The organism is Terrimonas ginsenosidimutans (assembly GCF_022012415.1).
Lineage (GTDB): Bacteria > Bacteroidota > Bacteroidia > Chitinophagales > Chitinophagaceae > Terrimonas_A > Terrimonas_A ginsenosidimutans.
Window position 1 is genome coordinate 115,343 of record NZ_JAKLTR010000015.1, and the last position, 112,012, is coordinate 227,354.

The window sequence follows — 112,012 nt, forward strand, 5'->3', positions numbered from 1 at the left end:
GATCAAATACGCCAAACAGTCCGGCGTAAGATCTGATATTTATTTTGCGGTTCCCTCTGCGTCGCTTGACAGCCTGACGCAATTCGTACACCGTTTTGCCGATCATACTGTATATATCATATCGACAGACACCATCGAACCAGTGCTACTCCATCTCCGCAAGATCGAAGAATATGAATTTGCACAGGAGCTGACTCCGGAAGACCGCAATACGATCTGCAGTATGCTTGGCAGATTTGCGCATCTTTCAAAAAGAAGAATACAGGTGGACAGTTTTTTTGCCCGCCAATTCATCCAGCTTGCATATAAAGCAGAGGCGGAACTGCCGCCAGAGATCCTCGCAGCGGTGATCGAATTTGAAAAATCAGAGAAACTTAATCCGCCGCAGGAAAAGCGGCATAAGTCAATTCCCCTAACGGAGATCGAGAAAGAAGTCCACCAGGTACGCCAGGAAGCAGACAGCCGCGGCATCTGGATGCAGGAGGATCAGCTGGGTGATAAGTTGAGCGATCTTCCATTATACAAAGACAACAATCCGCTGTAGAAAAGGTTTATCCTGCGCTAATGCTTACATTTCCGTCAGCCTGCTCCGCAGCCTTGATCGTCCGGGCACGGGAATTGTACAACTGTTACCTGCATTTATCAATTTTCGCAAATCTCCCGTGCCGATACCTTTGACCCGATGGTGACAAACATGTTTTAAGAAATGTGAAAAACATAAACAAACTTCATATCTGATACATGCAGGTCATTAAATCAACTAACTTTGCATCGCCGGCAACGGCGCTGGCAAATTAAAGATGTTTGTATGCAGCATATTGTTATCATTGGTGGCGGTTTTGCGGGCATAAATCTCGCAAAAAGTCTCGCCAACAACAAGGACTTCTCTGTTACTTTAGTAGATCGTAATAACTACAATTTCTTTCCTCCCCTGCTTTACCAGGTTGCAACCAGTTATCTCGAAACTTCGAGTATCTGTTACCCTTTCAGGAGATTTTTACGGGGTAAAAAGAATGTCACATTCCGCATGGGAGAGTTTAAACAACTGAAGCCAACGGAAAATAAAGTAGTGCTTTCAAATGGGGAACTGAGTTACGACCATGTTGTTTTTGCGGTAGGTGCGGAGACCAATTTTTTTGGAATGGAAAACGTCAGGCAGAATGCCTTGCCGATGAAAACGGTAAATGACGCACTTGAATTACGCAACTACTTTCTTCAACGGATGGAGCAGGCTACAAGAACGACGGATCCTGTTGAACGTGATAAACTGCTCACCATCGTGATCGCAGGAGGTGGTCCAACAGGAGTGGAAGTATCCGGCGTGCTGGCTGAAATGAAGAAGAAGGTCATTCCGAAAGATTATCCTGAACTGAGCGGTAAAGGTTTCGAATCGCATATCTACCTTGTTGATGGCGGTCCAAAATTGCTTGCTCCGATGAGCGAGAAATCCCAGGTAGATACACTGAACGCACTTACAAAAATGGGCGTTGAAGTGAAACTCAACTCGCAGGTCAAAGATTACAAAGATGATATCGTCACTTTCGCCAACGGCGATACGGTTGCAACAAAAACCCTTGTATGGGCAGCCGGGGTAACAGGTTCAGTATTCGAAGGTATCCCACAGGAATCATATGGTCGCGGACGCAGACTGATCGTTGATGAACATAATCTCGTTTCAGGTTTTTCCAACGTTTATGCGATCGGAGATACCTGTTTGCAATCAACAGACAAGGCTTTTCCCAACGGACATCCGCAAGTTGCCCAGGTCGCTATTCAGCAAGGCAAACTGCTGGCGAAGAACTTTGCAGCATCCGTAACCGGTAAGCCCCAGAAAGCTTTCAGGTATAATGACAAGGGCACAATGGCCATCATTGGTTGGAATAAAGCAGTGGCGGACATCCCAAAACCCAAATTGCATTTCAAAGGGTTTATTGCATGGCTGATGTGGCTGTTCATTCACCTGATCTCCCTGATCAATTATCGCAATAAGATCAGAACGCTTTACAATTGGACAAGCGCATACTTTACAAGGGACCAGACATTGAGGATGATCGTTCGCCCGGATGGTGAACCACCAGTGAAGGGCTAATAATAATCAGATCGCAGACGACCGCCCGCAGACCGCGGACGGTCGTTTTATAAGTCAATACTTTCAGAACGATCAGCAGCTGCTTTCTTGCAGAAATGACTCTCTGCAGCTTGCGATCCGTCATCATCCCCATCTCTCTCATTAACCCCCGTTTAACACCATTTCCCATTAAATTTTACGGATAATCAGAAAGTGGCACCCTTTTTTCTGAATTAGGCTTTAATCCATTGGTATGGACAGAAGATCATTCTTTCATCGGGTAAAAAAAGAGAAAGGAATCGAGTGGAATTATGCTGCTGATCTTGACACAGTTAGCTCAGGCCTCGATGCTTATAAGGGTAAACTCTCCAATGATCAGCTTATGCATCTGCTTAAGAGGGTAACTTTTGGAGCCAGCCCCAATGATATTGATCATTTCAAAGGAAAGAAATTGAAAAAGATCATACATGAACTTCTTTACACGGAAGAAAAGGAGCCTGCTCCACCCGTAAATAATTACAACGATCCTGATTCGAAAAAAGAAGAAGAAAATTATTTCTTCGATGAAGAAATTCCTGCAGGTCAGACATGGATCAACTCCACCACCTTTAATGGGAAAAATAGTGGCCGGAGAAGGAACTCCCTGAAGAACTGGTGGATCGGCCTGATGCTGAACCAGCAATCCACACTCAGGGAAAAGATGGTTGTTTTCTGGCACAATCATTTTGCAACGCAGGCAACCATCGTCGACAATGCACGTTATCTCTACCAGCATAACGTAATGCTCCGCCGTCATGCACTTGGAAATTTCAAGGCTATGGTAAAGGACGTGACGATCGACCCGGCCATGCTTAAATATCTTAATGGTGCAGTGAGCACAAAAAAAGCTCCTGATGAGAACTACGGCCGTGAACTACAGGAACTTTTTACGATCGGCAAAGGACCGGAATCCCGCTATACGGAAAATGATGTGAAAGCTGCCGCACGCGTGCTGACTGGTTACCGGTTTGAAAACAAGACCTACACAACTGTGTTCGACGCAAACCGGCATGATGAAAGCGACAAGCAGTTTTCAGCGTTTTATAATAACACGGTGATCCAGGGGAAAAAAGGTGCGCCAGGTGCTGAAGAAACAGATGATCTGCTGAACATGATATTTGCGCAACAGGAAGTTTCCCGATTCATTTGCCGTAAACTATACCGCTTTTTTGTTTATCACAGCATCGATGCAATTACTGAAAAAAATGTGATCGAGCCTTTGGCCGCGATTTTCCGTAAAAACGATTATGAGATCAAGCCTGTACTGGAAGCCTTACTCAGCAGCAAACATTTCTTTGATCCCGCAAATTTTAATGCGGTGATCAAAAGCCCGCTGGATTTTACCATCGGCCTTTGCAGGGAATACAAGATCAGCTTCCCGGATGCAGGGAACTTTATTGACCAATATGGACTTTGGGAGCAGGTCAGAAATCAGGCGACCGCCATGCAGCAAAATATTGGTGATCCTCCCAATGTTGCAGGATGGCAGCCATACTACCAGGAGCCGCAGTATGACAAACTTTGGATCAGCTCGGACTCCCTGCCCCGCCGTAACCAGTATTCAGATCGTATGATCAATAATGGTTTTGCGAAGAATGAGACAAAAGTGGTGATCGATACGATCGCGTTCACTAAAACCCTCCCGACTCCTGCAGATCCGGACAAGCTGATCAGCGATGCGATCAGGCGGCTGTACAATATGGATCTCGCCGTGACGGAGAAAACGTTTATCAAAAGCAGCATCCTGCTATCTGGTCTGACAGGCATGCAGTCTGATCACTACTGGACAGATATCTGGAATGCATACCTGGCAAAACCGGATGACAAGAAAAATACTGACCAGGTTACCAAACGATTGAAATCGCTCTATAAATATTTAATGAACAGACCTGAGTATCAGCTTTGCTGACGCCGTTCATTTAACTAAAACCCGGACGATGAAAAGAAGGGATTTTTTGAAACACACACTGCCCGCCATAGCATTGCCTGCTATCCTCGATGGCTGGTCATTAAATGCGTGGGCAAAATCGCCATTACTGCAGGGCATCAGTGCTGCAGAGGACAATGGGCGTGTACTGGTACTGGTGCAACTGAATGGCGGTAATGATGGCCTGAATACTGTTATCCCGATCGATCTGTATGATGCTTATTATGCTGCGCGTACCAATATCGCTATCCCGCAGGAAAAGATCTTACGTCTGAATGGCTTTGATCAAACAGGTCTTAATCCCGCGATGACGCATATCCAGCATATGTTCAATGAAGGAAAGGTTTCTATTGTACAGGCGGTTAGTTATCCCAATCCAAATTTCTCCCATTTCCGTGCTACTGATATCTGGTTGACGGGTTCTGATTCCGACAAGACACTTGATTCCGGCTGGGCGGGGAGATTTCTGAATAACGAATTCCCTGGTTTTCCAGCAGGGTATCCGAATAACAATATGACTGATCCGCTGGCGATCCAGGTAGGTGGAATTATATCTCCGGCATTCCAGGGACCGGTCACCAGTATGGGAATGGCCATCACCAATCCATCAAGTTTTTATGCGTTGCTTAACAATGTAAATACATCTTCATCCGCTTCTTCGCGTGCAGGGGATCAACTGGCGTATATACGGGAGATGTCCATGGTGACTGACAAGTATGCTACTGTGATCAAAAATGCAGCTCAGAAAATAAAAACACAGTCGTCCCTCTACCCTGCGCAGGGGAAAAACCCGCTGGCTGATCAGTTGAAGATCGTTTCGAGGCTGATCGCGGGTGGATTAAAAACGAAAGTGTACATGGTTAACATGGGTGGATTTGATACACATGCCAGACAGACTGATGCAAAGGACACCACTATTGGCGCGCATGCAAGATTGCTGGAAAGGCTTTCTGAAGCGATCAATGTTTTTATGGTTGACCTGCAGGAACTGGGAGTTGCGGACCGCGTACTGGGGATGACGTTCTCCGAGTTTGGCCGTCGAATTAAATCAAATGCGAGTGGTGGTACCGACCATGGAGCCGCGGCCCCGGTCCTCCTCTTTGGCAATAGTGTGCAACCTGGTATTATCGGCACTAATCCTCCGATAACCGCTGCAGCTACCGCAAAAGACAATATAGCAATGCAGCACGATTTCCGTTCACTTTACACTACAGTTCTTGAAAACTGGTTTATGATCAATCAGGCTGCTTCTGAGTCGATCATGCTGAAAGACTTTGCATCACTCGCAATTGTCAAGGGAGTAAATGCACCATCTACCTGAAATTGATCTTCGCCTTAACATAAATAAAATGGCCCCGGATGATCCGGGGCCATTTTATTTTATAGGAAGAATCAGATCCAATAAAGTTTTGTTTCATACTCCATCTTTACAAATCCGTTTTCATTATGCGCTACAAATAACTGGATCAACCTCGAGATCATCGCATCATAAGATTCATGATCCGGCAGAGGGATATAAGAGGACGAAAGAAGCTGCCCTTTTAATGAATCAAAATCGAGCATCTGTACATTATCAAAGTGATCGATGTTTGTTTGACGTGGAAAGAAAAACTCCCTGATCTCTTCTTCAGAAACTTTATCAAGCACCTGGGGTTCCATCGCGAATTCTTCTTTCAATTTCTGATATGAATCCATAAAGACGGAACTCTTCTTCCGGAGATTCCAGGCAAGCACTATATGTCCATCCGGCTTCAGGATCCTTTCAAATTCTTTCTTCGTTCTTTCGGGATCCATCCAGTGAAACGCCTGTGCTACAGTGATCAGGTCGACACTTTCATGACGCAATCCGGTTTGTTCCGCGCGATGTCTGCGACTGGTAAAGCCCGGATACAGACTGAGGCGTTTGTCTCCGGCAGCACGCATCTCCTCATTCGGCTCAATGCCGATCACATTATACCCCTGCTTTAATAAAATTTCCGCAAAAAGACCTGTACCGCAACCAACGTCTACAATACGTTGGTCTTTCAATAAACCCAGTCTCTGTTCAAGAAACGGAACGATGGCGGCAGGATAAGAAGGTCTGTATCTCACATAATTCTCAACCCTGTTGGAAAACCTCTTGGTAGGTTGAAGAGTGGACAAATCGCTAAACATGGAAGCTCGTGTTTGAGCCGCAAAAATATCACTATTCTGATTGCCCAGCCCTATGTTCACCCAAATTTAATCGGATTGATCAGTTTATTTTTTCCACAGCTGTTGCAGACAGGTGATCGGCGATCAGTCCCGTTTGTAATGAAAAGAGTAAAAACGTCCATCATTATGCTTTAACTGGTTATTCAATAGCACAGGCAGTATGATCAATTTTTACTTATGAATGCTTCCGCTATTCTGTTATTCAACATCTTCTGAATCCTAGCTCATGTATCCCCAGGCACTTTCATAAGCATTCAGCCTTTCTGCGTACGTAATAAAATCTGCATAAAATGGAAGCCGGGCGAGAGTACCGCTGTCACCTACAATAACCAGTTTCTTCTTTGCGCGGGTCATGGCCACATTCATTCTTCGGATATCTGACAGAAAACCGATCCTGTTCTCTGTATTGCTTCTCGTCATGCTGATGTATACCATATCCCTTTCCTGCCCCTGGAAACTATCAATGGTGTTCACAGCGATCTTATCTCCATAAGCCAGCAGATCGGGAGACTGCAGCAATAATGATTTAAGTGTATCTACCTGTTGCTTGTAAGGAGAAATGATCGCAATGGTGGGGAATTCTCCCGGTGAATAGTGCGTTTCAAGTAATGGGATCATCTGCCTCAGGTGCGTAAAAACGAATGCCGCTTCTTCCGGATTATATGTGCTGGTGCCCTCAACTTTCTCTTCAAATCCACAGCCGGCGGTGTCAATGAACACAAGCGGATTGTCAGACTCAAACAACACATGATCTGCAACAGACTGGTGCGCCGACAAACGGTTCTGGTAAAATACGGAAGAAGAATACCCCATGATCGCACGGTTCATCCGGTATTGTTCTTCAAGCAATGCAACGGCGTCTGGATGAAGTTGAACATTCTTTTCCATCAGCGTACGGCTTAACCCATCTTTGGCAGCCTGTTCAGATTTGACCGTTGGAGCAAGCTGATGATGATCACCGGCCATTACCAGTTTTTTGGCTTTTAAGACGGGGATCCAGCAGGCTGGTTCCAGGGCCTGACCCGCTTCATCGATCACCACCGTGTGAAAACGACGGTCGCGGATCGTGTAATGATTAGCTCCGACCAGCGTCGCGGTGATCACCTGTGCCCTGGATAGAAGGTCATTTAATATGTATTGCTCTGTATTGCCGGCTTCTTTCAGGATATTCCTTGCTTCTTCAAATAAACTCTTTCGCTGATCGCGCTCTGCTTTCCCAAAATTCCGTTTGTACTTATAAGCCATCTCCCTGAACTCATTTGCACGCTTTTTAAGCTTTTTAACCTGCTTCATCTGAGCGTGTTCCGCCATTTGCTGATCAACTGTCAGCGAAAAGAGTTTTTCCGAAATACGCGCAGGGTTTCCTACACGCACTACTGTCATTCCGTTATCAGATAATTTTTCACTTAACAGGTCAACGGCAGCATTACTTGGAGCCACTACCAGCAGTTGCTGGTTTGTTTGGGCATATAAAGCTTTGATCGCTTCCACCAGCGTGGTAGTTTTTCCGGTGCCGGGAGGCCCGTGTACGATCGCCAGCTCATTTGCCGCAAGGATCTTTTTCACTGCCTGGGTCTGAGATGGATTCAACCGTTGGGAATCGAATTGCGGCTGATCTTCATAAAATGTCGGTTGTTTATCCCCTGTCAGAACGCGGATCAGCAGGTCATCCTCCTTTTTATCCAATCGCCGCCCTGCCTCCCGGATGGCGGATTTCATCTCGTCGTAGCTATTATCATCAAAAAGCAGGTTTACACCCAGCTGGCCTCTCTCGACCAATCGGGCAGTTCATCTGTGCGCAACGATATCTTCATCTTATTTCCTCCCTGGTAGGTAACTACCCCTTCTACCCGGTACTCCTTTGGGTCCCGGTTAGAGAAAAGTTCAACAGACGCCCCAAACCGGAAAAGGTGAGCCACCTCAAAATTGTTCGTTCGCTCCATCTCTACGGTCAGATAGTCCCCGGCTCCCATCTCGGTATCCCGGATCACGATCGGGTACCAGGAAAGGCCATTTGCACGCTTGGCGCCCAATGAACTGGATTCTGTTAATTGCCTGTAAGCCAACCTGTCTGCCTGTTCCTCCGTTCGTAATAGATCCGAAAGCTGTTTGAAGTAATCCATGCCGCAAAGGTAAGAATCGTTGTCCGTTGACCGTTCACCGGGCAAGCTGTTGTATCGATGCTGATCCCGTCGATAGGAAGAGAATGCAGGCTTTACTCTTTCGGGCAGGGGGACGCTGGCCATCAGTGAGGATTACCGGCAACGAAATAGGTGTTTCCCTGTAAAACCTTCACTCCTCCACCGTTTGGCGATATTATTGCTGAAAGACAATGTAATTTTCACATGTGTATGCAAAGTGCCACTACTTCTTCGATGCAAAAAAATCTCGCGGAGCTTTTGATTGATTCCAGTGTTGATCGCGTATTCGCCATTGATACTGACTGGAGGGTTATTGCCTGGAATAATGCAAGTGCTGACCAGACCGGCATTACGAAGACCGCAGCGATGAATCAGTTGATCATGGACCTCATGCCTCAATTATCAAAGGACAGGGAAACCATGAATGCCATCATCCAGGCATTTAACGGATGGAAAAGCTTTTTACCTGCCCAAAGGAATACATTTAACCGGCATCACCATGAAAATCATTTTCTGCCATTAAAGAATAATGAGGGTACTGTTGTAGGAGTAATGAATGTAATGCATGATGTATCGCACCGGATCAAAGCAGAACAACAACTGCAACGCTTGAATGATGAGCTCGAAATCAAGTACCGCCAACTAAAACGTGTATCAAATGATCTTTCAACCTTTACAGGTATCACAGGTACGAATCTGAAAGAACCTGTCAAGATGATCTATACAGGTCTGGAACAACTTGCACGCACGGACGGTCATGTATTATCCAATAACAGTAAAGCGAAGCTGAGGAAAATGCAATCATCACTGAATCGCATAAACCTCTTGCTCGACGATATCCTTTCCCTTTCCGAAATAAATACTATTCTTGAAAAAACAGAAGAAGTTGATCTGAATGAAGTCTTCCAATCGGTGCTGGAAGATTCAAAACTTGGCGCAAAGATCAAAGAGAAAGGTGCTGTGATCGAAGTCAATGAACTTCCGGCCATTCATGGGAACAGGGAAATGCTTGGCTTCCTGTTCTTCCATCTGCTTGATAACGCAATCAAATTCCAATCTCCGGAGAATACACCGGTTGTACGTGTAGAAGCAGACATCATTGAAGCCGGAAATGCAATAAAGCATACAACGCCTAAAAAACTCTGCCGCATATCTTTTATCGACAATGGCATCGGTTTCGATGAAGAACAGGGCCAGCGCATTTTTCACATGTTCGACAAACTTCATCCCGATCGTTTCCGCGGATCAGGCATTGGCCTTGCCATCTGTGAAAAGGTCATGGACGCGCATAATGGTTTTATTAAAGCTTACAGTAAGCTGGGAGAAGGAAGCCGGTTCGAGTGCTACTTCTTACGCGAATGATCCGCGAATACGAATACTCATAAACAGAGCAGAGCACGACAGGTAAGCAATTGCCGCCTCATTGAAAAATAAACTCTTCAATGAAGCGGCAATTGCTTTTGCAGGATTCTACCCGTGAACATCAGCGGCCATTCGCCGGTCGTTCGCGACCGCTTTTGCGATCGTTGTTTTCAGCTCAACAATATTTTCCGGTATTCCGGCAGTGGAAAGATCCAGCTTGCCGTTTTCTTCCTTGAGGAGATGATGGCCGTAGAGTTGAACCTCCAGTTCGCCATTCATGATCGTGATGCGATATTCTTTACGATCTTCTTTTTGTTTCACCATACGGATCAATGCCTCGTATTGAGATTCCCGATAGTTAAAGGTTACTGAGAACATATTTGTTCGATTAAAATCATCTTAGAGAATAGAGTACGGATTAAAATAGTTTCATTATGCATTTACCAAAATATCTGCCGGTTTTTGCAATAAATGGATAATTCAAAGAGACCGCGCTGCTGCTGTCTTTGCAGACATCATAATGATCTTTGCAACAACAGTAAGCTATTACTAAAGGAAAATAATTACACATTTCGGGGAATTAGCTCCAATTTTTTTATTCGATGCAGCAAGTAGGATCTGCTTCATTCTAAAATCAGGGAAAAGCCGGAGTGTCGCCAAGGCTAACAACTTATCTGATGACCATACTCGAGCCACTGAGTTTTTGCAACAGTCAATCATTCGAAGCCTATTGATACAATAGTTGTATTTTGCCTCATGCAAGAAAGCTTCCTTCTATATGGCGCGAACGGATATACCGGAGAACTGATCGCACGATTTGCCTCACAATACCAGCTGAAACCTATTCTCGCCGGGCGCCGGAAGGAGGCAATCGAGCCGCTTGCCCAAAAACTGGGGCTGCCGTTCCGGATCTTCGACCTGAACGACCAGCCAGCCCTGATCAACGCACTGAAAGAGGTTAGACTGATAGTGCATTGCGCCGGCCCATACGATCATACCGCTGAACCGGTGATCACTGCCTGTCTGCAAACAGGCACTCATTATATCGATCTTAACGGAGATCTGGATGTATTTGAAAAGATCAAAAGCTATGATGCGGCGGCGAAAGAAAAAAACGTCATGCTCCTGCCCGGCGCCGGATTTGACGTAGTGCCAACCGACTGTCTTGCGCTCTGGCTGAAGAAAAAACTGCCGGACGCCACCCATCTTGAAATTGCTTTTGCCATTCCCGGAAGCAAACTTTCGCGTGGCACTTCACTCACTACTGTCTTAAAACTTGGCGAACCTGGTGCGATAAGAAAAAACGGGATCATTACGCACGAACCGGTGGGCAAAACGGGCAAGACCGTCCCATTCATTACGGCTGATGGAAAAACAAAAGATCTTTTTGTAATGAGTATTCCATGGGGCGACGTTTCAACCGCTCACTTCTCTACAGGGATTCCCAATATCAATAGCTACACGGGCATTCCGAAAGCTGCCTGGTTCTTTAACAAAGGGCAGGTATTGTTCAACTGGTTACTCCGGACTTCATTTATGCGCAATCTTATCCGGGCGATCATCAATAAACAATCACCCGGCCCTGATGACGCTATGCGGGCAAAGTCAGTAAGCCTGATCCGCGCAGAGGTTAGTAACGCAAAAGGAGAAACAGTGACAGCAGTTATGCAAACGCCGGAAGCATACGAGCTTACTGCAGCAAGCATGTTGCTCGTATCGCAGAAAATTCTGAGGGGAAACTTCAAACCAGGATATCAGACGCCATCGACTGCATATGGTGAAGACCTGGTAATGGAGCTGGAGGGAGTTCATCGTTCAGAACTCAGATAGCTGGTCACGGAATAAATCTTCCGCTATCTAAGCCCCGCTCAAAGCTCCCTGATGAATTCCTTCAGGCTTTTCCGTTTTCTTCCCAGTAATTTCTCCAGATCGTCATGCACACCGGCAAACTCGTTTGCTTTGATACTTTGCGCCATGCTAATGTAAAAATTGATCTCCTCTTCGCTCATTCCCAGATCCAGCAGCACTTCTGCAAAGGCATCATCTGGGATATTGGTGTATTCTCCGTCCAGCCCCTTTTCAGATTTCAGCAATGCCGCCACTGTATCAAAGCCTGCCGCTTCGGCGCCAGTGATATGAAACATCTCATTGCCGCTCCTCTTACGCAAAAGTTCTCCGGCTAACGCTTCCGCGATATCGATCCGGGAAGCATAACTGATCCTGCCCTCTCCCGCCGGATAATAGATCTTCCCATCTGCTAATGCATTGCTGACAAAAAGGGGGATGGTTTCCATATACATGCTATTCCTGAAAAAACTGTATTGAAGCCCGGCGTCGGCGATCGCATTTTCTGTAGCCCCGCAGGTAACGGCCGCCCGAAAAAGCTTCTCCTTTCCCGGATTCAATGTGCTGACATATACAATACGCTTAACATCGCTGTTGACGGCAGCATTTACAACATTCTTCTCCTGCCTGTCGGCCTGTTCTCCGTACACAGCGGAAGATACCTGCATGATCGTATCGCAACCATCGAATGCTTCTTCCATAGATGATACATTTTCATAATCGCCCTGCCGGATCTGTATGCCGCTTGAAGAGAGTTCATTCATTTTTGAAGGATCTCTTACTACGGCCACAAGATCAGAAGGATTGGCTGCTTTGAGCAGGAAAAACAGTGTTGCTTTCCCCAAATTTCCATTCGCTCCGGTAATTGCTATCATAATTATCGTTTTTGATAGCACAAAGCTAGAACGGAGTGAAGAGGAGAAACAGGGCTAATCCGGCATAAGGATGAAAAGACCGGTGAATGGAAGAATATTCCGGTGGAAGGGATGGCCGACGGTCAGTGGCTGATCTGCCATGATTATAGCACCTCCCCTGTTCCCGCAAACAGCACTGTCATACCAGGCTTAGATACTACTGCTATGCGTTGGACCATCGGACACCGAGCTATTATGGTATTTTGTCAAGATAACTATCCCGGCTCCTTTGCGGCTCATGTACCTATGCTCATGACTATTCCGGCAGAGAACTGATGGAGGAAGTGTGGTGGCAATCACGAAATTTCCGCAAAGGACCTGGGGGGTAATAAGGTGGCGGCCTCTTGTCTTTTAATCCGGACTTTGTACAAGGCAGCTTATTTTCCAATGGCCATTTTGGTTATAACAGGAAGATGATCACTTAATTTTTTCATTTAAGACTTGCTTAAGATTAGACCGGGCCTGTACTATCGCGAACGATCTTCGATGCAGCATTTTTGTTAAACAGGATATGATCGATCCTCCATCTCGGCTTGCCGGCGGGATGCGAGTAAACGGTTGTACCAGCCAGCGATATCCTTTATTCTTAAGAAGTTTGTTCAGCAACGCGTCTTTTACATCCTCGGTCCGGATCATTTAATCAATAACACGGGTGATCTCTTCCCTTAAGACCCTGCATACTATCTTTACCAGCAGTTATGGACATAAATTTTGAAGATATCGGCTACCTTCAGCACGGAACCACCCGCCAGCAACAGGCGTTCAGGGTTCTGACCACCTATCACATATTGGAAAAGCTGGAGAAGTTCCAGCCACTGCTGGTTGGCACGATCCCCCTGAACATTGACATTGAAGGAAGCGACCTGGATATCGTTTGCTGCTGGAATAATGAAGACGCTTTTACCGATCATCTGTTCCAGGCTTTCGGCGACATGGAACAGTATGAATCGCGTAAGACTTGTATCCGCGAAGAACGGTCTGTAATCTGCAGCTTTATGCTTGAAGGCTTTCCAGTAGAAATATTCGGACAAGCCATTGCAAGCAATGAACAAATGGGCTATCGCCACCTGCTGATCGAAAACAAGCTGCTAAATGAAAAAGGAGAACACTTCAGAAAGGAAATAATCCGCCTGAAAGAAAAAGGCTTAAAAACAGAACCGGCATTCGCAACATTGCTTGGACTGGAGGGAGACCCTTACATAGCACTTTTGAAACTTGAGACCTGACTACATAAACTCCTATTCATATATCTCTTCCTCTTTTCCCTCTGGTCCTACTCCTGGCTGCGATTGAAAACTATATGAAATTGCGTACCGCTCTGCAACTCACTTCTGACATCAATTGCCGCATTATGTGACTGAATGATCGAATAAGAAACAGACAGCCCCAACCCTACCCCGTTTTTCTTCAGGGTAAAAAATGGCTCGAATAATCTTGACAGATGCTCCTGCGGAATACCGGCACCATTATCCGCAATCAATACGGATACGTGGTTGCCGCTTCCATTGATCGTCACCGTTAATTCGCCTTTGCCGGATTCCATTGCTTCAACGGCATTGATCAGGATATTGGTGAATGCGATCACCAGCTTCGCTTTGTTGGCGGGGATCACAACTTCCGTATCCGGATAAACTTTATTGAGATAGATCTTTTGAAGATTCATCCTGTCTGCGATCATTTGAATGCTTTCATCAAGGATCTCCTGCAAACTATGTGGCTGGAAAGTCAGTTCAAGCGGTTTTGTAAGGTCCAGCAGTTCTGTAATGATATGATTGATCCGTGTACAATTCCGTTTCATGATCTCCATTAAAGAGGTCTTCTCTTCCTCACTGTCGAGCGGCATGGAGAAATGCTCGATCGACAGACTGATATTGTTCAGTGGATTTCTGATCTCATGTGCAAGTGTACGCATCAGCCGCTCATTCATTGCCAGCTTATGCGCCTGCAGGTTCGCAAGCTCTGCTTTTTTGATGCCGGAAATATCGTGCAAGATCCCATGCACAACGGGCTTGTCTTCATTATCCTTCGAAAAAGCAAGTGAAAGCAGGCAGGCCTTCTTTTCTTTTTCTGCATCCTCCATTTCTATTTCCAGGTCATGGAAATTCTGTTTTTCTGAGAACAACTTCAGCACACGGTCTTTTGATGCTTCAGTTTTGATGAATTCCAACAGGTTAAAATCCATCAGGTCCTCGCTGCCCAATTTGAACAAACCAGTGGCAGCCCGGTTCACTTCACGAAAGTTCAGCGCTTCGTCTGCAATAAAAACCGCGTCCTTCGATGTTTCAAAAAGGTTCCGGTATTTGTTTTCCCGCGCTTTCAGTTCTTTCAGATCACCGGCACGAACAAGTGAATAGCGGATACAACGTTCCAGCTTTTCGGTCGTCAATTCAGACTTGACCAGGTAATCAGTAGCGCCACTTTCCATCGCTTTGATATCGATGACCTTGTTGCCTTTTCCGGTAAGGATCACAAACGGATCGTCAAAACCTTCTTCCTGCGCCGCCTGTAGCAGATCAAGACCTGTGTAATTACCCAGGCGATAATCCACAAAATAAATATCGCTTGAGCGTTGACGGATGATCTCTATCGCGGAATTATAGTCATTACACCATTCAATCGCAAAACGGCCGCCTTCAATCGCCTTAATGTAATCGGAGATAATGAAAAAATCGTCTTCATCATCATCGACAATAACAATTTTGAATTCTCTCGTGCTAAGCATTAATTAAGGCTTTGAGGTAAAAATAAGATAAATCGCGCTCCTTCATTTTCAGTTGCATCAGCATATATCAACCCCTGATGGTTTTCTACAATCTTCTTACAAACTGCCAGTCCGAGACCGCTCCCCGGATAGGCAGATTTCCCATGCAATCGCACAAACGGCCTGAAGATCTTTTCCGCATCCTGCCGGTTAAAACCAATTCCATGATCCTGGACAGTGATCTTATAAAATTTGATGCCATTCTGCAGCGAGTGAAATTTCATCTCTTCGATTGACGCTTGCACGGCTGAAACTTGAATGAACGCTTGTTCATTTTGAGAAAAGATAACTGCATTTTCCAGCAGGTTAGTGAATAACATCCGGATGGAAAGCACATCGCCTTTGAGCGGCGGGAGGGAATTTATCTCCAGTGTGATGCTCTTTCCCGGGTGCTTTCTGCGGCATTCCGCGATCAACTCCTTCACCAGTTCACCCAGGTAAATTTCTTCTTTTGGACCAGGTATGTTAACACTTGCAAGCTTTGTCAGCCCATCGATCATTGCACGCATATCCCTGATATTGGCTTCTATACGCGGCACAAATGCCGCCCCTTCGCCGGACGGATCTATCTTACCCGTGAGCCTTTCTATCAACACTCCGAGCTTTCGAAGTGGCGCATCAAGGTCATGAGATGCCAGATTGATCAGCTCTTCAAATTCCTTATCAGCGGCTTTTCCGTGATGGTGAAGACAAGTCACTTCGCAAAAAAGGAGTTCATCAAAACCGCTACCAGTAAGGTTTGTAACGGATCTTACCCTGCAACTGTAATTTTTGCCATTCGTTTCAGTGAACGTAAAACTGTGCTCTCTGTCTCCGGTAAGCTGCAACGCTTCGATCCAGCCGGAATGAAGGAATAGCGCCGTTTGCTGTTCATCCGCCACCACCTCAAAATATTTTTTTATGGACGTATTGGTATACAATATATCTTTCTGCGGTCTGTTATAGCAAAAGAAAAGTTGTAGAGGTATAGTGGCTGGTGTTGAGTTTCCGGGAAGCATTAATTTTATCCTTAAATTCTGGTGATGCTAAAATTAAAAGTTTTATTTGTTGATGATGAAACAGATTTCTGTCTGTTGATGAAGAATTTTTTTACGAAGAAGAACTACGATGTGTTTTTAGCATATACCCTTAATGAGGGGTTAGATCAATTGGAACAGGTGAAGCCGGACATATTATTTCTTGATAACAATCTTCCTGACGGAAAAGGATGGGAACATGTAGACGCGATTGTAGAAAAAAATCCACACTTACGGCTTTATCTCGCAAGCGCACACTACAAAGGGGAAGAGATTTTTGCTGAATATCCGCAGGTAACGGTTTGGGAAAAACCATTATCGATGAGCCTGCTTCACTCCTCCTTCTGAACTTACCCGCCTTGGCTGAAAGAAAGCATCTGACGAACGGTCTCTTTATAATCCTTCACATTCACCGGTTTGATCAGGTAGTCGACGGCACCAAGTTCAAGGCATTTTTTCTTATAAGTATCCGACCCTGAAGTACTCCATATCACCTTGGGGATCCGCGAAAAACGCTCCTGCTTTTTCAACTCGGTCAGGATCTCAGCGCCGTTCAATTCCGGCATATTGTAATCCAGCACCAGCAAACAGGGTAATTCATCATCGGACAGCGATTCCAGTGTGTTGATGAGCGCCCTTCCTTTATCGATAAATAAAAGCGAAAAGGAATTGTCTATTGTTGCAAATATTTCTCTCAGCAGATCGATGTCGTCGATATCATCCTCTCCGAAAATGATCGATCGGTTGTTGATTCCGGTTTTTATTGGCACAGTTTTTAATGCTTCTTAAGGTTCGCGAAAGTTAAGATTTATTTAAGTCCCATTACACCCACTCTGCAATTTTATTTGTCGCAATAAACTCCATAACCGAAATAAACCCGGATGAAAAAAAAACCAAACTCACTGCCTTCGGCCGTACCGGTAGGTTTTGCCGATGAAAAACCATCTTCCAACGGAAACGGATCTCAAAAGAAAATCAAAGAAAAACAAGTTAGTGAAACCGAACAGCTTTCATCAACAGATGAACTGGACGAACGTCTGCTGTTAAAAATACTTGCAGAAGTGCGTTCCGGCAACTTCAGCGTGCGTATGCCTATCGACCAGGTAGGAATGTCAGGAAAGATCTGCGACACGTTAAATGAGATCATCTCTCTTAATGAAACATTGGTTGAAGAACTTACCCTCGCAAGAAATACGATCGGAAAACAAGGGCATCTGAATCACCGGGTGGAACTTCCCCGTACCGCACGCGGATCATGGGCCACGAGCGTTTCCGCTATTAATACACTTATCTCTGATCTTGTTCACCCGACTATTGAGATCGCTCACGTGATCAGCTCCGTGGCAAAAGGAAACCTCTCACAGGAAATGCCATTAAAGATCGGGGATCACGTACTGCAGGGAGAGTTCGCCAAGATCGCCGCGGAGGTGAATGACATGGTGAAACAGCTGAACCTCTTCTCCATGGAAGTAACGCGTGTGGCGCGTGAAGTGGGTTCAGAAGGTAAACTCGGCGGACAGGCGAAAGTAAAAGGTGTGGCTGGTGTATGGAAAGACTTAACGGACTCCGTAAACCAGATGGCCGGTAACCTTACCGCTCAGGTGCGTAATATTGCCGAGGTAACAACTGCCGTGGCAAAAGGTGATCTCCGTAAAAAGATCACGGTGGATGTACAGGGAGAGATCCTCGAACTGAAAAACACCATCAACACGATGGTGGATCAGCTCAACTCCTTCTCTTCCGAAGTAACGCGTGTGGCCCGTGAAGTAGGTACCGACGGTAAACTGGGCGGGCAGGCAGAAGTGAAAGGTGTGGCCGGTACCTGGAAAGACTTAACGGATTCTGTAAACCAGATGGCCTCCAACCTTACCGGGCAGGTACGTAACATCGCGGAAGTAACAACGGCCGTGGCGCGTGGTGACCTTTCCAGAAAGATCACCGTGGATGTAAAAGGTGAGATCCTCGAATTAAAGAATACGATCAATACAATGGTGGACCAGCTCAACTCCTTCTCCGCGGAAGTAACGCGTGTGGCAAGGGAAGTTGGTTCAGAAGGTAAACTCGGTGGGCAGGCAACCGTAAAAGGGATCGGTGGCGTATGGAAAGATCTGACCGACTCTGTAAACCAGATGGGATCAAACCTTACCGCGCAGGTGCGGAACATCGCGGAAGTAACCACCGCGGTAGCAAAAGGTGACCTTTCCAGGAAGATCACCGTGGATGTAAAAGGTGAGATCCTCGAGTTGAAGAACACCATTAACACCATGGTGGATCAGTTGAACTCCTTCGCCTCCGAAGTAACGCGGGTGGCGCTTGAAGTAGGTACCGAAGGTAAATTGGGCGGACAGGCAAAAGTGCAGGACGTGGGTGGTACCTGGAAGGACCTTACCGAATCGGTGAATCAGATGGCCTCCAATCTTACCGCACAGGTACGTAATATCGCTGATGTAACCACTGCCGTTGCAACCGGTGACCTTTCTAAAAAAATTACCGTTAACGTAGCCGGTGAGATCCTCGAGCTGAAGAACACGATCAATACGATGGTGGATCAGCTCAACTCCTTCGCTTCGGAAGTAACGCGTGTGGCGCTTGAAGTAGGTACCGAAGGTAAACTCGGTGGACAGGCGAAGGTACAGGGTGTGGGTGGTACATGGAAGGATCTGACTGACTCGGTAAACCAGATGGGTTCGAACCTTACGGCGCAGGTGCGTAACATCGCGGAAGTAACAACAGCCGTGGCAAAAGGTGATCTTTCCCGTAAGATCACCGTGGATGTAAAAGGTGAGATCCTTGAGTTGAAGAATACGATCAATACGATGGTGGATCAGCTGAACTCATTCGGTTCCGAAGTATTCCGTGTGGCGCGTGAAGTGGGTTCTGAAGGACAGCTCGGCGGTCAGGCGGATGTACCCGGCGTGGAAGGCCTTTGGAAAGACCTGACCGACTCCGTAAATAAAATGGCATCGAACCTTACTTCCCAGGTACGTAACATCGCCGAAGTAACCACCGCGGTGGCAAACGGTGACTTGTCGCGGAAGATCGAAGTGGATGTAAAAGGTGAGATCCTCGAATTAAAGAATACGATCAATACGATGGTGGAACAGCTTCGTGGTTTCGCATCGGAAGTAACGCGTGTGGCGCGTGAAGTAGGTACCGAAGGTAAACTCGGTGGACAGGCAAACGTGCCCGGTGTGGCTGGTACATGGAAGGACTTAACAGACTCCGTGAACCAGATGGCATCGAACCTTACCAACCAGGTGCGTAATATCGCGGAAGTGGCGATCGCCGTGGCGAACGGTGATATGTCAAGGAAGATCACCGTGGACGTACGCGGTGAGATCCTTCAACTGAAAGAAACGCTGAACACGATGGTGGATCAGCTTCGCGCCTTTGCATCGGAAGTGACGCGTGTGGCGCGTGAGGTGGGTACAGATGGTAAACTCGGTGGACAGGCATTCGTACCAGGCGTTGCCGGTACATGGAAGGATCTGACGGATTCCGTAAACCAGATGACCGGTAACCTGACCGACCAGGTGCGTAACATTGCGGAAGTGACGAAGGCCGTGGCATCGGGTGACCTCACCAAGAAAGTAACCATCGACGTAAAAGGCGAGATCTTCGATCTGAAGAACACCATCAATACAATGGTGGATCAGCTTAACTCCTTCGCCTATGAAGTGACACGTGTGGCACGTGAAGTAGGTACCGATGGTAAACTCGGTGGTCAGGCAGAAGTACAGGGTGTGGCCGGTACATGGAAAGATCTGACCGACTCTGTGAACATGATGGCCTCCAACCTTACCAACCAGGTACGTGGTATCGCGAAAGTTGTAACAGCGGTGGCAACCGGTAACCTGAAACAAAAACTGTCGATCGTCTCACGTGGTGAGGTGGCTCAACTGATCGATACCATCAACGAAATGATCGATACGCTGGCGGTGTTTGCCGACCAGGTAACGACTGTTGCCCGTGAGGTGGGCGTTGAAGGAAGACTCGGTGGTCAGGCAAACGTTCCCGGCGCATCCGGGATCTGGAAGAACCTGACGGAAAACGTAAACCAGCTCGCAGAGAACCTTACCACGCAGGTACGTTCTATCTCCGAAGTGGCCTCCGCGGTAACCAAAGGTGACCTTACGCAGATGATCCTTGTACAGGCGAAGGGCGAGGTGGAAGAATTGAAAGATACAATCAACCAGATGATCGCTAACCTGAAACAGACAACACTGCGTAACCAGGAACAGGATTGGTTGAAATCAAACCTTGCCAAGTTCACACAGATGCTGCAGGGACAGAAAGACCTGAATACGGTAACCCGAAGAATTCTCTCAGAATTGGCACAGGTGGTGAACGCACAAAAAGGCATGTTCTATATCCTTTCACAAAATGAAGCCACCAAAAATCAATCGCTCAAATTATTCGCAGCCTATGCATTTGGCGAAGAAGTTGAATCATCACGCGAATTTGCATTAGGTGAAGGATTGGTTGGCCAGGTTGCACTGGAGAAAGAACGGATCCTTCTCACCAATATTCCAAAAAACTATATCAAGATCGGTTCCGGGTTAGGCAAGGCCTCCCCTGTCAACCTGATCGTTCTTCCTGTATTGTTTGAAAAAGAGATCAAGGCGGTAATCGAACTGGCATCATTTGATCCGTTCAGTGAAACTCACCTTGACTTCTTAAGCCAGCTGACCGAAAGTATCGGTATCGTATTGAATACGATCGAAGCAAACACCCGTACTGAAAGCCTGTTGGAACAATCGCAATCGCTGACGGATGAGTTGAGAAGAACGAACGAAGAGCTTCAGGATAAAGCCCACCTTCTTGCGAAACAAAAAGAAGAAGTGGAAACAAAGAACAAGGAAGTGGAAGAAGCGAGACTGTCTCTCGAAGAAAAAGCAGAACAGCTTCAGCTTACTTCGAAATATAAATCGGAGTTCCTGGCGAACATGTCACATGAGCTGCGAACCCCGTTGAATTCATTATTGATCCTGGCACAGCAGCTTTACGAGAATCATGAAGGAAATCTTTCCGACAAACAGGTCAGCTATGCAAAAACAATTCACAGTTGCGGCGATGACCTGATTCAGCTGATCAATGATATCCTTGATCTTTCTAAAATTGAATCCGGCTATATCTCTACCGACTTCACACAGCTCGCCTTCCGTGATGTGGCGAATTTTGTGGAAACAACATTCAAGCATATATCTGAAAACAAAAATCTTCGCTTCAAGATCGACCTGGATGAGCAATTGCCTGCCAGCCTCGAAACAGATGCGCAAAGGCTTAATCAGATCCTTAAGAACCTTCTCTCGAATGCATTCAAATTCACGGAAAAAGGAGAAGTTCAGTTCCGCATATATGAATCTGAACGCGGATGGCGCCTCAGCAACCCGAATCTTGACAATGCACGTAAAGTGGTGGCATTTGAGATCAAAGACACAGGAATCGGGATCAGCAAAGACAAACAGAATATCGTCTTCGAAGCATTCCAGCAGGCGGAAGGTTCAACAAGCCGGAAATATGGAGGCACCGGGCTTGGTCTTTCCATCAGCCGTGGTCTGGCCGACCTGCTTGGCGGTTCTATAGAGCTGATCAGTGAAGCGGGTCATGGAAGTACATTCACGCTTTTCCTTCCTGTCGATTATAATCCGGGGGCAATTGCAAAACGCGAGAAGCCCAGCAGTCTGCTGCAGGCTGGTGAATACAAACTAGCTGAAGGAGCCGCGATCGCCAATACCCTGCAATCAGTGCCTACAGTGAAGGTGAATGAAGCGAAGGACCTCGATTCTATGAATGAGATCATCAATGAAACGGGCGATGACAGGAACAATATCAATACCGGTGACCGCGTAGTGCTTGTGATCGAAGACGATCTGCGATTCGGAAAGATCATGATCGAGAAGGCACATGAGATGAATCTAAAGGCGGTGATCGCCACCAGTTTTGGCCAAGTGTTCGATCTCGTAAACAAATACAATCCTGCCGCGATCACGTTAGACGTAAAACTCCCTGACGCAAGCGGCTGGCGTATCCTTGATCTGTTCAAAAATGATATCTCGCTTCGTCACATACCAGTGCACCTGATCTCTGGAGAAGAAAATCGCCTTCTGGCAATGCATCGCGGGGCGAAAAGCTTCCACCTTAAACCGTTGAAAACCGAAGCGCTTGACCATCTCTTCAGCGATATTGCCGTCTATGCACAGGACGAACAAAAAAGACTGCTCATAGTTGAAGACAATGAACTAGACTCATCACGCATTGCAAAGATCCTCGACAATAATGGTATTTATATCGATATCGTCGGTTCTGGAACGCAGGCTCTGCAAAAGATCAGGGAAAATGCTTACGATGGAATAATCGTAGATTATATGTTACCGGACATTGGCGGTCTTGAACTCGTAACAGAAATCGCCGCGATCCGCAAAACACAACCCGTACTGATCTATTCGGCCAGGGATTTCTCTTCGAAAGAGCGGACACAACTGAAACAATACTCCAGCAGGATCCTGCTGAAAGATGTTAACTCCCTAGACCTGTTACTGGATGAGATCGTTCTGCTGCTGCATATTGATCATAAAAAACTGGTGCCCGAACATCAGAAACTGATCGAGAACCTTCGCTCGAAAAACGATGTCCTTACACACAAGAAAGTACTCGTTGTAGACGACGACGTTCGTAACCTCTTTGCATTGACCACCGCATTCGAAAGATATAATATTAACACTATCACTGCGGAAAGCGGCCAGGAAGCCATGCGGATCCTGGAAGATGACAAAGATGTTGACATTGTCCTGATGGATATCATGATGCCGGAAATGGACGGCTATGAAACCACACAGAAGATAAGAAGAGAACATAAGAACACCAGCCTTCCCATCATTGCCGTAACGGCGAAAGCGATGAAAGGAGATCGTGAAAAATGTATCGAGGCAGGTGCATCTGATTATATCACTAAACCGGTTAAAATAGATCAGCTTCTTTCGTTGATGCGAATCTGGCTATACAAATAAGAAATGATGAAGCCAAACACCAAACATCCGCCTAAGTCTGATATAAAAATCCTGGTTGTAGACGATCGTGAAGACAATCTTTTTTCCATCGAAGCAATTCTGGAGAAAGATAGTTACACGATCGTTAAGGCCAACTCAGGAAGGGCGGCATTGAAGATACTGTTGAACGAACATGATTTTTCACTCATTCTGATGGATGTTCAAATGCCAGATCTGAATGGTTTTGAAACCGCAACGATCATCTATGAAAGAGATAAGCTGAAAGATATTCCCATCATCTTTATCACTGCACACGATTACGATGAGGATATCATCTTCAAAGGATACCGGACCGGGGGCGTTGATTATATCTACAAACCCATTAACCCGGATCTGTTAAGGGTGAAAGTGGGAGTATTCGTAGAATTGTACCGGAAGAATTACCAATTGATGCTGCATGAACAAACACTTCTTGCAACCAACCATTCACTGCAGAAAGAAATTGAAGAAAGAAAAGCGTCGGAAGAAAAAGTAAGAATGCTGAATGCCCGTCTTGTTGAAAATAATATTCAACTGAAAGAGATCAACGAAGAACTTGACCAGTTTGCCTACGTTGCATCGCATGATCTGCAGGAGCCGTTGCGCAAGATCCAGGTATTCAGTGACAAGATCCTGAGTAACGGCAAACAGGACGAAGAAACCGAAAGGTATTTTAAAAAGATCATCAGCTCTTCACAACGGATGCAATCGCTTATCAATGATCTGCTCAGCTTTTCAAGACACCCTACAGGGTCAGCCGACTTCAAACCTATCGATCTTAATGAAATTGTAAGTGAGGCTATCGTTGAGCTGGAGATCAAAATAGAAAAAAGCCAGGGAGAAATTATTGTTGATGATTTGCCCCGCATTGCAGGGATTCCAAGCCTGATACGACAACTGTTTTATAACCTGATCAGCAATGCCCTTAAATTCAGAAAAAAAGAGGTAGCGCCAAAAGTGTTCATCTATTCACGTAAGATAGAAGCAACGGACCATACAACGCCCTCACACGAGATCGTTGTTGCCGATAACGGGATCGGGTTCGACCCACAGTTTGCCGGCGATATCTTCCGCGTATTCAAACGCCTTCACAGCTATCATGACTTTGAAGGATCCGGCATCGGCTTATCCATCTGTAAAAAGATAGTGGACAAACATAATGGCACTATACACGCAGAAAGCAAACCAGGGAATGGGGCATCCTTCATTATAAGGGTGCCGGAAACACAGGGCGTGCAGGTTCCTGAAGAAGTAATAGTTTGAACGTTTACAGTTCAGAATACACCTCCGCGCCCTCACACGCTATTCGGGCCACATGGCGGGTATTTGATGAAGGATCGAGAGGCGTCCAGTGTTTCACTGTCAGCACTTCTATTTCACGGTTCTTGAGCTTGGTAATGAGGCATGGAATAGATAGCCCCCGCTCCTGTCCACGGTTAATGTAATAATAATGGTCATCTCCTTGTAGTGTTATCACAATATCCGCCTTGCCATCTCCGGATTCAATGGTTGAAACTACACCGGTCTGTTTGCGGCAGTTGTTCAATGTTGGACGCGGTAAAGGTTTTAAAGCCATCAACAGAAAAGCGGCAAACGAAATGGCAACTATCAGCAGGACGCTTTTTTTTCGGGAGATCATGGCAGACTATTTTAGGTGATCACTGAAGGTACATTTTTTTGCAGGATACGCCAGATTTCCGGCATTTCGCCCCCGATTCCCCACACTTCAGGAAACTCTTCCCTGAAACTCAATGCAGTTCTACTTGCTTTGCAGAAAATCATTTCCAACAACCATCAGCTTTATCAAATGAAAATCTACTCATTGCTTGCAGGCTTGTTACTGCCCCTTGCTTCCATCTTTGCCCAACAGGATACAGTGAAAATTACCAGCGACATGGTAAATACCAAAGTACTCAAAAAAGGCATGAATCGCTACCTGGTCTATTTTAAACTTGGTAAAGACAGTACACGCAGCAACTTCAATATCTGGAGCCGCTCGATCGACTATATAGATTATGAAGGAAGAAAAGCGATCTCCGTTACGCAGGAATGGGAAGACAATACAAAGATCGTCCATACAGTCTATTCCGTCTGCGATGAAAAAACATTTGCTCCCCTCTTTCAAAAAAGTGAATGGACCGGCAGAACAAATTCAACATTTGACTTTCTTAAGAAAGAAGGCTATATAAAAGATACGTTACTAAAAAGCACAGACACCGCCCGCGCAAAAAAGCAACCCTACCTTGCCTTTCAGCAGGCATTGAGTGAATACGTGCTTAACTGGCATCTCGACCTGGAAACTTTCCCAATACTTCCATATAAAGATGGCAGAACATTCCTGATCAACTTCTATGATCCGGGATTCAGTGCGCCTGCACTTCAGGCATACACCGTGACAGGCAGCAGCAAACTGGCTGGCTACGACGACCAGCAAGTTGACTGCTGGCTGCTCACACATACCAGCCCGAACAACAAAGAGGTCTTCTGGATCAGTAAGAAAACAAAAGAAGTATTAAAGCTGGAGCAACAATTCGGAGAGCGATACAGGTTTAAAATAAAACTACCGGAATGAGCGTAAATGGTCGCGGAGAACGTGAACAGGCGTGATCTTTTCCTGAACATCTCCTGTTTTAAAAACTGTCTTTAGGATCGCACCCTTTCGCGTTCATCCCGGCAATCCGCGTATCAGGGAGAGGGCATTTTGATGCGTTCAGTTTTAACTTTAATCCCCTTGAATTCCCCGGGTATTTTAGCCAGTAGCCTGGCCGTAAGATTCTGTACGAAGATGACGATGTACTCTGAACTTCCTGTTCCTTTTATACCCGCGCCGATCACCCCGCGTTGTCCCTTGAGCTGGTTATAGAGTTGTCTTTTAACGGTTGTGATCGCGGCCATGCTGCAAAACTATAAAATTCTGACAGAAAAGGTATCCAGAACTTCACTGATCGGCGTCGCGAATGTAGTGCCATCATTGGTACCTGCAAATAAAAGCCCGACCGCATTCATCGTCTCTTTCACGTAGATCAATGCGCCGGAATCACCGGAATCGCAAAACATGGTCCCCCGGTTACCTTTCACTTCAAACTGATCTATGAACTCAACAGCTTTGCCGCCAAAGTCGACCTGTATATCCAGGTTCCGCGTGGTGATCCTCCCTTTTGTAAGACCCGTACTTCTTCCCAGTTTTTCGACTTTCATTCCGTTCACGGGCTCGGTTACACCTGTTATCTTCTTCTTTCCAAAACCGTACTCATGCGAAAGACCAGGCATTATCTCTGCGATGGCTGCATCCATACGGTTTTGTCCCGATCGGTCCAGCTCAACGAGATAGGATAAATGAGCGATCACGTCTTTCGTACGTTTTCCACCATCCATTAAGCCAGGCTGTAAGATCGGGTCCTTATATTTCCCTTTGTTTGAGTTCGCAAGCACATGATTATTGCTAAGGATATATATCTTCTTCTTATCATCCTGAACAAAACAGCCGAGTGTTCCCGCTGTAACCTTGTAGTGTGCAACGGATATTCCCGGGAAAGGCGGACGATGAACACCGGTAGGCGTACGGAGCTTTATCAAACCCGCTTCCTCAACTACTATTGCCGTAGCAGGCATTCCGTAGTATTTCGATAACAGAGATGTAGATAGTTTCAGTTTATCACGCGTCAGCACCTTCACAAAGTTTTCTCCGTTTGCTTTTTGCCCAACTCCAACACCATTCACACTCTCAAGCAATGTTTTCTGCACATTGCTTCCAATCGGTGTAATAGATGAATTGAACGAAATGATCCGCCTTGCCGATCTGATCGTTCTCAAAAACGTGGCTGATATTGCCTGTTTAATATTAAGAGCTGTACTGAAATCCATATCTAAGGGTTAGATCAATCATGAATAGGCTAAGATAAATATTTGAACACTCAGGGCTACATCTGTTAATAAAAAGCTGACTGCATTTGCACTACCAGCATTCACTGACCAGTAGACCAGGCACCCGTACTCATTCGCAGCCATGTTTGAATAATGCAAGCATTCGCTTCTTAAATGCAATTGTCCGCGCGTCTTACGCTGGAACTTTGTATTCTAAATCAATAACGATATGTGGACGAAAAATGATATGCCTGATCAATCAGGAAAGAAAGTAATGGTAACAGGCGCCAATGCGGGGATCGGATTTGAAACAGCGCTGGCATTTTACGAAAAAGGTGCGCATGTTATTCTCGCCGGAAGGAATCTGACAGCGCTGGAACAAGCCTCTGGCAAAATAAGATCGCTTAAGGGAAATGGTAGCCTTGAGATCGCCGTTGTTGACCTTTCAAGCCTGGAAGCGATCAGGCAGTTTGCATCTCAATTTCTTTCAACTCACTCCTCGCTGGATATTCTGATCAATAACGCGGGTGTAATGATCCCTCCGGAGTGGAAAACAACAGACGGATATGAATTGCAGATCGGAGTTAATTTTTTGGGGCATTTTCTATTGACGGGTTATTTGTATCCGCTTCTTGCAGCGCAAGAAGGGTCTCGCATTGTGACCGTCAGCAGTATGGCTTATCTACGTGGGAAGATCGATTTCAGCAACTTTCGTTCGGAGAACTCATATGACGCCATGCGTGAGTACTGCCAAAGTAAACTTGCAAACATTCTTTTTTCACTGGAGCTGCATCGCCGGATCAGTAAAGCAAATGGCAACGTACTATCTGTTGCGACGCAACCAGGGGCGAACAAAACAGAACTGGTCCGTCATATGTCCGAAGAAGATTATAACGCTGCCCTGGAACGTTTTGGTGAATTGATGGAGCCCTGGCAGGGAGCATTGCCAAGCCTGATGGCAGCAACATGGCCGGGAGTAAAAGGTGGAGATTTTTATAGTCCCGATAAAGATGGCGGCATTCGCGGGTATCCTGTTTTGTTTCCACTGGAACCACATGCACTCGACAAAGCGGTTGCAAAACAATTATGGGAATGGGCTGAACACGATACGGGCTTCAGCTATTCCTTCTGAGCATTCAAACAAAAATGGCGTAAGAAAGATCTTACGCCATTAGTTTTCCAATAAGCCAACTGGAAGTTATTTTGAGATCGTGATCGTCTGTTTTTTGGCAGCTTTACGGGGCTTGCCATTTGTTCCGAGTAATGGCTGCATCCTTGGTGCTGTAAGCGTGATCCTTTCTTTTACCTGCTGGGCGATAAATGAATTTTCGGGAGCTACATTCACATTGTTTACTCCTATCTGCCCATCCACACCGATCTCATAATCGATCAATATAGAATAAGTTCCGTCTTTTACCTTTTTAGAACCAGCCAGATCTGTCCTTAAAGTAGTAGTAAATTCATCGATATAATTTTTCCACAGCTCATTATTATCCTTCGGCTTAACTGGCACCGGATTGCCCGCGGAATCGACAGCAGGGGTCGCAGAGCCGGAAGAGCCGGCCGCAACCGGGGTTCCATCCTGCTGAATGGCCGTGGTAACAATATTACCCGACGCGTCCAGTGAGGCTGTCACCACCTGTGCCGGCGGTTCAACAACCGGAGCTGGCTTTTTGCGTGTGGTCGTATCGATCTTCGTTGAAAGATCTTCACCTTTTCTAACCACAGAACCTGTGTCCGATTTTAACTTCCCTGCGAACAGAGTTTCTTTTAACGACTGAGCTTTCACTGACATCGTCGTGGCCAATAATGCCAGAACAAGAAGTGATTTCATAACAGTAAAATATTTGAGATAAACAAAACCGTCTGATGATGCTGAAGACATGCAATTTACATCAATCATCAGTCCAATTTCACCCAATTTAAGCGGAAAGATGTTAGCGTCTTCATAATAACTCCAAGCAACAAACAAAAGGCCCTGATTAGCTACAAGTTAAGGAAGATATCTCAAATATAGAGGCAAATAAACAACAACTGTCACCCTGCTTTAAGTAAAACTGCAGATGATGATAGTTAATAGTGTATTCAACAGGAAAAAGTGCAAACAACCTCAGATTCTTGTTATACCTGCGACTGAAACACGGCCATCGGTTCCCCGGCGCTGAGCCGGGGGCGATGGGTCAATTCATCAGGGTACTGGAGCAACAGGAGCGTCTTTGACACCAACGGGCCAAATGCCGGGTGTGGGCACGCTGACCCCTTTGTTAGAACCCCTCATTTTATTATCTGAACCAAAGTAATAGAGCGGCCAGCCTTTATAGGTAAGCTGCTTCTTTCCAAACACGGTGATCGAACCGAAAAGATTTTTATCAAGCGTCGACGGGACCACCACTTTATCGGTCTCATACATCGGCCAGATAGCATTGTTAGAAAGATCGGCGGCAGTAAATTTGTTCTTATTGGAACTGTCCTTGCTAAATGTGTAGATGGTAGCTCCTTTCGCATCCGTGAAGTAAAGCGTCTTACCGGTACCCTCAGCGTAAGCGCTTGTATAGTTCTTTCCATCATTTCCAACCAACTGTGCATTTAACAGGCGGATGGTATAGTCAGGCTTGGCAACATGCCAGAAGCCGCCGATGCCTTCACCCCTGTTCTCGCCAGGCCCTTCAGCAGTATTGGTACCTCCAACCGCCGGTGCATAATAGTAAAGCGGCCAGCCTTTATAAGTGGTCTGCTTCGCGCCTCCGGCTGTTGTGACGGTCCCAAAATCAGCAAGATCCAAACCGGAAGAGAGAAGCGATTGTGTCAGATCATCTCCTGCATAAAATATGGACCACACTGACGCACAACCTCCGGTACAATTGTTTGCGCCATTAACGTCGTTTGCAAAACTATATAATGTATGATTGGTTTTGTCGGTAATGACCGTTCCCAGTACGGCGTCAGTTCTTAGCTGTACTAGAGCTTCTGCAGCAGGAGGATCGTTATCGTCATCGCTGCACGATGAAAGAAATAGAGCAGGCAGAATTGATATGAAAAGGGCAAAGAGCGGCCATGGACTTTTGCTGTGCAAAAAAGCCCGGCCATGAACTGGAGTCATCATGGTTAGAGTTTTAACATTAGTAAAATAAAAGGCGGTGTTTAATCATATCGACAGAGTTCGTTGAATAGTTGCCTCACCCTTTTTTAGATCAACAAACAGCTGTCTGACATTACCGGCCTTTTAAAGCGTTTGGGAACCGGAGGACCTCTGCCCTAAATCCATTGTCTTTGGCACTATCGAGCCGTTATCCCACCTTACGGAACAAGCCCTGGGCATAAGATCTGGCACCACAAACACTTTTGCTCGCGTAGTAGGACCGCCGCGACGCAACGAAACATAGTGTATGCTTAGGCTGTTTGCTGGATCTGCTACGATCGTTGCAGCATCGTATTCCTCCCGCGTGAATTGTAGTCGATATCTTAATGACTTTACCATTGGAAAGGTGACCTCAATCATTTGACTGAAGAACAAAATGTAGCAATAGAGGAGCAGCTTAAACGATCTGAAATAGATAGAAACAACGTAAAAATCAAAGCCAGGCAACATATACATTTCCCCATGAAAAAGATAGTGCTACCGGAATAGACCTTACTGCGAAAGCCCTGCATAAGCAGGGCTAATTTTTTCAGGGCTACAAAGGGTACGGATCAAATAAAAGACTATCGACCAGGATCTTTCGATAGATATTGGATCTTCAAAGATTGCTTATGACTACAAAGTAACAGCTTTGACAGACCGTAGCCAATCGTCGCAATTATGAACGATTTGTCAGTGATTAACGACGCCGGATAAGGTCAGCCGCCAGGGATATATGAGGGCGTGTGAGTTATGCATGTGAACATTACAGGTGAAGGCCGCCATCGCGGGATGTGCTGCTTTCTGTCTTCCCGACCGGCCCGGATCTTTGGTCATATGCCTGCCCCCCAGACCAGACCGTTCAGGCCATTCATCTACAACCTGCAGGGACGAGCCTGGCTTCAAATTACTTATTGTCATTGGGCAGGAAGCGCAGCTTTTCATGCAGGAAGTTGAATAAGTGAGGCGGCAGATGAGATTTTCCTAAGGTGGCAACGAGGAGAGTCGTAGTTAGATTACGCACTACCATATTTGAGAATTTTCTCTCATCCCGCTCGCAGCGTGCGACGCATTTTACAGCGCAATCGCAAAAAGCACTATCAGAAGCGTCTATTGAATCCGCTTCCAGTAGTGCGCACAACCATTCTCATCCGTAGCCTGTACGTTTGTTCTCCTCTAAACTTTTTATTGATCTATCCTTTATCCCTCTCTCATTTTTCCCCTTTTTACTTGTTCACAAATAATAAAAAAAACACCGCCCTTTCCAGGACTGACCTCCTCCACCAGTCCTGAAAATGACGGTGAATTTTAAGAATTCTCTGCTGTAAATATCGGGCTGACACGGAGGTGAAACCAAGGGATGAACACCATATCTCAAGTGAAAATGACGACAAAAAATCCGGGAAAACATCTCTCTGATCCGTTGAAAAAAACCTCGGGCATTACCGGATCATATCGTCCCCGCGATCAGCGAGCCTGATCGCTTTTATTTCCAGGTGTAGCATACCCGGCACAAAAAACCCTCGCAAATTTGATCTCCAAATTGTGCGAGGGTTTTAGGTGCCCAAGACTGGATTCGAACCAGCACGCCGTTTCCAGCGCTACCACCTCAAGGTAGTGCGTCTACCAATTTCGCCACCTGGGCTGCTAAGAGGGATGCAAATATAGGGAACACCGACGAAAATTCGCCAAATAAGTAAGCAAATTATACCACTCGATTTAAAATAACGCGGAATGTTGTGCCTTTACCGATCTCAGATTGCTTTACAAAGATCTCCCCCTTGTGATATTGTGAAATGATCCGCTTTGAGAGGCTGAGACCCAAGCCCCACCCCCGCTTTTTGGTTGTAAAGCCCGGTTTGAATACGTTGTTGATATGCTGATTCGAGATCCCCTTACCCGTATCTGTTACATCTATTACGATCTGCTGCTTTTCCTCCAGCAGGCTCACATGGATCGCCCCCTTACCTTCCATCGCATCCAGCGCATTCTTTAACAGGTTCTCGATCACCCAGTCGAACAACGGAGGAGATACAAGTGCGAAAATTTGCTCATGACCATGTGTGTCAATAGAAAAACTGACTTTCCCCGGGGCACGCTTCCGGATATACTCCACCATCGTTTTTACCTGCGTCACAAGATCTGTTTTTTCCAGCTGCGGCGTACTCCCGATCTTTCCAAAACGGTCGGATACCAACCGAAGGCGGTTCACATCTTTTGCCAACTCCGTTACGATACTCTCATTTCCCGGCTGCTCCTTCATTACTTCCACCCATCCCTCAAGTGAGGAAACAGGCGTGCCAAGCTGATGCGCTGTTTCTTTGGCCATACCAGCCCAAACCTGGTTTTGTACAGACTGATAACTGCTGCGCAACGCCAGTACTGTAACGATAATGAAAAGCCCCACGATCAACAATTGCACGATCGGATAATATCTCACTTCGTTCAACAGGCTTGTATGGCCGAAATAATAGCGGTTCACCTGCGTTGAATCAACCGGATCTGTATAAATGATAGGCTGGTTGATCCCTTTGAGTGTTGCGAGCTTTCTCTTCAGATATGATACATCAGATAAGACCCGCGAAGAATCTAAATTCACATAAGCGATTATGCTGTCACGCTCATCTGTTTCTATGATCGGAATATCATGATTATCTGAAATGATCTTAAAAGGAAGCCTCGTGTCAGAAATATTTGGATTGAGCAACGACTTACCCGCCTCAACCCACTGTTCCACTTTCACCCGCTCTTCCCGGGCGATCTTGTTTGCGAGATACTGTGAATAAAATATCGTTCCCGTTACAATACAGATCGCAATGGCCGCAAGTCCGGTCCGCCAGTTTAAAAGTTGCTGAAACATCCCCGAATTTAGGGGATATCAGGGAAACGATGTTCTCCCCGTCAGCCGAAGCTTCACCATACTAATGAAATTAAATCGCGGAGCCCGGCGGTATGCCACCGGTCATCGGCTATCGGTCCCGGAAATCACCTAATTTTGACCAAATTTTACCGCCCCTAAAATGACTGCTTCTCACGTCGCAATTGTAATTCTGAACTGGAATGGTCGTGGTTTCCTTGAAAAATTTCTGCCATCAGTATTGCAAACAACTTATAAGGATCATGAATTGATTGTAGCAGACAATGCTTCAACAGATGACTCCATTGCATTCCTCGAAAAAAACTATCCATCCATCCGCATTATCCGGTTGAAAGAAAATTATGGTTTTGCGAAAGGATATAATGAAGCGCTGACACAGGTGAATGCGGATTATTATATGTTGTTGAACTCTGACGTTGAAGTTGAGCCTGACTGGCTTCAGCCAATGGTTCAACTGCTGGACCATAACAAAGAGATTGCTGCCTGCCAGCCAAAAGTTTTATCGTTCGATAATAAACAAATGTTTGAATACGCCGGTGCCGCCGGCGGATGGATCGATCATTACGGTTATCCATTTTCCAAAGGGCGTATATTCGAAACCTGTGAACAAGATCTTGGACAATACGATCAGCAGGAAAGTATTTTCTGGGCAACCGGTGCAGCACTATTTATAAGACCGCAGGTATTTCATGATATGAAAGGCTTTGATGAATACTTCTTTGCACACATGGAAGAAATCGATCTGTGCTGGAGGATCCAATTGGCGGGATATACAATATATAGTTGCCCGTCTTCTGTGGTTTACCATGTGGGCGGAGGAACACTGCCGCAGGGAAATCCAAGAAAAACGTTTCTCAATTTCCGCAATAATCATATCATGTTATACAAGAACCTCGACTGGTGGTCAAAGGTTCGGGTGATCCCCTACCGATTTTGCCTGGACGGAATAAGTGGATGGAAGGGATTGATCAGCGGCAACAGCGCCTATCTGTTTGCCATCATTAAGGCACATTTTGCATTTCTTGGCTGGTTGTTTTTCCATCAGCGTAAAAGTGTTTTTCCGGCTGTAAGAACGGGAAAGCCACGCGGAGTATTGAATGGCAACGTAGTGTGGCTGTATTTTGTCAAAAAGAAAACACGATTTTCTGAAATTGTTAGACAATCTTTATAGTTTTTTATAACGAAACCTTATTTTTGCGAACACAAATTTTGTTATGGCATCTATCAATCAGGAATACCAGCAAGAACTGAAAAAAGTGCAAGACAAAGACTTTACTCATAACTGGGTATCTTCTTCAGGGTTTCTTTTTTACCTGCAAATGTTTTGCATTCTGGCTTTTGTTTTAGGTGGCTGCTATAAGCTGTCAACTAAACGTTTTGAAAAACCTGAAGTAGTTGTTCAGGAAAGCACTTTGTACACGCCGAAGTACAAATAATTTTTCGAAAAAGTTTGTTTTGCAAAGTAGTTTACCCTTATCTTTGCACCCCCAACAACGCAAAAGTTCTTTGATCCGGATGTGAATCCGGTAAAAAAATACCGGACGATAACTCCGGAATACGTTAAGCGGAAGTAGCTCATTTGGTAGAGCACGACCTTGCCAAGGTCGGGGTGGCCGGTTCGAGCCCGGTCTTCCGCTCTGATCCTCTCCGCCACAAGCAGAGAGGATTTTTTTTATCTTCACCGTTCGCCCTGGTGGTGAAATTGGTAGACACGCAGGACTTAAAATCCTGTGGGCAGCAATGTCCGTATCGGTTCAAGTCCGATCCGGGGCACAAACAACAAAGCCAGTCAAATGACTGGCTTTGTTGTTTCCGACTGTCAGCAACGCATAAGAATTTTCCAAAACAACAGTTACCAGGTAAATGACGTAACCTATCAGTGTTGTGGAGCGCACGATTTTAATCCAATGTCGTTTAAGAAATCGTCCTACGCTAGCTCGATGGCAGATGACTGATGGCCGATGGCCGCGTTTGAATGGAAGCTATTGCTGCTAATTGGTATAGGGTATTGACACTAGTAGGTATATGCTTTTTCGGCCATCGGCCATCGAATGAACTTTCGGGAAAATCGAAGGTTGAAACTAATGTCATTCAGGTAAGTGTAGTGATCACTAAACGTATATGCATTTTTACCACCTTCAAACTCCGATCACCTTCTTAACCAGCCGTCCTATCGATTCCGAATCATTAAACAGATGCACGTTCTCCAACGCGATCCATCTCACCTCATTCGATTCCTCATTATGGGCCAACTGCTCCCTGTCCATTTTCGCAGAAAACAAAAATCTCACATCATAATGCTTATGCTCCGGGACGTCTTTCCTTTCCGGAATTACATGAACATCCACATCCAGGACCGCACTACTCAATGGCGAAACGTCCAGACCGGTTTCTTCCAGTGCCTCTTTAGCAGCTACAGCCTGCACATCAGGATCTCCATCACAATGACCACCGGGCTGAAACCACCGGTTGAGCTTTTTATGGTGCATCAGCAGCGCATGCGTCCGCTCAGGATTCACGATCCACGCAGAACCCGTAACATGGCCAACTAATAACTCGCGGCTAAAACAATTCTCATGAGCTTTCACAAACGCAATCGTCTCTCTCAACATTTCCTGTTCCGCAATATCAACCGTATTGTACTCAGATAAAAGATCCAATAAAACTGAACGACTCATAATATCTCCATAAATGAAACCCTGACCAGGCCCGGGCATGATGAATGGCAAAAATCGTAAATAATGATGAGTTCTTTTTTAGTCAGCGCATCAACTCATCCACAACAGACTCACATTTTCTCCGCCCTACCACACTGCCTCCAGAGAAAAAAGAAGGTTGCATTTGACCGCAACCTTCTTATCACCATTTAACTATAAATCAACCCTCACTTCCTTTTTTGGAGATGCTTATCAAACAGGTCAAAAACCATCGTCGAGAACACGCCAACAGACGCGATCAGCAATAATATCCTCCCTCCGGAATTTCTTCCCTGCATAAAAACCATCATACCACCCCAGAAAGCGATCAGCGCGCAGAGTGCATATCGCAACACCTTCCACCAGGAAAATAACTTATACCTCATACTTTTGCTGGTCTGGATCAAATAATAAGACAGTACAACGCAGCTCCCCCAACACAACTCGGTATCGCCAACCCACAGGCGATCGAACAGATCCAGTCAGACCCGCATACATCAACTATCACACAACTCATGCAACTATTGAATTTCTTTTTTGAACAGTCTTCCGGGTCACGTCCCACCAGTGAAAGGTCCCGGTCCGTATCATAAAGCTTTGGCAGATCTTTCTCAAATTTCCAGTTACCAAGCTGATTACGGTTGTTCAGGTCAAACTGATAATATAATTCACCTGCCGGTGACTCAATTTTGCAGGTCGTCATCCCTCCTGCCTGCCGGATCTCTGAAAACCGTGTAAGTAATATTCTATCCTGCCCGAGATAAACATTAAAATATTCACTCGTTTTTGTTTTCGAAACGACCGGTATCGTCACCAGCGACGCATCAGTGCTGTGCACATACGTTCTTCTGATAGCAGAAAGATCAAGTTCTACGCCGGCCGTAGCGGCTTTCCATTCTGCCGAAGACTTTATTTTCTCAACCACAGAGTGATCAGACCTGATCGCCGTCACTTTTTTTACATTCCCGCCCAAAAAAACCTCACGGGCTGTCTGACCGTTCGCATCACGCTTGTCTTCAAATAGTACTTGCTCCTGATCTGTCGTATTAACCGCTCCTTTCTCATTTTTACTGCATCCAAATACCATACAACCTGTTACGGCCATTCCAATTACCAGTAAACCACTCATTTTTGTTTTAGTCAGCATAGTTGTTGATTTATTCTTTTAAGAAATAAACAACAGGCCCTTTCGCTGCTGAGATCTTCTCCCTACCATTTACATTCCGTCCACAATTATTGCAAAAGCCGTTTTCAGGCGATGCATTCTGTTCAACAACTGTTGTAAGAGTATTGCGATGGTGTGAAAAAAACAGGATGACGGATAATACAAACACAACAGCTATTGCTGACATCATCCGGCCACAGCACATCTCCTGTTTTTTATCTGATAGTATATTATCACTAACAAAAGGCATATTGTTTCTATTGACGATTTAAAACTAGTCAATAGCAAAGCCGGCACCATGGGGTTTACACGCCGGAAAAATGTTTTTTTAACGGCAGTGAATGGTGCATTCAACGAAGAGAAGTTGCCTGGAAAATTTGATGATGGAAGAATTGAAACATGACATAAGGAGTTACTCAACCCCTTTTACGCGCATTTTTATCGTGTAGATCGATTCTGAAGCCGTTATAAAAAGAATATCTTTCTTTTTCCCTCCAAAACATAAATTCCCCACCCACTTGGAAGGAACAGGAATATAACCGATGCGGTTCCCCTCTTTGCTGATGATGGTAACACCATTGCCACTCAGATAAAGATTGCCTTTATTATCCAGCGTCATTCCATCAGCACCCTGATTAAAAAACAGCTGCTTGTCTGCTAATACACCTGGCGCGGTGATCGTATAACGGAAGATCTTACCAGCGCCTATGTCCGCCACATACAACAGTTTGCCATCCGCACTTCCAACAATGCCGTTCGGCCTGGTCATTTTATCTTCCAGCAGCAGTGGCTGCTTTGATCCTTTCGGCAGATAATATACTTTCATACCATCAAGCGCTGATTGCTGACGTGTCCAGTAATTCCGCTGATAGTACGGGTCCGTAAAATAGATACCTCCGTTAGCATCGATCCAAAGATCATTCGGACCATTGAATTGCTTTCCATTCAGATTATCAAGTAGGATAGTTTTGCTTCCATCTGGTGTAATCGACCATAATTCACCCTTTTCATCCGCGCATGCAATGATATTTCCGGACCGGTCAAAGTATAACCCATTTGAGCGGCCTGTTTTATCCATGAATAAAGAAAGATCTCCTTTCGTATCATACTTCCAGATCTTGTCATTAGGCTGATCTGTAAAATAGATCTCCCCTCTCCTGTTCACTGCAGGGCCCTCCGTAAAACTGAATTGGCTGGAGACCTTCTCAAGCGTCGCATTCTTTGCGATCAGACCGGATGAATCCATTAGCACTTTTGGATCCTGGCTAAAACCGCTGATATAAGAGCAGATCATCATAAAAGGCAAAACAAGCTTCTTCATCTCTGGCAAATTTCACCCAAGTTAAGAAAGAGTTCGCCCTTGTACATCAGCAGTAGGCAAAGAGAAACAGAAATCTTACCCATTATTGTTCCCGCCCCCGCCGTACCGGTCAAAATCAAACCGGAAAAATGAAACTGGCTGAAAACGGTCTGAAAAATCCTGTCCCTGATAGCTTCGCCGTTTTGTACTTTTGAGCTTTAAACGATACTTAATGGCAACCGATATAAAATGTCCGAATTGCGGTCACCAGTTTGAACCCAATGACGCGATCCGGGAGGAAGTGGAAAAAGAGCTGCGCCTGAAAGCCGCCGATTGGCAACGCAAGAAGAACGAAGAATTCCAGGTAAAACTCGATGAAGAGCGAAAACACATGCAGCAGACCATGGAAGAGAGCATACGGAAAAGCGTAGCGGGTGATTTCGAAAATAAACTTCATTTGCTGGAACAGAACAAAAAAGACAATGAAGAAAAGTTGAAAACAGCCCGCCAGAAGGAATTGGAATACCTGAAAAAAGAGCAGGACCTAAAAACAAAGGAAGAAGAACTTGAACTTACCCTGGAAAAAAAAGTGCATGTTGAACGTGAGAAATATACTGAAGAGCTCCGTAAAATAGAAGAGCAGACAAGAAAGGAAAATGAAGAGGCTCAAAAGATCGCCCGCCAAAAGGAACTGGAATATCTCCGGATGGAGCAGGATCTGAAAAATAAGGCTGAAGAACTTGATCTCACTGTTCAAAAGAAACTACAGCAGGAACGTGAAAAACTTTCCGAAGAACTCCGTAAAATAGAAGAACAGAAAGTTGCCGCAAGAGAAAGCGAATTCCAACTGCGGGTAAAAGAACTGGAAAAACAGCTGGAAGACCAAAAAAAGCTTGCGGATGAAATGCGTCGTAAAGCAGAACAGGGCTCTACTCAATTACAGGGAGAGATCCAGGAACTGGCACTGGAAGAATTACTGCGCACATCATTTCCATTCGACGTAATTGCAGAAGTAGGCAAAGGTGTCCGCGGAGCGGATTGCATCCAAACCGTCAGAAGCAATACCGGCCAGGAATGTGGTAAGATCATTTATGAAAGCAAACGAACCAATAATTTCGTTGGCGACTGGATAGAAAAACTAAAGGCTGATATGCGCAGCCTCGGTGCGGATGTTGCCGTGATCGTTACACGTACCATGCCTCGCGACATGGAAGGATTTGGACTGAAAGACGGCGTCTGGATCTGCTCTTTCACCGAAGTGAAGGCCCTGGCAGTGGTGTTGCGTGACAGTATTATGCGGATCTCAACCGCTGTAAGAAATAACGAGAACAAAGGCGAAAAAATGCATATGCTGTATGACTATCTCACCAGCAACGAATTCGCGGAGCAATGGAAAGCGATCCGCGAAGGCTTTCTGAGCATGCGCATCTCCATACAGAAAGAACGGGATGCCATGGAGAAATTATGGAAGACCAGAGAAAAACAACTGGAGAAAGTATTACTCAATGCAACACATATACGAGGCTCTATCGAAGGCATTGCGGGAATGGCATCTGCCGTAGACCTACATTTACTGGATGAACCAGAAGATAATGAAGACGATATAGCGCACTGAATTTTGTAAGAGCCTGCACTAAACGTATTCTTGCCGTATTACCGGCAAAATAAACCTGTAATACGGTAAGAATACTTTCCTGGGTTAGTTGATATTCTATAAGAGTGGGGACAGTATATTGTTAGTTTTTCTTCAGCAACAGCTTCGCATTCGTCCACTCATTAGCCGCATCTATAAACTCCACGAGCTTATTCCAGTTAGCAGCCGGCTCATATCCATGGAAGTAATGCTTGCTCACTTTTATCTCGACAGTCTTTCCTACAAGGTTTGCCTGCACGGTAAAGTAACCGGTTTCGTTTCGCACGTTCCTGTTCAACCCGTCAACTCCTTCTACAGCATATCCCTCGGGGATCTGCACTTTCACATGATACTCGATACTGCGTGGGTATGACATATATACGTCTATGTCTCTTTTCCGCTGCTCCGGTTTGATGGACATCGGTGTTCCCTGGATCTTTCCAATCTCCAGGATAATATTGTTGCCCGCTTTTTTTACTAACCCTTCCATATCAAACGAGGATGAATAAATAAAATCCGGCGCAGTGTGGCGTACACCCATATTATCGATCTTCATCTCTTTCTGATTGGAGATCTCCTGTTCAAACCATTCTTTTGTTTCATCCAGGAAAGATGTTTTTTGCTTCTTCCTCGCTTCCGCAAATGCATTTTTCGCATCCTCTGCAAGCTTGCGTGTACGCTTATTTTCCTCCAGCTGTTCGATCAGCGACTTGCTCTCTCCAAAGGCCCTGAGCTCTGATTCATAGAAGTCTTCATACAGTATAAGCCGGCCCTGCAGGTCAGCCTTAAAATTGCCTTTGATGATGCTTTTCCGCTTTACATTCAATAACGTCTCCCCCGGTGTCAGCGAAAGGATCAGTTGCTCGATATGCGCATTCTTTCCCGACTCGGACACGGGCACTTTAATTCCCGGAAGAACCGTAGCCAGTTTGGCAATGCCATTGGCTCCTCCGACCGAGCCTTTCACCCTGAGGTTGACCACTTTTGTATCCGTTACTCCTTCGACAGTTTCAGGCGTTTCAAACGGCGTTGAAAACACCGATGAGAAACCCATGAACTTGTTTGTTCCCCTCAAAAATGTACTCATGGCGATATCATCCATATCCATCACTTCTTGCATGCGATATCCTTTCCGGTAGTTGCTCAGCAATACCGATCCTTCGATGTCCGCTGCCAGCAATGAGCAATAAGTAAAAAGTGCGAGGCCATCGAAACTTTGCTTACCAATATTGATGGACCTTTCCATGTTGTTGACATTGAAATCAAGCAAACGGGTAAACCGGGCAGCATAATAAACAAATATCGCTTTCTCCTCATCCTCCATCTTCTTGAAATCTATACCCAGGTTTTTAGCATACACTTTTGCATTCTTGATGATCTCGTTAAAATAGGCAATTGACTGAGGAATGTATACGGAGTTATAGAACTCCAACGCCATATTGTTTGCCTTGAGCTCCACAATTTCATCCGTTTCCTTGTTCTTATTTACCTCACCCGGCTTACTGTAGCCGGCAAATTTGCGTCCTATGCCACCCCGGTTGCCAAGCGAAATAAACATTCTTACAAAAGGTAATTGCAATGCCGGCGAAACCCATAAGGTGGTTTCAAAGGCGGGGATATCTTTCTTCACCACATCGATCACAATATCATCATCACTGTTCTTTGATACGTTCAGGTCTGGCGCGCCATTGTAACTGCGGTAATCAATAGCAAACTTCTTACCTAACTGACCATGAAATGAATGATGTAATACCGGAGACTCATCAAACAGGGTAACCACATATGATTTATCTGTAAAATCGTTTGTGAGGCGTATGTTCGTTGCAATAAAATAGTCAACGATATCTCCCGGTTGAAGATCGGGGATCGCCACTTTTGCCTTTTTCTCACTCTTTGATTCATTAGTGAACACGATATCATCCGCGTTTATTTCGCGGACCTTCCCGTCAGCTTTGATCACACGAACCCCTACAAACGTTGTGGAGTTATCTTTCCTGTGAAACCCGCTTTTGTTCTCGAAGCGGGTAAAGCTGAATTCTGAATATTCTTCAACGGCAGACTTGTCGTTCACCTTCACCATCTCACGGGCGATCTCAGAAACAGACATGATCTTGTTGGATGAGAAACCAAGAAAACCATTATAACCGAGTTTTGATTTACTATCTGCTGTAAGTTCGGTATGACGGGCGATCACCACTGAAGATGCTCCCGCATAACGCGCCGGAATTTCTTTGACCCTGAATTCTGCTTTATCCCAGGCCCACACTGTTTTCCGGATCTCTTCGGATTCTTTATGATATTCTGCATCCGATTTGGCTTGTCCATGAGTGCTGTTGATGACGAAAAGAAAACAGGTTGCAGAAACTGCAATCCGGGTAAGAACACTTTTCATTGGAGATGGCTTATTTTACTTTGGTTAAAACGACTTGCTGGTTGTAAAAACCCTTGAGTTTTTCAATATCATTATTCCATTGCGAGAATTGATCTGGTTTGAGCTGTGCCTCTTTCAGGATGATCTCGCAACGATAGTTCAGTTTAGAACCACTTGAAGTATAACTACCGGTAAAGCTGTATCCCGGCTGCTGGATCCTGATGGCAGGTGGCAGGCTTTCCACTTTTTTATCCGCAGGCAATACTACCTCCGTTTCGAAAACCACATGATCCTTGAAATAGAACCAGTAAGGGAGTTTTCTTTTCGAAGTATCGATCTTATAGCCATCAAAATTGCGGCGGTTATCCACTTCCAGGTATGTCTCCTGGTTGAAATCAGCCACTGCGTTTTTCCAGAGGATATCATACTCTACATTGATATCCTTGTTATAATCAGACAGATTAACAACTTTCAGCGCGCTGATCTCGAAATCCTTTCTACCACGTGACAGATAATTGCTAAGCGCATTCTCCTGCTTATCCTGACGGATACTGTTCAGACCAGACAAAAGCATTTCCTTATTTTCCCCTTTCCATGTTTGAACAATGCGGCCTTTAAGCACGCCGCCTTCGAGCGTTAGTTTTCTTTGCTCAATAGATGTATTCTGCTGATAGTCCGCAACAGGCACTTTGTTAAGGATAAAATTTGCGCCATCTTCGATCAGGGTCTGACGCCCCTGTATCCGTTCGGCTACTTCTCCAAAGCCAATATACTTTTCGGTAGCATCCAGGTAAACAGGAACACCCTTATTCATCCACACACTGATCATGTGGTTATCTACCGCCAGGGAAGGCGTGGAATAATCATAAAAAAGGTGACGTGTCCCGATCCAGCAGCGTCTTGCATCCAGATTGATCGAACGAAGCATTTCAGTAACGAGGTTAGCCATCCCTTTGCAATCACCATATTTTTTCTGCAATACATTCTGCGCTTTATCAGGCTTAAATCCAGCGATGCCATCTTCAAAAGCGATATAACGGATATTATCCTGCACCCATTGAAATACTGCTTTTACTTTTGCATCATCGGTAACCAGGCCTTTCGTAACCTCCTCTGCCTTTGCCTTCATTACCTGCGGATCATTTTCTGTTTCCTTTATCAGCTTATGATACCAGTTATATTGATCTTTCAGCGTATTGAAGTACGTATACTTTATCCCCGCTGGTTCTGCATACTTATTCATTACCATGATATGCGGTGCATAATACGTGATGCCGGGTGAAGATGATTCCCGTGGGATCGCCGGCATATTTTTTACCATGTACGTATACATGATCCCGTCTTTTTCAGGGACAGCATTCTTTTTAATATCGAATTTCTCGCAGTTCAGATCTTTTAATTCAGCTTTCATCCATGACGGAATAAAGATCTTCAATTCCATTTCCGCAACAGCTTCAGATCCGGCAAGGTAGATACTGGTGAAATAGTGCGGGTCCAGGGTCGTCTTCTCAAACGTAACTTTTCCCGTGGCGCCTTTCTTTGCAAATGGAAGTTTAAAGTAACAGATGCGGGCATCGGAATAGAAAATGTCGTTCACGCTGTAATACTCGTGTTTCGGAGTAATGCCATGTTTTTTGGAATTATCAACAAGTATCGAAACCTCATCGATCTTCTCCACGTCATTGTAGAATTCGACAACCGGAAAATAAGTATTGTAATTGTTACAGAGATACTGACGTGAACTGGTCTCTTTGATCACAACAGGATGGGCTTCATCGCCTCTCTCGAAACGAAATGAGCGTGCTGCATGGCTGATGGTGATGTTTGCATTGTTTTCTTCATCTGATGACTGAGCCGCTGCAAAAAGCGTACTGAGCATCCAGATGGATATTGGAATGATCTTCTTCATGGTGGTTCTTGTACTTCCTGGTAGCAATATAACGGACCAATATAGAAAATATTACTGCTCTGTACAAGACGAATTGCCGGGATCCCGCCAAAAATTCTCTGCGTTCAGGATGGCTATATCGTTCATTTTTAGTCAGCTACCCACGCCAGCACGATCTGGTCCAGCATCTTGTAATGGATCCGCAGCTCTTTTTGCCTCGGCGTGAAGAAACAGTTGATATATTCCTGTACGGTATCCTGCCCATTTAACCGGATATGTCCCTTGAAATCCACTTTTCCGACCCCATACCATTTGAATACTGCCTCCTTGGCACTCCATAAAGCCGTCAGCTGGTTTAGATCGCCGGTTACCAGCAACTTCTGTTCTTCAGGAGAAAGGAACTTGTCCCTGATCCGCTCGATCTTCTCTACGGGAATTTCAATATCCACTCCCACCCTCTTATTTTTACTCACGATCGCTGCTGCATAATCACCGCAATGAGAAATGGAAAAATGATACTCCTCGCCCGGTAAATAAGGCTTGCGGGTATCAGCTACCTGCACAAGATGATAAGGGAAGTCGGCAAAAAGGAACTGAAGCAGAAAACGGCCCGCCAGATGCTGCACCCGTTTATGCGGGTGGGTCACATCCCGGTGGAGCGGCACATTTCCTTTGAAAAAAGTTTCGTTTTCCTCAATTTTCCAGATCCCTAACCTGGTCGTCTCATCGATCGAATGTTGAAAAAAAATCGGCATCTAAAGCTGTTTCATCTGTATTTTGAAAGAACATCCATTATCCATCATCAAAAATAGAAAAGTAAATAGCCAAAAACTTAGTTTTGCGCCGCATCCGGCTATTTTTCGGATAAACCGGGACTTTATGCTTTGCGGGCAACGTTACTAAATATACTGTTATGATTCTTTCAGACAAGCGCATACTTGAAGAGATGGAAAAAGGAACGATCGGCCTTAAACCGTTCGACCGTGAATGCCTGGGCAGCAACTCCTATGACGTGCACCTGGGTAAATGGCTTGCCACCTATAAGGAACATATCCTCGATGCCAAAAAGCATAATGAGATCGACTATTTCGAGATCCCTGATGAAGGCTTTGTGCTTTACCCGCACATTTTCTACCTCGGTGTTACGCTCGAATACACAGAAACCCATGCCCACGTACCTTTCCTGGAAGGAAAATCCTCTACCGGACGTCTTGGAATTGATATTCATGCTACGGCCGGCAAAGGCGATGTTGGCTTCTGTGGCCACTGGACCCTGGAGATCTCCGTAAAACAACCCGTAAAAGTTTACCATGGCATGCCCGTCGGCCAGCTCATCTACTTCCCCGTAGACGGAGAGATCGAAGTAAAATACAACCAGAAAAAGAACGCCAAATACAGCGGACAACCGGATAAGCCGATAGAGAGTATGATGTGGAAAAACAGGTTTTAAAGTAAAGAGTCAAAATCAAAAAGTAAAAAAGATCTCCTGAACTACTAAGTCTCCGTGGTGTACTGTATAGCCCGAAGGGTGGACTTTATGACGTTTTTTTACTTTTAAATTTTGACTTTCTTTAAATCGCTTCTACCCCAAATTTCTTATAATACGCGATCAGCCACGCCACCACCTCATTGTAGGTTTCTTTGCCACCGGGTTGATTATTGGCTTTCAGGAAATTTCCATAGCCCCAGGATACGAAATTCTCAACAGGATTACGATGACGTTGATAGAATTCGCGCTGTTCGCGGATATCGGCAATCACCACCGGATGCAGCCCCTCGCGTAGTGACTTGGCCAGTGAAGTATCTCTCCGGCGCATTTCGCCGTATGAATAATTGAAAAGGTCGAAGTACATGGAATACCGGAATAAAGGCAAACGGCTTTGACGTCCGGCGAGGAATGCCACAAAATTCGCTTCATTTTCCTTTCCATAGCCAAGCTGGTGTGCGATCTCATGCAAGCTCACAAAAGGTTCGAGAAAAGAAGGGATCGTGGTATTTACCTGGGCTTCGCCCGAAAACGGGTTATAATATCCCTGGAATCCGAGATAATTTCCTAAATAGCTGAAAATCGATGGCTTCAATGACCTGGGGCTATACGCCAAAAAAGGATGATCTTTAGACACCCAATCATATATCGCCGCGCTTTCCCTGAACAGATCTTTTTTCTTGCGGACAGAATCCCGGCGTTCCGGTCCGGCCTGTTCCGCATAGGTATTCAATCTTGATTTAAGCGTTTGAGTCAGCGTATCAAGATCCGCCAGTGAGTATCGCTGCACTTTCAGGCCAAGCTGTACGGCAATCCCCTGCCGGTTGTAATTCAGTCCCCATAATAAGTTGAAGGAAACATAGATGAACAGGAAAAAGAATATCCCCTGCTGAAGCGCTTTGATAAAATACTGGCGATTCAGCTGCTTTTTCACCGCCAACCGGATAAATCCACCTATCCGGTAGATCAGTACAAGCACGAGGAACCCATAGAAAAGATCGCCGATGCTGAATGGGATCCAGCCTAAAATAAACCGCTGAACAGCAACGATCACCGGATAAATACCATAAGTGTAATACCTCTCAACGAGTCCGGGGTACAGCGAGAGCCATTTTATCACAATACAAAGGATCACCAGCAACACCCAACTCCAGCTCTTCATTAAACGCCTGAAGAGCCGGGAAACAAACTTCTGCACAAGTAATTATTTTAAAATATTCTTAATCAACGTCTTAAATTCCTTTTATCCGGCACGCCCAGCCGATCGATGGCCAGTAGCAGATCCGAAACGGCCTCATTCTGCCCAATACGCCCCGCAAATATCTGATACTTATCTTCTTTCTGCAATTTTCTGCTTAACATGCGGGCAATGGTCATCACCCATCGCCAACCATTATTCAAAAAATAATCGCAATAAACAACTCAATATTCCTCAAAGTTTCGCGTAAATCCCTTACCTTTGCCAACTCTTTAAAAAGTTGATCATGGCCTACCGGCGGGAATTTGAGATAGCTTTTGTGGGATTGAAACCCGGTGTTCATGAGTACAGCTACGAGATCACCGATAAGTTCTTTGAGGCATTCCAGCAGCAGGATTTCCACAACTGCAAGGCGAATGTAAGGTTGTTACTGGACAAAAAAAACGGTTTCATGTTGTTGAAATTTGAAATCGGAGGATCACTTGAAGTGACCTGTGACCGGTGCAATAATAACCTTCCCCTTGATCTGTGGGACGAGTTCAATATCACCGTGAAAATGGTGGAAGAACCCGAACTGATGAATGACCAGGAAGAAGATCCCGATGTGTACTACATCAGCCGTGGCGAAAGCCATCTTGATGTGGCTGCATGGATCTACGAATTCATCAACCTCACTATTCCCATGCAGAAAACATGCGGATATGATGATGCCAGCGGCCCTCATTGCAATCCAAAAGCAATGGAAATGCTGAAAAAACTGGAAACCAAAGAGAACGAAAAAGAGAAAACAGAAAATCCGATCTGGAAAGGGTTGGAGAAATTTAAAGACCTGGATAATTAAAGCATTGGGCAGCAATGCCTTTTTTTTAAAGATTATAATTGTTGAGTTATGCCAAATCCGAAACGCAGACACAGCCAGCAGAGAAGCGCAAAACGTAGAACGCACTATAAAGCTACTGCACAGACTTTAACTATTGATAGCGCTACAGGCGAAACACACGTTCGTCACCGCGCACACGTGAGCGAAGGCAAGCTTTACTATAAAGGTAAAGTTGTAGCTGAGAAGTCTCCTGTAAAGTAAAAAGTCAAAATTAAAAAGTCAAAATCCGGTTCCTGTTGTCAGGAAAGGATTCCTTTTTAATATACTTGAGTAATTGATTCCAAAATTCATTGGGCATTGTCTGATGGAGTTTGGAATTTCTGTTTTTGGGAAACAAGATAGTACGGATCACAGGCGGGTCGGGGTAATGGAAATATGATGACAGATGGCCTTCATTATATCTTTCTGCGATAGTTTTGAGTAAACAGCAATACAGAATCACCCGCAGTCAGCCGTCCGTCGTCCCCCGGCTTCCCGAAACTATCTCCACTTTTTTACTTTTTACTTTTTACTTTTGACTTCATATAAGCTTCCAATGAATATAGGACTAGACATGATGGGTGGCGACCTTGCTCCGCTCGAAGCGGTAAAAGGCGTATTGCAATACCTAAATGAAGACAGTTCAGCTTCTGTTCTCTTCCTCATCGGCGACCAGCCGAAGGTTGAGCAATTACTGGACGAGCATAAGGTGTCACGCGAACGTATCCAGGTGATACATTCGGAGCAAGTGATCGACATGCACGAACACCCCACCAAAGCCCTCAAGGAAAAGCAACGCTCTTCCATCGCTATCGGGTTCCATTTGCTGGCAACCGGAAAGATCGATTCATTTATCAGTGCAGGCAACACAGGAGCCATGCTGGTAGGTGCCCTCTTCAGCATTAAGGCGCTGGAAGGCGTACTCCGGCCAACTATCTCCACCATCATTCCACGGGAAAACGGCAATACAGGTCTTCTGCTCGATGTCGGTCTGAACGCAGATTGCAAACCCGAGCAGCTTAACCAGTTTGCCATCATGGGATCCGTTTATGCACAACTGATGCTCGATATCAGCAACCCCAGGGTCGGACTCATGAATGTCGGTGAAGAGGAAGGCAAAGGCAACCTGCTTGCCCAGGCAACCTATCCCCTGCTTAAAGAAAATAAACATATCAATTTCATCGGCAACATCGAAGGACGTGATGTTCTTGAAGACAAAGCAGACGTAATGGTTTGTGAAGGCTTTACGGGCAATATCATTCTCAAACTGGCCGAATCCCTCTATGAGATCACGCACCGCCAAAAGATCGAGCATGAATACTTCGAGCGATTCAACTTTGAAAACTACGGCGGCACACCCGTACTCGGCGTAAGCAAACCCGTAATAATCGGTCACGGCATCTCAAAAGCCAAAGCCTTTAAGAACATGATCAAAGTTGCGCAGCAAATGATAGAGAAGGATGTGCTGGGAAAGATGAAGGAAGAACTGAAGTAGTTGACCGTTGACCGTTGACCGTTGACCGTTGACCGTTGACCGTTGACCGTTGACCGACACAAATTAAAAGAGGGGGGTTATCGTTTAAAACGATAACCCCTCTCTTTTAATTTGTATACGAAGATGCAATTCTATTCTACCTCGATTGAATTCCGGGCAACGGTCAACGGACAACGGTCAACGGACCACAATCACCGATCACCGAACATACACCTCAATCATCCCCTTCGTATCCCCCCTTCTCGGTGCAAAGAAAGAATCCACCATCTGGTAATGTACTTTCAGGCTGTCACGGACCCTGAATGGATAGAAATTGTTCAGGGTCGGGATGTTCTCAAATAATACGAGATCGTATTTTTTATCCGCAATATTCTTTTCAAACATCTCCGCCTGCTTGTTGAACATACCCACACCAAGGTGATACCAGAGCGGGTAGTGTTCTCCCTTTTCCAGCTTATAAGGCATTTCGACAGCAAGTGGGGTAAGCTCACTCATATTCAATACACTCAGGTCTTTCTTTTGCTTTACGATATCCATATTCAACAGGCGCTTCATTCCATCAATGGTTGGCGCTGGCATATAGATATTTTTGAAAGACTTAAGATCGGAGAATGTCCACTCTGACAGTGGGATCTCCACGGTATCTTTTGGAAAGATCATGTAGGTCTGTTTATTCACCACATTTTCCGCAGAAGCAATTGACTGTTCTTTTTTCGGCATTGCCCTGTCCAACACACGCTCGATATACCTCCAGTACACATTACTCCACCATAAGAGTATGCCACAGGTAAGCACAGCGAATACCAGCCTTTTTCTTGGTTCGAATGCTGGTAGTGCTGACAATTGCGCCAGGATAAAGGCAATCGCAAAACTGTGAAAGAATATGTTATTGTCCGGGGGAGTATAACTGGTTACCTGGAATACAGCAGCTTCTGCCAGTATCGCAATTGTGAGGAACAGGAACAGCACATCTGTCTTGCTGGTCCAGAAATCCTTCCAGGTCCTGAATCTTAACAGCAGAACGATCGCGATGATGAACAGGTAAAATTTGATCCACATGGAACCGATGAAGAATTCCTGAACGATATCCATCAAAGAGATCCGTGCAGAATGGGGAGCCTGCCCATGATTGAACCAGTAGCCGAATCCATATCTCGAAAGATAGAGGATAACGATCAGGCCGATTGCAAACAAGGTTCCGCCAAAGATCAGTGCCGGCCTCCATTTACGTGTCTGCAAACTGTGTAAACCCGCAACCGCAAGACTGATCAGTACTGCGAGCGCACCTGCGTCCTGTTTCGTAAAAAACGAACACATCGTAAAGAATGCGGCAAGCACGAGTAACAGTATTTGTTTTTTAGCGGCCTGTTCGGCAAGCGCTTTTAACAGAAAGGCCAATCCCACCAATTCGTATACTATTACGGTATGGTTATACCATGGCCAGAAATTGAAAAAGGAATAGGAAAGGCAGAACAGCAGTATGCTGGAAAAACGCACAGCTGAAGAGACTTTGAAACTTTTCAGTATGGAGCGGAATGCCAGTCCGGAAAGAATGTTCAGGAATACCTGTGCCTTTACCAGGGTGATCATCGCCGGACCGAACAGCTTGAAAAAGATCGCGGGCACCGCCCAGTACATCCCTCCCATCGGCAGGCCGAAATCACGGAAAGGGACCTCACCATTACTCATCCGGTAGGCGCCCTCCCAGGAGAGGAAAATATTCACACGATAAGGAAAGGTGGAGAACAGGGGTATTGATGCGAGAATTACAATTAACCCGATCTCAACGTAATTGATGTATCTGCTTTTCATAATTAGGTGGCTAATATAGAAATAAAGCTTGGCTGAATCAAGGGGGAACGCGACAGGCTAATAATAAATCGAGATTAAGTGTACAGGCCGCAAGGCTCACGCCTCGCCCGGCTTATCATAACCGCCCGAAGCCTTTTCCCACCAAACAATGCATTTCCTTGCGTCCTTGCCGGCTTTTGCTCCCTTTCGATATTTCCAGGCTTAGCAACTTGTCGATTTGCCCCTTAAAAGATAGGGCCGCATTTTCCGGGATGTCAACCATCAACCGCCAGCACCGTCTCACAGCCCAAAATACCCGCCCGGCTAAAGCTTTCCCCACAATTATAATTTATCCGTTTTAGTTTGTATTTTGTCGCACAATTTGATCTAAAGTGGCATATATTAAGCTATTACGTCCCAAACACTGGGCAAAAAACCTTTTCCTTTTCATCCCTTTATTTTTTGCAGGAGAGTTTCTCAACTTCGAAAAGATCTCCCAGATCCTGCTTGGCTTCATCGCTTTTTCGGCTATCGCGAGCAGTATTTATATCCTGAACGATTACCGGGATATCGAAGATGACCGTAAACATCCTAAAAAGAAATTCCGCCCGCTGGCAAGTGGAGCAGTTTCCAAACCTGCTGCGCTCGTTATCGCGGCAATATTGATCGTAGGTGGATTCGGACTTGCTTATTTCATCCGCGACAAGTTCATGTTTGTTCTCGGCATCTATTTCTTTATCAATGTCGGTTATTCCTTTGGTTTAAAGAATGTTGCGATCCTTGATATAATCCTCCTTGCGGCTGGCTTTGTTTTGCGCGTTAAAGGCGGATCTGTGATCTCCAACATCGCGCTGTCAGAATGGATCGTGATCATGGTCTTCCTTTTGGCCGTATTCATGGCCCTGGGTAAGAGACGCGACGATGTTATCTTAAAAATAAATTCCGGGGTGGATATGAGGAAGTCTATAAAAGGCTATAATTTAGAGCTTCTGAATTCATTACTTGCCCTGATTTGTGCTGTTATTGTGGTGGCGTATTTCATGTACACCATGTCTCCGGAAACAATGACAAAACTTGGAACTCATCGTTTATATTATACCTGTCTTTTTGTAATGGCAGGTCTCATGAGATACCTCCAGATCATATTCGTACAGGCAGACTCCGGGTCGCCAACAAAAATCCTTTACAAAGACCTTTTCATTCAAATCGTTCTCATCCTTTGGATCGCCAGTTTTGCTGCCATCATTTACATAAAAGATTTTTCATTTTTTGAATAGCTGGAGCGCTGACTGATAACCGGGTTTCGTTCCCGGAACAGACGGTAAGCTTTTTAAAGCGAACTTATATTTATAACAGACTGAAGATGCCAACTGCTTTAATACTAGGGGCCACGTCCGATATGGGCATGGCTGTTGCCAAAAAATTTGCACAGGAGAAATATAATATTCAACTGGCTGGTAGAAATACCGCAGCACTCGCCCCGCTTAAATCCGACCTCGAGATCAGATTCGGAATTTCCTGCACCGCCCACCAATTCGACGCGGCAGATTTCAACTCACACCAGGCTTTTTATGACAACCTGCCTGTAAAGCCTGAAGTGACTGTCTGCGTGGTAGGTTATATGAATGATAATGAAAAAGTGATCGCAGACTTCTCTGAAACGCTCAACACGATCAATTCAAATTATACCGGGCTTGTTTCAATCCTGAATATCATTTCAAAAGATTATGCAGACAAACAGAGTGGTGTGATCGTGGGGATCAGCTCGGTTGCCGGCCTGAGAGGGCGTCAAAGCAATTACATCTACGGAAGCGCAAAAGCCGCTTTTACCGCTTATCTCTCGGGGCTGCGTAACAGGTTATATCATCATAAAGTACACGTGGTAACTGTTCTGCCTGGTTTTGTATACACGAAAATGACCGCAGACCTGGCCCTTCCCAAACTGCTGACCGCTTACCCCGAACAGGTCGGTGATGCGATCTATAAAGCGGTTCAAAAGCGCAAGAACGTTATCTATGTGAAATGGTTCTGGAAATGGATCATGCTGATCATTACTTCCATTCCTGAGAACATGTTTAAAAAGAAAAAACTGTGAAAAAAGGGATTGCATTTTTCGACTTTGACGGGACGATCACCACAAAAGATACCCTGCTGGAATTCATCAAATTCAGCAAAGGGACTTTGCCCTTTTATGCCGGCTTTGTTCTGTACAGCCCGTATCTGATCGCTTATAAACTGAAAGTGATCTCAAACCAGCTGGCAAAAGAGAAAATACTTGCACATTTTTTCGCAGGAATGTCAGCAGAACAGTTCACCATTCTTTGCAAACGTTTTGTCGAGGAGAAATTACCAGCCCTGATCAGACCCGGAGCCCTGGAAGAGATCCGTGAACATCAGAAAAACGGGACCGCCGTCGTGATCGTGTCTGCCTCCCCTCAGAACTGGATCAGCGAGTGGACCAATCAGATCAACGTTCAGCTGATGGCAACAAACCTGGTTGTGGTAAATGGCCGCATTACCGGGAAGATCGATGGCAAAAACTGTCACGGAGAGGAGAAAGTCAGAAGGATCAGGGATAAATACACCCTGGACGAATTCGGAGATATTTATGCTTACGGAGATACGAAGGGAGACCTGCCCATGCTGGCGATCTCCAATCATCCCTCCTACAGGCCTTTCAGGAATCAATAAAATGACAATACCGGTACAGACGGAATGTAGTATTTAGGAAAAACTATGATTTATTTTATACTTTAGCCTGCATCCCAAGCACCACCCTTAACATAACCAAGTAAATAAAACCACTATGGATTTCATCAACAAAACAGCCGAAGAGCTGAAAGCTTTTGGAGCATCAAAAAGCGAAGCGTATAAGAATGCTGCCCCGTTTCCCAGCGGTTATTATAATGACTTCTTCAATGCAGAACGTCTGAAGGAAATATTGGAAGAATTCCCTGATCTGGCTGCAAAATCAGATCTTAAATTCAGTGATGCGAACCAGGTAAAACTTGCCTCTAAAGGCGAATACCGCTTCGGAGAAAAAACAAAAGAGTTCATGCACTTCCTGAACTCACAGCCATTCCTGGAATTCCTGACTGAACTGACAGGTATCCAGAACCTCATCCCCGACCCCTTCTTTGACGGCGGAGGCTGCCACCAGATCATGCCCGGAGGAATGCTGAAAATACATGCCGATTTCAATAAACATCCCAATACAAAGCTTGACCGCCGTCTGAACGTACTCGTTTACCTGAACGAAGACTGGCACGAAGAATATGGTGGACATTTCGAATTGTGGGATACCGAAATGAAAGGTGCTGTTACCAAGATCCTGCCGCTGTTCAACAGGATGGCGATCTTCTCAACTACCAGCAATTCCTTCCACGGACATCCGAATAAACTGACCTGCCCTCCTGACCGCAGCCGTAAATCACTCGCACTGTATTACTATACGAACGGCAGACCGGAAGAAGCTGCAGGACTGACTCATTCTTCAGAACATAACACGATCTTCAAAGCAAGACCGGAAGATAAAACATCACTCAGCCTGAAAGAGATAGTAAAACAGATCACTCCTCCTATTATTTTAAACGCATTCCGTCGAAAAAATGGATAACTCCCTAAGAGGCAGGGATATTGTTGTGATCGGACTGCAACCCTGGTATTACCCTATTGGCAGCAATTGTAAAAACATTGCCACTCATTTCGCTTATGATAACAGGGTATTGTATGTGAACCTTCCGATCAACCGGAAGACTTATCTTTCGCGCGGCAAGAACGAAGGTGTTGCCGTTCATAGTGAGATCATCCGGAAAAAGAAAGATGAACTCAAGCAGATCAATGAGTCCATGTGGGAACTGTATCCCCTGTCGGTTGTTGAATCCATTAACCGGATACCTTCCAATAAGGTATTCAGTACGATTAACTATTTCAACAATAAACGATTTGCAAAGGATATCGCAAACGCAGTAAAGAAACTTGGTTTTAAAGATGTCATCATCTTTAATGATAACGATATCTATAATGGATATTATTTGAAGGAATTTCTTCGCCCTTCGTTGTACATCTACTACATGAGAGATTTTCTCCAGGGCTATGACTACTGGAAAAAACACACATCGATCATGGAGCCCAAACTGATCGCGAAAGCAGACCTGGTGGCAACGAATTCTACTTACTACGCGGAATACTGCCAGAAGTATAACCCTAATTCCATCTTTATGGGTCAGGGCTGCAACCTCGAGCTGTTCAACCCCGAACTGGTAAAGAGTGTGCCGGAAGATCTTAAAGAGATCAAACGCCCAATAATTGGATACGTCGGAGCTATTGACTCGGCAAGACTTGATGAAAAGATCATCGAAACGATCGCCACAACGCATCCCGAATGGAGTGTTGTACTGGTTGGACCGGAAGATGAACACTTCCAGGCAAGCTCATTGCACAAGCTGGAGAACGTTCATTTTCTTGGACGCAGAGCGATGAACCAGCTGCCGGATTATATTGCCGCATTCGATGTTTGTATAAACCCCCAGTTTGATAATAACATCACAATTGGTAACTATCCATTGAAGATCGATGAGTATCTCGCAATGGGCAAACCGGTTGTTGCAACGCGTACAGCGACCATGAAGCTCTTCGAAGATCATGTATCGCTGGCAAAAGAACCGAAAGACTATCCCACTTTGATCGAATCCTGCCTGGCTGACCGGTCTCCTGAAACAAATCAATCCAGAATTGATTTTGCCAGAACACATGACTGGGGCAATGCGATGAAAACGCTCTATAGCGCAATCAATGAGACATACAGGAAGAAAACTGCTCACAAATAACCGACAGTTGAACTAAATGATAAGGGCCCTTTTCCGAAGGGCCCTTATCATTTAGTTCAACTGGTATCTGAAAGCACGATTTCTCCGGAGAAAATCACACACCGGGAATAGAAACCTTTCAGCATTCATACGTCCTCCCGCTCCTCCCGGAAAGCTTTTCACCAGGATTATCATGATCAAATTTCAGGTCAAACGGCTCTCCTGATTCAGCCGTGCATTTCTATAGTAGTGAAAAACAAGAACAGTCATAAAGAGAAGTGCCATCAGCAAAAACCGTGAGTAATACAGGTTCTGTAAAGACAGCGGGATCTTTTGCAAAAAGCCTGGCGCATTATGAACAGGGATCAGTAAAAGAACCGCCCCAACTAAATAGATCGCCGTAAGCCATTTCGGAAAAACGCGGGAGAATAGCAACTGCTGAAAGCAGATAAAAAGTAAAGGCGCCATGAAGATAAAAGAATGCCCCCATCCCAGTGTTGAAAATACCGGGATCAATGCCATGAAGAAGGCACTGCCGGTTGCGCCAACAAATGCCCGCGACCTGTTCGTTGCAAAGAACACGATCACCACGATGAACATCGCAAGGTTTGTCGTTTTGACCCAGCCCGGGATCTGATAAACATTCGGCCATCCAAAGAACTGCTCATTTCCCGCACCCATCCGGTACAGAAATGCAGGCAGAGACTGGTTGATGATGTGTGAACTTGTATAATTGGATAGCTCTCTTAGTTTATGCAGGTGATCCAGGTACAATTGGAATGGTAAAACGGGCAGCAGCAATAAAGCAATTCCAAGGCCGGCGACAAATGCCCATCCGATCACTATACGGCCCTGCCGGGTTCTCATCGCCCAGAAGACCAGCACTACCGGGTATAATTTGATCCATACTGCAAGTGCCAGCATAATGCCGGCGAGTACAGGCCTGGTGGGCATCAGTCGCACAAATAACACACACAGTAGCAGAACGATCACATTGATCTGTCCCATCACCAGGTTATGAAACATCATCGCCGTACATGCGAGGAAGATGCTTACCAGGGCATTATTGATCCGGCTGGTTTTTACAGCATTCTCGGACTCCCAGATGCGCCTCCATATTTCCATTGCCAGGAAAAAAGATATAAAAACAACTGAGATGAACAGGCCGTAGGCCACTTTTAAGGGCAGTAAACTGAACAGTGAAAATAACAGGATGCATGGCGGCGGATAAAGGTATTGATCAAAACCCGGCTTCTCCATGTCATACAGCGCCGAAGGAGTGTCCCTGAACCGTAATGCCGCTTCATAGTAGATCCTGAAGTCTGCCGCCGCATCACCGGAAAATAAGGTGGGAAGCTGGTACAGGAAAAAACCAAGCCCCAATAAGGAAAGCAGTAAAATGGGTTTGTTTATAGCGGCTCTTTCTGTCATAACGTAAATGTATATCCGGCCTGGAAGCTCGTTCACACCGGCAACAATGAATGCCTGTAAATATAGTATAACATCAACAACTCTTGTAATGGATGGAGGTCTGTGTGGAAAACAGGATCATAGCAAATAAAAAAGGGCTGACCATTCGGTCAGCCCTAAGAAATCAGGTCATTATCGATCTTAGCGAACTTTCAGTAAAGTGATCGTCTTGGAGTTATTGATATCAACACCCACTTTCACGAAATAAGTTCCAGGAGTCAGTCGGTTGATATTAATACGCTTGTACACTACGCGCTCCTGTCTCATGAATTGTTCATGATATACTACCATTCCTTTATTGTTATAAACGGTGATGTTGGTAGGAGCCTTCAGCGTTGTCGCAGTGATCTTAATGGTCACTACATCAGATGCCGGGTTAGGGAACAAACCAACTTCAGCCTTCTCGATCACTGCAGGTTTTACCACTACGGAAACAGTGGCTTTCGCAGTTGCACCAGAGTTGTCGGTTACTTTCAGTTCAAAAACATAAGTACCAGCTTCGAGCGCTTCAACGGTAGTCGCAGCAGCGTTAGGAGACGTGATCCTGAATGAAGCAGGGCCCGAAACCTTTGTCCATGCATAAGATGAGATCACTCCGTCCGGATCAACACCACTTCCTGTCAGTCTTACATTATCAACAGGTAAGGTGATCTCCAGGTTTGTGCCCGCATTTGCCACTGGCAGTTGGTTTGGAGCAGCTGGTGCTGCATTTACCACCACTGTCGCAGTACTCTTAGCACTTGCACCACGGTCATCCGTTACAGTCAGTTCGAACTGATACGTACCCTGAACGAGGTTGTTGATCACCGTCTGCGCCTGCGCAGGAGTAGCGATTGTAAAGGAAGCAGGTCCTGAAATCTTCGTCCACTGATATTTTACAATGCTGCCATCCTGGTCAGTACCACTGCCGGTCAACGTAACCGTTGAAGTTGGCAAAGTGATCGTTTTGTTGCCACCAGCGTTAGCTGTCGGAGCAATGTTCACAGGTGTTGGAGCCAGTATTACTTTAACAGTTACAACATCTTTCGCTGTACCGCCATTATTGTCTGTCACGGTGAGTTCGAACTGATAGTCACCTGCAGTCAGGTTATTGATCACAGTCTGTGCCTGAGCCGGGGAAACGATAGTGAAAGTTGCAGGACCAGCGATCTTAGTCCAGGCATAGCTCACGATAGTTCCGTCAGGATCAGATCCGCTTCCGCTCAGTGTTACTGTAGAAACTGGTAGTGTGATCGTTTTATTTCCGCCACCATTTGCCGTAGGCAGTTGGTTCACTGGTGCCGGAGCCGCATTTACTGTAACAGTAACTATGTCTTTATCTACACCACCACGATCATCTGTCACAGTCATTTCAAACTGGTAAGTACCCTGAACCAGGTTATTGATCACTGTTTGTGCCTGTGTTGGAGACACGATAGTGAATGTAGCCGGACCAGAGATCTTAGCCCACTTGTAGCTTACGATAGTACCATCAGCATCTGTTCCTGAACCGGATAATGTAACTGTCTGAACAGGGAGTGTGATCGATTTATTCGAACCGGCATTCGCCGTTGGAAGCTGGTTGGATGGCTGTGCAGCTGCATTTACTGTAACAGTCACCAGCGCTTCATCCGTTCCGCCACGATTATCTGTAACCGTGAGTTTGAACTGGTAAGTTCCCTGAATCAGGTTATTGATCACCGTCTGAGCCTGCGTTGGAGACACGATAGTGAATGTAGCCGGACCAGAAACCTTAGTCCACTGATAGCTTACGATAGTTCCGTCAGGATCTGAACCACTACCCGCCAGTGTAACTGTTGATACAGGAAGTGTGATTGATTTATTACCACCACCGTTTGCTGTTGGCAATTGGTTGGCAGGCAAAGGTGCCGCATTTACCACAACTGTAACTGTTGCTTTGGCAACGCCGCCACGGTTGTCTGTAACAGTCAGTTCAAATTGATATGTTCCCTGAACCAGGTTATTGATCACTGTCTGGGCCTGTGTTGGAGATACGATGGTAAATGTCGCAGGACCAGCAGTCTTCGCCCACTGATAGCTGACAACTGTGCCATCAGGATCTGTACCGCTACCACTCAGGGTAACTGTAGAAATTGGCAAGGTGATCGTTTTATTACCGCCACCATTTGCAGTTGGCAATTGGTTAGCCGGTAAAGCTGCAGCGTTCACCGTAACATTTACAGTCGCTTTTGCAATACCACCACGGTCATCTGTTACTGTCAGTTCAAACTGGTAGGATCCCTGAACCAGGTTATTGATCACCGTTTGCGCCTGCGCAGGAGATACGATGGTAAATGTTGCAGGACCGGAGATCTTCGCCCACTGATAGCTCGCGATAGAACCATCAGCATCAGTACCGCTGCCGGTCAGGGTAACTGTCTGTATCGGCAAAGTGATCGTTTTGTTACCACCGCCATTTGCTGTAGGCAACTGGTTAGCTGGCAAAGGCGCAGCATTCACCGTAACGGTAACAACAGTTGTTCCTGATGCTCCCTGGTTATCGGTAACCGTCAGCTCAAATTTATATACACCCTGTACCAGGTTATTAATAACAGTCTGGCTTTGGGTTGGAGATACGATTGTGAAAGTATTAGGACCGGAAATTTTAGCCCAGCGATAGCTCGCGATCGTTCCATCAGCATCAATACCGCTACCGGTGAGGGTTACAGTCTGAGTTGGTAGAGTGATCGTTTTATCGCCACCACCAACAGCTGTCGGAGGAAGGTTGCCCGCTCCTATCTGTACAGTGATCGCTACCGTATCGCTGATCGTACCGTTACGTGTATCTCTCATTTGTACACGGAAGCGATACACACCATTCACCAGGCCGGTAACTGCCGACTGATTAGCTTGAGGTGATTCTATTCTCGCCGTGTTCGGACCGGCAAGCTGGAACCATTTCCAACCCGCGATCTGATCAAGGGAAGACGCAGTACCCGTTGCACTCAGATTGGTAGAGTTTGTTGTAACTGTTCTGTCTGCACCTGCAGATACAACATATTTAACGAAGCTCAGGTACTGTACCGGTTGACGTGCCAGGATGCTGCGCTGTTCAGGAGCTACCTGGTCGAGACCGTTAGGATATACGCTTTCATTCTGTAATTGAATACCTTTTGCACCAACGAGTGATTTTTCACGGCCGTTGAAGTAAGTACTGTCTTTGTCGTCACTTGCCCACACGTAGAAGTTGAAGATCACACTTGACCACAATTTATTCCAGACGCGGCCGGGAGCTGGCGGAGCCAGTTCATAAGGCTTGTTGATCATGAACGCAGGGTCACCTTCATGCCATGCACCTGAATAAGGATTGCTCCAGAGTTCCTGTTTGTTATATTTCTCATCACCGGTGCCGATCTCACCATTACCATTGTCACCAATACCACGGCGAACACCTAATACGTCGATCCAGTGGAGAGCATTAGAGCTTGATACGATCTGTTTGATCGGTTGTTTAACATCCCAAAGTGTTTTCAATGCCACAGGCTGAGCTGCCGCACTGGAACCACCCCAGTATTTATAGGCATTACCCCACGCATAAGGATAACCAGCATCCTGAGGGCCACCAGCTTCCGGAACGATCGCTACGCTGTAGTCGAGGTAACCGGTAGTAATGCTGATCGCAGGAGCAGGAAGAGTCTTTTTAACTGCTGCGGAGCTGTTCTTTGTTCTTTCCCATACTTCACCTGTTGTAGTCAGGAAAAGCACTTTACCTCCCATGGCCACGTCCTTCACTTTCATGCCTGCTGGAGAGATCTGGATTGGTTTGGTGATAACCGCAGTTCCTGGAAGGAACCCATAATCATCGTTACCAAAATACCAGACAGTGCCATCCGCGCGGAGGAACATGTAATCATAGAAATATCCCCAGCTCTTTACTGCATCATTGATCGCACGGCCCAATGTATCGGTGCTCAGATGCGTGGTAATTGCACCACCCTGACGGTTCAGGAACACTGTACCATCCGTTGCTACCGCGAGCGTACTGTTAAACCCTGCACTGATATTCGCAATATCTTTATTATTACCAATAGTCATGGTATCGATCCTCAACGCACTGTTCACGAATTTGTATCTGCGGATCTTGCCGTCACTGTACAACCAGGCACATCTGTACTCTGTTGGAGCTACATCAACTACACGGAGTGAATTTCCATTGTTATTGGATGGCTGTCCATTCACAACAATGGTTACATCGCTGTAAGATGTGCCCCCTGTGCTGTTCGTTACAGTAAGTCTGAATACATAAGTTCCCGCTGTTGTTAAACCAGTTACACTGGTATTTGCCGTCGCAGGAGAGGAAATAGTTGCAGATGGTCCGCTCACTTTTGTCCAGGCATAACTGCTGACTGTAGTTCCAGCAGGAGTTGTTGCAGATCCGGTTAAAGAAGCAGTTGATGAAGGCAACGTAATAGTCGCACCACCACCTACAGTTACAACTGGAAGCTGAACTGCCGCGCTGTTCACCACAACGGTTACATCTTTATAAGAAGAACCAGTCGTATTATTCGTAACAGTAAGTCTGAAAACATAAGTTCCCGCAGTAGTCATACCGGTAATGTTGGTATTTGCAGTTGCAGGAGAAGAGATCGTTGCAGCAGGTCCGCTCACTTTTGTCCAGGCATACGTGCTGATGGTAGTGCCGGCCGGAGTTGTGGCAGATCCTGTCAAAGAAGCCGTTGAAGTAGGCAATGTAATAGTCGTGCCGCCACCCACAGTTACAACCGGAAGCTGAATCGCGGCTGCGTTCACGGTAATACTTACATTGCTGCTTACCGACAGGCCAAGAATATTTGTTACAGTAAATTTGAATACATATGTACCAACTTGCAAACCGGTTACCGCGGTGTTCTGCGCTGTTGAAGCACTGAACGTCGGAGTGTTCGGTCCGCTTTCCATCGTCCATTTGAATCCGAGAATGGGATTGCTGGAATTATAAGTTCCCGCCAGGTTAATCGTTGCCGGAACCGTTACCGTCTGTGCATTTCCCGCACTTGCAGTAAGGGTTGATGCCGGCGGAGGTTGTGAACCGCCACGGCGGATGTTCACCATCAGATCCCACAGGTTTTTTGTAGGATTGAAAAAACGGTTGGTCATCTGGAAAGGAGGATTCCAGGCTGCAGAGTTGTGATCTGCGCCAGGCACTTCATAATACCAGTATTTTTTAGGGTTATTAGCGCCGATCAGACCTAATATAGTAGAGTTGTACACTCTCGCTGTTGCAACGTGCGCATCAAGTGCTCCACAAATATTGAAACAGGCAAGGCCGTTCCGGAAAGCCGCATTGAAGTTGGCTTCATTACCACCTTCATAACCTAATGCACTGATCGTAACGATACCAGCGAGTTGACTGCTAACAGCCTGCTCTTCTCTGGGCATACTCCAGGCACCACGTCCGCCGGCAGATAATCCACCTACCCACATACAAGTCTGATCTACGCGATATTTCGCTTTGATATCATTTAATATCCATTTCACATGAGGAAAAGAATAACTATAACCAGTGTTTGCGGCATGTGGCGAAACAACGATGAATTTAATTTTCTCGCCCGTAACAGAATCAATGCCAAAAGGCTTCATGCCCTGAGCGATCAATTGAGGAAGAGATGTATTATTAACAATACTAATATTGTTGCCATTACCTTCTCCGGCACCATGAAGGAAGATAAAAAGGGGATATTTTTTGTTGGCATTTTCAGGCAGAAAATAATCGTCAGGATAATATATAAGAGCCTGACTATTTTGGCCCGATTGAGAAATTGGCACGTTGATTACGGTCTGATTGCCGATCACCGTCCCGACAGGCTGAACCTGTGCATTTGTGATTGCTGCCGAGCCGAGACATAGCATAACTATGAAAGCTCGAACACTGAGTAAAATGGTTTTCATAAAGGATTAATTGAATTCTATACGGTTATACACTTAAAAGTCCACTCAAAATGCTACTTCTAAACAAATAGCTAATTATAGTAAAATTAGCAGCCAGCCAAATTGAACAATAAAAAAATAATTCACATTTTCAAAAAAGCTGTGGATATTCTGCCCCGGATTAACTTGGGTCGTTTATAACTAAAATTATGCCATAGCGCCTCGATGTAATATTTTTTTTTCCCTACCCTAAACAGTTTAATTTTAGCACCCATCCCTACCCTATACATTACAGACTGTTTTAATCCTTGGACAAGCTAAATCAAAAAATCTGGTATGAAAAGTAAACTCTACACACTTTTAACATTTTGCGGTCTTTCACTCACCGCTTTTTCACAATCCCCGGGAGGAGTCTCAGGGAACCTTACTATGTGGGTTAGGGCAAACTCCGGCGTTACTACTACAGGTACATTAGTAGATTTCTGGCAATACGTGAATGATGGTACCAAGTCTTTTTCGGGTACTGGTGGATCACGCCCTTCTCTCGCTACTCAAACACTCAACTTCCAGCCTGCGATTGTATTTAATGATGTGCACGAATTAGTGGGACCGACCGGCGCTCTCGCTCCGATAACTGCGGGAAATGATGCATATGCGATCTTCGGCGTATGGAATACAAACAGCTCCAAAAACCTGCAGCGTATATGGTCGCAAACCGACGTTGCTACACCAGGATCAGGAACAAGCCTCTGGATGTTCAGTAATAGTGGAACCAATCCTTTATATGGCAACCAGGCAGAGATTGGTCCATTTATACAAGGCATCGCAGCTCCTTATCCTGTCAATGGAAGATGGAGCGTCAGCCAGGTCAATGTTCTTGCGCAGAATTCGAACGATGTAGAGATAATTGATAACCGTAATATCTCCGTAGCACCGGCGATTGCTTTTTCAGATAACTCGAATGCAAATGGTCAGGGTGTTCGCACACTATCCACACTTACTAATATTATCGGCCAAAGAAGCCCTGGTGTACAAGGGGGAGAAGGTTTTGTAGGTGATCTTTCTGAATTGATCGTGTTTAATCGTCCGATCTCCGGCACAGAAAGGAGTCAGGTTTTTTCTTACCTGGCTCTCAAATACGGTCTCACTTTACACACAAACCTGATCACTTCCGGTGGCACTCCTGTAACTGTATGGAACACCACTACCAACACGGGATATGATAACGATGTATTTGGTATCGGCCAGGACAATGGCTCAGACCTGCTCATTACCCAATCCAATAGTGAAGTAACAGGCTTAGGAAACGGCTCTGGTAAAGCAAGCGCAGAGAATGTTGTGATCAACACTCCATCCGGCCTTGGCAACGGAGAATTCCTGATCGTTGGTCATAATAACGCTGCTACCGGCACAGTGCAGAACGACGCACTTGTACCCACATCCCTCGCAGGCTCAAGCCGCCTCTCCCGTCAGTGGAAAGTGCAGCATACCGGCGATGTTGGAACCGTGTCTGTGGCTTTTGATCTGAACGGACTGGGTATCTCTACTGCTACTGTATCAGATTTCCGATTGATCGTTGACGCTGATGGCGATGGTAACTTCCAGACAGGTACACAGCGCTATTATAACGCAACGATCGCAGGCAGCATCGTTACTTTCGCTGGCGTTACACTTAACGACGGCGAGATCTTCAGCATGAGCACTGATATCGTTGGTATCGTTCTTCCTGTAACCTGGAAATCATTCTCTGCTACCGAAGTGAACGGCAAAGCTCAGCTGAAATGGGAAGTTGGTGACGTAGAAAGATCCAAACACTACGAGATCCAGTACTCTACCAACAGCACTGATTTCTCAACAGTTGGTGTGGTTGCTCAAAACGGCCCTGCTACAAGCTTCAGCTATACTTACCAGGGAGAACTTGCTCCGGGTGCGAACTACTTCCGCATCCGCCAGGTGGACTTTGACGGGCAGTATGTTTACAGCAGGATCGCTGAACTTCAGGGTAAAGGCGAACTCAGCCTTAGCCTGGTTAACACCATTGTGTCCAGCAATGCACTGAACATCAAAGTAAAAACTGCAAACGAACTGCAATTGAACCTGGAAGTTTGGACAAATGCAGGCTATAAAGTGTTCAGCAGACAGCAAACCGTCAGCAACGGATTAAACAATATCCAACTGGATGTCAGCAGCCTTCCAAAAGGTAACTACATTCTGCAGATGCGCACTGGCAGCCAGACACAAAGCGCCAAATTCATCAAGCAGTAAAAAGCACTTATATCTTACTTGTGAGGCTGACCATAAGGTCAGCCTCTTTTTTTACCCAACTATTGGCCACGTGTACCAGACAGGCGCCCATTGCTGCCAACCACTAAAAATCCCGCTCTTCCCTAAACAATCTCGATTAGTTTTATTATCATTGACGCGGAAAATCGCCGAAAGAAACTTGAATACCAATACTTTAACTTATCCCTGTCTGCGCCCCGGCGTTATTGGCCTCCCTGCCCGTATAATACCGGTCACGTCTATACGTTTACAGGTAAACAAAAAAAACTTTCAGTTTGCTTTTGCACATCCTGATTTTCTGAATCATATTTACATCCGGAAAATAGCGCCATCAAACATCACGCAGCTTTCCCGTTCTCCTTTCAACCAAAACCTTTCCCATCCATAATGAAGATCTGTCACCTGATATTGACACATAAGAATCCACGGCAGCTGGAGAGGCTTATCAACATACTGCAACACCCAGACGCGGATTTCTACATCCATATCGATAAAAAAACTGACCAGTCCCCGTTTCTGTATCTCGCCGATCAGAAAAATGTATTTTTTGTAAAGAACAGGACTAAAGTTTACTGGGCTGGTTACGGTACCATACAAGCCACGCTGAACGGCTTTGAAGAGATCTTACCCGCAAAAGAATATGCTTATATCAATGTGATCTCCGGCCAGGATTTCCCGATAAAATCAACCCCAGAGATCCATGACTTTTTCAGGACACACCAGGGAACCGAATTTATCACCTGCGAGTCCATCGAAGATGAATGGAAAGACGCAGCGCCAAGAGTCCGGAAATATCACCTGATCAACTGGCAGATCCCCGGCAAGTTCAGACTGGAAAAGATCGTCAACAAGATCATGCCCGCCCGGAAATTCCCGCTCAACCTGCCGGTGGTGGGGAGATCAAACTGGTTCTCACTGACGCCGGCAGCAGCGAAATATGTGCTCGACTTCCTGGTACAGCACCCGGAGTATGTCCGGTACTTTAAATATACCTGGGGCGGCGACGAGTTTTTCTTCGCAACCATACTCTTCAATTCACCCTTCCGCGAACGGATCGCAGACAGCCTGATCTACGTAGACTGGAATGTTCCCGTTACCGGGCACCCCAAACTACTTGACGCAACAGACTTCGGGAAACTGCTGGCTTCAGACAAGCTGTTTGCCCGGAAATTCGATACAGATAAAAACGAGGAGATCATCAATATGCTCGAAAAACATTTTGCCCTGGCCATTTCACCATCATTCATTCCAAACAAGTAAGAAGATATGTTATTCAATTCGCTAGAATTCCTGGTTTTCTTTCCTGTCGTCACCATTATATACTTCCTGCTGCCTCATAAATGGAGATGGCTCCATCTGCTGATTGCGAGTTGTGTATTTTATGCGGCCTTCATTCCCGCCTATATCCTGATCCTGTTCGCAACGATCATTATCGACTATATCGCCGGTATCCTGATCGAAAATGCGGCCCAGCCCCGGCGGAAAATGTACCTTGCCCTGAGTATCGTGGCAAACGTCGGTGTACTGGCGATCTTCAAATACTATAACTTCTTTGTGGAGAACGTAAACGTATTGCTGGATTCAGTGGGCATTACGTCGTATGATGTTCCGCTTTGGAATATCATTCTTCCGATCGGCCTGTCCTTCCACACATTCCAGGCAATGAGCTATACGATCGAGGTTTACAGGGGCAACGAAAAAGCAGAAAGACATTTTGGGATCTATGCCCTCTATGTAATGTTCTATCCCCAGCTTGTCGCCGGTCCGATCGAAAGGCCACAGAACATCTTACACCAGTTCCATGAAAGAAAATATTTCAAGTATGAGAACGTAACAACGGGTCTCAAACTGATGATGTGGGGTATGTTCAAGAAAGTAGTGATCGCCGACCGGCTCGCCGGCTTTACCGATCCAGTTTTCAACGACCCTCACTCCCACCCTCCCCTGGTGATCATCATAGCTATCTTATTTTTCTCCATACAGATCTTCTGCGACTTCTCCGGTTACTCAGACATCGCCCTTGGTTCGGCAAGAGTAATGGGCTTCCGGTTGATGAAGAATTTCGACAAGCCCTATCATTCAAAGAACATATCCGAGTTCTGGAAAAGATGGCACATATCCCTGTCTACCTGGTTCCGCGATTATCTCTATATCTCGTTAGGAGGAAACCGTGTATCAGTACCAAGATGGTATTTCAACCTCTTTTTCGTATTCCTTGTAAGCGGATTCTGGCATGGTGCCGCCTGGACATTTATCATCTGGGGCGCCCTTCACGGCGTTTACCTCGTGGCAGCGATCGTACTGGATAAACCTAAAAAAGCGATCAAGGATGCCATAGGTTTAAGCAAATTGCCAAAGCTCGATACCGCACAACAGGTTCTTGTAACATTCGGTCTTGTTGCGGTCGCATGGGTATTCTTCCGGGCAAACTCTGTACCCGATGCAATGTACATCCTCGGAAAGATCCCCGCCGGTATTGCAGATGGTGTAAAGGTTGCGCTGGGTCAGCTAAGCCCGCATACTGCACTGGCCAACATGCCTGTCTATGGCATTGACCTGGTGCTTTCATTTGCAGTGATCGCGTTCCTTGAGATCATACATATTATTCAGACCAAACAAAACATGATCTATGCAATTAATAACAAACCGGTCTATATCCGCTGGGGTGTTTATTATGCCATGATCTTGATGATCATATTTCTGGGGGTTTATGAAAACCGCCAGTTTATCTATTTCCAGTTTTAAATAAACCAAGATGTCCGTAAGGAAGTTTCTATTACGATTAGCCTTGTTCTCCATCCCCTTTGTAGGATTGGTAGTGTTATACATAGCACTCGATCCCTTCAAAGTGATCCGTCATTATGACTCCTATTACATTCCCAATAAGCCAAGCTATATCAGCCTGAACAGGGATTATATTTCGACTCAGCACTGGATCAATCACTACCCGGAAAAAAAATACGATTCTTATATTCTGGGCAATTCAAGATCGATGTTCTACCGCATCGATGACTGGAAATACCTCATCGGTGAGCCCTATGAGAAATGTTATCATTTCGATGCCTCCGGTGAATCTCTATATGGTATTGAAAGAAAGATGAACTTTCTTGTCAACAAAGAAAAGGTGCCGGTGAAAAATGCGCTGCTGGTCATCGATGCAGAACTGCTTAACCAGACACTCAACTCAGAAGGGCACATTTTTGCCAAACACCCTGCCGTATCAGGCGCATCATCGCTCAGCTTCCAGATGGGAAGCCTGCAGGCTTTTTTTGATGCCAAGTTCTTTACTTCTTACCTTGATTTCAAGATCAGCGGAGAAGTGAAACCTTATATGAAGAAAGAGTTTCTGATGGATGACCGTCCTTTCTTCTATGATCCCGCTACAAATGAAATTCAGCAGAAAGTATTTGAGGAAGTGATCCGCAAAAACCCTGATGATTTCTACAAGCCGCTGCAGGCAGTGCTGTATGAAAGGGATTCGACACACCTGCAGATCTCCCCGGCGGTGATCAAAGAGAAACAATTGGATCTGATCAACTCACTGGCGAAAATGGTAATAGACAACCATATCAATTGCAAGATCGTGATCAGCCCTTTGTACAACCAGAAAAAGATCAACCCCGCGGATCTTGCTATTCTCAAAGAAAAATTCGGAGAGAATAATGTGTTTGATTTTTCAGGGATCAACGAATTCACGAAAGACAAACACAACTATTACGAAACATCACATTACCGTCCACACGTTGCGGCGCAAATCCTGAAGATCGTTTATGGAAAGCAGTAGCCAGCTTAGTCAAACAGGTATGTGGGGAAGGTTTACCAGCAAACAGATCTTCCTGTTCATCCTTAGCGCAGGATTTCTGATCAGGCTGGCGGTATCGCTGGGATATCTCCCGCGTATGCATAAAGACTCCTACGACTATTTCAACCAGGCTGATATCCTGCTCAGTGGCGGCTACGAAAATTTCTTTCCCAATGGATATCCGTTTATCATCGCGCTCTTTAAAATGGCCGGTGGCAACGCGGCGACAGACCTTCTCGCTTTGCTGAATGTGATCATGTCCGGACTCTCGGTCTATTTTGTTTACAGGCTTGCAAAAGTGATCTTCAATAATGAAAATGCGGGATTGATCGCAGCCCTGATCATGGCGTTTTTCCCATCTCAGATCAATTATACACGCTGGCTTACCACAGAGGTTCCTGCAATGTTCTTCATGCTGGGTGGCTTTTATTACTATGTAACAAAAAGACAGTGGCTTAGCGGGCTTTTCTTCGGCATTGCAGTGATCGTGCGCACGGAAATACTTCCGATCGTGCTGGTGTTACTGGTACTTGACACATTTCATTTCAAACGCCTGAACATTGCCTTCATTGCAACACTGCTTCTTCCGATTATTTTCACCGGCAGTTATTGCTATGCAAAAACGGGCGTCTTTGCATTATCGGGACATGGCACGGTTAATATCCTGACTTCTGTTACAGCCTCCGGTGGTGATATCGACTGGAGTTTTGATGATAATCATCCCGAGATCAAGACCAGCAAGCAGGCATTGGCATTATACTTTGACTACTTTAAAGAAAACCCGGCAGGCTTTCTGAAAGCCCGCTTTATGAATTTCTGGGAGATGTGGGGATATCCTTCCGATATGCAGGGGAGCAGAGGTACGGCAAGCAGACTGGTGATCGCTGCGGGTAATGTATTTCTGCTGGTATGCGGCATCTCCGCATGGTGGGTGAACAGGAGAAAATTCAATGTACTGATCATGCTCATTCCGTTTGTGGTGATCACCGGGATCCATATCGTGATGTTCACCATGCAACGATACACGTATCCAGTTGAGCCGTTTATGATCCTGCTGAGCGCATGGACGTTGACGAGGATCTTTCAAACAAGAACGTTATTTCCTGATCTGAAATTTTAGACAGCTCGACTGTCGTATGAGTATCGCAGAGAGCGCAAGGTAAACGCAAAGGACGCAAAGTAAGATGACCTGCTTTGCGTCCTTTGCGTTTACCTTGCGCTCTCTGCGATACTTTTTACGCCAGGCCCCTATATTAAGCTCCTTTCGCTATATTATTTGTATAGATCTCTTCAAATTGCTCAGTCCACTTATCCCAGTTCAATACATTCTCAAACCTGGTCCTGCTTGATTCGATGAGCTTTTCATACCGCTCCTTATCCTCATAGATCTCCGCGATCAGATCTCCATAAGCAGCACCCTTCGCTTCATAAGGAAGGGTATATCCATTGATCCCATTCAACACTACATCAGGAACGCCACCTGTTGCCGTTGCGATCGCAGGCATTCCATACGCGTTCGACTCGCAGGCAACGAGCAACGAACAATCCGCCCTTGTTGGCAATATGAGGAAGTGCGAAGTTTTCAGCAAATGCACGAACTTATCATGGTCCTCCTTCAGGTTCTTATTAAGGAACGGGATCACTTCCATATCGGGATGCGAAAACTCCGCCGGAGGGATACATCCGCAAACGATCAGTTTTGCCTTTACTCCTTTGGCGGTGAGATGCTGCAAGGCTTCAAAAGCCAGCGGACCACCTTTGCGATCCCAGTCAACCGCAAGGAATAACATGGTCAGCACCGGATTTTCCTTTTTCTGCATGATCACTTCACGTCCCGGGATATGATCTGTATTAGCCCCCATGATCACGACAAATGTATTTTCTTTAGGAAAACCGTAATCCTTGATCGCAGAGTTTGCAGCCCAGTTGGATGCATAGATCGCAACAGCTGTTTTTTCCAGCGAACGTCGCTCCAGCATGTTCCCTTCACGCAGGGAAATACGGGAAACATTCTTGAATTCCCAGCTATAATACCCGCTGATCAGCGCATAAGTAGTATCTGCCATGTACACGATCGGAATGTCCGTTTTCAAAAACGCCACCCCGTCAGACGATGCCGGCGCAACAATACAATCGTATTTCTTTCCGCTTAATCTTTTATTCAAAACATAAGAGGAATATCTCGCACGCAACCAGCTGTATTTATAGCTGTATTCTTTGCCTGTCAGGATCCGCATTCCTTTCGCCAGCGCACGAAGAGACAGGTCGATGATCCGGGGAACTTTTACAGGCCCGAGATAATCTACCTCCCCGATATTTCTTTCCAGTGCTTTGCCCAGGTAATAGGTGATGCCAGACCAGGAACGTTTATCCAACGGATCATTTACGCTGACATAAGCAATTTTGATTCTTTCCAAAAGGATGCTTTAAAATGTATAAAATCGGCTGGCGCTGGTTCATTGCTTTGATTTCCAATAAGTCAAGGAAGGAACCGATTGGCTTGCCGGAGCCGGACGGGCGTAAAAGTAATACAAGTCGGGAGTATCGCAAAGCACCCAAAAACTGCGCAAAGAACGCGAAGAAATCTTAGCGCCCTTTCCGCAGTCTCTGCACACTTTGCGATACTTTTACGCCTTGCCCTAAAGCGAGGCTACCGTTCACACAAACCTCACACAGAACGTACTCAATGCACTATAACCGTTGGATAAAATCTTTTATCTTTACCCGTCTGTTCATACAACTCCTTATTAAGAAGTTCATTATCAGTCTACCAATCAACCGCTACTGCAACTTAAATAAGCTCAACGCTTGAAAAAATACTTTTCGTCATACTGGATCAAGTCGGCCTTTTACACTATTCTGCAACGCTTTTCGATGACCTTGCTGGGTTTTATCAGCTACCTGATCCTGATCCGTTCCCTTTCGACCGCCGAAATGGGCGCCTGGGCGATATTTCTCGCCGTGACCTCCATCTTCGAGATCTCCAAAACCAACCTGCTGAAAAACGCACATATCCGGTTTGTCAGCATACAGGAAGATCATACCGTAAAAGCATCGATCGCCTCCAGTGCTTTCCTGATCAATGCTGCGATGAATATAGCGGTGATCATCCTGATCATTTTTGGCGCCGACTGGCTTGGCCGGGTCTTTAATTCCGTAAACGATCTTCCCGATATGCTCAGATGGTTTATTCCAGGCTTGCTGGGGATGATCATCTTTTCGCACCTTGAAGCTATTCAGCAATCCTTTCTTGATTTCAAAGGCCCCTTTGCAGGAAATTTCGTTCGCCAGTTATTGTTTTTCTCTGCCGTCTGCGCTCATGCGATCTGGAAGATCCCTTTCTCGTTGAAACACCTGGCCATGTACCAGTCGATTTCCATCTGGATCGGCACAGGGGTGTTATTCCTCTCCTCAAGAAAATACCTGCTGTATAAATTCAATTACACAAAACAATGGCTGAAAGAGATCGTGCAGTATGGCGGTTTTATTTTCAGTTCAGGATTTGTAGGCCAACTGTTTGCAAATATCGACCAGTTAATGACGGCAACTTTTCTTCGTGCTTCCGATGTCGCTTACTACAATGCGGCAGGCCGGATCAACCAGGTGATCGATATCCCTTCTTATGCAGCATCGGATATCATGTTTCCTAAAGTGGCGCAGGCTTCACAGGGAGAAGAAAATGGAGATAGAAAAGTAAGATATTTATACGAACGCATGGTGGCGGTCTTACTATCGTTCACCATCCCCGCAGCGATCTTCGTTATCATATTTCCGCATTTTGTGATCACGATCATTGCAGGAAGCAATGAGTATGCACCTGCAGCGTTGATCTTGCAGATCTACATGGTGATGGGTATCATGCGACCAATGCAGAACCAATCTGCAAACCTGCTGAACTCTATCGGGAGACCCGGACTTTGCCTGCTGATCAATGCGGTTTCACTGGTTGTAAACCTTGGAATCAACTATGCCTGTCTTGTTCATTTCGGGTTTTATGGCGCGGCTATAGGAACATTGATCACTTGTATCGTAGGTTCAATTGCCTGGTATATTATCATGAAGAAACTGATCGGTGCGAATATGAAGAGCATCTTTGTATATATGATCGATGTATACAAACTGATCTACACCAAAGGAATGGGACTTTTTCAGAAAGTAGTGCTTAAAAAGGATAACGCAGGTTCATAGAGAAAAACAGGTTTGAGATCGCAATAAGTTCATAATCATTAAACTAATTCCATACATCGTATACACGGTGTTGAAACACGCGAATTGTATAAAACGTTTGGCCTTATTTCATGGATTTACGGCTTTGTCGTATTATTTTTCGCGATAAATTATTTACAGCTCAATGGCTAACAAGAAAAACATCATCATCGCGCCATGTGGAAACAGGTCGACCTTTTTCCAGGAAAAATGGCAGAAGAACATGGAAGAAAAAGAATTCGACCTGTGTCTTCTATTCTACCATGAGCAAATAAATAATCCCTCGCTTTATGAAAGCGCCGATTACTTCTTTCACCTGAAAGGTTTCAAATACCATATGCTCTATGAGCTGTTCACCAAAGTGAAACCTGAATGGCTGGAAGAATACGAATACTTTTACTTCCTCGATGATGATATTGATATAGACACCCAGGGGATCAATCGCATGTTTGCACTCAGCAAAGCGATGGGCTCAGCAATCAGTTGCGCAGCGCTTTCTGCTGACTCCTTCTGCAGCTGGCCGATGTTCAAACAGGAGCCAAAAGCCTTCTGCAGATTTGTAGGACAGATCGAAGTAATGGCGCCACTCTTTAGTAAAGAAGCATTGAAAACATGTCTCCCTTCTTTTATCGGGAATAAATCAAGCTGGGGTGTTGACTCCGTATGGTCAAAACAACTGGGCTACCCGGAAGATAAACTCATCGTCTTTGACACTGTGATCATGAAACATACCTTGCCGGTTGGCCAGGGTGAACTTTATGTAAAGATTGGCGTGAACCCACACGATGAATGGAATGATATCACCGTAAAATTTGGCGCTAAAAAACATAACTATAAAGAGTATTCAAGGCTTGAACATGTTTCGTCAAAAAGTCACCGGGTCATTCATTTCCTTAACCAATCAGGATCTTTCTTTGCCCGTCAGCGTAAGAAGATCTCAGATTATGACCTGGGCTCCCGCGTAAAAAGCAGAACCAATAAGGCATTGGGTAAAAAGAAATGATGGAGTACTTCAATAGTACTTCCGGTAATATCATCAGCAACTATTGCAGCAGTGTAGTAGTATCGCAAAGCGCGCAAAGTAGTCGCGAAGATCGCTATGTATTTCCTTGCGCCCTTTGCGTCTACTTTGCGCGCTTTGCGATACTCTTACGCCATGATGATTGCTTAAAGATTTCCCTTCTTCATTTCCTCAACGGCATAGTTACAAGCTCTTGCCGTAAGCGCCATATAGGTGAGGGACGGGTTTGCCGTTCCCGATGAGGTCATACAAGCGCCATCTGTCACAAACACATTCTTTACATCATGCATCTGGTTATATCCATTCAGCACTGATGTTTTTGGATCGCGCCCCATTCTTACAGTGCCCATTTCATGTATGGCAGATCCGCCGGGAGATTGGTGACTATAGGAATTGATATTGTTGAAGCCTGCGACTGACAGCATTTCTTCAATGCTCTGCTGCATATCCTTCCGCATGTTCTCTTCATTCTCATGAACCTGGTAAAACAGTTGAACCAGCGGAACGCCCCATTTGTCTTTCTGATCTTTACTGAGAGAAACCTTGTTCTCGAAATAAGGTAATGTTTCACCCCAGCCACCAAGCCACAGTGTCCACGGACCAGGCTTTGTCACCTGCTCTTTGAATTTCTTACCAAAGCCGCTGATGCTTTCACCCTGTTCTTTCCATCCATCCCTGGTGCCGGAACCCTGTAAACCAAAGCCGCGCACATAATCTTTACGCGTTGTTTCCGGAGAGACATTGCGATAACGTGGAATATAGATCCCCACAGGTCTTCGACCGGAGAAGTACTTGTCTTTAAATCCATCAAATGTAGCCGTAGCGCCTGTGCCATGAAAATGGTCCATCAGGTTATGACCAAGCTGGCCGCTGGAGTTACCCAGCCCGGTTGGAAAACTTGCCGAAACAGAATTAAGTAAAATAGCTGCTGACGCGATCGCCGAAGCATTCACAAAAATGATCCTTGCAAAATATTCCGTTGCCTGGTTGGTTACAGCATCGATCACCCGCACGCCTTTTGCTTTCTGCGTACTGGTATCATAAATTATTTCAGTAACAATTGAATCAGCTTTAAGTGTAAGATTACCGGTTGAAGCCGCGGAAGGAAGTGTGGCAGCGTTACTGCTGAAATACCCGGTAAAAGGACATCCCCTGGAACAGAGGTTTCTGAATTGACAGGGGCCTCTCCCATTCCATCCGCGGGTCAGGTTTGCCACTCGACCGATGGTCACCGTTCTTCCGTTAAAAGCAGACTTCACTTTATCCGCAAAATGTTCCTCCACACAGTTCATCTCCATCGCCGGAAGATAGTCTCCATCAGGAAGCGCCGGGCACCCTTCACTCTTTCCGCTTACACCAATATATTTCTCTACATAATCATACCATGGAGCAAGATCTGAATAGCGGATGGGCCAGTCGACACCATGTCCGTCCTTCAGGTTTGCTTCAAAGTCGATCTCATTATATCTGTAACACTGACGCCCCCATGTGATGGATCGCCCACCTACCTGGTATCCCCTGATCCAGTTGAACGGGGTTTCCTGTATATAGGGATGTTCTTTATTGCTTGCATAGAACTGGGAAGTCGCTTCGTCAGAAACAGCATACTTCAAAGGATCTTCTGCGACCTGTTGATGAGTGGGCTTCAGGCGGTGTTCAAAATGCCATGGAGACATCATTGCCGTCTTGTAATCTTTGATATGCTCCACATTACGGCCTCTTTCCAGCACAAGCGTCTTCAACCCTTTCTCACAGAGTTCTTTTGCAGCCCAACCCCCACTGATCCCTGACCCGATCACGATCGCATCAAAATGATGTGTATCGTTGCCGGATGGTTGTTGATTCACTTGTTTCGGATCGCCCATAAATGATCAGTTTGTAGCCCAGGCTTTTTGCCCCGGTGCCAAAGTAACGCAGCCATGATAACTGCCGGGAACATGCGAATAGGCCAGCGCTTTCGTTGCGCCTGCTTCAGATGTAAAATATCCTTCGACGGTATATGATTTCAGAATGGAGAAAAAAGAACGGCCCAGGTATTTATGCTTCACTTTTCCAATGATGCCGGAGCTCAGGCGATTGCCGGCAGACTCAAAATGCTCCAGCACTTGCTCCTGTTGATCCGCGTCGCACTTTTCATATCCCTTAGCATACTTTCCAAACGTATATGCCTGCAGATCCAGCAGGCCATCGATGAAGTTGTTCTGCTCTGTCTTTTCTGTACAATCACGGATCATTACATAGATATACTTCCCCACTCCGGCTTCAGCAGCGCCGGGCGTATCTGTTTTGGGAATGATCGTTTCAGCTAAAGCCGACAGCAGGTTGATATTTTCAGACAGGAGATCGAGGTTGGGAGTTTTCCTCATCGAAAACCACTTGTATCCGCCCGCAGCACCAATGATGGCTGCGCCGGCTACCGAGATCCTGAAAATAGCTTTGCGCCGGTTCATTTACCCGACTGTTTTTCCCATACTGAAAAGAAGCCGCCGGTGAACTGAAGCGGCAGGATCTCCGCAACCTTGCAATCGATCTTCTGTAAGACCGGCACTTTGCGCGTCACAATTGAAAATGGAAAAACGTCTTCGATAAAATTAGCCTTGCCAAATTTTGTGATCTTGAACTTATTGGACGCTGAAAGCTTCTCCAGGTCAGTTTTTGAAAAGAATTGAATATGATCAAGATTGTCGGCAGCTGACTGAGTTGTTGTTCCTTTGTATCCGAACAGTCTCTTTACTTTCTCCATCGTTCTCCACATAAAACCTCTGTTCTTTCTCATCCGGAGAACCGGACGGGTCACGAAAAGCTCTCTAGGGCCTTTTCCGTTTGGTACGGTGACAATGAGCTTGCCATCGTCCGCCAGTGTTTCATGCAGGGTTTTCAGCAATGCGCTGGGGTCTGTAAGGTGCTCCAGCACTTCGCTGCAGATGATCACATCATACTTCTGCCCATCGGCAACCAGCTGTTCAGCACTGATCGTCGCAAACTTTACGTTCGGCGTTTTGGTAAGGGAACGGGCCATTTCGATGGTCTTTTCGCTGACATCAATGCCAAGCACATTATATCCCATCGTTCCCAGATGCCGGCTGATCACGCCATTTCCGCATCCAACATCAAGCACTTTCGATTGTGGAGTTGCCTGATTTTTCAACACATTTGTAATGAAATCGATCCGCTTGCGGTCCGCAATGCGATCATATTCATATTGAGTCACCTCGGTGGTCATTATCCTTAAAGTTTATTTATCTGATTTTATCCTGGAACTGTACGTTGGTTATCTCTTTTTTCGTATGGATAGTATGGATAAACGTCTTATTGGCTTTTCTGATATGGAATACGGCCAGCACCATCAATAAAACGGCTTTCGGCGCGCTTAGCAAAGCAGAAACAAATTGCTTGTTTACCAGCTTGCGGGGTAATGCTATAGCAAGTGTGATCATGTAGAGAAGGAACAGCCCGGAAGACCATATTCCCCACTGACGGACCACAAAAAACGAAATAATTGCGAATAAAGGAAGCAATGCAAGCAGAAATGCTCGCGGTAGCACAAGGTTACATGGGATCGCCAGGTTGAAATAGCTGAAGTTCCCTTTAAAAAGTTTCTTAATAGCCGGAAGGAAAAACTGTTTGAAATAAACGAACTGGCTTGACAACCATCTTTTCCGCTGCTGCTGGAAAGCTTGCGCCGAAGAGACTTTCTCGTCAAAGACCAGCGCATCATCCAGGTAACGGATCGAAGTTCCGTCCCCTACTACTTCCAGCTGTAAAATTTTATCAAACCCGCCTACAGCATTGATCGACAGGAGTATTTGCTTAACCCTTTCGTAATCAAAAGCCATTCCCGAACCGATCACGGCCGAAGACAATCCAAGCCCATTGTTTCCCTTACGGAAAATATTATTGTTGATCGCTTCACTGCAGGCATCCAGTATCGCGAAAGAAGAATCCAGGTTCTTGGCTACGCGTCTTCCCTGGATCGCCTTGTTGCCATTCTCAAAAGCACTATTCAGTTTCTGAAGAAAATCGGGCGCCAGCATATTATCGGCATCACAGATCAGGGCAACATCGAATGGTTCCCTGATCGTCGAGAAAGCAACATTCAAAGCCTTGGTTTTCGTGCTTTTATCAAATGATACCTCAATAACCTGCAAAGGCAGCTGCCTTAACTCTGCAATCGTTTCAGCACGGAAAGAGTCCGCTATAATAAATACATTGAATGAATCTTTGGGATAGTTAAGCGCCAGCAAATTATTAGCTGTGGAAAGAATGATCTCGTCTTCTTTATAGGCAGGAACCAATATCGCCACTTTTCTATACTTCTGAATATCAGACGTATAAGAATTCAAATTCTTATAGAACAGTCGCCCTCCGAGAGCCAGCACAAAAAGATAGATTATTGAAGCAGCGAAATAGGAGAAGAATAACCAATATAATATATGGATAAAATTTTCAAGCATAGAGGTTTAAATAGAGGTACATGCGTTTTCCGAAAACTATACGGATCAAACATAAGCATTTTAACTAAATATTCATAACTCTAGTATTATATATATATAGATTCATCGATATTAGATATTTACTCAATGGACTATGGGCTTCCCGAAAAAAGTTATATTATTGGGCCTGATTTCTACTCCGAAATCGTCTAAACCCTAGTTTAAATGGATCTCTTATACCTTATCAAAGTACTTCTTAAGAGAAAATGGATCATTATTGGCGCCTCCGTTCTCGCAGCATTCATCGCCTGGTTTTTCACAAGAAACGAAATCAAATACTACAAATCCACCGCCAGGATCTCGACCGGATATAGTATTACTGAAGAAATCAACTTAACAGAAACGAGGATCTTTGAAGCAGATGTACGCTTCAACAACGCAATCAACACCTTCAGCTCTCCAGGTGTGGTAAGCCTTCTTTCTTACAAAATGATGCTTCACGACCTTGACTCCGTACCATTCAAAACGCTGACAAAAGAAGATGCAGCTTCCCCGGTACTTAAGCAGGTCAATATTGAAGAAGCAAAAAAAGTATACGCAAACAAGCTGGAAACAATGTCCATGCTGACTTCATACAAACCTGAAGACAAGAAATTGCTCGACCTGATGAAGCTGTATGGATACAATCACAATGCCCTCACATCAATGCTTAATATATACAGGGTTCCCGGAACCGATTATATTGAGATCAATGGTGTTTCGGAAAACCCGGAGCTTTCCGCTTTCCTGGTGAATAATATGTACCAGCAGTTCATCCGCTACTATGCAAACATGAGGAATTCCAGAACGCAGCAGTCGATCGATACACTGCAGAGCCTGATGGATAAAAAGAAAACGGAGCTGGATGAAAAGAACAGGATGCTCCGCGGCGAAAGCTCCTCGGTTGATGTAATGTCTGAAACATCCAGCAAACTGGACATCATCGCCAGCCTCGAACAATCGCTTACCGCAGAAAAAAACAAACAAACAGAAGCATATTACTCTTTGAGAAAGGTCAATCAGAAACTGGCTAATCTCCCCGGAGGAAGTGCGGCAGGTCAATCGACTGGCGGCAGCAATGAAGACATTGTGACTGCCCGCAAGGCAATGAATGACGCATACAAAGAATATCTTCAAACAGGAGATAATGCGGCACTGGCAAAACATACCCGCCTCAAAGAAGAATATCAGAAAAAGCTAAATAGTTCATCAAGCGTTACACCTTCTGAAACGGGCGGCAGTGCAAGCCGGAGTCAATTGCTGGAAGAAAAAATGGATCTGGAAACAGATATCCAGGCCAGCACCGACAAGATCAGAGGGATCGAATCACGTATCGGCGGATTGAAAGGAAATATCGCTTCAACCTCATCCAGAGGTGCGCAGGTGGAAACAATGCTCGAAGAAGTTAAACTGGCTGAACGCGAATACCTCGACGCAAAACAGAAATACAGCAACGCGGTAGACGTAAGTACATCGCTGGCGAACAACTTCCGCCAGATCCAGACGGCACAGCCGGCAGTTGATCCGGAACCTTCGAAGCGTAAAATGATCGTGGGAATGGCGGGCGTTGTAACCTTCCTCTCCTGTATCCTGGTGATCGTACTGCTCACCTATCTCGACTCATCGATCAAAACTCCGGGTATCTTCTCCAAAGCGGTGAACTTGAAAATGATCAGCATGGTCAATTTCAAAAGCCTGAAGAACAGAAACCTGAAAGACCTTGTTTCCGGTAATATCATAGAACGCGACAATGCGGAAAAGAAACGAAGCAACGTGTTCCGCGAATCGATCAGGAAACTCCGTTATGAAGTAGAACGCGATGGGAAAAAAGTATTCCTGTTCACAAGTACCCGAAAAGGTGAAGGTAAAACGACACTCATACAAGCCCTGTCATACAGCCTGAGTCTTAGCCGGAAAAAAGTACTGGTGATCGATACAAACTTCTGTAACAATGACCTGACCGTTCAGATGGGCGCAGACCCTGTACTGGAGAAAATGTCAGATAAAGGAGATTATTCAATATCTGCCATCCTGAACAACGCAACTAAGCTCAGCGAAAACGTCTTCGTTATCGGATCAGAAGGTGGAGACTACACACCATCGGAGATCCTGCCGATCAACAATATTCTTGTTCACCTGAAAGAACTCACTTCAGAATTCGATTACATTTTCCTGGAAGGACCACCGCTCAATGACTTCTCCGACAGCCGTGAACTTGTTAAGTATGTCGACGGAGTTATTGCGATATTCTCCGCAACCAAGATCATCAAACAGATCGACAAGTCATCCATTGAATTTTTCAAAGACCTCAATGGAAAATTCTCCGGATCTGTACTTAATAAAGTTGACCTAGAAAATGTAAACGCGATATAAAAATGAACCGAAAACCTTTGGCATTAACCATTGCCACACTGCTTATTTTTTTAAATAGCTTTACCGCCGGCGCACAGATAGACAGCAGCGGTATCGATGTGATCCTGCTTAACAACAGAACGTTCAACAACCCGAATGATACAGCCGTTCAGAGAAAACTTGTAGAACTGGCATTGGCCAGCCCTAAATTCAGACTCGCGACACACGAAGTAAAGATCAGCGAGCTTGAACTGAGAAAGACAAAAGGCAACTGGCTGAACTTTCTAACCCTTTCGCTGAACTATAATGAGTTCTCTTCTCAAAAGAGTACCGGCACCGGCACACAGCCTCCAATGATCTATCCCCGGTATTTCTTTGCACTGAACGTACCACTTGGTATCATCTTCTCCCAGGGACCGCAGACTAAAATGGCAAGGGAAGCTGTTGCACAGGGAAACACCAAAAAAGAAGACCTCGGCCGCTCTATCAAACTGAATATTCTTTCAAAGTATAATAATTATAAAGCACTCGGCGCCCTGATGGAAATACAGTCTGAAATGACCAACGATATCGCCGTATCCGCCGCCCAGGCCGAAGAGGATTTCAAAAGAGGAATTATTAAATTTGATACCTACCTCACCACGCGTAAAAGCGCTAATGAAGAGCTTACTAAAAACGTAAATATGAAGCTTGAGCAGGAACTGCTGAAGCTCGAAATCGAAGAAATTATCGGAGTGCCACTCGAATCAGTGTTGAACCCCGCTAATTCCAGCCAGAAGTCCACCAAAAAGTAAGATATAATTTTATGGAAAAGAATGATGGTTACATCAGGAGCCTGGACGGCATTCGTGCCCTGGCTTTATTACTGATCATGACCTACCACGCCGAGCTGTTCCATTTTTCGTGGGTATCCGTACAGCTTTTCTTTGTTCTCTCCGGCTTCCTGATCACAGGCATCCTCTGGAAAGAAAAAACAAAACCCTACAGCCTTGGCTTTAAATTCAAGAAGTTCTGGGTAAGACGTTCATTGCGCATCTTCCCGCTGTATGTGGGATATCTGCTGGTGATCGGCATCGCTTACCTGCTGTTTAATTTCCCTTCCTACTTCCCTACCTATTTCCCTTACCTGGCTACCTACACGGTCAACTACTCCAGGTTGATCCCGGAATGGCAGGGTAATCCATTGTTCACACACCTTTGGACACTATCCATCGAAGAACAGTTCTATTTCCTGTTCCCGTTGATCATCTTCCTTTGTCCACAGAAGTTCATTAAACGCCTGATGGTGTTTATCATTCTCATCTCACCTGTCCTTCGTTACCTGGTGGGAGAATATTACAAAAGCAAGGGACTGGCCGTGGAAGTAGTAGCCGATGCTGTATACTGGAATACTTTAAGCCACCTCGATGCATTCTGCTTCGGTGGTATTATCCCGGTGCTGATGCTGGATAAGAAGATCAAAAATCCGATGTGGGTCCTCCGGTTCATACTGATCCTGTTCTTTGTTGCCGGCGGAGTGAATTATATCTTCAGTGGTTCAGCGCTCAGCTATTGGGATGACTATGGTTATAATCACTGGCTGATCAGCAACTATCAGCACGTATGGCATTATACATTGATCAATATACTTTGCGCGGCAGTGATCCTGGTGCTCACCAGTCCATTCAGCGTGAATTCGATCCGCTGGTTCAGGAAATTCCTCGAACACCCATGGATCGTCCGCATTGGGAAAGTATCCTACGGCATGTATGTATTCCACTGGATCGTGCTTGTATACGTATTCAATAACATATTCAAACCAGAAACATACTGGATGAAAGTATTGTTATTCCTCCCATACGTAGCCGTAACTTATGCTGTGTCAGAATTGAGCTACAGCTTTTTTGAAGTGTACTTCATCAAACTCAAGGACAGGTTCTTTGTACAAAAACCAAGAGAAGCGGCACCGGTTCCGCAACCAGCCGTTACAACCAACAATGCCAATGTAGTTTAGATAGGAACTAAAACACCTGATAAATTGCCTTCCAGCGCTTGATCAGGTGTTTTGCCTGCCACGCCTTCGCCAGGCTTCAACAGGCTGATGGGGCAGATTTAGCGGATCTGCTTCTCCCGGAAAAGCCAAAGCCGGGATCTCCACGAATTCAGGAGGTCCCGGCTTTGGCTTTTCCAGTATCAGGGATTAACTGAAGGGTGGCTGTTTTAAAATTTACAAGCCAGGACGATAGCTTATAGACCGATGTTATGTAAATTTTTACAACAGCAATACCCGCTCTTCTCCTCGCATCTTGGCTGTTATTTTCCCCTGAGATCTTGTGTTTTTCCCTTGACTTCACCTATCATTTGAGGCGATATTTACAGCAGAGAAATTTCTTAGTCACCGTCATTTTCAGGACTGGTGGAGGAGGGCAGTCCTGAAAAGGGCGGTGCATTTTTTTTCATTGCATCTATGATCAAAAAAAGGAAATGTGAGTTAGGTTAGTGGAATTATATCATGCAAGCGGGCAACGACAGTCAAACGCAGCAATGCGGGTGCTGTCGTATGCCCGTTTGTAACCAGCGCGACCGCGCGGGTGCGCTGTAGACAGGTATATGCGTCGCTGGCGCCCGGATACGGGGGCTTTAAACCTTTGAGAAAATACGGTATAACTACAACCAGGATTATTATTTAACCTGCATAGCTATTTTAGGACTAGGCAGTTCGAAAAATACTCTACCGATACTCTACAATTTCCCCGGTAAAACGCGCGGTAAGTGTACCAGAACTGTACAAACCTCCCACCCCTCATCTACCGTCCATCCGCCGTCCATCCGCCCTCTCTCCGTACTCCCTGCTATTTCGAGGTGTTGACGCATCATACAGGTAGTAGCTCCCTTATATTCCATTTATCTTTCGCGCCCGTCTGCCCCATCGATGCGGTACCGTATCCCGGGAAAATTAAAGATGGACCTGACCTTTTCTAACCTTCAGCGCATTTAAACTGACAAAAGAAAATTCCTAGGCCTGCCCGCACATTTACCTGATCCGCGGCAGCCCCATGAATCTCCAGCTGCGAAACATTGGTAAACAATCAAATGTCACTTAGTTAAAAGATCCTCCTGTAGTCCGATGATTGGCCATCGGCCATCGAGTGAACTTCGGGGAAATACTTAACCAAACAACATTGGTAAACAATCAGTAGAATCTGACCTCAACATAAGCGGGAAGTTGAGATTGGAACTCAGTCAGCTTCGACCGCAGATCTGCAGCAGCTGCCGGTTCAATGGAATAGAAATTGACTACATCGCTACCACAGATCACGTTATTCGGGATCTTCCAGGTAGCAACTTTCGTCCAGCGCTTGAGCAACTCCGGACTGAACCATTCATCATACACAAGCGCTATTTCCGTCTTCTCCTTCTTCACCAGGCTATCAAGAAATTCAGGGGTCCAGTATTTTCCTTTTTTGCTTCTCGCCACATCAATGTTACCAAGTCCCCACAGATCGATCGTATGCACATTTCCAAAGAAAGCAACTGCACCGATATCATTCAGCGCAACCGTGCGGCCGGAATAATACTGCTTAATAAATTTTGCCATTTGATTCTGCTGGTCATGAATATTGATACAAGCCTGGCTGATCTTGGAATAAGCAGCAGTAGATCTTAATACCCATGGGAAAAACAATGCAAAGGCAAGCAGGGCCACGCAAAGTTTAGCTGCCAGATGGTTGAATCCTTTCCAGGATATTGAACCTGTATTACGGGCCAGCAATGCGCCGGTCACAGCAATGGTTGCCATGAGCAGGTACGCCTCATAGCGATACAACCATCCTGTTGCCGCAAGACATAAATGCAGGAAAGAGATCAGTATCAGTAATAACAATAATTGTCCGTAGGTTTTCTTCTGTTCACCAGAATAACGATAGAACAGAAAGGCCAGCGGTAATATGATCAGCAAACGTTGCGTGGATAAAAGGGAGATCCCCGGACGCGGCGCCCCTACGGGAAAATTATCCGTATTCACGATCGTCAGCTTATCTACAAGATTACGCTGAGCAAATTCCATGATACCTCTTACCGACAATTCCAGGCCATCTGCTTTGATCAATACCGAATTGGGAAGAAAATAGCTTCCCTTCATAATAGAGTAGATCCCGAACAGGATCACTGGTAAAAATGCCGCTCCGCCCAGTAAGAAAGCCGGCGCGATCTTTTTTCTGAACAGGAGGATCAGGCAGGTACCAAATACAACGAACAGACCCTCATAGCGAACTGCAACGACCAGCACCGCCAGCAGGATAAGGTTCAGCGGTACTTTCTTCCCGACCGAACTGGTGCCCTCTTTATAATACCAGTCAGTAAATGACACCAGGTACATGAACACGAACAATGCCTGCAGCACGTGCTCCATCCCGTTCATGATGATCACCGGCAAAGGCCCCAGCAGTACGATGGCAGTCAGGATGATAAATTCCGCCATCAAAGAGATCTCCTGCTTCCGTAACCAGCGATGGATCACAAACAACAATGCAATGGCAGCGATGAGGTTGATCACCAATGGGATAAAAATATTGAAGGAAAACAGCTTAAAAGAAGCCGTCAGTAATATCGTATAAAGAAGCGATGAAGAAGCAGAACCGAACTCTCCTTCATTGATACCCCAGGTACCCGACTCTACAATATTCTTCGCGATCTGCATGTGGATATACGGATCGTCAAGCGGATACGAGAACTCACCACCCGTTAATGCAGCCACCTTCCTGATGATCAGGAAAACTCCTGCAAGAGTAAAAACTGAGGCTAAAGCAAAAGGAAGTTTAAGCAGTAACTTGTTCGGTTGGTGCAGCGGGCTCGTTTGGCTCGTCATCGTCTTTAAGTTTTAATATCAAGGCGATAAAAGGAAAATAAACTACAATGTCTGAGATCTGCCCAATGGCAACCTGGGCGAATTCCGCAACATAAAAGGCAAACATGCCAGAGATCACAGCTACATAGACAAGCTTGATCTTCTGCGATCGCATCCTGAAAAATGCGACGATCGCAATCTTCATGATCACAAAATACTGGATCAGGATAATGATCAACCCGATCCATCCGGTCTCCACCGCTTTCTTCAGATAACTACTGTCTGGCTGAAAGCCCGCAAGATAGTGTCCCGGGTGAAAGACCATCCCGGAAGCACCTGAGCTGCCTAATCCTCCCCCGATCGGGTGCGTATAAATGTAGGGCTGAATATTTTTACGGTTGATCACCCTTACGTTGAACGACTCATCTTTCTGGCCCGCAAAAGTGGTTCTGAAACGATAGATCGTTTTATTCGAATAAGGCCCATACATCAGTAATAAAAATACCGCGGTAGCAATGATCGCAAATACACGCGTATTCTTCTTATCGAAATTGAGCATGATGTAGAAAGCGATCCCCGCGATGATAATAGCATAAGCCGTCCGCGTTCCCGAATATCCCGTGGACATGATCATGAAAATGCAACCAATGATCATTGTCCATCGCTTGGAGGCTTTCTTCTCCCCCGTCGCGAGGATCAGGAAAAACACCACGCATACCGCCATCAGGATCCCGAAGGCCGCTGGGTCAGACATGGTTGAGAACTTCCTGAACTCCCCCTCCACGAAGATCAATCCGAATCCATGAGGATCCGACATGATCACTTCCATCTCGAAATTAAAATACCCATGCCATTGCTGAATACATCCATAGACTGCGGCGACCACACAACTCCAGAACAGGAAGTCGATGAACCTTTTTACGACGTCATATTTATTGAATAAGGCATAGGCGATATACAAAAGAAGGATACTGCTGAGATACTTACGGAAAGCCATGAACCAACCATCAAACGAGCGGGACTGCGGGTTGAACAATTCAAAGCCGAGATAAAAAAGCAACACAAGCATCCATACCACCACTGGCGTTTTCAGAAACTGGTTGAAATTTTCCTTGAACCCTTTTCCACGGATGAACAACCCCATAAAGGTGACCAGTACCAGCACGTCGAAAATGACGCCCACCTGCAGGTTTCCCCTGAACAATAGCCGCGAGATCACGAAAGCGAAAAAAGAGAAAGTAATAATGACATACAGACCGGTCTCGGCACTCGCCATACAGGCAATGCCTATGCCCAGCCCGAGAAGAGCCACGAAGATTCCCAGTCCAATGGTAGCATGATCAACGAACAGGCATCCAAAAGCGATAGCAATCAGGAGAATTACTGAATAACCGAACCAGTTATTCATCTTACGGACAAGAAATGTGTCCTCAAGAAAATTACTCACAGTCGTATACAATTTCCGACGTGAGCTCATAAAGCTTCTCATAGTAAGGTAAGGGGTATCAGAAGAAAAGCGTCTTCACAAAAAAATAGATCATTATTGCACCAATTGCAACAACCATTATGGTTTCATGAGCATTTGAACTTTCGGGTTTCATGAGGGCGCTTGTTAATCAAACAAATATATTAAAATTATTGAAAATAAAGGAGTTCCATTGATTTATTAGAACCAATCACTATTTTAGCCTCCGTTTAAGCCGTTTTATGATATTCTGGGAGATCGCATTCTTTGCCTGCATTTTCATCATTTTCTATAACTACGCAGGCTACGCAATTATTATTTACTTCTTCAATTTATTGAAAAAGAAACCACAGGAACCTGATCAGAACGCAGATTTTCACCCCTCCGTGTCCTTTATTGTGGCCGCATTTAACGAGGAAGACTTTATTGCCGATAAAATTAAGAATTCACTGGAACAGGACTACCCTGCCGATAAGATCGAATTTATTTTTGTAACTGACGGATCTTCAGACAAAACTCCGGAGATCGTCAAACGTTACCCTTCCATCCGCCTGCTTCACCAGGATCTGAGACAGGGTAAAGCTGCCGCCCTGAACCGGGCCATCAACATTGCCAGCAACGACATCCTTATCATCTCCGATGCCAATACATTACTCAACCTGGAGGCCTCAAAACGGATCAGCCGCCATTACCTGGATCCCAAAAATGGCGGAGTTGCAGGTGAGAAAAAAGTGATGTCTGCCGCTGATGCCGACAATGGCGTGGGTGAAGGCGAAAGCTTATACTGGAAATATGAATCATGGCTCAAAAAAGTGGACGATGAATTCTACTCCGTCGTTGGGGCTGCCGGCGAATTGTTCTCGTTACGCAGAGAATTGTATGAGCCGCTCGGACATGATGTGGTACTCGACGACTTTATCATTTCACTCAAAGTAGTACAAAAAGGATATAGAGTAAGATACGAGCCTGGGGCATTTGCCATGGAATCTCCTTCATTTTCAATTGTTGATGAAAGAAAAAGAAAGGTCAGGATCGCAGCCGGCGGCCTTCAGTCGATCGTTATATTAAAAGGCCTGTTCCGGTTCTGGCGACATTTCCGCCTAACGTTTCTCTATATCTCCCACCGGGTTTTACGCTGGACACTTACTCCCCTTTGCCTGATATTCGCACTGATCGCGAATCTGGTCATCGTATCAAACGGTGGTGGCCTGTTCTACCAGTTCGCACTCGTTATGCAGATAGTTTTCTACCTGATGGCGATCACGGCCTCTATCATGGAGCCGCGTAAACGTCCCGGTATCCTCAAGATCCCGTACTACTTTACCTTTATGAACACATCTGTAATTGCAGGATTCTTCCGGTTCATCAGGGGCAAACAGTCGGCAGTATGGGAAAAAGCGAAACGGCAACAACCCTGAACACCATGACTAACACAACAACCACCCGCAGCCTTAAAGACCGGGTGAAAGCATTGTTCAATTTCGGCGTACTCGAGCGCGAAAGATTTCCCTGGGTTGATTATCTACGCGGTATCGCGATCATTCTTGTAGTCTATCGCCACGTGCTGATCGGCCTCGAGCGTGGCAGCATACATGTACCAACATATCTTGCTACCGCGAATGAGATCTTCTATAGCTTCAGGATGCCTTTGTTCTTCATTCTCTCAGGGCTTTTCATCAACAGCAGTATCGGGAAAAGAACCCTGTCCCGGTTATTTTACTTTAAATTCGAGAACCTTTTTTACCCATACCTGGTGTGGGCATTCATTCAGGTAACCATTCAGATCGTCCTCTCCTCTTATAGCAACTCACATCGCTCACTGATCGATTATACCTACATTTTCTATCAACCACGCGCACTTGACCAGCTGTGGTACCTACCCGCTTTGTTTAATACCACCATAATCTACATTCTGGTAAAAACAAAATTGAAGCCGCCTTCATGGCTCCAACTGATCATTGGCCTGACCACTTATCTTTTATCACCTTACTTTGACAGTATCTCCATGATCTCCGACTGGATGGAGTTCTATCTATTCTTTGCCCTTGGTGACGTCATCTCCACTGCTTTTTTTAATGATAAGTTTCAGCAATTCCTTAAAAGCAAGGTGGTACTTCTTTGTGTGACGCCGGTATTTATCGCCACGCAGGTTTTTTACCTCAATTATCACAAAGGCAACATGATCGAGTTCTTGCTGATCGCGCTGATCGGTTGCTTTTATATGTTCATTCTCGCCTTCCGCATGCAGGAATGGAAGATCCTGCCCGTTCTTCGTGTTTTCGGCTATCACTCGCTTTATATCTATGTGATGCATGTAATGATAGCTGCATTTACGCGTACAATTCTTACCAAGGCCTTTGGGATCGATAATTCGATCGTATTGCTGATCATCGGCATTGCCGCAGGTATCATCATTCCCATTATCATTTTTAACCTCTTTGTGAAGGATGGCTTTGCCTGGAGGTTGTTCTACCTGACAAAACCGGGGTTGAGGGAGAAAAAGAAGCAGACTGAAGTTGTAAGTACTCAAAAATGAGTTATTCCAAAAAAGTTTCAGCGCAGCATCGTTTAATGGTTAAGCATAACCTGAGGATCGTAAGCATGAGTTAGCTGGCCTCCTATCCCCTTACACTCCGGGAGAGTTAGCTTAAGTCAGACCGGCGTAAGAGTATCGCAGAGGACGCAGAGGAGCGCTAAGTGCGCAGAGGAGCGCAAAGAGTCTTAGCGTCACTTAGCGCTCCTCTGCGCCCTCTGCGATACTTTTGCGCCACTTTAAACACATACCTCAACTCGAAGACGTTAAATGAGCCTGCTAAAAGGCCTGTCCCATTGTTCAGATTCGAAGGAAAATCTCCCTGAAGTCTGTTGATTTCTCACTATCTGATTAGCGTATCAGGAACAAAGATCCTGAGCCCCGGATTATAACAGGGTTTCTCCTTTCGCTTAAAAGCAATAACACCCCGCCATAGCATAAAAAAGAGTCTGGAAAATTCCAGACTCTCTCAAATGTTATATTCAGCCATCTCCCATCGAACTCCGACACCCCCTCCCCTGCAAATAAAAAAGGAGGCTGGAAAATTCCAGCCTCCTTTTATCGATTCCAGCACTAAATGTTAGCGTTTAATAACTCTCAGTGTTTGTTGTTCTTTGCTTGAAGCATATCTGACAACAACCACATACATACCCGCTTTCAGTTGTTGAGCCTGAGGAACAAGGATGTTGTTCGTTCCACCACTCACAGCCAGGTTACGGTTAGTAATGAGACGAGCACCACTTACATCGAAGATCTCAACATCAACCTTATCAGAAGCAACCGCTTTAATAAGGAGGCTGAAATTCTGATCGAAAGGATTCGGATAAGCACCTACAGTATTCTTCGCTACAACTTCAGCATCCACTTTCGGAGTGCTTGCCGGAGCAGCAACCGTTCCTTTATCCTGAACCGCATTGTCATCAGCAGTGATCAGATCACCACCACGAGCTGAAGAAGGAGGCTGAGGAACAGATCCTGTTGGTTCGTCATATCCTTTGATCGTAAGTGAGCCGAGAAGACCAAGTTCAGAAGTCTGGTATGCAGCAACTGAAAGTAATACTTCGCCGTTCTCATCAGGTCTCACACCATACATGGTAACTGTTCCAAGTTTATTGTTGGCAGCGTTCATGTACACTGTTTTACCATTTACTGTGAATGCACCTGTCGCATCAATTGTGCCCTGGATAGCGCTTCCGAAGATCGTCAGGTCGTAAGATTTAGACAGGTTCAATCCTGTGATCTTAACGTCTGAAGTACGGCCGGCGAACACACCATAGCTTTCAACCATCACTTTGTCAGGAACAGGGCCGGAGTTGTTACCGGTAGTCATACCTGCACCATATAAGCCATCCCAATATCCTGTCTCAACCATACCGATGCTTGTAGGAGTACCCGCTTCATCCACGAAGTTGTTCCATGACATTCCTACCATTGGCAGAGAATTCAGGTTGTTCCATGGAGCTGGTGCAGCATATGCAGCAGTATTGAAGTTGATATTAACAATAGCCTGGTAAGTAGTTCCTCTTGCAGGGCTGCTGTAAGCAGAATTTACTGTACCGTTTTTAGCTCTCACGATGTAGCTGTAGCTGGTGTTAGCAGGCAGACCAGTATTTGTATACGATGTCGAGTTTGCGGCAACCGTAGCAACAAGGCTGTAATTGCTTGCACCTGCATTAGCTCTCCAGATCTCGTAAGCTGTTTCGTTGTCAGCTCTATCCTGCCACTGCAATGTGATAGAGGTACGTTTCTGATCGATCACTCTGAGGTCTGACGGGTTAAGTACACTTACCTGTGCAGGCTCATAAGATTGGATGATCAGTGAAGACAGCATACCGAAACGTGCACCTGCTCCTTTAGTAACGTTGATCACTACCTGTCCATTTGCAGGAGGAACGATACCATTGATCTGAACAGTTTTATTGCTGTTATAAGATGCGTTCAATGTCACTGTCTGACTGTTGATCGCAAAGTTTGTTACAGTGTTATCTCCGTTGTCATGGCTGTTGAAGAATACAAAATTGTATTTCTTCGCAGGATTCAGACCAGAGATCGTCATACGGTGGTTGTTTGCATCTTCGAAGAAGATGGACTTCCTCGTTACACCTGAAGGATAGATCTCAGTACCATTGTTTGGTCTGTTTCCGGTATTAGCCCACCAACCCCATGAGTCAGTCAGTGTGAAAGAGATACCTGAGTTAGCATTCTCATCGTTCAACAGGTTGCTCATCACATAACCGCTGTATGGAGGAGTGATCCAGTTGTTCCATGGTTTGCCTGGCAGGTTCTGACCATCAGAGAAGTTAAGCAACACAGAAGAAACATTATTCTCAACTACAGTGATGCTGAACGTTTTCGTATCCGTACCACCGCTGTTATCTGTAGCTTTTACCACCACTCCTTCAAACACACCTACTGAACCAGCATTAGGAGCGATAGTGATTGTACCTGTTTTGTTACCATTGTCAACAAATGTTGCGAATGAAGGCAGACCGGTTACAGTCAGTGTAACAAGATCCGATACATCATCAGTTGCAACCACGTTAACCACAGTAGACTGATTGTTTTTCAGCACAACGTTATTGATCGATGTGATCAGCGGCAGAATGTTCTCAGTAGCTACTGATACCGGTCCTGCATAAGCTGAGTTACCGTAAGTATTCGCTGAACGAACCTGGTAGTAGTATGTCAGACCACCAGCAACCGTTCCATCAGTGTAGCCTGTAGCATTTACCGATGCGCTGCCGATCAGTGTGAAAGGACCAGCAGGGTTCTGCGAACGGTATACCTCATAAGAAGCTTCGTTGTACGCAACATCAGTCCAGTTCAGTTTCACACCCTGACCTGTTTCGAAAGTTGCAGCCAGGAATTTCGGAGCTGCAGGAGCTGTTGCATCATCAAATACTTCAGTGATCACAAGGCTGTTAAGGAAGCCGGCAGGAGCACCTGGCGCTTTACCCATCTGGAACAGCAATGTTCCGTTTGAAGCAGGAGTCAGACTGTTGATAGAAGCTGTATTGGTTGTGTTAGCCTGAACAGCCAGCGATACAGTCTCAGCACCCACTTTAAAGGTTGTTGTACCATTGTTTGGAGCACCTGACCATGTAGTCGAAGAGAAGAATGTCAGGTTATATTTTTTGGCAGGGTCAAGACCGCCGACTGTTACGTCAACAGTTTCTGGACCTCCAAAGATTCCGAAGAAATAGTAATCCTGCAACACTGCATCATTGTATACACCTGAATTGTTACCGGTGTTAACACCTTCAGTGAAGGTAGACCACCACCAGTTTGGAGCAAAGCTCACACTTACAGGAGTCGTTACATTGTTCTCGTCTTTCAGGTTGTTTGTCAAAGGACCTGCAAAGTTGTTCCATGGAGCACCTGCTTCGTTGTTCGCTTTAGCTCTTACATAGATCTTCTTGTTAGGATCTTTATCCGCAACTGTCAGAGAGAATGTGCGTGTACCAACACCACCATTACCATCTGTCAGTTTAACCAGTACGTCATAAGTACCACTTGCAGCATAACCAGGCTGGAGCAACAGTGTTGCGGAACCATTTGCACCCGGAGTTACCGTGAAGGCATCTGGCAGGTTAGAAACTGTCCAGCTAAGGATATCACCTGCATTCTGATCTGAACCAGAGAGGTTGATAGAAAGACTCTGACCTTCCTGTACGCTTTGACTTGCAATCGCAGCGATCACTGGTGTATAGTTATCATTCACCGTAAGAGTGAATGCTGTAGACACCTGACCATTTGAAGCATCAGTAGCAATAACAGTGATGTTGTTGAACACACCTTCAGTTCCGGCTGGATTGAAGGTAATTGTACCTACGCCACTTGCAGTTTGCTGAAGAGTAGCGAAGGCCGGTGCATTCTGCAGGCTCAGTGTTACATATCCCGCATCGGAATCCGTTGCAGAGATATTCACTGTAGCCGAAGACAGTTTATGCATATTCTGGTTTTCGATAGAAGTGATCAGCGGAAGATTGTTACCCGTTTTAGCACTGTCTTCAGTACCAAAAGCTGAGTTACCTGCCACACCTGTAGCTCTCACTTTATAATAGTAGATAGAGCTTGCAAACAGACCTTCGTCAGTATACGAATTGGTATTCGCACCCACGGTTGTCAGCAGGATGTAGTTAGTATTGTCGTTTACAGATCTGTAAACCTGGTAACCTGTTTCATTCGTTGCCACATCATTCCATGTCAGCTGAACTGTGCTTGGAGTATTACCCGCAGCGATCAGACCAGTTGGAACAGAAGGAATAGCAGGAGCAACAAGCGTCGTTGCCCATGATCCTGGCAATTGACCACCTGAATAGATAGTAGTCACATCTGCCTGGCTCAGCGCTTTGCTATAGATCTCGAAATCATCCAGCAGACCGCTATAGTTTGCCATGCCAAAAAGGATGTTGAATGCGTTCGTACTGTTGTTCGCACCGATCCTTGAACCATTTGATGTGCTGCCTACGCTCGTAAACGGCAGGTTGGTAACAGAATTAGGCTGTAATACACCATTAATATACAGTCTCAATGTATTGGTACTGTATACCAGGGCGATGTGATTCCATGCAGTATTGTTATAAGTACTTGCAAACTCACGACGTGTATTGCCACTCGCAACACCAGCGATCAGTGTATTTGAGTTCAGTCTTAAGCCAAGGCCATCATCACTACCTCCAAGGTCCAGGATGATGCGGTTGCCTGTATTGTTGGCAGACTTCATCCAGAATGATACAGACTTCGCAGAGAACGCAGTCTGCTGGAAGCTTCCCGAAGTTGGAAGAGTAACATATTGAGATGTTCCATTGAAGTTCACCGCATGTGTACCCTCTTTTTTCTCAGAAGCATTGAACGTTGGCGTTCCTGTAGCAGTCAGTGTTCTTCCATTACCGCTTGCATCAGTATAGTTATTATTGAATAACCATGTTGCATCAGTAGATGAAAGATTATCCACCAGAGCAGATTCACCGAATTGACCGATAGATCTGATCTCATAATAATAAGTAGTAGCAGGAGCCAGGTTCACACTGTCCACAAATGAAGTAGTGTTAGAACCAGTGCTGCCTACGATCACGAATCCGGTGCTGGCATTAGTAGATCTCCAGAGCTCGAATCCTGTTTCGTTATTGCTGTTGTCAGTCCATGTCAAACCGATCTTGTTGTGCGCAGTCGCAGTAGCAAGCAGGTTAGATGGAGCTGCAGGAGCAGATCCGTTATTAGTAGGTGCATCAGTGAACGCAGATGCAGGGATCGTAGCATAAGAGTTACTTCCTCTTCTCCATGATACGGTCATAGCTTCTCCGCCACCCTGTTCGTAGAACGTGATAGCGATCGGATAAACACCTACCGCCAATGTGATATTAGCAGAAGTTGCATCCTGTGCACCGTGCAATCCATCATTGTTTACCAGCGGAGTCGCTGAGAAACTATATGGAGAAGAAGTACCATTTAATGTACCCAGGTAAAGACGGCTACCGTCATCTGAATTCGTACGGAAGTTATAAGTACCTGCAACAGTTACGTTCAGGAAACCTTCCCAAAGGAATGCGAAATTGTCATCCTGTACTCTTGGAGTAAGAGCAACATTCGCCATAACACCTGTAGCAACAGGAGTCAGTGTGCTGAAATCAGGCAGTTGCGGCCAGTCTCCCGTGTAAGTATAATGCTTATAAGCAAGACCATTCAGGATCGGCTGACCAGACACCTGGTTGCTGAACGGAGAAATGTTTCCGGCTTCGTCTTTCGCAACAACTTTGAAAGTGTAAGAAACACCTCTTTCAAGACCCTGTACATTAAATGTAGTAGCAGTTGTTGTTGAATAAGAACGCTGGCCATTCACATAAATATCATAGCGTACAACACCCACATCATCTGTAGATGGTGACCATGAAAGCGCGATAGAAGAACGGCTGCTTGACGTGATCACCAGATTACCCGGAGCTGTTGGCGCCTGAGAATCAGTATCCGTTGTATTAGTTGCTTCGTTGGAAGCAGCTGAAGCAGCTGAAGCATTGATCGCCCTTACTTTATAATAATACCTGGTATTAGATTTCAGACCAGTTATTGTATAAGTAGTGCTGTTAGCAGGAAGAATAGCGATCAGTTTATAACCTGTACCAGACTGAAGAGATTGATAAACCTCATATCCGGTCTCATTATACTGAGGCGCAGGATTATCTACCCAATCAAGTTTCAGTGAAGTTTTAGAAACAGTCGAAGCTGTCAGGTTAACCGCAGCGCTCGGTTTGTTTGCGCCGTTAGCATTAACTACAGTAAATGGAGCAGAGAAGCTGCTGGAGCAACCATACAGCTCAGTTACTCTGGCGATGTAGTCACCAGGAGTGTTCGTTTTAAGAGTATTGGTTGTGCTCAAAGTAGAAGCATTACCAACACGCTGCCATACATAAGACTGATAGCCAGCTGGTAATTTCAGCACCACGCTGTCATTATGAAGTGCAGGGATCACATTTGTCCAACCTGTCTCTACAGTAATGTTCGGAGTAACCGTAGCAGCTTTGATCTTGATCTCAACCGGTACGCGTGACCAGTCTGACCAGATAGATCCTTTACGAACACGGGCTGTATAAACACCCGTTGTAGTAGCCTGAATAGAGTTACCGGTACCTGCAATTGCATTACCGTCTTTTCTCCACTCATATTGATCATATCCCGGAGGAACACCGATCGTTACATTGATAGGGTCTCCCAGGCAAAATTCAGTTCTGCCAAACAAAGTCCATGGATTAGATGCATAAGCTCTGTTCAGTGTAGGGAAGAAATCAGATTCACCCCATGTATCATTCCAAACACCGTGTCCAAGATTTGGATACAGCTTATAACGCAGGTTACCGCCAGCATTGTTGATGGCTGTAACTACCTGCTCAGCAGTATTAGGGTGTGGTGAACCATCAAGACCGCCCTGGAAATACCAGACCGGAGTAAACTTATAAGTATTAACGAAATCACGGTATGCGATACCAACACCCGCCATCGGAAGACAGGAAGAAATTACCGATGGGTGCTTGATCATCATATCCCATGACGCATATCCACCCGCAGACAACCCGTTAACGGAGATCTGGAATGGACTCAGCTTGTTATTATTTACCATGTACGCGGCAATCTCTGCTGCAATATCGAACTGACCAGGTCCCCAGCCACCCTGGCTCTGCAACGCAAGAACGAAGCCATCAAAGCTTCCGTCATCAACCCTGTTCTTGAAGGTCTCACCACCATGATAAAGAGAATACTCGTTATCATATGGAGTGCCTGTTTCTCCAAGACCATGGAAGAAGATCAGCATCGGGTAACGTTTGTTGTCAACCGCTGTGTGATTATAAGTTTTGGGGAACTTCAGACGGAACTGTACTCCTTTGTAGATATACGCTTTGTAGGAGTCAGTGTTCCAGTTCAGACGTTTTGTTCTTACCCACTTGCCTATCTGACCATAGGCAGGTTCGGTAGGAGGAGTTGCCGAGTTGTATGTAATCACAGGATCGCTGGGATCAAGGACACTCTGGGCACCGGCCTCTTGTTGCAAGAACAATCCTGATACTAAAAGCAGCAGGAGAATTAGTCGGGTAACATTGTGCATGGTACGTGCTTAATTGTTATTAAAAACTTTACTATTGTTCAATATATATAGGCATGAGGAAACGACTTCCCTCACAGGTCTATTCGAATACGTCGAGAATCGATCACTTCAACACAATAGTTATATCAAAGGAAAAAGGAGCACACAAACACTACATGCAACAGCTCTTCGCTAGATGCGTGTATAAAACACACAGTAGGAAATTCAATAGAAATGGAAGTTGGTGGTTATTACTAGGAGATTAAAATTGGCTTTAGCCGATAGGATGCACAAAGAAAGATATTTTTTTCGGTGTTTTCAACTTTTTTAGGGGTTTTTTCACCCCCTCAAATAGATGACGTAGTTATACGGTTTCATTTGCCCGCAGCCGGTCAGCCTTACGCGCATCCCTGATAACATTGCGGTAATAATCCTCGATCCTTCTTGTCATCAGTTGCGCATCATAAGTTGATGTCACTGTATTAATAGCTTGATTTCCAATATTGGTCAACAGCTGTTCATCCTTGATCAACCTGATCAACGCTTCGGATAACAGGTTTACATTACCCGCTTCCTGAACCATCAATCCATTTTTTTCGTGCGAAACGATCTCTCTGGAGCCGTCAACATTTGTCACAACAACGGCTTTTCCCATCGCCATCGCTTCAAGTAAACCGATAGGTAATCCCTCCCAGAGAGACGGCAGAACAAAAATATCAGACGCAGCAAGCACTGCCGGCACGTCCTGGCGGAACGGGTGGAAATGGATCCGCTCCTTCTCCGGCCATGGCGCCGTAAGCTTTAATGCTTCTTCACGCTGATCCCCTTCGCCTACCATCAGCAGGTGGACATGAGGAAAGGAAGACGACAACTGGTGAAATGCATTCAGCAAAACCAATGGTTGCTTATGCTCTGTAAACCGCGCAATGAATGTGATCAGTAAACTGTCCGCCGGAATGCCTAATTCTGCCCTGATATCAGGAAATGAATTCGACGGGTTGAACTTCTGCAGATCGATCCCATTGTTAACAACAACCGATTTGAAATTCTTCAATACTGCCCGGCCGGATTCCTGGTTGGATGCCGCCACCGAAATATTCAATGACGACTTATTCACCAGGTACTGTTCGCCCGCAGTGCGCAGTTTTCTGACAATAGTATTTTGATCAGGGTGGAATGACCACCCGTGAATGGTGTAGATAAGGGGCGTTCCTGTTTTCCGCGCCGGCACAATCGTATTGCTCGCAGCTCGCGTGCCATGCGCATGTATCAACCGGATATCTTCATCAACCAGCATCTTTTTCACCTGCCCCCACTTTGTAAAATCAAATGGTTTTTCGGTATAAATTATATGTGTAGGTATCCCGATCTCTCTCAAACGGTCTACCATCGGTCCTTCCGTAAACGAAAGCACAACAGGATCGAATACTGAACGGTCAATATTCTCCATCAAACTCAGTAAATGAGATTCCCCTCCGCCTATCTTTCCCTGGCGGATACACTCAAGTATCCTGATTTTCCCCTGTGCGTTTGTCATGCTGAATAAATACTTACAATTTTTGGATCCACCTGTCATACCACAGCTGGAAAACGAGCAATTGCCATAATTTCTGGTAATTCACCCTTTTGCCCGCGAGATAATCTTCCCGCAAAGCAATGATCGGCGCAGGATTGAACACCCCTGTTTTTGCCAGATTGGTCTCACTGAGGTAATAACGCAGTTGCTCCTTCAATTCATCGCGGAACCAGATCATCAGCGGAGCAATAAATGGACGCTTTGGACGCTCCATCAATTCCTTCGGAATATATTTGTGAACGATCTCTTTCAACAGCCATTTGTTTACACCATTCCTGATCTTGAAATTTGAAGGCAACTGCGCCAGGTACTCGATCAGCTTATGATCAAGCATCGGCTCACGGCCTTCAAGACCTACGGACATGGTCGCCCTGTCAACTTTCACCAGATTGTTATCAACCAGGAAAGTCTTATAGTCAATTGCAAGGAGACGATTCGTCACACCATCATTCTTCAACACCTTGTCTCCCTCTTCAAAAAAAGTATGATACCTGTCAAATGATTTCCCCAGGAAAGACTCCACCTCACGTTCCGGAATATACTGGCTGATATACTTAACAGCCTGTACAGGATCCTGGCTTTTCCAGATCAGCTTCATCTTCTCATACCGCGTCGTGAAGTTGTACTGCTTGTTAAAATAAGGAATATACTCCGGGTTGATCAGGGACATCGACGTACTCAGTATCTTCTGCACAGCCGAAGGCATTCCGGTTGTATATTTTTCTGCCTGTGAAAATTTCCCATATCCACCAAAGATCTCATCACCGCCATCCGCACTTAACGCAACTTTTACCTGCTGACGGGCAAGCTTGCTCACCAGTACCGTCGGCACAGTGGAGTTATCGGAAAACGGCTCATCATAGATCTCCGGCAATAACGGCAGCACTTCTCCTGCTTCTTTTGCAGTCAGGTACCACTCTGTATGATCCGTACCCAGGTAATTGGCGATCTTTTTCGCCTCCGGCGCTTCATTGAACTCGTTCTCGTTAAACCCGATCGTAAAGGTTTTCAGTTTATCCGTACGGCCAGCCTGAAGAAGTGCCGCCACACTTGAACTGTCATACCCACCACTCAGGAACACTCCCACCGGCACATCGGCAACCATCCGGTATTCGTATGCCTTTTTCATCAGGTCATGCGTTTGTTCGATCGCTTCATTATCCGAAACATTCAGCTTCGGTTTATTATAATGATCGAATACATCCCAGTACTTATCGGTCTTCAGTTCTTTCGATTTCAGTTTAATCGTAAGAATATGCCCGGGCACGAGTTTATACGTGTCATAAAAGATCGTGCTTGGCGCGGGGATATAGCTGAACTGGAGATATAGCGCAAGACTGTTGACGTCAATATTCTTTTTGAAGGAAGGGTGCTGATAAAGTGATTTCAACTCAGATCCGAACAGCAAAGAAGAACCATCCCAGAAATAATAGAGCGGTTTAACTCCCGCCCTGTCACGGATCAGGTAGATCTCCTCTTTTGATACATCATAAAGAGCGATCGCGAACATACCGGTGAATTTCTGGATCACATCCAGACCCCAGCAATCATAACCTTTGAGGATCACCTCTGTATCAGACCATGATTTAAATGTGTATCCTTTTTCTTCAAGCTCCTTGCGGATCTCTTTGAAATTGTAGATCTCTCCGTTGAAGTTGACAATAAGATTTTCACCGAAATGCATCGGCTGGTGACCAAGAGGGGAAAGATCGAGGATCGAAAGACGACGCTGTCCGAATCCCACCAATGCCGAAGCATGTTCATACACCTCATATCCAGCATCATCGGGACCACGGTGAGTAACCGCATCCGTCATACGCTTCAGCGTTTCGCTGGTGGTGTCTTTTCTGAAATCAACAAAGCCGGCAATGCCACACATAGGTAATTAGTTAAAAGTGATCTTTTTGTTGAAATGCCACATTATTCCCCGCCAAAATGATCTAAGATGTTGACGTTGCCCCTTGTATAAAAAAGTGAGCGTATTCTTGGGTATGGTAAAACAGGTAAAATAAGCCAGGAAAACAGACCTTTTCAGCAGCGGCCGGTTACGGCGCATGAACAGGATCCTGTTACGGGTCAGATAAAAAGTCTTCAACGGACTTTCTTTGCCGGTAGTGATTGATTCTTTGTGATAGATCAGTGAACCCGGCTGGTAATATATCTTGTATCCGTGCCGCTTCACATTCTCCGACCAGTCAAATTCCTCATAATAGAGGAAAAACTCTTCCGGCATCAGTCCAACCTTTTCTGTCACCGCCCTGGGGATCATCATTCCCCCGCCGTGCACATAGTTGGTCACCGTTATATTATTATACTGGCCATTATCCTTCTCTTTGCAACCTACCATGCCATTACGCCCGGTAAGATCGCTAACAGCATGATATCCAGCATATTCAATTGTTCCTTTATCATAAAAGTAGTGGAATTTCGGACTCGCCATTCCAGCATCGGGATATTGCTCGAAGATCTCGAGAAGGCCCTCAATGAGTCCGGGAGTGAACTCTGTATCATTGTTTACAATGAAGAAGAAACTTCCTTTGGCAGCTTTTAATCCAACATTATTTCCGGCTGAAAAACCCAGGTTCCGGGCATTCCGGATCACATTCACCGATGGGTAAGCCTGTTTGAAGGCATTGGTGGGATCCTCACGGGAATCATTGTCTACAACAATGACTTCCAGATTCTTATAGGTACTCTGCTCCTGTATGGACCGAAGGAATTCACAGGTTACTTCGGTGGTATTCCAGTTCAATGTAATAATAGAAACCAAAGGAGACGAATCCTTTAACATTCAAGGCAGATTTAAGATAAGGGTAAAGATACTGCACAGCATTCAGGGGTGCAAGTGCACCCCCATGCTTTCTTTTATACATTGCTTTTTTGGAAGAGAACAGTCGGAGTCTTTGCCATGATCCAGAGATCATAGGCTACGTTTGCTTTGCGGGCATAAGAGATATCAAGGCTGATCCTTTCTTCTGCGGACATATCGTCCTTGCCTCTTTTTTTGATCTGCCACAGTCCGGTGATACCTGCAGGAGCCATAAATCTTTCTGCCGAATCATTGGTTGTCAGCGTTGCAGCTTCATACAATGGTAAAGGCCTGTTTCCAACCAGGGACATATCACCTTTCAGTACGTTGAACAACTGAGGGATCTCGTCGAGGCTGGAGTTCCTGAGGAATTTCCCAACCTTTGTAATCCTCGGATCATTGTTGATTTTCAAGAACATAGCGCTTCCACCCACGGAAGTGTACTGGTTCAGGTGCGCCAGTTGATCGATCTTTTTGTCGGCATCAACCACCATTGTTCTGAACTTGTAGAACTTGAACACTTTAAACCCTCTGCCCGCTCTGTTGGATGTGTAAAATACCGGTCCGCGGGATTCCATTCTGATCACAAAGGCAACCATCAGGAACAAAGGAAGCAACATCAAAATAATCAGGGAGGCCAGTACAACGTCGATAACCCTTTTGATAATAGAGGTCTTCCTTTGTACCGGACCATTATTCTCCATCAGGCCATTATAGCTAACACTCAAGCCCCCCTGGCGGCTTTTCACTCTTTTTAGAAATTGGATTTTGTCTGAATAATTTATTCCGCTCAGTTCGATATCAACAATATCGTCAACGATATCGGACTGTTTCAAAAATTTGATTTTCGCTGCGTCAAGGTGCTTCTGGTTGTAGATCACCACCATTTTACCCGCCGTCTTTTCTTTGAGATAAGCACAGAAACGGGAATAGTCGGTTTTGTTCAGAGGAACGTCTACAAAGACCGCATCAGGAATGTTGCTGCGGGTAAGATCTTCGATCAGGCCTTTTGCCTGGTCAAAATTCTCCGCAAAAAGACCTTTTTGGAAACAATCAGCGGATTTAAGGCAGTCTTCCTGGAGACCGATGTACAGAAAGGCTAAACCTTTCTTGTCAGTCAACGCATAACGTTGGCTACCTAAGATCTGCCATTTTCGTCCGGCATCCGCAGTTATCTGGTAAGTTTCAGCTTGCATCTCAAAAGGATTAAAAGGTTTATGGTTAGCTTATTTTCTCTAGGCGTTTGTTCATGATCATATCCACACTTCTCACCATCTCTTCGGGGCTGAACGGTTTGAAAAACACATTCTCAACCGAAGTCATCACACTCTTGTTCTTCTCCCAGTTGTCTTCACTGGCAAGAACAATCACTTCGCGATCCTGGTAAAGGCCGCTGGTTTTTATATGCTGGATAAAATCGAGACTTTCTTGCGTGTGTTGATCGAGGTCTACGATGATCATTTCGATCTCATCGCGTTTTCTTAGTTCATTCATCGCCTGGTAAACATCAGCTACTGCTAAAAGATTATACCGGGGTGACAATACGGTCTGAACAATAAAGTTCATTGACCTGTTTCCATTAATACTTAAAATGCTCCTACGCATAACGATACGGGGGTTACGGTTAAGACCGTTTGTTAATACAGATAAATGTTTAAGCTGTAATCACGGAATTGGAGCTAGTACAGTATTGGTGAAAGAAACCAAGAAAGCACTCTGTTTTTGTTCTAGGATGGTGGAGGCAAGAAATCGGTTAAAAATCGTAGGTCTTCAGAGGTATTAACCGCGGCATTTAGTAGTTAACCGCGAGATGTTTTCATTTCAGAGCTCTAAAGTATATATTTTATTTAGAAAGCAATAATATTCCGCACTTTTTTTTTCGAAATACTACTGATTGAGTATTCGGAAAACTACGATTAACAGCGCTTAAATAGCCTATTACATTGACTAGAAAGCCAGATACACTGCTTTATCGTCTTTCTACTCACCAGAAATTAAATCCAGATCTGCTACTAACAGGTAGTGGTCAGAATAAGGCAGATCCGGGCGATTGTACTGTGTAACTTTCAGTTTGGGTTGTGCAAAGATGTAATCCAATCGTAGTGTAGGTGAAATAAACCGGAAAGTTGCACCAAGTCCCACACCTTTCTCCAGGAAAACATCATTCAGCTTCCCGCGCGTAGTAAAGTATGCTTTGGAATTGGGTACATCACCCAGATCTCCGCAAAGAACAACCGGATGAGGGCTTGCAGAAACCTGCATCTTCACCACTTCCGCCTGCGCATTTCTGAATGAATACCCTCTTTTCAGGCCGCGTACCACTGTTTTACTCCTGTCTACCACACTCCCCTGCCCCGGTTCACCAAAATAACCATAGTTACTTCCGCGGGATGATTCAAGGTGAGTAGAGAAAACACGCACTACTTCTGTGGGTGTTTTTATATCAGCATACATTAAACCCTCCGAGTGCGGAGTCTGACCAAATGTGAAATGTGCAGAATCAACGATCGGATATCTTGAAAAAATGATCATTCCAAACTTTACCGCTCCTTCCCATATAGAAGAGGTAGGATAGAAATAATGATGCGCATACCCCATACTCTCCAACGCTTCAATATTCATGTCAAAAGGTTGCCCCGGTCTCGGCTCCAGGAATTCCTGTAACACCACCACATCCGCATTCTGCTCAGATATGGCGTCAAGTATCAATGACCGGTAACTTACCCCGCCCTTCGCCTCCTTATTATGTTCATCCATCCGCGAAACGTTCCATGATAACACACGGAGCGTTTGCTCAGTCTTCTCCACAACAAATTCTTTCTGCGAAATATTCAGTCCCAACATGACAGACACCTGCTGCCAGCCAAGCAATATCACTACGAACAATACTATCCCGACCTTTATCTTTTTTATCATCCATACGATCATCAAGATCAGCATCGCTATCAGTAACATCGGAAAACCAAGTCCCAGCACCGCGATGTACCAGAACGAACCTGCATCCAGGAAAGGAACCAGGCAAACGAGGATATACAGTATACTTATTAATATGGTAAAGGCAATAAAAAAGCGGTAAAGCCACCGGCGGATAGGAACAGGCATAAGGCGTCAGCAAATATTCGCGCAAACATAACAAATAAATGCCGCTCCTGCAATGATCATTTGACGCCAACACAACAATCCGACACTTCATCTAAATGATCAAACACTTCATGCACTCATCAATACCCGGGTGATGTGCTCAAACCTATCTTGCCCTCAAATTTATGATGTATGAGACATGCAGTAATTATTACCACCTTACTCTTCTCCCTGTCATTGACATCCAATGCACAGCTGGGAAATCTATTCAATAAAGCAAAAAATAAAGTGCAGCAAAGAGCTGATGCCAAGGTAGATAATGCTATGGAGAAGGGGCTTGATAAAGCGGAAGGAAAGAATACAAAGAATAATAAATCATCCTCTTCAACCGAAAACAGCTCGGATGAAAATACGTCGGGTGAAAACACCGATGTAAAGAAGGAGGAAAACCTCGTAAAAAGCTACTCAAAATTTGATTTCATTCCGGGTGATTCCCTCATCTATACGGAAGATTTCCAACAGGACGAAGTAGGTGAATTCCCCCTCAACTGGAATACCGCTGGTAAAGGTGACGTTGTTAATCTTAATAATCACCCGGGTAAATGGATGCGCATGTATGAAAACTCACTTTACCTGACTTCAAACAAAAAACCTTTCTCCAAAAATTTCACCATGGAATTTGACCTGATATTACAAATGAAGTATACAGGCTACACTTACCCCATGGTATCATTCGGATTCTTTGCAAGCAATGAAGATTCCACAACCGACAACAAATTCCTCAATTATCAGAATCAATACCAGGCTGCTGAGATATTTCTTCGTCTTGGTACAGCCGGCACAAGCTATACCTATCTTAATTCATACCTCAATAAAAACCAGAAATTCCATTCAGAGAACCAGGAGTTAGGAAAGATCGAAGACTTCTATCATAAAATATCTCATATAGCAGTACAGGTACAGGAACAGCGTCTTCGTATTTGGGTTAATGGTGAAAAAAAATATGATCTTCCCAAAGCACTGGGAAATGAATATATCTTCAATCAGCTCTTCTTCGAAGTAAGTTCTTCAAGTTATAAAGATGATGAACTCGGCTTCTTCATTTCCAACCTCAAAGTAGCAACAGGCAAACCAGACACAAGGCATAAACTTATCGAAGAAGGTAAATTCTCCACTACCGGTATTCTTTTCGACTTTCAAAGCGCGGTGATCAAACCAGAATCTTATGGTGTGATCAAAGACATTGCAGGTGTATTGAAAGACAACGGATCCGTCAAAGTAAAAGTACTTGGTCATACAAGTAGCGATGGCGATGATAAGGCCAACATGGAACTATCCCAAAAAAGAGCTGCTGCTGTAAAAGATCTCCTCGTTAAAGAATTCGGCATCGACGCCGGCCGTCTCGAAACAGAAGGCAAAGGAGAAACCCAACCGATCGCAGACAATAAAACCAAAGAAGGAAAAGCAGCCAACAGGCGCGTGGAATTCATCAAACTTTAATGTTCGTTGTCCGTTCACCGTTGTCCGTTCACCGTTGTCCGTTGTCGGATGTCCATTCCCTGCTTTACAATATTAGCAACTGTTAACTGACGAACTACGGCCAACGGACAACGGTCAACGGACAACGGTCAACGAACAACGAACACCGACCTTTCCCAACAATGAAAATTCAACTACATATCACCTACCTGCTCACAAGCGTGCTGTTCCTTTCCTTTGCAGACAGGAACAGCAGCGGGAGCAGGAACGTATCCGCTGATACGACCGGCAAAGGACGACCGGCGATCAACGCATCCTTCGCTTCGGCTGAACATAAACTCACTGAACGATTCTACACAACGGCAGACCTTGATGAATTGCTGCAACGGAACCAGCCGGCTGGAATTCAGCTCGGAACCACTCGCCAGGGGCGCTCACTCAATGCCTGGTATTTTCCCGGCACAAGTGATAAACGCGCGTTGGTGATCGGCGGGGTACATGGATCGGAACTATCATCGATCGAAGTAGCGCAGGCTCTTGTAGAGAGACTCATGTCCGCAGACGAACAACCTTACTACTCTGTGATCGTCATACCCGCCCTTTTCCCGGACAATGCCGCCACTGCAATGCGTATGCCCGAACAAACGGGCAGCGTGCTCAATATCGGAAGGTATACACATGAGCAGGCGGTTGATCCTAACCGGCAAATGCCTTCGCCCGGAGCGAATATCAATGATGATGAACTGACTGATCATCTCAGCCGCAGGATCGAAAAAGAAAATCAATTGCTGTTACAACTGATCCGCGATTTCAAACCAGACCGCATTGCCAGCGTACATGCCATCCGGAATATTAATTACGGTGGGATCTACGCAGATCCAAGAACCGACGCAAACGGCATTGCTTTAGGTTACGCCAGCGATAGCAGTCTTGCCGTAGACATGTCTATCCTTGTGGATCAACAACAGGGAAATGTTGATGGCAACCATCTCAAAACCCGGCCAACCGCTTTGTATTATAAAGATCCAACGCCCGTAGCAGCCGGACTTCCGCAAAAACGGAACACCGTCGGAGCGGCATTAAAAGCAAATCGCGGCAGTGGGATCTCTATGGGGACCTGGGGAACGACCGCCATTGAAAAAGAAAAGAATAATGACCTGAACCGCGACGCCATGCGGGTGATCACCATCGAGGTACCCGGAGCAAGACGTTCATTCGACTATAAAACAGATCAGCAAAAAGCTTTCTTCCGGAACCAGATGCTGGCATTTGTAAACGCAATCCATCATATTTTTCTCGGCAATCACCACGTCGAAGATTAGAAACTTATTAAAAACAGTTTATGAAAACTCCGCTTGTGGCATAAACCCGGCGGAGTTTTCTTATTGAAAAAAACCGACACAATTCATCCGCCATTTATTTCATTCCGGATAGTATTTCATTGACAACAGCAGGATGTTATAATAAGTTTGTTATACCGTTAAACCTTAAACCAGTGGAAATCAAGATCACCTTATTCATAACCCTCCTGGCCTATGCAGTAGTCATCAGCCAGAGCTTTTTTTATTTGCTTGCAATGGGAAATGTATGCAAGAATATGAAACCTGCAACGTATATTGAATCCCGAAAACTGTTGGATGACCGTTTGAGTAAAACTCTTGCCGCTGCCTATTATACCACATTGCTTGCGTCAATTGCCCTCACCGCATTTTGCGTTACGAATCCTTCCGGACTGTTATTTATTAGTTCCATTATTTCCCTGATTGCACTTGTTACTGATATGGTGCTGGCGATAAAAGGCAATCAACCCCTTAATAAGATCATCAATACCTGGACAACCAGTGAATATCCCATGGATTGGGAATATTACCGTAACCGATGGTTTGTATTCTACAATACAAGACAGGCGGTAAACCTGACGGGATTTGTGGTTCTGGTTGCAGGAGTGATCTTCGGCTGTTGATCGTAGAACACCGTATGAACAATTTTAAAAAGAACAGTTGAAAATACATTTTATGCTACTCTTTATTAAATATCAATCAACCCCTTATTGTTTATGAAAAAGAAAATGCTGGCAATTACAGCAATCGCTTCCGGAATTATGATCGCACTGGTTGCATGTAACAGCGGATCCACCACTACTCCCCCTCCCGTTACAGAGATCAGTAAAGACAGCCTGATCAAACGCGGAGAATATCTAGTGAGCACTATCGGTTGCGATGACTGCCACTCTCCTAAAGTAATGGGACCACAAGGCCCCATGCCTGACATGGAACACCGCTTTGCCGGACATATGGCCGGCGTTGGCGCCCCGCTCGGCAAACCGGATCCCAATTCACTGAAATCAGGATGGATGCAAATGAGCGCAGACCTCACCGCTGCCTTCGGCCCATGGGGAATCTCCTACGCAGCAAACATCAGCAGCGATGAAACAGGTATCGGAAACTGGACCGAGCAACAATTCATTAAAAGCCTTCGCGAAGGAAAAATGAAAGGAATGACGGAAGGCCGCCCTATGTTGCCGCCTATGCCATGGCCCAATTTTGCAAAACTTAATGACACTGACCTGAAGTCAATATTTGCATACCTGAAAACAACAAAGCCTGTCAATAATGTTGTACCAGGACCAAAGCCTATCACCGAATTATAGATCCGGTTGTTTCTTAACCGTGATTTTCTGTGAAGAACTGAGGCCATTGTAAACAAATGGCCTCTTTCTTTTATCAGCCTTAAACCTTATCAAATGAACAGGAAAATTCAACTCATTGCCCTGCTGTTATTCTGCGGAATTGTCATCGCTTTCGCGATCCGCGCAGGACAACAACATGAAAATTGCAGGGAAAACTGCATGACTACAAAAGCCAATAGCCTTGCATTGAAATGACTCACTTATAATATTCTGTTCTACCTGCTGATCACCGGAGTCTCTCCTGTATACAGGTTCTGCTCCAATGCATCCAGCATAAAAGAAGCTACACTCGCACGGCTAATAAATAGCGAAGGAACCTGACCATCCCCCATCGTAACTTTCGCGGGTCTGATCTTTTTTGCATTGATCAGAACAGTCGGGCGCACAGCTGTCCACTGCAATGAGGTCACTCTCAACAACTCTTCTGTCCGGTAAAGATCCAGGTAAGGATAACGAAGATTGCTTTTCCTCACCAGCCAGCGAAACCATCCAGGTATATCTTTCACAGACTCCCCCACTCCCCACGCTGATGTAAAAATGATCCTTTGGATGCCATGCGCATCGCTTAAGGAGATGACCTGCGACATTACGTTAGACAGAAAGTCTTTTGGAGTACGCAAAGGCGCCCATGGAAAATCATTATACCTGGAAATATTTAATGTACTGATCACGGCATCGCATCCCTTCATAGCTGTGTCCAGGCAAGCACGGTCCGCCGGATGCCCCTGCATCACCTGCAGGTTGGGATCGGTGATGCCGATCTTGCTCCGGTTTCTTACCAGGACCATCACCTCATGCCCGCGTTGCAAAGCCTGTTTTACCAACAGCCTTCCCGTTCTCCCCGTTGCTCCCAAAAGAAGTATCCGCATAGTTCTGATTTTTCGAGATCATTGCTTTTATTATACAGCGTCTGTTATAATTAACATTAAACTGCAAGCCGATAACGCGTCAAAATAATAAAAAAGCCACCAATAAGGTAGCTTTGGATAAAACAAATTATCTCAAGTAAACCGATTGTCCGGCGATTCGCTCAGACAAACGCTGATCCTGCATCTATTAAAGCACAGATCCGATACTTGTAAACAGTTGTTCTTTTGGGTTTCTTTTTATCATCAGGTTAGCCGCAATAAAAGCTACCTCAATTAAAGTGAATATATTCTTCATCGCTTCAGTTTTATTTTTTAATACAATCTTTTTGCCATTAACCCCTACTGCATCGTTAAAAAAAACAGCAGAAGTACTACCAATCCCCTTTTTTAAAATAGCTACCAGCCGATTTAGGATCACTGTTAAACCGGATCACCAGCATGTCCGCACCCTGGCTGTCTTTTTCCATGCTCCAGTAGTATTTTGACGGCTTCAGCTCCGATTGCTTTGCCGGTCTGTTAAAATTGCTTCCGGATGCGCAGGAGTAAAATCCGCGATAGCTGCCACTCGCCGGGGTAAAAGTAAAAGAGCGTTCGCCTTCCGTAAATTTCACGGTTCCTTTCATATAGGTAAATGCCTCTGTGCTGCAGTACCCTGTATGCGTTTTGATCACCAGAAAAAACTCTGACTTGTCTTTCTCCGAAAAGTTAAAGGCGATCGATTGACTGTACGGGTTACCCACATACTGTTTCCCATCGTATGACCACCAGTTACTCATCGAAAAAGTTCCGTTCAGCCATTTCCCCGTCGGCAATAAAGGCTGCACATTTGCTGAAGCCTCTTCCTTTACGGAGATCGAAGCCCGTCCCGACACGACCGCACTTAATAAAAATGCCGCTGCCATCAATTGTTTGGTTAAAAATAAATGCATGATAATTAGTTTGAGATTATGCTGCGGCGATCTGTTCATCAAGTCCTTTGATCACCATGTCAAACCGTTGCCATGACAGCGCTATCTCTGCCGAATTAAGCAATGCCTCGTAAATGAATTCACCATTGCTTCGCTCAACATTCTTTAACCAACCAACTATTTCACCAATGTTCATTCCTTTCAACATCCAGTTGTTCATCTTAACATGAAGCGGTGCCGGCAATTTCGATAACACCTGCTTCTTCATATTCAGCAGCTCCTGGTCATTGTAGTAACGCCATAAGATCGGCATCAGCACTTCTTCTTCCTTTTCCATAACCTCAATATGAAATACCAGAAATCTGTTGTACGCCATATTGATCTTTTCAGCAACCCACACTTTATCTGTGATCACCGCTGCTGCTTCATAAGCAGTAAGGATGGCCGAAAGCTCTTCTGCCAGTTCGCGTCCGTATGCATGATCCTGTTCGAAAGCATCCCCGACTGACGGCTCATATTTTTTAACAGCGGCCAGCACAAAGCAATCTTCGCCATAGGCATGTTTTCCAAAAAGGGAAATGATCTCGCGCATCCGCAAAATGATCCTGCCCGAGTCTTCCACATTCCAGAAATCGGTATGCAGCAGGCTCATGCCCGTATCATAAAGCAAAGCCTTCAATCCTTTATGAGAATGAATGAACAAATTGAAGCGTTGCATGGAAAAGGTTTAAATGGTCAATGGTCTGACAACACAAAATTGCAAAGCGTGGCTTCGTTCTGCAAGAAGCGGTCGAATGAACTGCGGGAAAATATTAGCGAATTGAGTTATCCGTTGTCCGTTGTCCGTTGTCCGTTGTCCGTTGTCCGTTGTCCGTTGTCCGTTGTCC

84 protein-coding genes and 3 tRNA genes (1 of these 87 only partly in view) are annotated in these 112,012 nt (G+C 45.4%); 43 read left to right on the forward strand and 44 right to left on the reverse strand.

The features are described from left to right. The 4 genes from LZZ85_RS21015 to LZZ85_RS21030 all read left to right on the forward strand — a co-directional run. On the forward strand, nucleotides 1-544 hold the 3' portion of the coding sequence (locus LZZ85_RS21015; RefSeq protein WP_237875330.1) for a hypothetical protein. Its footprint begins 677 nt before the window's first position; 544 of the gene's 1,221 nt are visible here — the last part of the coding sequence; its start codon lies off the left edge, out of view; the stop codon is at nucleotides 542-544. A 264-nt stretch (nucleotides 545-808) separates the two neighbouring features. Then, on the forward strand, nucleotides 809-2,089 hold the full coding sequence (locus LZZ85_RS21020; RefSeq protein WP_237875331.1) for an NAD(P)/FAD-dependent oxidoreductase: 1,281 nt from the start codon (nucleotides 809-811) through the stop codon (nucleotides 2,087-2,089). A gap of 232 nt (nucleotides 2,090-2,321) precedes the next feature. Then, the gene (locus tag LZZ85_RS21025) at nucleotides 2,322-4,016 is read left to right on the forward strand and encodes a DUF1800 domain-containing protein (protein ID WP_237875332.1); all 1,695 of its coding nucleotides are present in this window, start codon (nucleotides 2,322-2,324) and stop codon (nucleotides 4,014-4,016) included. A 28-nt stretch (nucleotides 4,017-4,044) separates the two neighbouring features. Beyond that, nucleotides 4,045-5,355, forward strand: a complete 1,311-nt coding sequence (locus LZZ85_RS21030; RefSeq protein ID WP_237875333.1) for a DUF1501 domain-containing protein — start codon at nucleotides 4,045-4,047, stop codon at nucleotides 5,353-5,355. A 71-nt stretch (nucleotides 5,356-5,426) separates the two neighbouring features. On the opposite strand, the gene LZZ85_RS21035 is transcribed toward LZZ85_RS21030, so the two are convergent. The 3 genes from LZZ85_RS21035 to LZZ85_RS21045 form a co-directional block, all read right to left on the reverse strand. Next, entirely contained in the window at nucleotides 5,427-6,188 is a 762-nt protein-coding gene (locus tag LZZ85_RS21035) for a class I SAM-dependent methyltransferase (protein ID WP_237875334.1), read from the reverse strand. 258 nt (nucleotides 6,189-6,446) lie between these two features. Continuing rightward, nucleotides 6,447-8,006: an AAA domain-containing protein gene (locus tag LZZ85_RS21040; RefSeq protein ID WP_237875335.1), complete on the reverse strand. Its 1,560-nt coding sequence runs from the start codon at nucleotides 8,004-8,006 to the stop codon at nucleotides 6,447-6,449. Further along, on the reverse strand, nucleotides 7,979-8,473 hold the full coding sequence (locus LZZ85_RS21045) for a hypothetical protein (protein ID WP_237875336.1): 495 nt from the start codon (nucleotides 8,471-8,473) through the stop codon (nucleotides 7,979-7,981). Before LZZ85_RS21045 ends, LZZ85_RS21040 begins: the two co-directional genes overlap by 28 nt. 105 nt (nucleotides 8,474-8,578) lie before the next feature. On the opposite strand from LZZ85_RS21045, the gene LZZ85_RS21050 reads away from it, so the two are divergent. Beyond that, entirely contained in the window at nucleotides 8,579-9,730 is a 1,152-nt protein-coding gene (locus tag LZZ85_RS21050) for a sensor histidine kinase (RefSeq protein ID WP_237875337.1), read from the forward strand. Between the two features lie 108 nt (nucleotides 9,731-9,838). On the opposite strand, the gene LZZ85_RS21055 is transcribed toward LZZ85_RS21050, so the two are convergent. After that, nucleotides 9,839-10,108, reverse strand: coding sequence for a hypothetical protein (locus tag LZZ85_RS21055; RefSeq protein ID WP_237875338.1), 270 nt, complete (start codon nucleotides 10,106-10,108; stop codon nucleotides 9,839-9,841). 378 nt (nucleotides 10,109-10,486) lie between these two features. On the opposite strand from LZZ85_RS21055, the gene LZZ85_RS21060 reads away from it, so the two are divergent. Beyond that, nucleotides 10,487-11,560 (forward strand): saccharopine dehydrogenase family protein, encoded by a 1,074-nt coding sequence (locus LZZ85_RS21060; RefSeq protein WP_237875339.1) that lies wholly within the window; start codon nucleotides 10,487-10,489, stop codon nucleotides 11,558-11,560. Nucleotides 11,561-11,598: 38 nt separating this feature from the next. Here the strand turns inward: LZZ85_RS21060 and LZZ85_RS21065 are convergent, their stop codons facing one another. After that, nucleotides 11,599-12,450 carry an NAD(P)H-binding protein gene (locus tag LZZ85_RS21065; protein ID WP_237875340.1) on the reverse strand — a complete coding sequence of 284 codons (852 nt, stop codon included), beginning with the start codon at nucleotides 12,448-12,450 and terminating at the stop codon, nucleotides 11,599-11,601. A gap of 737 nt (nucleotides 12,451-13,187) precedes the next feature. Here LZZ85_RS21065 and LZZ85_RS21070 point away from each other — a divergent pair. After that, nucleotides 13,188-13,715, forward strand: a complete 528-nt coding sequence (locus LZZ85_RS21070; protein ID WP_237875341.1) for a DUF4269 domain-containing protein — start codon at nucleotides 13,188-13,190, stop codon at nucleotides 13,713-13,715. Between the two features lie 47 nt (nucleotides 13,716-13,762). Here LZZ85_RS21070 and LZZ85_RS21075 read toward each other — a convergent pair whose 3' ends face one another. Together LZZ85_RS21075 and LZZ85_RS21080 are read right to left on the reverse strand one after the other, a co-directional pair. Beyond that, nucleotides 13,763-15,211, reverse strand: a complete 1,449-nt coding sequence (locus LZZ85_RS21075) for a hybrid sensor histidine kinase/response regulator (protein WP_237875342.1) — start codon at nucleotides 15,209-15,211, stop codon at nucleotides 13,763-13,765. Next, the gene (locus tag LZZ85_RS21080; RefSeq protein ID WP_237875343.1) at nucleotides 15,211-16,248 is read right to left on the reverse strand and encodes a sensor histidine kinase; all 1,038 of its coding nucleotides are present in this window, start codon (nucleotides 16,246-16,248) and stop codon (nucleotides 15,211-15,213) included. Before LZZ85_RS21080 ends, LZZ85_RS21075 begins: the two co-directional genes overlap by 1 nt. Nucleotides 16,249-16,272: 24 nt before the next feature. On the opposite strand from LZZ85_RS21080, the gene LZZ85_RS21085 reads away from it, so the two are divergent. Further along, a complete protein-coding gene (locus LZZ85_RS21085) occupies nucleotides 16,273-16,614 on the forward strand; it encodes a response regulator (protein WP_237875344.1) in 342 nt (113 codons plus the stop codon). A 2-nt stretch (nucleotides 16,615-16,616) separates the two neighbouring features. On the opposite strand, the gene LZZ85_RS21090 is transcribed toward LZZ85_RS21085, so the two are convergent. Next, nucleotides 16,617-17,036, reverse strand: a complete 420-nt coding sequence (locus LZZ85_RS21090) for a response regulator (protein WP_237875345.1) — start codon at nucleotides 17,034-17,036, stop codon at nucleotides 16,617-16,619. Between the two features lie 111 nt (nucleotides 17,037-17,147). Here LZZ85_RS21090 and LZZ85_RS21095 point away from each other — a divergent pair, with 111 nt between their 5' ends. Then, nucleotides 17,148-23,276: a HAMP domain-containing protein gene (locus tag LZZ85_RS21095; protein ID WP_237875346.1), complete on the forward strand. Its 6,129-nt coding sequence runs from the start codon at nucleotides 17,148-17,150 to the stop codon at nucleotides 23,274-23,276. A gap of 3 nt (nucleotides 23,277-23,279) precedes the next feature. After that, the gene (locus tag LZZ85_RS21100; RefSeq protein ID WP_237875347.1) at nucleotides 23,280-24,557 is read left to right on the forward strand and encodes a sensor histidine kinase; all 1,278 of its coding nucleotides are present in this window, start codon (nucleotides 23,280-23,282) and stop codon (nucleotides 24,555-24,557) included. 4 nt (nucleotides 24,558-24,561) lie between these two features. Here LZZ85_RS21100 and LZZ85_RS21105 read toward each other — a convergent pair whose 3' ends face one another. Then, nucleotides 24,562-24,933, reverse strand: a complete 372-nt coding sequence (locus LZZ85_RS21105) for a hypothetical protein (protein ID WP_237875348.1) — start codon at nucleotides 24,931-24,933, stop codon at nucleotides 24,562-24,564. Between the two features lie 168 nt (nucleotides 24,934-25,101). Between LZZ85_RS21105 and LZZ85_RS21110 the strand changes: the two genes are divergently transcribed. Further along, nucleotides 25,102-25,866 carry a DUF3108 domain-containing protein gene (locus LZZ85_RS21110; RefSeq protein ID WP_237875349.1) on the forward strand — a complete coding sequence of 255 codons (765 nt, stop codon included), beginning with the start codon at nucleotides 25,102-25,104 and terminating at the stop codon, nucleotides 25,864-25,866. A gap of 113 nt (nucleotides 25,867-25,979) precedes the next feature. Here LZZ85_RS21110 and LZZ85_RS21115 read toward each other — a convergent pair whose 3' ends face one another. Both LZZ85_RS21115 and LZZ85_RS21120 read right to left on the reverse strand, forming a co-directional pair. Further along, nucleotides 25,980-26,189, reverse strand: coding sequence for a hypothetical protein (locus LZZ85_RS21115; RefSeq protein ID WP_237875350.1), 210 nt, complete (start codon nucleotides 26,187-26,189; stop codon nucleotides 25,980-25,982). A gap of 9 nt (nucleotides 26,190-26,198) precedes the next feature. After that, nucleotides 26,199-27,158, reverse strand: coding sequence for a Nal1-like putative serine protease (locus LZZ85_RS21120; protein ID WP_237875351.1), 960 nt, complete (start codon nucleotides 27,156-27,158; stop codon nucleotides 26,199-26,201). A 229-nt stretch (nucleotides 27,159-27,387) separates the two neighbouring features. On the opposite strand from LZZ85_RS21120, the gene LZZ85_RS21125 reads away from it, so the two are divergent. Beyond that, nucleotides 27,388-28,290 (forward strand): oxidoreductase, encoded by a 903-nt coding sequence (locus tag LZZ85_RS21125; RefSeq protein ID WP_237875352.1) that lies wholly within the window; start codon nucleotides 27,388-27,390, stop codon nucleotides 28,288-28,290. A 66-nt stretch (nucleotides 28,291-28,356) separates the two neighbouring features. Here the strand turns inward: LZZ85_RS21125 and LZZ85_RS21130 are convergent, their stop codons facing one another. The 4 genes from LZZ85_RS21130 to LZZ85_RS21145 form a co-directional block, all read right to left on the reverse strand. Continuing rightward, nucleotides 28,357-28,992 carry a hypothetical protein gene (locus LZZ85_RS21130; RefSeq protein WP_237875353.1) on the reverse strand — a complete coding sequence of 212 codons (636 nt, stop codon included), beginning with the start codon at nucleotides 28,990-28,992 and terminating at the stop codon, nucleotides 28,357-28,359. A 354-nt stretch (nucleotides 28,993-29,346) separates the two neighbouring features. After that, entirely contained in the window at nucleotides 29,347-30,261 is a 915-nt protein-coding gene (locus LZZ85_RS21135; protein ID WP_237875354.1) for a hypothetical protein, read from the reverse strand. 1,576 nt (nucleotides 30,262-31,837) lie between these two features. Further along, a tRNA-Leu gene (locus tag LZZ85_RS21140) sits at nucleotides 31,838-31,921 on the reverse strand. Nucleotides 31,922-31,981: 60 nt separating this feature from the next. Further along, entirely contained in the window at nucleotides 31,982-33,136 is a 1,155-nt protein-coding gene (locus LZZ85_RS21145) for a sensor histidine kinase (protein ID WP_237875355.1), read from the reverse strand. Nucleotides 33,137-33,296: 160 nt separating this feature from the next. On the opposite strand from LZZ85_RS21145, the gene LZZ85_RS21150 reads away from it, so the two are divergent. From LZZ85_RS21150 to LZZ85_RS21165, 4 genes are all read left to right on the forward strand, one after another. Next, entirely contained in the window at nucleotides 33,297-34,325 is a 1,029-nt protein-coding gene (locus LZZ85_RS21150) for a glycosyltransferase family 2 protein (protein ID WP_237875356.1), read from the forward strand. A gap of 43 nt (nucleotides 34,326-34,368) precedes the next feature. Then, entirely contained in the window at nucleotides 34,369-34,590 is a 222-nt protein-coding gene (locus LZZ85_RS21155) for a hypothetical protein (RefSeq protein ID WP_237875357.1), read from the forward strand. A gap of 128 nt (nucleotides 34,591-34,718) precedes the next feature. Further along, nucleotides 34,719-34,791, forward strand: a tRNA-Gly gene (locus LZZ85_RS21160). Nucleotides 34,792-34,841: 50 nt separating this feature from the next. Further along, nucleotides 34,842-34,927: transfer RNA gene (locus tag LZZ85_RS21165), tRNA-Leu, on the forward strand. Nucleotides 34,928-35,292: 365 nt separating this feature from the next. On the opposite strand, the gene LZZ85_RS21170 is transcribed toward LZZ85_RS21165, so the two are convergent. The 5 genes from LZZ85_RS21170 to LZZ85_RS21190 all read right to left on the reverse strand — a co-directional run bounded on the left by LZZ85_RS21170 (nucleotide 35,293) and on the right by LZZ85_RS21190 (nucleotide 38,336). After that, nucleotides 35,293-35,832 (reverse strand): NUDIX hydrolase, encoded by a 540-nt coding sequence (locus LZZ85_RS21170; RefSeq protein ID WP_237875358.1) that lies wholly within the window; start codon nucleotides 35,830-35,832, stop codon nucleotides 35,293-35,295. Between the two features lie 206 nt (nucleotides 35,833-36,038). Further along, nucleotides 36,039-36,236, reverse strand: coding sequence for a hypothetical protein (locus LZZ85_RS21175; RefSeq protein ID WP_237875359.1), 198 nt, complete (start codon nucleotides 36,234-36,236; stop codon nucleotides 36,039-36,041). 17 nt (nucleotides 36,237-36,253) lie between these two features. Beyond that, a complete protein-coding gene (locus LZZ85_RS21180) occupies nucleotides 36,254-36,997 on the reverse strand; it encodes a hypothetical protein (protein WP_237875360.1) in 744 nt (247 codons plus the stop codon). Nucleotides 36,998-37,007: 10 nt separating this feature from the next. Continuing rightward, entirely contained in the window at nucleotides 37,008-37,265 is a 258-nt protein-coding gene (locus tag LZZ85_RS21185; protein ID WP_237875361.1) for a hypothetical protein, read from the reverse strand. 162 nt (nucleotides 37,266-37,427) lie between these two features. Continuing rightward, complete coding sequence (locus LZZ85_RS21190; RefSeq protein WP_237875362.1) at nucleotides 37,428-38,336, reverse strand: SMP-30/gluconolactonase/LRE family protein; 909 nt, start codon at nucleotides 38,334-38,336, stop codon at nucleotides 37,428-37,430. A 211-nt stretch (nucleotides 38,337-38,547) separates the two neighbouring features. Here LZZ85_RS21190 and LZZ85_RS21195 point away from each other — a divergent pair, with 211 nt between their 5' ends. Further along, on the forward strand, nucleotides 38,548-39,930 hold the full coding sequence (locus tag LZZ85_RS21195) for a DUF2130 domain-containing protein (RefSeq protein WP_237875363.1): 1,383 nt from the start codon (nucleotides 38,548-38,550) through the stop codon (nucleotides 39,928-39,930). A gap of 121 nt (nucleotides 39,931-40,051) precedes the next feature. On the opposite strand, the gene LZZ85_RS21200 is transcribed toward LZZ85_RS21195, so the two are convergent. The 3 genes from LZZ85_RS21200 to LZZ85_RS21210 form a co-directional block, all read right to left on the reverse strand. Continuing rightward, on the reverse strand, nucleotides 40,052-42,340 hold the full coding sequence (locus LZZ85_RS21200; RefSeq protein WP_237875364.1) for a DUF3857 domain-containing protein: 2,289 nt from the start codon (nucleotides 42,338-42,340) through the stop codon (nucleotides 40,052-40,054). Between the two features lie 10 nt (nucleotides 42,341-42,350). Beyond that, complete coding sequence (locus LZZ85_RS21205; protein ID WP_237875365.1) at nucleotides 42,351-44,228, reverse strand: transglutaminase-like domain-containing protein; 1,878 nt, start codon at nucleotides 44,226-44,228, stop codon at nucleotides 42,351-42,353. Nucleotides 44,229-44,356: 128 nt separating this feature from the next. Next, the gene (locus LZZ85_RS21210; RefSeq protein ID WP_237875366.1) at nucleotides 44,357-44,962 is read right to left on the reverse strand and encodes a 4'-phosphopantetheinyl transferase family protein; all 606 of its coding nucleotides are present in this window, start codon (nucleotides 44,960-44,962) and stop codon (nucleotides 44,357-44,359) included. A 158-nt stretch (nucleotides 44,963-45,120) separates the two neighbouring features. Here LZZ85_RS21210 and dcd point away from each other — a divergent pair, with 158 nt between their 5' ends. Next, nucleotides 45,121-45,657, forward strand: coding sequence for a dCTP deaminase (gene dcd, locus LZZ85_RS21215; RefSeq protein ID WP_237875367.1), 537 nt, complete (start codon nucleotides 45,121-45,123; stop codon nucleotides 45,655-45,657). A gap of 121 nt (nucleotides 45,658-45,778) precedes the next feature. Here dcd and LZZ85_RS21220 read toward each other — a convergent pair whose 3' ends face one another. Further along, nucleotides 45,779-46,891 (reverse strand): DUF3810 domain-containing protein, encoded by a 1,113-nt coding sequence (locus LZZ85_RS21220; RefSeq protein WP_237875368.1) that lies wholly within the window; start codon nucleotides 46,889-46,891, stop codon nucleotides 45,779-45,781. Nucleotides 46,892-47,177: 286 nt separating this feature from the next. Between LZZ85_RS21220 and LZZ85_RS21225 the strand changes: the two genes are divergently transcribed. From LZZ85_RS21225 to plsX, 3 genes are all read left to right on the forward strand, one after another. Continuing rightward, the gene (locus LZZ85_RS21225) at nucleotides 47,178-47,732 is read left to right on the forward strand and encodes a YceD family protein (protein ID WP_237875369.1); all 555 of its coding nucleotides are present in this window, start codon (nucleotides 47,178-47,180) and stop codon (nucleotides 47,730-47,732) included. A 48-nt stretch (nucleotides 47,733-47,780) separates the two neighbouring features. After that, on the forward strand, nucleotides 47,781-47,972 hold the full coding sequence (gene rpmF, locus LZZ85_RS21230) for a 50S ribosomal protein L32 (RefSeq protein ID WP_237875370.1): 192 nt from the start codon (nucleotides 47,781-47,783) through the stop codon (nucleotides 47,970-47,972). Between the two features lie 334 nt (nucleotides 47,973-48,306). Next, nucleotides 48,307-49,245: a phosphate acyltransferase PlsX gene (gene plsX / locus LZZ85_RS21235; RefSeq protein ID WP_237875371.1), complete on the forward strand. Its 939-nt coding sequence runs from the start codon at nucleotides 48,307-48,309 to the stop codon at nucleotides 49,243-49,245. 198 nt (nucleotides 49,246-49,443) lie between these two features. Here the strand turns inward: plsX and LZZ85_RS21240 are convergent, their stop codons facing one another. Next, entirely contained in the window at nucleotides 49,444-51,057 is a 1,614-nt protein-coding gene (locus LZZ85_RS21240) for a TgpA N-terminal domain-containing protein (RefSeq protein ID WP_237875372.1), read from the reverse strand. A 371-nt stretch (nucleotides 51,058-51,428) separates the two neighbouring features. On the opposite strand from LZZ85_RS21240, the gene LZZ85_RS21245 reads away from it, so the two are divergent. The 5 genes from LZZ85_RS21245 to LZZ85_RS21265 all read left to right on the forward strand — a co-directional run bounded on the left by LZZ85_RS21245 (nucleotide 51,429) and on the right by LZZ85_RS21265 (nucleotide 55,865). Next, a complete protein-coding gene (locus LZZ85_RS21245) occupies nucleotides 51,429-52,313 on the forward strand; it encodes a decaprenyl-phosphate phosphoribosyltransferase (RefSeq protein WP_237875373.1) in 885 nt (294 codons plus the stop codon). A gap of 86 nt (nucleotides 52,314-52,399) precedes the next feature. Beyond that, nucleotides 52,400-53,131, forward strand: a complete 732-nt coding sequence (locus LZZ85_RS21250; RefSeq protein WP_237875374.1) for an SDR family oxidoreductase — start codon at nucleotides 52,400-52,402, stop codon at nucleotides 53,129-53,131. Continuing rightward, nucleotides 53,128-53,727, forward strand: a complete 600-nt coding sequence (locus tag LZZ85_RS21255) for an HAD family hydrolase (protein WP_237875375.1) — start codon at nucleotides 53,128-53,130, stop codon at nucleotides 53,725-53,727. Before LZZ85_RS21250 ends, LZZ85_RS21255 begins: the two co-directional genes overlap by 4 nt. A 115-nt stretch (nucleotides 53,728-53,842) precedes the next feature. After that, nucleotides 53,843-54,652, forward strand: a complete 810-nt coding sequence (locus LZZ85_RS21260; protein ID WP_237875376.1) for a 2OG-Fe(II) oxygenase — start codon at nucleotides 53,843-53,845, stop codon at nucleotides 54,650-54,652. Further along, the gene (locus LZZ85_RS21265; protein ID WP_237875377.1) at nucleotides 54,645-55,865 is read left to right on the forward strand and encodes a glycosyltransferase; all 1,221 of its coding nucleotides are present in this window, start codon (nucleotides 54,645-54,647) and stop codon (nucleotides 55,863-55,865) included. Before LZZ85_RS21260 ends, LZZ85_RS21265 begins: the two co-directional genes overlap by 8 nt. Before the next feature lie 183 nt (nucleotides 55,866-56,048). Here the strand turns inward: LZZ85_RS21265 and LZZ85_RS21270 are convergent, their stop codons facing one another. Both LZZ85_RS21270 and LZZ85_RS21275 read right to left on the reverse strand, forming a co-directional pair. Continuing rightward, nucleotides 56,049-57,275, reverse strand: coding sequence for a glycosyltransferase family 87 protein (locus tag LZZ85_RS21270; RefSeq protein WP_237875378.1), 1,227 nt, complete (start codon nucleotides 57,273-57,275; stop codon nucleotides 56,049-56,051). Nucleotides 57,276-57,455: 180 nt separating this feature from the next. Then, entirely contained in the window at nucleotides 57,456-63,200 is a 5,745-nt protein-coding gene (locus LZZ85_RS21275) for a PKD domain-containing protein (RefSeq protein WP_237875379.1), read from the reverse strand. 315 nt (nucleotides 63,201-63,515) lie between these two features. Between LZZ85_RS21275 and LZZ85_RS21280 the strand changes: the two genes are divergently transcribed. The 5 genes from LZZ85_RS21280 (at nucleotide 63,516) to LZZ85_RS21300 (ending at nucleotide 70,384) form a co-directional block, all read left to right on the forward strand. After that, nucleotides 63,516-65,444, forward strand: coding sequence for a DUF8202 domain-containing protein (locus LZZ85_RS21280; RefSeq protein WP_237875380.1), 1,929 nt, complete (start codon nucleotides 63,516-63,518; stop codon nucleotides 65,442-65,444). Between the two features lie 405 nt (nucleotides 65,445-65,849). Further along, complete coding sequence (locus LZZ85_RS21285) at nucleotides 65,850-66,722, forward strand: beta-1,6-N-acetylglucosaminyltransferase (RefSeq protein WP_237875381.1); 873 nt, start codon at nucleotides 65,850-65,852, stop codon at nucleotides 66,720-66,722. A gap of 6 nt (nucleotides 66,723-66,728) precedes the next feature. Further along, nucleotides 66,729-68,207, forward strand: a complete 1,479-nt coding sequence (locus LZZ85_RS21290; RefSeq protein WP_237875382.1) for an MBOAT family O-acyltransferase — start codon at nucleotides 66,729-66,731, stop codon at nucleotides 68,205-68,207. Between the two features lie 10 nt (nucleotides 68,208-68,217). Continuing rightward, complete coding sequence (locus LZZ85_RS21295; RefSeq protein WP_237875383.1) at nucleotides 68,218-69,246, forward strand: hypothetical protein; 1,029 nt, start codon at nucleotides 68,218-68,220, stop codon at nucleotides 69,244-69,246. Next, on the forward strand, nucleotides 69,233-70,384 hold the full coding sequence (locus tag LZZ85_RS21300; protein WP_237875384.1) for an ArnT family glycosyltransferase: 1,152 nt from the start codon (nucleotides 69,233-69,235) through the stop codon (nucleotides 70,382-70,384). Before LZZ85_RS21295 ends, LZZ85_RS21300 begins: the two co-directional genes overlap by 14 nt. A gap of 133 nt (nucleotides 70,385-70,517) precedes the next feature. On the opposite strand, the gene LZZ85_RS21305 is transcribed toward LZZ85_RS21300, so the two are convergent. Continuing rightward, nucleotides 70,518-71,681, reverse strand: a complete 1,164-nt coding sequence (locus LZZ85_RS21305) for a glycosyltransferase family 4 protein (protein WP_237875385.1) — start codon at nucleotides 71,679-71,681, stop codon at nucleotides 70,518-70,520. A 391-nt stretch (nucleotides 71,682-72,072) separates the two neighbouring features. Here LZZ85_RS21305 and LZZ85_RS21310 point away from each other — a divergent pair, with 391 nt between their 5' ends. Both LZZ85_RS21310 and LZZ85_RS21315 read left to right on the forward strand, forming a co-directional pair. Further along, a complete protein-coding gene (locus tag LZZ85_RS21310; protein WP_237875386.1) occupies nucleotides 72,073-73,452 on the forward strand; it encodes an oligosaccharide flippase family protein in 1,380 nt (459 codons plus the stop codon). A gap of 163 nt (nucleotides 73,453-73,615) precedes the next feature. After that, nucleotides 73,616-74,473 (forward strand): DUF707 domain-containing protein, encoded by an 858-nt coding sequence (locus LZZ85_RS21315; protein ID WP_237875387.1) that lies wholly within the window; start codon nucleotides 73,616-73,618, stop codon nucleotides 74,471-74,473. A gap of 164 nt (nucleotides 74,474-74,637) precedes the next feature. Here LZZ85_RS21315 and LZZ85_RS21320 read toward each other — a convergent pair whose 3' ends face one another. Genes LZZ85_RS21320 through LZZ85_RS21335 form a run of 4 tightly spaced genes read right to left on the reverse strand, consistent with a single transcriptional unit; the run spans nucleotide 74,638 to nucleotide 78,945 of the window. Continuing rightward, nucleotides 74,638-76,356: a GMC oxidoreductase gene (locus tag LZZ85_RS21320; RefSeq protein WP_237875388.1), complete on the reverse strand. Its 1,719-nt coding sequence runs from the start codon at nucleotides 76,354-76,356 to the stop codon at nucleotides 74,638-74,640. Between the two features lie 6 nt (nucleotides 76,357-76,362). Continuing rightward, complete coding sequence (locus LZZ85_RS21325; RefSeq protein WP_237875389.1) at nucleotides 76,363-76,941, reverse strand: gluconate 2-dehydrogenase subunit 3 family protein; 579 nt, start codon at nucleotides 76,939-76,941, stop codon at nucleotides 76,363-76,365. Continuing rightward, nucleotides 76,938-77,714 carry a class I SAM-dependent methyltransferase gene (locus LZZ85_RS21330; RefSeq protein ID WP_237875390.1) on the reverse strand — a complete coding sequence of 259 codons (777 nt, stop codon included), beginning with the start codon at nucleotides 77,712-77,714 and terminating at the stop codon, nucleotides 76,938-76,940. The genes LZZ85_RS21325 and LZZ85_RS21330 overlap by 4 nt, the downstream gene beginning before the upstream one ends. A 16-nt stretch (nucleotides 77,715-77,730) precedes the next feature. Beyond that, nucleotides 77,731-78,945 carry a glycosyltransferase family 2 protein gene (locus tag LZZ85_RS21335; protein WP_237875391.1) on the reverse strand — a complete coding sequence of 405 codons (1,215 nt, stop codon included), beginning with the start codon at nucleotides 78,943-78,945 and terminating at the stop codon, nucleotides 77,731-77,733. Nucleotides 78,946-79,149: 204 nt separating this feature from the next. On the opposite strand from LZZ85_RS21335, the gene LZZ85_RS21340 reads away from it, so the two are divergent. Genes LZZ85_RS21340 through LZZ85_RS21350 form a run of 3 tightly spaced genes read left to right on the forward strand, consistent with a single transcriptional unit; the run spans nucleotide 79,150 to nucleotide 83,308 of the window. After that, a complete protein-coding gene (locus LZZ85_RS21340) occupies nucleotides 79,150-81,336 on the forward strand; it encodes a GumC family protein (protein WP_237875392.1) in 2,187 nt (728 codons plus the stop codon). A 2-nt stretch (nucleotides 81,337-81,338) separates the two neighbouring features. Further along, nucleotides 81,339-82,109: a TolC family protein gene (locus LZZ85_RS21345; protein ID WP_237875393.1), complete on the forward strand. Its 771-nt coding sequence runs from the start codon at nucleotides 81,339-81,341 to the stop codon at nucleotides 82,107-82,109. A gap of 11 nt (nucleotides 82,110-82,120) precedes the next feature. Beyond that, nucleotides 82,121-83,308, forward strand: a complete 1,188-nt coding sequence (locus LZZ85_RS21350; protein ID WP_237875394.1) for an acyltransferase family protein — start codon at nucleotides 82,121-82,123, stop codon at nucleotides 83,306-83,308. 1,179 nt (nucleotides 83,309-84,487) lie between these two features. On the opposite strand, the gene LZZ85_RS21355 is transcribed toward LZZ85_RS21350, so the two are convergent. Further along, nucleotides 84,488-86,161, reverse strand: a complete 1,674-nt coding sequence (locus tag LZZ85_RS21355; protein WP_237875395.1) for a DUF8728 domain-containing protein — start codon at nucleotides 86,159-86,161, stop codon at nucleotides 84,488-84,490. After that, on the reverse strand, nucleotides 86,112-87,587 hold the full coding sequence (locus LZZ85_RS28705; RefSeq protein WP_237875396.1) for an O-antigen ligase family protein: 1,476 nt from the start codon (nucleotides 87,585-87,587) through the stop codon (nucleotides 86,112-86,114). The genes LZZ85_RS21355 and LZZ85_RS28705 overlap by 50 nt, the downstream gene beginning before the upstream one ends. A 260-nt stretch (nucleotides 87,588-87,847) precedes the next feature. On the opposite strand from LZZ85_RS28705, the gene LZZ85_RS21365 reads away from it, so the two are divergent. Then, on the forward strand, nucleotides 87,848-89,023 hold the full coding sequence (locus LZZ85_RS21365) for a glycosyltransferase family 2 protein (RefSeq protein ID WP_237875397.1): 1,176 nt from the start codon (nucleotides 87,848-87,850) through the stop codon (nucleotides 89,021-89,023). Beyond that, nucleotides 88,993-90,141, forward strand: coding sequence for an acyltransferase family protein (locus tag LZZ85_RS21370; RefSeq protein ID WP_237875398.1), 1,149 nt, complete (start codon nucleotides 88,993-88,995; stop codon nucleotides 90,139-90,141). The genes LZZ85_RS21365 and LZZ85_RS21370 overlap by 31 nt, the downstream gene beginning before the upstream one ends. A 577-nt stretch (nucleotides 90,142-90,718) precedes the next feature. On the opposite strand, the gene LZZ85_RS21375 is transcribed toward LZZ85_RS21370, so the two are convergent. From LZZ85_RS21375 to LZZ85_RS21405, 7 genes are all read right to left on the reverse strand, one after another. Next, complete coding sequence (locus LZZ85_RS21375; protein ID WP_237875399.1) at nucleotides 90,719-97,735, reverse strand: fibronectin type III domain-containing protein; 7,017 nt, start codon at nucleotides 97,733-97,735, stop codon at nucleotides 90,719-90,721. Nucleotides 97,736-98,078: 343 nt separating this feature from the next. Next, nucleotides 98,079-99,251: a glycosyltransferase gene (locus tag LZZ85_RS21380; RefSeq protein WP_237875400.1), complete on the reverse strand. Its 1,173-nt coding sequence runs from the start codon at nucleotides 99,249-99,251 to the stop codon at nucleotides 98,079-98,081. A gap of 13 nt (nucleotides 99,252-99,264) precedes the next feature. Continuing rightward, a complete protein-coding gene (gene asnB, locus LZZ85_RS21385; protein WP_237875401.1) occupies nucleotides 99,265-101,169 on the reverse strand; it encodes an asparagine synthase (glutamine-hydrolyzing) in 1,905 nt (634 codons plus the stop codon). A 6-nt stretch (nucleotides 101,170-101,175) separates the two neighbouring features. After that, nucleotides 101,176-102,081, reverse strand: coding sequence for a glycosyltransferase family 2 protein (locus LZZ85_RS21390; RefSeq protein WP_237875402.1), 906 nt, complete (start codon nucleotides 102,079-102,081; stop codon nucleotides 101,176-101,178). Between the two features lie 74 nt (nucleotides 102,082-102,155). Beyond that, a complete protein-coding gene (locus LZZ85_RS21395) occupies nucleotides 102,156-103,295 on the reverse strand; it encodes a sugar transferase (RefSeq protein WP_237875403.1) in 1,140 nt (379 codons plus the stop codon). A 25-nt stretch (nucleotides 103,296-103,320) separates the two neighbouring features. Then, nucleotides 103,321-103,704 (reverse strand): hypothetical protein, encoded by a 384-nt coding sequence (locus tag LZZ85_RS21400; RefSeq protein ID WP_237875404.1) that lies wholly within the window; start codon nucleotides 103,702-103,704, stop codon nucleotides 103,321-103,323. Between the two features lie 375 nt (nucleotides 103,705-104,079). Continuing rightward, nucleotides 104,080-105,201 carry an endonuclease/exonuclease/phosphatase family protein gene (locus tag LZZ85_RS21405; protein ID WP_237875405.1) on the reverse strand — a complete coding sequence of 374 codons (1,122 nt, stop codon included), beginning with the start codon at nucleotides 105,199-105,201 and terminating at the stop codon, nucleotides 104,080-104,082. Between the two features lie 171 nt (nucleotides 105,202-105,372). On the opposite strand from LZZ85_RS21405, the gene LZZ85_RS21410 reads away from it, so the two are divergent. From LZZ85_RS21410 to LZZ85_RS21430, 5 genes are all read left to right on the forward strand, one after another. Further along, nucleotides 105,373-106,680 carry an OmpA family protein gene (locus tag LZZ85_RS21410; protein ID WP_237875406.1) on the forward strand — a complete coding sequence of 436 codons (1,308 nt, stop codon included), beginning with the start codon at nucleotides 105,373-105,375 and terminating at the stop codon, nucleotides 106,678-106,680. A gap of 161 nt (nucleotides 106,681-106,841) precedes the next feature. After that, a complete protein-coding gene (locus LZZ85_RS21415; protein ID WP_237875407.1) occupies nucleotides 106,842-107,981 on the forward strand; it encodes a M14 family metallopeptidase in 1,140 nt (379 codons plus the stop codon). Between the two features lie 173 nt (nucleotides 107,982-108,154). Then, nucleotides 108,155-108,622, forward strand: coding sequence for a hypothetical protein (locus LZZ85_RS21420; RefSeq protein ID WP_237875408.1), 468 nt, complete (start codon nucleotides 108,155-108,157; stop codon nucleotides 108,620-108,622). Between the two features lie 93 nt (nucleotides 108,623-108,715). Beyond that, nucleotides 108,716-109,309, forward strand: coding sequence for a c-type cytochrome (locus LZZ85_RS21425; protein WP_237875409.1), 594 nt, complete (start codon nucleotides 108,716-108,718; stop codon nucleotides 109,307-109,309). Nucleotides 109,310-109,402: 93 nt separating this feature from the next. Continuing rightward, nucleotides 109,403-109,543 (forward strand): hypothetical protein, encoded by a 141-nt coding sequence (locus LZZ85_RS21430; protein ID WP_237875410.1) that lies wholly within the window; start codon nucleotides 109,403-109,405, stop codon nucleotides 109,541-109,543. Between the two features lie 20 nt (nucleotides 109,544-109,563). Here LZZ85_RS21430 and LZZ85_RS21435 read toward each other — a convergent pair whose 3' ends face one another. The 3 genes from LZZ85_RS21435 to LZZ85_RS21445 all read right to left on the reverse strand — a co-directional run bounded on the left by LZZ85_RS21435 (nucleotide 109,564) and on the right by LZZ85_RS21445 (nucleotide 111,843). Further along, complete coding sequence (locus LZZ85_RS21435; protein WP_237875411.1) at nucleotides 109,564-110,217, reverse strand: NAD(P)-dependent oxidoreductase; 654 nt, start codon at nucleotides 110,215-110,217, stop codon at nucleotides 109,564-109,566. Nucleotides 110,218-110,588: 371 nt separating this feature from the next. Continuing rightward, a complete protein-coding gene (locus tag LZZ85_RS21440; RefSeq protein WP_237875412.1) occupies nucleotides 110,589-111,146 on the reverse strand; it encodes a hypothetical protein in 558 nt (185 codons plus the stop codon). Nucleotides 111,147-111,162: 16 nt separating this feature from the next. Then, entirely contained in the window at nucleotides 111,163-111,843 is a 681-nt protein-coding gene (locus LZZ85_RS21445) for a hemerythrin domain-containing protein (protein WP_237875413.1), read from the reverse strand. Nucleotides 111,844-112,012: the final 169 nt, after the last annotated feature.

Coding starts and splice junctions, on each gene's coding strand:
- LZZ85_RS21020 (WP_237875331.1), top strand. CDS start 809: ATGCAGCATATTGTTATCATTGGTGGCGGTTTTGCGGGCATAAATCTC.
- LZZ85_RS21025 (WP_237875332.1), top strand. CDS start 2,322: ATGGACAGAAGATCATTCTTTCATCGGGTAAAAAAAGAGAAAGGAATC.
- LZZ85_RS21030 (WP_237875333.1), top strand. CDS start 4,045: ATGAAAAGAAGGGATTTTTTGAAACACACACTGCCCGCCATAGCATTG.
- LZZ85_RS21035 (WP_237875334.1), bottom strand. CDS start 6,188: ATGTTTAGCGATTTGTCCACTCTTCAACCTACCAAGAGGTTTTCCAAC.
- LZZ85_RS21045 (WP_237875336.1), bottom strand. CDS start 8,473: ATGGCCAGCGTCCCCCTGCCCGAAAGAGTAAAGCCTGCATTCTCTTCC.
- LZZ85_RS21050 (WP_237875337.1), top strand. CDS start 8,579: ATGCAAAGTGCCACTACTTCTTCGATGCAAAAAAATCTCGCGGAGCTT.
- LZZ85_RS21055 (WP_237875338.1), bottom strand. CDS start 10,108: ATGTTCTCAGTAACCTTTAACTATCGGGAATCTCAATACGAGGCATTG.
- LZZ85_RS21060 (WP_237875339.1), top strand. CDS start 10,487: ATGCAAGAAAGCTTCCTTCTATATGGCGCGAACGGATATACCGGAGAA.
- LZZ85_RS21065 (WP_237875340.1), bottom strand. CDS start 12,450: ATGATAGCAATTACCGGAGCGAATGGAAATTTGGGGAAAGCAACACTG.
- LZZ85_RS21070 (WP_237875341.1), top strand. CDS start 13,188: ATGGACATAAATTTTGAAGATATCGGCTACCTTCAGCACGGAACCACC.
- LZZ85_RS21075 (WP_237875342.1), bottom strand. CDS start 15,211: ATGCTTAGCACGAGAGAATTCAAAATTGTTATTGTCGATGATGATGAA.
- LZZ85_RS21080 (WP_237875343.1), bottom strand. CDS start 16,248: ATGCTTCCCGGAAACTCAACACCAGCCACTATACCTCTACAACTTTTC.
- LZZ85_RS21085 (WP_237875344.1), top strand. CDS start 16,273: ATGCTAAAATTAAAAGTTTTATTTGTTGATGATGAAACAGATTTCTGT.
- LZZ85_RS21095 (WP_237875346.1), top strand. CDS start 17,148: ATGAAAAAAAAACCAAACTCACTGCCTTCGGCCGTACCGGTAGGTTTT.
- LZZ85_RS21100 (WP_237875347.1), top strand. CDS start 23,280: ATGATGAAGCCAAACACCAAACATCCGCCTAAGTCTGATATAAAAATC.
- LZZ85_RS21105 (WP_237875348.1), bottom strand. CDS start 24,933: ATGATCTCCCGAAAAAAAAGCGTCCTGCTGATAGTTGCCATTTCGTTT.
- LZZ85_RS21110 (WP_237875349.1), top strand. CDS start 25,102: ATGAAAATCTACTCATTGCTTGCAGGCTTGTTACTGCCCCTTGCTTCC.
- LZZ85_RS21115 (WP_237875350.1), bottom strand. CDS start 26,189: ATGGCCGCGATCACAACCGTTAAAAGACAACTCTATAACCAGCTCAAG.
- LZZ85_RS21120 (WP_237875351.1), bottom strand. CDS start 27,158: ATGGATTTCAGTACAGCTCTTAATATTAAACAGGCAATATCAGCCACG.
- LZZ85_RS21125 (WP_237875352.1), top strand. CDS start 27,388: ATGTGGACGAAAAATGATATGCCTGATCAATCAGGAAAGAAAGTAATG.
- LZZ85_RS21130 (WP_237875353.1), bottom strand. CDS start 28,992: ATGAAATCACTTCTTGTTCTGGCATTATTGGCCACGACGATGTCAGTG.
- LZZ85_RS21135 (WP_237875354.1), bottom strand. CDS start 30,261: ATGATGACTCCAGTTCATGGCCGGGCTTTTTTGCACAGCAAAAGTCCA.
- LZZ85_RS21145 (WP_237875355.1), bottom strand. CDS start 33,136: ATGTTTCAGCAACTTTTAAACTGGCGGACCGGACTTGCGGCCATTGCG.
- LZZ85_RS21150 (WP_237875356.1), top strand. CDS start 33,297: ATGACTGCTTCTCACGTCGCAATTGTAATTCTGAACTGGAATGGTCGT.
- LZZ85_RS21155 (WP_237875357.1), top strand. CDS start 34,369: ATGGCATCTATCAATCAGGAATACCAGCAAGAACTGAAAAAAGTGCAA.
- LZZ85_RS21170 (WP_237875358.1), bottom strand. CDS start 35,832: ATGAGTCGTTCAGTTTTATTGGATCTTTTATCTGAGTACAATACGGTT.
- LZZ85_RS21175 (WP_237875359.1), bottom strand. CDS start 36,236: ATGAGGTATAAGTTATTTTCCTGGTGGAAGGTGTTGCGATATGCACTC.
- LZZ85_RS21180 (WP_237875360.1), bottom strand. CDS start 36,997: ATGCTGACTAAAACAAAAATGAGTGGTTTACTGGTAATTGGAATGGCC.
- LZZ85_RS21185 (WP_237875361.1), bottom strand. CDS start 37,265: ATGCCTTTTGTTAGTGATAATATACTATCAGATAAAAAACAGGAGATG.
- LZZ85_RS21190 (WP_237875362.1), bottom strand. CDS start 38,336: ATGAAGAAGCTTGTTTTGCCTTTTATGATGATCTGCTCTTATATCAGC.
- LZZ85_RS21195 (WP_237875363.1), top strand. CDS start 38,548: ATGGCAACCGATATAAAATGTCCGAATTGCGGTCACCAGTTTGAACCC.
- LZZ85_RS21200 (WP_237875364.1), bottom strand. CDS start 42,340: ATGAAAAGTGTTCTTACCCGGATTGCAGTTTCTGCAACCTGTTTTCTT.
- LZZ85_RS21205 (WP_237875365.1), bottom strand. CDS start 44,228: ATGAAGAAGATCATTCCAATATCCATCTGGATGCTCAGTACGCTTTTT.
- LZZ85_RS21210 (WP_237875366.1), bottom strand. CDS start 44,962: ATGCCGATTTTTTTTCAACATTCGATCGATGAGACGACCAGGTTAGGG.
- dcd (WP_237875367.1), top strand. CDS start 45,121: ATGATTCTTTCAGACAAGCGCATACTTGAAGAGATGGAAAAAGGAACG.
- LZZ85_RS21225 (WP_237875369.1), top strand. CDS start 47,178: ATGGCCTACCGGCGGGAATTTGAGATAGCTTTTGTGGGATTGAAACCC.
- rpmF (WP_237875370.1), top strand. CDS start 47,781: ATGCCAAATCCGAAACGCAGACACAGCCAGCAGAGAAGCGCAAAACGT.
- plsX (WP_237875371.1), top strand. CDS start 48,307: ATGAATATAGGACTAGACATGATGGGTGGCGACCTTGCTCCGCTCGAA.
- LZZ85_RS21240 (WP_237875372.1), bottom strand. CDS start 51,057: ATGAAAAGCAGATACATCAATTACGTTGAGATCGGGTTAATTGTAATT.
- LZZ85_RS21250 (WP_237875374.1), top strand. CDS start 52,400: ATGCCAACTGCTTTAATACTAGGGGCCACGTCCGATATGGGCATGGCT.
- LZZ85_RS21260 (WP_237875376.1), top strand. CDS start 53,843: ATGGATTTCATCAACAAAACAGCCGAAGAGCTGAAAGCTTTTGGAGCA.
- LZZ85_RS21265 (WP_237875377.1), top strand. CDS start 54,645: ATGGATAACTCCCTAAGAGGCAGGGATATTGTTGTGATCGGACTGCAA.
- LZZ85_RS21270 (WP_237875378.1), bottom strand. CDS start 57,275: ATGACAGAAAGAGCCGCTATAAACAAACCCATTTTACTGCTTTCCTTA.
- LZZ85_RS21275 (WP_237875379.1), bottom strand. CDS start 63,200: ATGAAAACCATTTTACTCAGTGTTCGAGCTTTCATAGTTATGCTATGT.
- LZZ85_RS21280 (WP_237875380.1), top strand. CDS start 63,516: ATGAAAAGTAAACTCTACACACTTTTAACATTTTGCGGTCTTTCACTC.
- LZZ85_RS21285 (WP_237875381.1), top strand. CDS start 65,850: ATGAAGATCTGTCACCTGATATTGACACATAAGAATCCACGGCAGCTG.
- LZZ85_RS21290 (WP_237875382.1), top strand. CDS start 66,729: ATGTTATTCAATTCGCTAGAATTCCTGGTTTTCTTTCCTGTCGTCACC.
- LZZ85_RS21295 (WP_237875383.1), top strand. CDS start 68,218: ATGTCCGTAAGGAAGTTTCTATTACGATTAGCCTTGTTCTCCATCCCC.
- LZZ85_RS21300 (WP_237875384.1), top strand. CDS start 69,233: ATGGAAAGCAGTAGCCAGCTTAGTCAAACAGGTATGTGGGGAAGGTTT.
- LZZ85_RS21315 (WP_237875387.1), top strand. CDS start 73,616: ATGGCTAACAAGAAAAACATCATCATCGCGCCATGTGGAAACAGGTCG.
- LZZ85_RS21320 (WP_237875388.1), bottom strand. CDS start 76,356: ATGGGCGATCCGAAACAAGTGAATCAACAACCATCCGGCAACGATACA.
- LZZ85_RS21325 (WP_237875389.1), bottom strand. CDS start 76,941: ATGAACCGGCGCAAAGCTATTTTCAGGATCTCGGTAGCCGGCGCAGCC.
- LZZ85_RS21330 (WP_237875390.1), bottom strand. CDS start 77,714: ATGACCACCGAGGTGACTCAATATGAATATGATCGCATTGCGGACCGC.
- LZZ85_RS21335 (WP_237875391.1), bottom strand. CDS start 78,945: ATGCTTGAAAATTTTATCCATATATTATATTGGTTATTCTTCTCCTAT.
- LZZ85_RS21340 (WP_237875392.1), top strand. CDS start 79,150: ATGGATCTCTTATACCTTATCAAAGTACTTCTTAAGAGAAAATGGATC.
- LZZ85_RS21345 (WP_237875393.1), top strand. CDS start 81,339: ATGAACCGAAAACCTTTGGCATTAACCATTGCCACACTGCTTATTTTT.
- LZZ85_RS21350 (WP_237875394.1), top strand. CDS start 82,121: ATGGAAAAGAATGATGGTTACATCAGGAGCCTGGACGGCATTCGTGCC.
- LZZ85_RS21355 (WP_237875395.1), bottom strand. CDS start 86,161: ATGACGAGCCAAACGAGCCCGCTGCACCAACCGAACAAGTTACTGCTT.
- LZZ85_RS21365 (WP_237875397.1), top strand. CDS start 87,848: ATGATATTCTGGGAGATCGCATTCTTTGCCTGCATTTTCATCATTTTC.
- LZZ85_RS21370 (WP_237875398.1), top strand. CDS start 88,993: ATGGGAAAAAGCGAAACGGCAACAACCCTGAACACCATGACTAACACA.
- LZZ85_RS21375 (WP_237875399.1), bottom strand. CDS start 97,735: ATGCACAATGTTACCCGACTAATTCTCCTGCTGCTTTTAGTATCAGGA.
- LZZ85_RS21380 (WP_237875400.1), bottom strand. CDS start 99,251: ATGACAAACGCACAGGGGAAAATCAGGATACTTGAGTGTATCCGCCAG.
- asnB (WP_237875401.1), bottom strand. CDS start 101,169: ATGTGTGGCATTGCCGGCTTTGTTGATTTCAGAAAAGACACCACCAGC.
- LZZ85_RS21390 (WP_237875402.1), bottom strand. CDS start 102,081: ATGTTAAAGGATTCGTCTCCTTTGGTTTCTATTATTACATTGAACTGG.
- LZZ85_RS21395 (WP_237875403.1), bottom strand. CDS start 103,295: ATGCAAGCTGAAACTTACCAGATAACTGCGGATGCCGGACGAAAATGG.
- LZZ85_RS21400 (WP_237875404.1), bottom strand. CDS start 103,704: ATGCGTAGGAGCATTTTAAGTATTAATGGAAACAGGTCAATGAACTTT.
- LZZ85_RS21405 (WP_237875405.1), bottom strand. CDS start 105,201: ATGCCTGTTCCTATCCGCCGGTGGCTTTACCGCTTTTTTATTGCCTTT.
- LZZ85_RS21410 (WP_237875406.1), top strand. CDS start 105,373: ATGAGACATGCAGTAATTATTACCACCTTACTCTTCTCCCTGTCATTG.
- LZZ85_RS21415 (WP_237875407.1), top strand. CDS start 106,842: ATGAAAATTCAACTACATATCACCTACCTGCTCACAAGCGTGCTGTTC.
- LZZ85_RS21425 (WP_237875409.1), top strand. CDS start 108,716: ATGAAAAAGAAAATGCTGGCAATTACAGCAATCGCTTCCGGAATTATG.
- LZZ85_RS21430 (WP_237875410.1), top strand. CDS start 109,403: ATGAACAGGAAAATTCAACTCATTGCCCTGCTGTTATTCTGCGGAATT.
- LZZ85_RS21435 (WP_237875411.1), bottom strand. CDS start 110,217: ATGCGGATACTTCTTTTGGGAGCAACGGGGAGAACGGGAAGGCTGTTG.
- LZZ85_RS21440 (WP_237875412.1), bottom strand. CDS start 111,146: ATGCATTTATTTTTAACCAAACAATTGATGGCAGCGGCATTTTTATTA.
- LZZ85_RS21445 (WP_237875413.1), bottom strand. CDS start 111,843: ATGCAACGCTTCAATTTGTTCATTCATTCTCATAAAGGATTGAAGGCT.